Here is a 115343-nt window from a genome sequence, read left to right on the forward strand (position 1 = left end):
ACTTCAGAAATGATCGGGTGAGTGTGCGGATCCCAGTTAGCGATAATCTCGCCAGCTGCCACAGTAGATTCTTCAAGTTTCTCTAGAATCGTACCGTAAGGGACCTTATAACGCTCTTTCTCACGACCGAGTTCGTCAATAATGGCGATCTCAGAAGAACGAGAAACAATAACCAACTTGCCTTCGCTGCTAGTAACATGCTTAGCATTATGTAGCTTAACAGTACCCGCGTTCTTAACTTGAATGTTGTTTTCAGCTGAAGCTCGAGACGCTGCACCACCAATGTGGAAGGTACGCATCGTTAGCTGTGTTCCTGGCTCACCAATAGATTGAGCAGCAACAACACCAATAGCCTCGCCTTGGTTGATGATATGGCCACGAGCCAAATCACGACCATAACAAGCTTTACAAACACCGAAATCGGTATTACAGCTAATGACTGAACGGACGATCATTTCATCGACTGAATGCTCTTCTAACAAGTCACACCAAGCTTCATCTAGCAAAGTATTACGAGGAGCAAGTACCTTTTCAGAACCTGGGTACATAACATCGACAGCAACCACACGACCAAGTACACGCTCACGCAATGGCTCAACAACATCACCACCTTCGATAAGCGGCTTCATTGTTAGACCTTCGTGAGTACCACAATCGTCTTCGATAACAACTAAATCTTGAGCCACATCAACTAGACGACGAGTTAGGTAACCCGAGTTAGCAGTCTTAAGTGCTGTATCGGCTAGACCTTTACGTGCACCGTGAGTCGAGATAAAGTACTGTGAAACGTTTAGACCTTCACGGAAGTTAGCTACAATAGGCGTTTCAATGATTGAGCCATCAGGCTTAGCCATCAGACCACGCATACCAGCTAGCTGACGAATCTGTGCAGCACTACCACGAGCACCCGAATCGGCCATCATGTAGATACTGTTGAAAGACTCTTGCTCTTCCTCTTCGCCATCACGGTTAATCACTGTCTCAACAGACAGGTTATCCATCATTGCTTTAGAGATTTTTTCGTTAGCACTTGCCCAGATATCAATAACCTTGTTGTAACGCTCACCGGCAGTTACAAGACCTGACTGGAACTGCTCTTGAATTTCAAGAACTTCAGCTTCAGCATCAGCTACTAAGGTGTATTTCTCAGCTGGGATAACCATATCGTTGATACCTACAGAGGCACCAGAAACAGTTGCATAGTGGAAACCGGCATACATCAATTGATCAGCAAAGATAACAGTATCTTTAAGACCTAGTTGACGGTAACAGGTGTTCAGTAACTTAGAGATCTGCTTCTTACCCATGTTCTGGTTAACCAGATCATAAGAAAGGCCCTTAGGCAGAATGCGAGAGAGTAATGCACGACCCACTGTAGTATCTACGATACGACGTGCTTCGCTGCGCTCACCATCTTCTGCAATATGAGTCTCAGTTACGCGAACCTTGATGCGTGCATGGATAGCAGCAAAGCCAGTGCGGTAAGCTTTTTCGACTTCGTCGATAGACTCAAACGCCATACCTTCACCTTTACCGTTAACACACTCACGGCTGGTGTAGTACAGACCCAATACAACATCTTGCGACGGTGTGATAACCGGCTCACCGTTTGCAGGTGAAAGAATGTTGTTGGTAGACATCATTAGCGAGCGTGCTTCTAACTGTGCTTCCAGAGTTAGTGGCACGTGAACAGCCATTTGGTCACCATCGAAATCGGCGTTGTACGCCGCACAAACGAGTGGGTGAAGCTGAATCGCTTTGCCTTCAATCAGTACCGGCTCAAATGCCTGGATACCAAGACGGTGAAGTGTTGGCGCACGGTTAAGCATGACTGGATGTTCACGAATCACATCGTCTAGCACATCCCATACTTCAGGCACTTCACGCTCTACCATCTTCTTAGCTGCTTTAATCGTTGTCGCTAGACCACGACCTTCAAGCTTGCCATAGATGAAAGGCTTAAATAGCTCTAGTGCCATCTTCTTTGGAAGACCACACTGATGTAAGCGAAGAGTTGGACCTACGGTAATAACCGAACGACCAGAGTAATCCACACGCTTACCTAGCAAGTTCTGACGGAAACGACCTTGCTTACCTTTGATCATATCGGCCAAAGATTTAAGCGGACGCTTGTTAGAACCTGTAATAGCACGACCACGACGACCGTTATCCAATAGCGCATCAACAGATTCTTGCAACATACGCTTTTCGTTACGTACGATGATATCTGGAGCAGCTAAATCTAACAGACGCTTTAGACGGTTGTTACGGTTGATCACACGACGGTAAAGGTCGTTCAAATCAGACGTAGCAAAACGACCGCCATCTAGTGGTACTAGTGGACGAAGATCTGGTGGCAGAACCGGAAGCACTTTAAGGATCATCCACTCAGGCTTGTTACCTGATTGGAAGAAAGCCTCAATAAGCTTAAGACGCTTAGTGATCTTCTTACGACGAGTCTCAGAATTGATAGATGGCAATTCTTCGCGCATCATCTCAATTTCTTTCTCAAGCTCGATAGCACGTAGCAATTCTAGAACTGCTTCAGCACCCATCTTAGCTTCGAATTCATCACCGTACTCTTCCAATGCATCCAGATAGTTTTCTTCTGTCAGCATTTGGCCGCGTTCAAGACTGGTCATGCCAGGCTCGATTACTACGAAAGATTCGAAGTAAAGTACACGTTCGATATCACGAAGAGTCATATCTAGCATCAAACCGATACGAGACGGAAGTGACTTCAAGAACCAAATATGTGCAACTGGGCTGGCTAGATCGATGTGACCCATACGCTCACGACGTACTTTAGTCTGTGTAACTTCAACGCCACACTTTTCACAGATCACACCACGGTGCTTAAGACGCTTATACTTACCGCATAAACATTCGTAATCTTTTACTGGACCAAAAATACGCGCACAGAATAAGCCTTCACGCTCAGGCTTAAAGGTACGGTAGTTAATGGTTTCTGGCTTCTTAACTTCACCAAATGACCAAGAACGGATCAGATCTGGCGACGCTAGTCCGATCTTGATGCCGTTAAATTCTTCAGTCTTGCTTTGCTGTTTCAGAAACTTTAATAAGTCTTTCACGTTTCTCTCCTGAAGGAGTTAAACCGAGTGCCCCGCTAATGCAGGACACCAATTTATTGCCAAACTAACCTAAGTTAGTTTTAGTCTTGATCCAACTCGATATTAATACCAAGTGAACGGATCTCCTTCAACAATACGTTGAATGACTCTGGCATGCCTGGTTGCATCTGGTAGTTACCGTCGACGATGCTCTTATACATCTGTGTTCGACCGTTAACATCATCAGACTTAACAGTTAGCATTTCTTGAAGGGTATATGCTGCACCGTATGCTTCTAGTGCCCATACTTCCATCTCACCGAAACGCTGACCACCAAACTGAGCTTTACCGCCCAGTGGCTGCTGAGTAACAAGACTGTACGAACCGGTAGAACGGGCGTGCATCTTATCGTCAACCAAGTGGTTAAGTTTAAGCATGTACATGTAACCAACGGTTACCTGACGCTCAAACTCATTACCTGTACGACCATCGTATAAGGTACGCTGTCCAGAGGTAGGTAGGCCAGCTAGTGCTAACATTTCCTTAATCTCTTTCTCTTTTGCACCATCAAACGCTGGAGTCGCAATAGGGATACCACCCTTAAGGTGCTTAGCAAGACGTACAACTTCATCATCTGTGAATGAGTTGATATCGACGCGCTGTTGCACTTCGTCACCTAATTCATAAACATCTTTGATATAGCTACGTAATTCAGCAAGTTCGCGTTGCTCTTCAAGCATTGCAGTGATCTTATCACCGATACCTTTAGCCGCTGCGCCCATATGCACCTCAAGAACCTGACCGATGTTCATACGAGATGGTACACCTAGTGGGTTCAGAACGATGTCAATTGGGTTGCCGTTTTCATCGTAAGGCATGTCTTCAACAGGGTTAATCTTAGAGATAACACCCTTGTTACCGTGACGACCCGCCATCTTATCACCAGGCTGGATAGTACGTTTAACTGCAAGGTAAACCTTAACAATCTTCAATACACCAGGTGCTAAATCATCACCTTGAGTGATCTTACGACGCTTGATCTCAAACTTCTTATCGAAATCAGCTTTTAGTTCGTCATGCTGTTCGGCAAGTTGCTCAAGCTCTGTCTGCTTTGCTTCATCATCAATTGTCTGTACTAACAACTGAGAACGAGGAATAGCATCAAGCTGTGCCTGTTCGAATCCTGCATTTAGTAACAGCTTGCGTGCACGTCCGTAAACACCCTCTTCGAGGATCTGGAACTCTTCAGACAAATCTTTCTTCGCCTGAGCAACATGCATCTCTTCAATTTCAACAGCACGCTTATCTTTCTCAACGCCGTCACGGGTAAATACCTGTACGTCGATGATAGTACCTTTTACAGAATTAGGTACGCGTAGTGAACTGTCTTTAACGTCAGAGGCTTTTTCACCGAAGATAGCTCGGAGGAGTTTCTCCTCTGGAGTCAGCTGAGTTTCACCCTTAGGTGTCACTTTACCAACTAAAATGTCGCCACCCTTAACTTCAGCACCGATATAAACGATACCTGACTCATCCAGCTTAGAAAGCGCAGACTCACCAACGTTTGGAATATCAGCAGTGATCTCTTCGCTACCTAGCTTAGTGTCACGAGCAATACAAGAAAGCTCCTGAATATGGATAGTCGTGAAACGATCTTCCATAGCAACACGTTCAGAGATAAGGATTGAATCTTCGAAGTTGTAACCGTTCCAAGGCATGAACGCGATACGCATGTTCTGACCAAGAGCCAAATCACCTAAATCGGTAGATGGACCATCGGCTAAAACGTCACCACGAACAACCGGATCACCCATCGAACAACAAGGACGTTGGTTAATACAGGTGTTCTGGTTAGAACGCGTGTATTTAGTCAAGTTGTAGATGTCGATACCAGCTTCACCAGGAGTAAGCTCAGCTTCGTTAACTTTAACAACGATACGGCTTGCATCGACATAATCGACATAACCGCCACGCTTAGCAGCAACAACAACACCTGAATCGACGGCAATAATACGCTCGATACCTGTACCGACTAATGGCTTATCAGCTCTTAGTGTTGGTACAGCTTGACGTTGCATGTTCGCACCCATCAAGGCTCGGTTAGCATCATCGTGTTCTAGGAACGGAATCAATGACGCCGCAACTGAAATGATCTGCTGTGGCGATACATCCATATATTGAATGTCACCAGCGGTCATAAAGGTTGAATCACCTTTGTGACGACAAGCAATTAGCTCGTCCATCATGCGACCATTTTCATCAAGGTCTACGATTGCTTGCGCGATAACGTAACGACCTTCTTCGATTGCAGATAGGTAATCGACCTGATCTGTCACAACACCATCGATAACTTTACGATAAGGTGTTTCGAGGAAGCCGTAAGAGTTAGTACGAGCGAAACTTGCTAATGAGTTGATTAGACCAATGTTTGGACCTTCAGGGGTCTCAATTGGACATAAACGACCATAGTGAGTCGGGTGTACATCTCGAACTTCGAAACCTGCACGTTCACGGGTCAAACCACCAGGGCCAAGAGCCGAAATACGGCGCTTATGCGTCACTTCAGAAAGCGGGTTGTTTTGATCCATAAACTGAGACAGTTGAGAAGAACCGAAGAACTCTTTAACTGCTGCAGAGATAGGCTTAGCATTGATAAGATCTTGTGGCATTAGCTCATTAAGATCACCAAGACTTAGACGCTCACGTACGGCACGTTCTACACGAACTAGACCAACACGGAACTGATTCTCAGCCATCTCGCCAACACTACGGATACGACGGTTACCCAAGTGATCGATATCATCGACTTCATCGCCACCATTACGAATAGTAATGATGTTCTTCATTACCGCAACGATGTCTTCTTTAGTCAGGATACCTGAACCTTCATCTTCGCCAATGCTCAGACGACGGTTGAACTTCATACGACCTACTTTAGATAGATCATAACGTTCTTCGCTAAAGAATAAGTTGTTGAATAGGGCTTCTGCAGCATCTTTGGTTGGTGGCTCGCCAGGACGCATCATACGATAGATTTCTACAAGCGCTTCAAGGCGGTTTGTAGTTGAATCGATACGTAGGGTATCTGACATGTAAGCACCGTTATCAAGCTCGTTGATATACAGTGTGCTTATCTCTTTAGTGCCAGCCATTGAAAGCTTTGCAAGATCTTCAAGGGTGATCTCTGCGTTAGCAGAAATTAAAACTTCACCTGTATCTGGATCGATATAATCCTGACCAGAAATCTTGCCTGCAATATATTCTACAGGTACTTCAAGCTCTGTGGTGTTCGACTTTTCTAGTTGACGAATATGACGAGCAGTGATGCGACGTCCCTTCTCAACTAAAATTGCACCATCAGCATCCTTGATGTCATAACTTGCTGTCTCGCCACGAAGACGTTCAGCAACAAGATCCATGACAAGTGTATCTTTCTTGATCTTGAAATTAACACGATCGAAGAACAGATCCAGAATATCCTGAGTAGAGTAATCTAGTGCACGCAGAATGATAGAAGCCGCAAGCTTACGACGTCGATCTATACGTACAAATAGTGCATCTTTTGGATCGAATTCAAAATCTAACCAAGAACCACGGTAAGGAATAATACGTGCGTTATATAACACTTTACCAGAAGAGTGGGTCTTGCCGCGGTCATGATCGAAGAACACACCAGGTGAACGGTGTAACTGAGATACGATAACACGCTCAGTACCATTGATAACAAAGGTACCGTTGTCAGTCATAAGAGGGATATCCCCCATGTAGACTTCTTGTTCTTTAATGTCTTTGACTGTTCCAGGTGCAGCTTCACGATCATACAAGACCATTCGCAATTTAACGCGTAGAGGAGCCGAATATGTAACACCGCGGATTTGACACTCTTTCACATCAAAAACAGGCTCACCTAACTTGTAGCTAACATACTGTAGCTCTGAGTTACCAGAAAAGCTCTTGATGGGAAAAACGCTACGGAAGGCAGCTTCAAAGCCACGCTCGCCAGTAGGATCTTGATCGGTGAACTTCTTAAATGAGTCCAACTGTATTGACAATAGGTAAGGGATATCCAAAACTTTTGGACGTTTACCAAAATCTTTACGAATACGCTTCTTTTCAGAATAGGAGTAAACCATGGGTTTCCTCTGATTTCGAGATGTGACCAAGACTGAAACAATCATCTGATTGAAACAGCGCGTTTGCCCATCACCGTTGATGGCAAGAACCTAACCAGTAATCTCTGTTAGGAACTGCATAATCTGGCGACAAACGGTGAATAAAAAATCGCCTGCGCATATAGCGCAAAAAAGGCCGACGGTTAAAAAACCGCCAGCCTTCACCCAATTTCTCGGGCTTAGCAAGTTAAATTATAACTTACTTGATCTCTACAGAAGCACCAGCGGCTTCTAGATCAGTTTTAAGTGTTTCAGCTTCTTCTTTAGAAATAGCTTCTTTAACTGCTACTGGAGCAGCTTCAGCCATTGCTTTAGCTTCTTTCAGGCCAAGACCTGTAGCGCCACGAAGAGCTTTAATTACTTTAACTTTGTTCTCACCGAATGAAGTCATCATGACGTCAAATTCAGTTTGCTCAACAGCAGCGCCGCCATCAGCAGCTCCGCCAGCAACAACAGCAGCAGCAGCAGATACGCCGAACTTCTCTTCCATTGCTTCGATTAGTTCAACAACTTCCATTACAGACATTTCTGCAACAGCGTTTAAGATATCGTCTTTAGTGATAGACATAACAAAAAATTCCTATTGTTCTGAATTTAAGCGGCTAAGTATAAACTTAAGCAGCTTCTTCTTTTTGATCGCGAAGGGCGGCTAGTGTACGTACTAGCTTGCCAGCAGATGCTTCTTTCATTGTCATCATCAACTGAGCTATTGCTTCGTCGTATGTTGGCAGTTTCGCTAAGCGATCAATATCGGTTGCAGGGATTAATTCCCCTTCAAAGGCTGCTGCTTTAATTTCAAATGACTCTTGTTCAGCGGCGAAATCTTTAAGAAGACGCGCTGCAGCACCTGGATGCTCATTAGAGAATGCAATTAAAGTAGGACCGGTAAACATTTCGCTTAGGCACTCAAAATCAGTACCTACAACTGCGCGTTTAACTAATGTATTACGTACAACTTTAACGTATACACCAGCTTCGCGAGCTGCTTTACGCAGACCGGTCATATCACCTACAGTTACACCGCGTGAATCGGCTACAACTGCAGATAAAGCACCTTTGGCAACTTCGTTGACTTCAGCAACAATCGCTTTTTTGTCTTCGAGTCCTAATGCCATTGGCTTTACTCCTGGATTAAACCTAGGGAATTCCCTAGCAATTACCATATTAACTACTAAATGTAGTTAACGATTTACGGTGCTTATCCAGTAGAAAAAATCTTTCTGGGGTCCGACACCGTCTACGTAGGAAATTAAGTTAACCTTTAAGGAAAACACCTACGGTCTTGGACGGAAGTCTACGCTTTGACCATCTAAATGGTTAAAATATAGACCTCAACCCACAAGGTGCGCGCATTATAGACTAATACGGCAGCCTTGTAAAATTACTTAAGGTCAGCCAGAGTACTCTGGTCAACTGCAACACCTGCGCCCATAGTGGTCGAGATGCTGATTTTCTTCAAGAAAACACCTTTGGCTGCAGCAGGCTTAGCTTTCACTAATGCCGCAACAAGTGCTTCCAAGTTTTCTATAAGATGTGCAGGTTCGAAGTCCACTTTACCGATAGTAGAGTGAATGATACCGTTCTTATCAGTACGGTAACGAACTTGACCAGCTTTAGCGTTCTTAACTGCTTGAGCAACGTTTGGCGTTACTGTGCCAGTCTTAGGGTTAGGCATTAGACCACGTGGGCCTAAGATCTGACCTAGTTGACCAACAACACGCATTGCATCTGGAGAAGCAATAACAACGTCGAAGTTCATCTCACCAGCTTTAACTTGTGCAGCAAGCTCGTCCATACCGACTAGCTCAGCGCCAGCTTCTTTTGCAGCTTCAGCGTTTGCACCTTGTGTGAATACAGCAACACGGATATCACGACCAGTACCGTGTGGCAGTACAGTAGCACCGCGAACGTTTTGGTCAGATTTACGTGGATCAACACCAAGATTTACAGCAACGTCTACGCTCTCAACGAACTTAGCAGTAGCTAGTTCTTTAAGAAGTGCGACAGCTTCATTGATATCGTAGTTTTTAGTTACTTCTACTTTTTCGCGAATTATGCGAGCACGCTTAGTTAGCTTTGCCATTATCTTAGTCCTCTACTACCAAACCCATTGAACGTGCAGTACCTTCAATTGTGCGAGTCATCGCATCAATATCAGAACCAGACATGTCAGCCGCTTTTGTTTCAGCAATTTCCTGAACAGCGCTACGCTTGATAGTTCCCACTTTTTCAGTGTTAGGACGACCAGAACCAGACTTCAGACCAGCTGCTTTAAGCAGTAGGAAAGATGCTGGAGGCGTCTTAGTTTCAAAAGTGAAAGAACGGTCTGTATATACAGTGATAACTACAGGAATCGGCATGCCTTTCTCGAACTTATCAGTACGAGCATTGAATGCTTTACAGAATTCCATGATGTTAACACCCTTTTGACCTAGGGCAGGACCAACTGGTGGCGACGGGTTTGCAGCACCGGCTGCTACTTGTAGCTTGATGTAACCATCAACTTTCTTAGCCATGAGTATTTCCTCAAATTGGGTTCAAACGCCACTGACGACATGTCAGTTAAGCTCCCCGAAAAACAATGGGTGCGGATTTTATAACAAAATCGCACCCAGTCCAAATACTTTTTGTATTTAATTTAATCAGCTCTTTTCGATCTGACCAAAGTCTAGCTCAACAGGAGTAGAACGACCGAAGATCATTACAGAAACCTTAACGCGGTTTTTCTCGTAATCAACTTCTTCAACAGTACCGTTAAAGTCGGCAAAAGGACCGTCAGTAACACGCACCACTTCACCAGGTTCAAACATAACGCGATGTGTCGGAGACTCAGTCGTTTCCTGCAGACGTTGTAAAATCCTGTCAGCTTCTTTATCTGAAATAGGAGCAGGACGATCTGAAGTACCACCAATGAAACCCATCACGCGAGGGATGCTTTTCACTAAGTGCCAGCTTTCATCGTTCATATCCATCTGGACCAATACATAGCCAGGGAAGAACTTACGCTCACTCTTACGACGTTGACCAGCTCTCATCTCAACAACTTCTTCAGTTGGGACAAGAATTTCGCCAAAGTAGTGCTCCATGCTGTGCATCTGAATATACTCATTCAGAGTTTTAAGCACTCGACCTTCATAACCAGAAAATGCCTGGACCACATACCATCTTTTTTTAGCTTCAGTTGCTTCAGTCATACGAAGTGCCTATACGCCTGTAATAAAATTAACAATTCTCAGTAATACTGCGTCCATACCCCAAAGGATCAACGCAAGAACACCGGTTGCAGCTAATACAATAAATGTTGTATTTAGCGCTTCTTGACGTGTAGGCCAAACCACCTTACGTACTTCAATTTGTGCTTCACGAGCAAAGACGAGCGCTTGCTTGCCTTTCTCTGTCTGTAGCGCTATAAAGCCTGCAATGGCAAACGCTACTACTACGCTTATTGCACGTACTAATACACTTGCCTCGTTATACATCTGGTTGCCGACAATTGCAGTTGCCAACAAGATAACGACTATAGCCCACTTTACGATATCCAGAGAGTTACCCTGGCTTTCAGTATTTGTTGTCATCGATTAATTCCGTTACTCACTACGACCTGAGGTGGTATTAGGTTGAAAAGTTTCAGTAAACCTTATCTAACCACATAATTCCGAGCTTACTACTCTCGAAGCGCTTAATTGTAAGCTCAGAGGGTCAAAAATCGGTCATAGATTGTATTCTTATTCCAGCAAGTAATCAAGAATACAAGCGCACTTGAGCCGACTAAAATGCAAAATAACAAAAAAGGAAGCCGAAGCTTCCTTTTCTTTAGTGTCTTGCAAGACTAATCGCTATTAAGCGATGATCTTAGCTACAACACCAGCACCAACAGTACGGCCACCTTCACGGATAGCGAAGCGTAAACCTTCATCCATCGCGATTGGGCAGATTAGTGTTACTACCATCTGAACGTTATCACCAGGCATTACCATCTCTACGCCTTCTGGAAGCTCGATAGTACCGGTTACGTCAGTTGTACGGAAGTAGAACTGTGGACGATAGCCTTTGAAGAATGGAGTGTGACGTCCGCCTTCTTCTTTTGACAGAACATAGATTTCTGATTCAAAAGTTGTATGTGGAGTGATTGAACCTGGAGCAGCTAGAACCTGACCACGCTCAACGTCTTCACGCTTAGTACCACGTAGAAGAACACCACAGTTCTCACCTGCACGACCTTCGTCAAGCAGCTTACGGAACATTTCAACACCAGTACAAGTCGTCTTAGTCGTATCTCTGATACCAACGATTTCTACTTCTTCACCAATTTTGATGATACCGCGCTCTACACGACCAGTTACAACTGTACCACGGCCTGAGATTGAGAAAACATCTTCGATTGGAAGAATGAATGCACCATCGATAGCACGCTCTGGCTCTGGGATATAAGTATCCAAAGCATCTGCAAGCTCAAGAATCTTAGCTTCCCAATCAGCTTCGCCTTCAAGGGCTTTAAGTGCTGAACCTTGGATAACTGGTAGGTCATCACCTGGGAAGTCATATTCAGAAAGAAGTTCACGAACTTCCATTTCTACAAGCTCAAGAAGCTCTTCATCATCTACCATGTCACATTTGTTCATGAATACGATGATGAAAGGTACGCCAACCTGACGAGAAAGCAGGATGTGCTCACGAGTCTGTGGCATTGGACCATCTGTAGAAGCAACTACTAGAATTGCGCCATCCATTTGAGCAGCACCAGTGATCATGTTTTTAACATAATCGGCGTGACCAGGACAATCTACGTGTGCGTAGTGACGTGCAGGAGTATCATACTCGATGTGAGAGGTATTAATTGTAATACCGCGCTCACGCTCTTCAGGAGCGTTATCGATCTGTGAGAAATCTTTAACATCACCACCGTAAGTCTTTGCCAAAACAGCAGAGATAGCAGCAGTTAGAGTAGTTTTACCATGGTCAACGTGACCGATGGTGCCCACGTTTACGTGAGGTTTGCTACGTTCAAATTTTTCTTTAGCCATGGTATTGCCCCAATTAGAGATCTTGGTGATGAAACCAACATACAACAAAAAATCCGATGCATTTAAAGGCAACGAATCGATTAAATTTAGAGTAACTAGGAATTTTAACAGGTTGGCGCTGAAGGGTAGAATCTAATAACCTAACCCCTTTTCAGGGGCGTGCTCAGTATAGAGCACTTTCAGCGAATATTGGAGCGGATGGCGGGAATCGAACCCGCGTTATCAGCTTGGAAGGCTGGAGTAATACCATTATACGACATCCGCGCAACCTACTAAGGCTACCTAACTACTTAGAATATGGTGGAGGGAGAAGGATTCGAACCTTCGAAGGCTGAGCCGTCAGATTTACAGTCTGATCCCTTTGGCCACTCGGGAACCCCTCCAGGGAAATGGTGCCGGCACCAAGAGTCGAACTCGGGACCTACTGATTACAAGTCAGTTGCTCTACCAACTGAGCTATGCCGGCGTGTCATTTCGGTAGCGGATATTATGGAAGTGTGAGCATAAGTGCAATAGGTTTTTTTAAAAAAACCTAAAAAAGATGCCGAATGTCGTTTTTTCACCCACAAAAATTCAATTTAGATGCTTTTTTAGACGCGTTGTTTTTTTATTAGCAAACAGCCCCAGGATATGACGCATTAATATTGTTCATCAGAAATTGATAGTGTACTGTTCCCTCCTCAAATGGAGAGAAGCAATGGCAAGCGATAATCAAATTCATAATGCTCTGTATCTAGCATTTCAAAGATCTCAGTGGGCCGAACTACGTGAATCTGTACCGCTCACCTTAAATGAGTCAGAGCTGACAACACTACGAGGCATAAATGAAAAACTTTCTCTCGATGAAGTTACGGATATCTACCTCCCTTTGAGTCGCTTATTAAACTTAATTATAGGGGCCAAGCAAAAGCGCGGTCTTGTACTTAATGAATTTCTCAGCCATAAGCCTCCTAAACGGCCTTATATCATCAGTATTGCTGGTAGCGTTGCTGTAGGCAAAAGTACCACCGCACGTATTCTACAGTCGCTACTCAGCCAGTGGAGTGAACACCCTAAGGTCGATCTAGTCACCACTGATGGGTTTCTATACCCACTTGCAGAACTAAAACGACGTGGCTTGTTACAGCGTAAGGGCTTCCCTGAAAGTTATGATATGAAGATGCTAGTTGAATTCATCTCTAAAATTAAGGCTGGGGATACTAATGTTCAGGCTCCAATATATTCCCACATCAGCTATAACAGGGTTTCTGATAAAACCCAGAGCATCCAACAGCCTGATATCCTTATCATCGAAGGCCTAAACGTATTGCAGAATGGCCAAGATGCAGCTGTCGGCATCCAGCAGCCTTTCGTTTCTGATTTTGTTGATTTTTCTATTTATGTCGACGCACAAGAAAGCTTACTAAAAAAATGGTATATCGATAGGTTTCTGCAGTTTCGTGGGGGGGCATTTAGTGATGAAAAATCATATTTCCATCACTACTCAAAACTTAATGATCAAGAAGCAACAAGCATAGCAGCCAATATCTGGGACAGTATTAACGGTCCAAATCTTAAGCTTAATATTGAACCTACACGCGATAGAGCTCACCTAATACTACAAAAAGGTGAAGATCACCTAATGAGCCAGGTACTACTGCGTAAATAGTAACTAAGAAGCGCTTAGCCACCGCTTCTTAAGCTTATTTCGCCACCGACAAATGGTACTAGGCCCTTATCAGTCTCAAGTAATATCGCGCCTGTTGAGTCAATACCTTTACAGATACCATTGATCTCATTGTCACCCATCAGTAACTTTACCTGTTTACCAAAGAATATATCGACTGCTTTCCAGCGCTCAAGAAATGCAGTTAACCCATCATTCTGAAAAGTTTCCAGATCGATTTTCAACTGCTTTTGCAATGCCACGGCTAGATCCGTTTTCTCCGGACAAGATGGGTTGTCAGACAGATCGCTCCATGCTTGATCAATTTTATCGCCCTGAGCGTGCGACATAGATATATTGATCCCTATTCCTATCACTAAATGACATTCACTATCAGGCTGACCGCTCATCTCAATCAATACGCCGGCTAGTTTTTTATTATTTAAGTAAATATCATTTGGCCACTTGACGCCTAAGTCATCAATGCCCAAACATTTTAGAACCTCTACTAACGCACATGCCACCACTAAGCTAAGACCAGATGCTTGAGCCATTCCCTGCTCTAGCTTCCAGTACATAGAACAATATAGATGACAGCCGTAAGGAGACACCCAATTTCTGCCGCGGCGTCCACGACCTGCTGATTGATACTCTGCAATACAGATATCACCAGAGCTCAGCTCTTCGACATGCTTAAGTAAAAAAGCATTCGTGCTCGGAAGTTCATCAAAATAGAAACATCTACTGAGGATCGAAGATGTCAATTTAGCTTCATTGATAAGTGAAACGGGATTGGCAAGCTTATAACCTTTGCCTTTAACGCTGTAAATTTCAACACCATAGCCCTCTAGGGAACTTATATGGTTACCAATTGCAGTCCTGGAGATCCCCGCCTGTTGTGCCAACTCTTCACCCGAGACAAACTGCTGACCTGATAAAGCAGCTAATATTTCTCTTTTCCGACTCCATTGTTCAATCATCTTCTAATTCCTTTTCACCGTTAGCGCCTATGATTCTTGGTTCAGCCTCTAAATCTATGCCATAGAGATCTGTTATCGCTCCAATAACTTTTTTAGCCAGATGTGTGACATCCTCTCCTGTGGCGTAGCCTAAGTTAACCAAAACAAGAGCCTGTTGCTCATGGACTGCAGCATCTCCAACCTTAAGCCCCTTTAGCCCTGCTTTATCAATTAACCATCCAGCTGCCAATTTAACTGAATCTTCATCTACAGTGAAACCTACTATACCCGGATGATTTTCAACTAAGGAGTCGAATACTGCACGAGAAACGATGGGGTTCTTAAAGAAACTTCCCGCATTACCAAGCACAGCAGGGTTAGGAAGCTTAGTATTTCGCATATTACAGATACAATCGAATACCTGTTTGGCTGTCACAGCCTCTTTCTCAAACGCCCTCAGTGGTCCGTAAGATATCACCGGTTCCCAGCGCTTACGCAACTTGAGTCCAACCGATGTAATCACAGCACAGCTAAGCAACTCCCCCTTAAAAATTGAATCTCTATAGCTAAATTTACACTCATTGGCAGCCAAGCGTTTCAATTCACCGTTTCTAAGATCGAGATACTCAACCCAATCACAGACTTGCATCAGTTCGACACCATAAGCACCAATATTCTGAATTGGAGCCGCGCCTACAGTCCCCGGTATCAAGGCTAAATTTTCTAGTCCAGAGATAGACATTGAAAGCGTTGTCTCGACTAAATCATGCCAGTTTTCGCCTGCTGCCACGCCCAGGTAATGATATTCATCGTCCTCGGCAAACTCTATGCCCTTAGTCTCCACATGAACTACGGTACCTAAGTAGTCATCTGTCAGTACAACATTGCTCCCCCCACCAAGAACCAAAAAACGTTGCTCACTTCTATAGAGTTCCAAACAAGTAGAAATCAGTTCAGCTTTAGATTTCACATTGATCAACTCAGCGCAGCTATGGTCGATATTAAAGGTATTGTAGGATTTTAATGAATAAGGAGCCGCAGACATAGATAGAAACTTTTAGAGAACATTAAAGCGGCATTGTAGCGTATTTAGCCATCAGAAAGAATTGTCACGACATCGAAGCATGATTTATGAAAATAATTTCACTCAATTAATAAGCTGATTATTCTTTTCGCCAAAATGCACAGACAGAAAATGGATGGAGTGTATGCCAAATCAATGTCTGGAACACTTCTGTTAAACCAAGAGTGGCACAACTGAACTACGAAGTGCATGGATGCACAAATGTCACGTAGACCATGGATGGTCGAGAGTGACCGCTACTTTAGCAAAGCGCTTATACAGCCCACTCAACTATTTTGTAATCATTTTCACTCAAAAAACAGACACGAAAAAGCCCTAACACTCCTTGTTTATAAGAAGTGTTAGGGCTTATCGTAACGTTGGCAAAGCGGACTATCTCTTTTAAAAGACGAACCCGCGTCCCCCGGCGTGACAGGCCGCTTTCCGTTTAATAAAGAGGCTAACCAACTGAACTACCGCTCTGCTTTTATTTTTTCCTACTCAAAAATCAGACACGAAAAAGCCCTAACATTGCTGTTAGGGCTTATCGTAATGTTGGCGGAGCGGACGGGACTCGAACCCGCGACCCCCGGCGTGACAGGCCGGTATTCTAACCAACTGAACTACCGCTCCTTTAGTAAAGTGCTTGCGCATATTACTAAATTCTTTATAGTCTCTGATTTATCACTATCAGTAGACTTTGTCTTCACTTTCTAGAAAGTGGAAACTAATTAGGCGCCTGGAAATGACCTACTCTCACATGGGGAGACCCCACACTACCATCGGCGCAATTGCGTTTCACTTCTGAGTTCGGGATGGGATCAGGTGGGGCCACAATGCTATGGTTTCCAGACTAATTTGGCAAAATTTCGAAAGCTGGCTATTCAAAAAACTATTAAGTCTTCTAAATTGCAAAATAATTGGTCTAACTTAAATCAAATACGTATTCTTTTGTGCTTATGAAGTAACACACACACTAACTACACAAACCCATCTGGGTTGTATGGTTAAGCCTCACGAGTCATTAGTACAGGTTAGCTCAACGCCTCACAACGCTTACACACCCTGCCTATCAACGTCCTAGTCTCGAACGGCTCTTTAGAGGAATTAAATTCCTAGGGATGACTCATCTTAGGACTCGCTTCCCGCTTAGATGCTTTCAGCGGTTATCGATTCCGAACGTAGCTACCGGGCAATGCTATTGGCATAACAACCCGAACACCAGCGGTTCGTCCACTCCGGTCCTCTCGTACTAGGAGCAGCTTCCTTCAATCATCCAACGCCCACGGCAGATAGGGACCGAACTGTCTCACGACGTTCTGAACCCAGCTCGCGTACCACTTTAAATGGCGAACAGCCATACCCTTGGGACCGACTTCAGCCCCAGGATGTGATGAGCCGACATCGAGGTGCCAAACACCGCCGTCGATATGAACTCTTGGGCGGTATCAGCCTGTTATCCCCGGCGTACCTTTTATCCGTTGAGCGATGGCCCTTCCATTCAGAACCACCGGATCACTATGACCTACTTTCGTACCTGCTCGACGTGTATGTCTCGCAGTTAAGCTGGCTTATGCCATTGCACTAACCGTACGATGTCCGACCGTACTTAGCCAACCTTCGTGCTCCTCCGTTACTCTTTGGGAGGAGACCGCCCCAGTCAAACTACCCACCAGGCACTGTCCTCAACCCCGATTCAGGGGCCAGAGTTAGAACATCAAAACTACAAGGGTGGTATTTCAAGGTTGACTCCACAAAAACTAGCGTCTCTGCTTCAAAGTCTCCCACCTATCCTACACATGTAGGTTCAATGTTCAGTGCCAAGCTATAGTAAAGGTGCACGGGGTCTTTCCGTCTAGCCGCGGGTATACGGCATCTTCACCGCAATTTCAACTTCACTGAGTCTCGGCTGGAGACAGCGTGGCCGTCATTACGCCATTCGTGCAGGTCGGAACTTACCCGACAAGGAATTTCGCTACCTTAGGACCGTTATAGTTACGGCCGCCGTTTACCGGGGCTTCGATCATGAGCTTCTCCGAAGATAACCCAATCAATTAACCTTCCGGCACCGGGCAGGCGTCATACCGTATACTTCCTCTTGCGAGTTTGCACAGTACTGTGTTTTTGATAAACAGTTGCAGCCACCTGGTATCTGCGACTGCCAGCAGCTTAAGGAGCAAGTCCCATCACCGCCGGCAGCGTACCTTCTCCCGAAGTTACGGTACCATTTTGCCTAGTTCCTTCAGCCGAGTTCTCTCAAGCGCCTTGGTATTCTCTACCCAACCACCTGTGTCGGTTTGGGGTACGATTCCTACTAACCTGAAGCTTAGAAGATTTTCCTGGAAGCATGGCATCAACTACTTCATCCCCTTGGGGACTCGTCATCAACTCTCAGCTTTGCAATTTAATGCGTTCACCCGGATTTGCCTAAGTGAACAGCCTACAGCCTTAAACGCGGACAACCAACGCCGCGCTAGCCTAGCCTTCTCCGTCTCTCCATCGCAGTTAGTAGAAGTACGGGAATATTAACCCGTTTCCCATCGATTACGCCTTTCGGCCTCACCTTAGGGGTCGACTTACCCTGCCCTGATTAACATTGGACAGGAAACCTTGGTCTTTCGGCGAGGGAGTTTTTCACTCCCTTTATCGTTACTCATGTCAGCATTCGCACTTCTGATACCTCCAGCGTGGGTTACCCCTTCGCCTTCAACGGCTTACAGAACGCTCCTCTACCGCTTGCTAGTAAACTAGCAAACCCATAGCTTCGGTGTATTGCTTAGCCCCGTTAAATCTTCCGCGCAGGCCGACTCGACTAGTGAGCTATTACGCTTTCTTTAAATGATGGCTGCTTCTAAGCCAACATCCTAGCTGTCTAAGCCTTCCCACATCGTTTCCCACTTAGCAATAACTTTGGGACCTTAGCTGATGGTCTGGGTTGTTTCCCTTTTCACGACGGACGTTAGCACCCGCCGTGTGTCTCCCGTATAGTACTCATTGGTATTCGGAGTTTGCAAAGGGTTGGTAAGTCGGGATGACCCCCTAGCCTTAACAGTGCTCTACCCCCAATGGTATTCGTACGAGGCGCTACCTAAATAGCTTTCGAGGAGAACCAGATATCTCCGAGTTTGATTGGCCTTTCACCCCCAGCCACAAGTCATCACCGCATTTTTCAACATACGTGTGTTCGGTCCTCCAGTTGATGTTACTCAACCTTCAACCTGCCCATGGCTAGATCACTCGGTTTCGGGTCTACACCTTGCAACTAAACGCGCAGTTAACACTCGGTTTCCCTACGGCTCCGCTATTCGCTTAACCTTGCTACAAAATGTAAGTCGCTGACCCATTATACAAAAGGTACGCAGTCACGGTCTCAAGGACCGCTCCCACTGCTTGTACGTATACGGTTTCAGGTTCTATTTCACTCCCCTCACAGGGGTTCTTTTCGCCTTTCCCTCACGGTACTGGTTCACTATCGGTCAGTCAGGAGTATTTAGCCTTGGAGGATGGTCCCCCCATGTTCAGACAAGATGTCACGTGTCCCGTCCTACTCGTTTTCATCTATAGTTAGTTTTCATGTACGGGGCTATCACCCTGTGCCGCTGAGCTTTCCAACTCATTCCACTAACACCCTATAGACTTAAGGGCTAATCCCCGTTCGCTCGCCGCTACTAGGGGAATCTCGGTTGATTTCTTTTCCTCCGGGTACTTAGATGTTTCAGTTCCCCGGGTTTGCCTCACATACCTATGTATTCAGTATGTGATACTCACTTATGTGAGTGGGTTTCCCCATTCGGATATCGTTAGCTCAAATGCTTGTTACTAGCTCGCCAACGCTTTTCGCAAGTTACTACGTCCTTCATCGCCTCTGACTGCCAAGGCATCCACCGTATACGCTTAGTCACTTAACCATACAACCCACATAGGACTGTATCGCAACTAATGGTGTTTACTTTCGCCAAAAGAATACTCTTGAAGTGCATTGCTGCACTTCGGCACTTGATTTAAGTGTTTGAGAACTCAATTATTTTATATTTCGCGCTAATGCTATAAACCACTGCAATTACCGAATCTTACGAATCAGCTTTCACAATAGTCCCTTTCACATTAACACTATCAGCTTTCCAAATTTTTAAAGAACGGGCTTAAAAAAGCCAAAGATAAAGTCTTAGTTTATCTTTGGCATCTCTATCCAATGCATGCCTTACTTTCTGCTGGAAAAGTAAGTTTACTTAGTCAATCAGAGTAACCTCTGAAAACTAGCAAAGTAAATGGTCTATCTACAAGAGAGTCATCGAACCTAGGTTCTTAACAATCAAGTAAATGGTGGAGCTATGCGGGATCGAACCGCAGACCTCCTGCGTGCAAGGCAGGCGCTCTCCCAGCTGAGCTATAGCCCCATTTACATGCAGTCAAACAAATATACGTATAACCAAATCTTTTCTTACCAAGGCGGAATGTGGCGACGTTTAACTCTCTAATAAAGAAGTCTAAACGAGTCACTTTCCAACGCAGGAAAGGAGAGATTTTGGTGGGTCAGAGTGGACTTGAACCACCGACCTCACCCTTATCAGGGGTGCGCTCTAACCAGCTGAGCTACAGACCCAACGTATTTTTGCTCTTTCTTTCTATCAAGTAATCTGTGTGAACACTCAGCAAGCATTGAGTTAGTCGTATAGGTAAGGAGGTGATCCAGCCCCAGGTTCCCCTAGGGCTACCTTGTTACGACTTCACCCCAGTCATGAACCACACCGTGGTAAACGCCCTCCCCGAAAGGTTAAGCTATCTACTTCTGGTGCAGCCCACTCCCATGGTGTGACGGGCGGTGTGTACAAGGCCCGGGAACGTATTCACCGTAGCATTCTGATCTACGATTACTAGCGATTCCGACTTCACGGAGTCGAGTTGCAGACTCCGATCCGGACTACGACCGGCTTTGTGGGATTAGCTTGACCTCGCGGCTTTGCGACCCTCTGTACCGACCATTGTAGCACGTGTGTAGCCCTACTCGTAAGGGCCATGATGACTTGACGTCGTCCCCACCTTCCTCCGGTTTATCACCGGCAGTCTCCCTAAAGTTCCCACCATTACGTGCTGGCAAATAAGGATAAGGGTTGCGCTCGTTGCGGGACTTAACCCAACATTTCACAACACGAGCTGACGACAGCCATGCAGCACCTGTCTCACAGTTCCCGAAGGCACCAAGCTATCTCTAGCGAGTTCTGTGGATGTCAAGAGTAGGTAAGGTTCTTCGCGTTGCATCGAATTAAACCACATGCTCCACCGCTTGTGCGGGCCCCCGTCAATTCATTTGAGTTTTAACCTTGCGGCCGTACTCCCCAGGCGGTCTACTTAATGCGTTAGCTTGGGAGCCCAGTAACTAAGTTACCAAACTCCGAGTAGACATCGTTTACGGCGTGGACTACCAGGGTATCTAATCCTGTTTGCTCCCCACGCTTTCGTACCTGAGCGTCAGTCTTTGTCCAGGGGGCCGCCTTCGCCACCGGTATTCCTTCAGATCTCTACGCATTTCACCGCTACACCTGAAATTCTACCCCCCTCTACAAGACTCTAGTTTGCCAGTTCAAAATGCAATTCCCAGGTTGAGCCCGGGGCTTTCACATCTTGCTTAACAAACCGCCTGCGTACGCTTTACGCCCAGTAATTCCGATTAACGCTTGCACCCCTCGTATTACCGCGGCTGCTGGCACGAAGTTAGCCGGTGCTTCTTCTGCGAGTAACGTCACAGCTATAGTTTATTAAACTACAACCTTTCCTCCTCGCTGAAAGTGCTTTACAACCCGAAGGCCTTCTTCACACACGCGGCATGGCTGCATCAGGCTTTCGCCCATTGTGCAATATTCCCCACTGCTGCCTCCCGTAGGAGTCTGGGCCGTGTCTCAGTCCCAGTGTGGCTGATCATCCTCTCAGAACAGCTAGGGATCGTCGCCTAGGTGAGCTATTACCTCACCTACTAGCTAATCCCACCTAGACTCATCTAATCGCGAAAGGCCCGAAGGTCCCCTCCTTTCCCCCGTAGGGCGTATGCGGTATTAGCAGTCGTTTCCAACTGTTATCCCCCACGACTAGGCAGATATCTAGGCATTACTCACCCGTCCGCCGCTCGACAGCAAAGGTAGCAAGCTACCTTCCTGTTTCCGCTCGACTTGCATGTGTTAGGCCTGCCGCCAGCGTTCAATCTGAGCCATGATCAAACTCTTCAATTAAAGTTTTTTGATGCATCACCTTTCGGCAATGACATCGGCTCAACGAATCTTTTGCCTCCACTTTAAAAAGTGAAAACAAATTACTGTTTTCACAAACCCGAAGATTTATGAAGCTTACATATTTTGCTTCTTAATCATTACTCTCTCGAAAGAAAACAAATCATAAGTTGCTATGGTCACTCAGTAGTTCATTGAGTAAATTTTTGATTGCCTACATTCCGAAGAACAGAAGGCAATTTCGAATAACTCAACACCTGTGAGTGCCCACACAGATTACTTGATAAATTGTTAAAGAACTTGGTGCTTGGTAGCACCGCCGCTGACGCTAGGTCGTGGGCTTTTTTACTTACCAACCAAGATGTTTCGTCTTGGCTAGGGAGGCGTATTCTACACTCTCCGTGGTTGGCGTCAAGGGCTTTTAAAAATTTAATTTCAATCGTTTAAACGAAGAAAAAAACTAGCTTACTTGTTGCCCTGACTGCGTTTCAGCTTTCGTTAAGAAGACTGGTTTGCCGTGTCAGTGGATGCGCATTATAGGCAAATTATAAAACCGTGCAACCCCTTTTTTGTCGAATTAGGTTTGCCCGCTGAAGTTTTAAACACCTTGCTAATTTAAGCCTATTTTTCACCCTTTGCACGCTGCTTTATTAACCCTTTATTAAAATTACTTCACTATTAAGCTCATTATTTCAGCAACGGGCTAGTGTATTGCTAAATAATTCATTACCATATACCTGCTATTAACAGTTATTTATCAATTCTTCAGAGATCCTATTTATGCAAAAGCCATTTCTTATTGTTTTGATTATCGCCGTAGTTGGCGCATTCGCGTTTAATCAGTTCGCAGACCTTAATGCTGCAATCGCTTTCTTCACAGGTGCTATTATTGCGAGCGTTGTATTATCACTCCAAGGTAAATCATCTCCAGCCACTAGCAATGCCGCAAGTGTTGAACAATATACGGGTCCAACCATGACCCTGTATGTTGGTAATCTTCCTTATCGTGTACATGAAGGTGAAGTAAAGGAGCTGTTTGGTAAGTACGGCCCTGTAAACTCAGTTAGATTAGTTCGTGATCGCAAGACTGGACGTCGTAAAGGTTTCGGTTTCATTGAGATGTCTGAATCTGGTGCACAGAAAGCGATGACTAAGCTAAATGAATTTGACTTCCAAGAACGTACATTGAAAGTCAGAGAAGCTAAGTCGCAAGATGCTGATAAGAGTGATCGTCAAGCAAACGATTAATTTTACTGTATCGACTAGGGCTTTATAGAGTAACGACTTTATAAAGCCTTTTTTCTTTCTAGCTTTATCTATTCTATGAACCTTTGCTTTATTCACAATTTATTCCACTCTAACTACATTTGTAAAGCCAAAAGCAGATAACGTCGTTTTCAGCCCTTCTCCAATTTCATTCGCTGTATAAAATGCATCGCCACTGATAACTTCATCGCTATGTGATTTGTCGTTTTCACTAGAATGGGCGATAAACGCTTGCTGCTCTATGATACTTATGACCCTGGCAGCAATTGCTTTACCTGAATCAACCAGTAATACTTTATTTCCAAGATACAACTGCATCTCATCTTTTAATATAGGGAAGTGGGTACAACCTAGAACTAATGTATCCAGTTCACTATTCATTAAAGGACTTAAAATCGCTGCAACTTGCCGCTGAGTGACTGGATAACCTGCCGCTTTCTGTTCCGCTAGCAGTACAAGTTCGGATGAGGCATAGAGCTCTACTTTGCATCCTGCAGCAAATCGTGTGATTAATTCGTGGGTGTATGTTCGCTTTATCGTTCCAGGGGTAGCGAGTAAACCTATGCATTTTTTCTTCGATAAAGCTGCTGCTGGTTTTATTGCCGGCACCACACCAACAATAGGAATATCCAGCTCAGTGCGTAATGATGGCAGTACTAAGGTACTCGCAGAGTTACAGGCAATCACAACCATAGAGATGTCATGTCGCGCCACAAACCTTGCGATTAGTGCAACACATCCCTCAATCAGATCTATCTCATCTAGCTCACCATAAGGTAGACGTGCATTATCAAATAAATACAGGTAGCTCTCATCAGGTAGTACTTGTCTAATTTCATCAAGGATAGTTAATCCACCGATCCCAGAATCAAAAACGAGTATAGATTTAGACAAATGGCTTCTCCGTTCACTATATTGATTATGGCACTGCACATTATGATGACGAGTATGTAAACATGCCTAAATTTGAATTTTCACATAAGATACGATAAATCGAAAGCCAGAAACTGGACATCTTTGTCATCTAGTATAATAATTCCGCCCCAAATTAAGCCAAGGTGATCAAGAAATGAATTTAGCGGCAATGGATCCTACGACCTATGATGCGCAATTAGAAGAGAAGCGCATCAAGCTGGAACAGATTTTCACAGACTTCGATACACCAAAGTTAGAAGTTTTCAGCTCAGAGCCAGCTCATTACCGTATGCGTTCAGAATTTCGTATTTGGCATGATGGTGATGACATGTATTACTACATGTTCGATAAAGCATTAGACAGTAAAGTTCGCTGTGACCAATTTTTGCCTGCCAGTCGTCTTATCAATGAGATGATGCCTGAGCTTATTGCGGAACTAAAACCTAATACTCTGTTGAGACATAGATTGTTTCAAATCGATTTCCTTTCGACACACAGTGGTGAGATCCTTGTTTCATTGCTGTACCACAAGCAATTAGATCAGCAGTGGGAAGTCGAAGCGAAAGCCCTAAAAGATAAGTTAGCCGCTAAATTTAACGTTAACTTGATTGGCAGAGCACGCAAACAAAAGTTGATTTTTGATAAAGATTTTGTGATTGAAACCCTGACAGTTAATGATAAAGAGCTGCACTATCATCAAATTGAAAATAGCTTCACTCAGCCTAATGGCAAAGTCTCAGTCAAAATGCTTGAATGGGCGATAGACGTTACTAAAAACAGCACTGGCGATCTCTTGGAGCTTTACTGTGGTAACGGAAACTTCTCTATAGCACTCGCTCAAAACTTTGATCGAGTCTTAGCAACTGAACTTGCAAAACCTTCAGTACAGTCTGCTCAGTTCAACATTGATATAAACAAAGTAGATAACTTACAAATCATCCGCATGTCTGCTGAAGACTTCACCGATGCAATGGCTAAAAAGCGTAGCTTTAGACGATTAGAAGGTATTGATTTAGACAGTTATAACTGTAATACCATTTTTGTCGATCCACCACGAGCAGGTATGGATTCAAACACTGTAAAGTTAGTCCAAGGTTATGAGCGTATTATTTACATCTCTTGTAATCCAAATACCTTAATGGATAACTTACAAGAGCTGACTAAGACACATAAGATCACCCGCTTTGCGCTATTCGATCAATTCCCATATACCGACCATATGGAGTCGGGTGTATTTTTAGAGAGGAAATAACACTCTCTTTAACATATGAAAAAGCCAGTAGTTTTTAGCTACTGGCTTTTTTCATCATTCATCAAACCATAAAAAACAAATCGGCTTAACAGCGATAACAATGAGACGAGGCACGGACCAAGGTTAGCGCCTGTCCATTTTAAGTTGTAAAACTTCAGAACCTTTCGCGACCATTCGTAACTGAATCACTAATCTATCAGCGAGCACTTTCCTATCAACACGCTTCATATCGAGTGCCGCCGCGCCCGCATTAAAGACTAACGTCACTAACGCTTCAGCCTGAGCTCTAGCAAGCTCAGGGCTTCGGTTGGCTGTAGCTTCGGTATAATGAGTTAGCTCAGAGATAAAATGCTCTATCTCCCGCGCAACAGCAGCCCTGAAGGGAGCTGACGTACCAGAACGTTCATGCAACAAGATCCTAAATACATTAGGATTTGACTCTAACACTTCCATAAAGGTTTCAACTGAAATACGAATGACACTGCCACCGGCCTCAGCGCGTTGACGCCCTTTACGCATCAACTGTCTTAATGTTAATCCGCCTTCGTCAACCATAGTCAAACCCAGCTCATTCATGTCTTTAAAATGTCTGTAAAACGAGGTTGGAGCGATTTTGGCTTCGCGAGCAACTTCTCGCAAACTCAGACTAGAAAAACTCCGCTCAGCATTAAGTTGATTGAATGCGGCATCAACAAGTGCCCTACGCGTCTTCTCTTTTTGCTGTGCTCTTACGCCCATCATGGTGGATCCGAAACTTAAATGTAATCTCTAGATAATACATTTTTTAACACTAAAGCACAGCCATTAAGTGGTGTTTTCACCTTGACCAAAACCGTTTTGCAAGCTAAATTAGCGTACAGGTGTACGCTCAATTTTCAACTGGATAATATTAATGACCAAACCTCCGTTAATTTGGACCAATGTGGCCCTCTTTTTAATCACTTTCCTCGGTGCTGCGATCTTAGTCCCTTGGTATGGTATGACTCAAGGCTATGGCATATCTGAATGGTTAGCCTTTATTGTCTTTGCTTTTGCCAGTGGTTTATCTATTACCGCTGGATACCATAGACTCTGGTCACATAAGACCTATAAAGCGAAAGCACCTGTGCGCTTCCTTTTTGCACTTGGTGGAGCCCTAGCGCTGCAGAATAGTGCCCTTCACTGGTCTTCAGACCATAGAGTGCACCATAAGCATGTTGATAATAATGATAAAGACCCTTACTCAGCTAAAATGGGGTTCTGGTACAGCCATATAGGTTGGATGCTAAGAGAGTACCAATCTCAGCGGTACCATGATTATAAAAATGTACGTGATCTTCAAAATGACAAGATAGTGATGTGGCAACACAAATATTATTTGCCTTTAGTGATAGTAATGAATATCGCCTTGCCCGCATTTTTAGGCTGGCTCAATGGTGATATTATGGCAATGCTACTCATGGCAGGTCTATTAAGGCTGGTTGTCGTACACCACTGTACTTTTTTCATCAACTCTCTCGCACATGTATGGGGAAACCAGCCTTACACCGATAAAAATACTGCCAGAGATAACGGTTTTATCGCACTTTTAACCTATGGTGAGGGCTATCATAATTTTCACCATATCTTCGAAAATGATTATCGTAACGGCATACAGTGGTGGCAGTACGATCCTACTAAGTGGTTAATTAATTTACTTAACTGGTGTGGCCAAGCCAAAGATCTTCGAGTTACTCCACAGGAAAGAATTGAGACAGCTAAACTAAAGATGCAACTACAGCGCACCCAAGATCGAGTCTCTAGCCTAAGTAACTGTGATGAGGTGTTAGAAAAGCTGCAGGCAGAATATGAGATATTAAAATCCCATCTGGCTGATTATTACCAGGCAAAGAAAGAGCTGCTCGAAGCAAAACGCAAACAGCTAGCCAACCAGCAATTAGTACAGCAAGTCGACGAGATGAAACAACGTTTCATCCTACAGCATAAGAACTGGAAGCTACTCACTGCCACTTACGCTTAATGTCTTGATAAAATGGCTCGATAACATACCTGTCGAGCCGTTATTTTCACTAGACTAGCTTGCTAATCTATTGTCCCTATTCATACTAGCATCCCTCACAGTCTTCATTCCTGAACACTGTTAATTGAAGTAGCCTGACGATAGGACTATGATGACCGCCTAATCACCTTCTTGAGGGACTTTTGAGCTCATGTCAGAATCTAAAATAAAACTTACCGAATACAGTCATGGTGCAGGGTGCGGCTGTAAAATATCCCCAAAAGTCTTAGGTACAATCTTAGCTTCTCAGCTGCCAGTTTTTGAAGACCCAAACTTGTTAGTTGGCAATCAAACTCGCGATGATGCCGCCGTTTATAAGCTCAATGAAGAAACGGGCATCATCAGCACTACCGATTTCTTTATGCCGATTGTAGATGACCCTTTCACTTTTGGTCGTATTGCTGCGACGAATGCCATTAGTGACATCTATGCCATGGGCGGCACGCCAATGATGGCAATTGCCATTTTAGGCTGGCCGATAAACGTTTTACCTGCAGAGGTCGCACAGCAAGTTGTCGACGGCGGGCGTCAAGCATGTGCCGATGCGGGCATTATGCTCGCAGGTGGGCATAGTATTGATTCACCAGAACCTATTTTTGGTTTAGCCGTCACCGGACAGATCCCTCTTACAGAGCTTAAGCAGAACAATACCGCTCAATCTGGTGATAAGCTTTATCTGACAAAACCTTTAGGCATCGGCATCTTAACCACAGCACAAAAACAGAAAAAAATTGCCGATGAAGATATTAATATCGCGGTCGAGGCTATGTGTGAACTCAATGTGCTTGGTCCGATGATTGCTAAATTATCTGGCGTAAATGCTATGACAGATGTCACTGGGTTTGGACTCGCTGGGCATTTAGTCGAAATGTGCCAAGGTGCCACACTCAATGCACAAATCCAATTATCAGCCATACCTTTACTACCAAAAGCAAAAAGCTATTTAGATATGGGTTGCATACCAGGTGGAACCCATAGAAATTATGATAGCTATGGTGAATACCTTCCTGAGCTCACAGATGATCAGAAAGGTATTATCTGTGATCCTCAAACTAGCGGCGGTCTGCTTATTTCAGTCTCACCAGATGCCGAACAAGAGCTGATTGACTTACTCTCTCAGCATAACGTACCCACTCAGTGTATTGGAACTATGACTAATCAAGCACAAACAACTCTTGTGGAACTCATCTAATGAGTAAGCACCTCGTTCCTAAGAGCGCCTATAAAGAGATCATGCTATCTGAACATCCAATCATGGATGTCAGAGCACCTATTGAATTTAATAAGGGCGCGTTTCCTAGCAGCACTAACTTGCCACTGATGCAGGATGGTGAACGTCAGAAAGTGGGAACCTGTTATAAAGATCGCGGTCAAGCTGCAGCCATCGAACTTGGCCACTCTCTAGTACGAGGCAAGATAAAACAACGCCGGGTCGATGCCTGGCTTGAATATCTAGAGCAAAACCCAGACGCCTATCTTTGTTGTTTTCGTGGTGGCTTAAGATCTCAACTAAGCCAGCAGTGGCTAAAAGATGCGGGCTTGTCTGTTCCCTATATTGAAGGCGGCTATAAAGCCATGCGTCAATATCTTATTGATGTCATTGATGATGCACCAAACCAGAAGCCTACGTTTATTCTTAGTGGCATAACAGGAAGCGGTAAAACAGATTTCTTAGTTAAGCGAACAGAAGCCGTCGATTTAGAAGGAATTGCTCATCACAGAGGTTCCAGTTTCGGCCGCTATCACGAACCACAGCCCAGTCAGATTAATTTTGAGAACCGTTTAGCGGTCGAGCTTTTAAAGCATCAGGATAGGCATCAAAGCTGTCTGGTTTTAGAAGATGAAAGCTTTCTTATCGGTCGCTCAGCGATTCCAAAAACGTTTTACACAGCCATGCAGTCTGCGCAGGTCTTAGTTCTGGATGAGTCAGATGAGAATCGACATAACAGATTACTAGAAGAATATGTGCATAAGATGCATTCTGGTTATGTTGAACGTCTTGGAGAAGAAGCTGGATTTATCGCATTTTCAGAGTACTTAAGCCAGAGCATCACTGGAATTAAAAAGCGCCTAGGCGGCCAACTTCATGATGAATTTCAATCTATTATTACCCACGCACTAAACGTGCAACAGCAACGTAATAGCACAGAAGCTCATTTGGAATGGATCACTCTACTACTCAGTAAGTATTACGATCCTATGTACCAATTTCAGCTTGATAAAAAGCAATCTAGAGTCGTCTTCAAGGGTAACCATCAAGCCATGCACGAATGGCTAGATGACTACGCAACAAAATAAGAGTCTTAAGCTAAATATCGACAGCGAATCGAACATGCCTCTAATCATTTTGCAGAGGCATGTTTTGCTGATTCAATGCCGTTAATACAACATGTATTCGCCGGCTAACTGATGACCTTCCCTCTACAGACTGCGCTAAGCTGTTCAATGAAATTGAAACTCTAGGCTGAGTGACCATTAGCGCCTCAATATCACTGCTAAACTCATTAAAATCACGTTGGGATACATAGATCAGCTCACCATTTTTCACAGCCTGAAACAGGCTTTGGCTATTAATCCGACCGCTTTCTTCTCCTGCATTTAACCTGCAAGGCTCTATTGAAATCCAGTTAGCTGACGACATGAGCAATTTGCTAAGAAAACCTTGTTCATTTGTTTCTCTCGCCAGAAAGCAGATGGGCCGTACAGAAAGGCTCTGAATGAGCAACAGATCTTTGGCACATTCAGAGGTGCCGACCAAAAGCGCGCTACCATCTTTTGGAATAACACTTCCCTGGCTGACTGATAACGGATGTATAAACCTAGCCAATAGGTAGGTTATGAACCTTAATCTCAGCTCTGGCAACTTGATAAACAGGAAGAGTCCGACGACAAGATTGGCAAAGGCTAACATTAAGAATAACGATAAAATACTGCCACCTAATGGGCCTAAGAAGAGAATCGCACAAATGGCAGCAACAACCATAAATAACGCATTCATAATGTTGTTTGCCGCAATAGCCTGAGCACATTGCCCCTCTTTAGTGCGAGATTGAATGAAGGCGTATAGAGGTACGATAAATAAGCCACCGCTAACTCCAACCATAAAAAGGTCAAACATCAGCCTATAGTGCTTTAGCTCGGCAATGAAACTGCTAGCGGTATAAGTAAAGGTAGGAATATTTACTGGTACGGCAAAATAAAGATCTATGCCAAAAAGGCTCAGCCCTAATAAGCCGAAGGGTAAGATACCCAGCTCCACTTGCTTAAAAGACAATCGGTCACAGAGGAACGAGCCCACGGCAATACCGATAGAAAATAGTGCTAACAAGAGTGACACCACTGTAGCTCCAGCATGAAGGTGCATCTTAGCGAAATTTGGAAACTGAGTTAAATAAGTAGCCCCAAGAAACCAAAACCAACTAATTGCGATCACTGCCATCCATACGGAGTGTGTCTTTCTCACTTTTTTGATACTTGCTACAGTTCCAGAAAATGGCGTAAACCTTAGCTTCTTGGGGACAAAGCCTAAGGGAACTGCGGGAATAAAAAGACTTGAGGCATAACCAATACACGCTAATACAAGCACAGTGATAGCAGCCAAAGTATTTGCATGATCGCTAGCCACAATGAGACCTGCAGCTATGGTGCCAATCAGTATTGAAATAAATGTCCCCATCTCAACCCAGGCATTCCCCCTTACAAGCTCAACATCGGCAAGCACCATAGGCAAAAGCGAATACTTTACCGGACCAAAAAAAGCCGATTGAGTGCCCATTAAGAAAAGCAGCACTAGCATCAGCAAATAACTTTGAGTGATGATAGCGGCGGCTCCGCAACACATGATAATAACTTCAAGTAATTTGAGACGCTGAATTAAGGCGGCCTTATCTATATTATCGGCAATAAGACCCGCATGAGCAGAGAAAAGGAAAAAAGGCAGAATAAATAAACCTGCCGCTAGATTAACGAACAAGTTAACATCTAAAGGCAGGCTTTCAATCTGAGAGAAAGTCACCAAGAGCAATAAAACGTTCTTATAGACATTGTCGTTTAACGCCCCTAAACACTGAGTGATAAAGTAAGGTAAGAAGCGTCGCGTCAATATCATTATTTACCTTCCTAAATCGGGTGCTTATTGGCTTAAACCGCAGATAAACAAAAGGCCATCGCTCATCGATGGCCTAGCATAAATATAAACAGCTAATTTTCGGCGGTCAGCAGCTTATCCCAAGGTAAGTGGGGCGAGCCAACCACAATAAAGTTAGGATTTTCCAATGATTCACGCTCATTATAACTCAGCGGCTGCAGCTCTATATCCATGATCTGTCCACCGGCTTCCTCAACGATTATTTGCGCAGCTCCTGTATCCCACTCTCCGGTTGGACCGATACGAACATAGCAATCTGCTTTACCTTCAGCAACCAAACAGCTCTTGAGTGCAGCGCCACCAAGGACGATCAACTCACAATGTTTGGAATGGCTAAACAACTTGAGCACCGACTTAGGATCTTGACGGCGGCTAACGGCTAACTTTAGAGGCGGATCTTGATCATCTGCCAGTTGACGGCTCACTATCCTGACTTCAGCTTGATTGTCACGCTTATAAGCACCGAGTCCTGCAATGGCGTAGTAGCAGACCTCTGTCATAGGCACATAAACAATCCCCATGATCGGTCGATTGTGCTCCACTAGAGCTATAATTACCGAAAAATCCCCACTCCCAGCGATAAATTCACCCGTGCCATCTAAGGGATCGACCAGCCAATAGCGCTGCCAATGTTGGCGCTCAGAAAAAGGAACATTGGCATCTTCTTCAGAAAGCACCGGAATATCTGGAGTTAATGCCTGTAGAGCTGAAGTTATAATATTATGTGCAGCAATATCGGCTGAAGTAACAGGCGTATTATCTGACTTTATCTCTTTATCGAAGGTGCCTTTAAGATAGATATCACGTATCTCTTTTCCTGCCTCAATGGCAATATCAATGGCTTGCTCTACGTACTCTTCTGGCTTCATAACTGCTCCAACAGCCCACAACAAGTAAAACTTTAAAAAAATAAATTATAAACAATTATAGTTTTAGGTATTTTTGAGCTAAAAACAAGGCACTTATGCTTCTAGATTCAGAAAAATCATCTTGTTCCAATAAAGATTGCCATTGATTCAGCGGCCAAGGAACCATTTCAATAGGCTCAGGTTCATCACCTTCCAAAACACTCTCATATAGATCTTCGGCGATAAATATCTGCATTTTACTTGAAAAGTAACCAGGCGCTAAGCTGACTTCCATTAGATGAGTTAACTTTTTTGCGCCAAAGCCTATCTCTTCTTGAAGTTCACGATTTGCTGCTTCATGCGCCTCTTCACCTGGGTCAATCAAGCCTTTAGGAAAACCAAGTTCATAAGTGTGAGTGCCAGCCGCATATTCACGGCCAAGTAGTAAAGTTTCGCCATTAAGCACAGGTACCACCATCACCGCACCACGATTATTACCTTTCATCCGCTCATATTGACGCTCGACTTGGTTCGAGAACTTAAGATCCACTTGCTCTATTTTAAACAAACGGCTTTGCGCAACAATTTTTGAACCTAGAATTTCCGGTTTTTGATGCTTCATAGAAGATTCCTGAGACAAATAATATTTCTGGTTAACAGTACAATCTTACTATCATGTTTCTAATCCACAACAATAAACTGCCTTGATTAAAGAATAAGATAGATTAGTATTATACCAATCGGTATAAGTAAGTGGTCAATTCAGAGTTATTTTTTGGCGGCATAATTCAAGGCGAATGAGTGAGGAAATGGTGATCCCTTTTGAACTCATTCAACACAGAAGTAGGCTGCCAAAAACACTCCTGGAAGGCGAGTTTTAGCACTTCTGATACGGCGTTAACGAGCTTAAACGTAGAATAACTATGTCTCTCACTCGTTGCCTTGCCTCACAAGCGCTAAACTCTCGCTGAATGACCACATCTTTATACCGATTGGTATTAAGCTAAGTCGCTTGTGAAATATAAGTCACCCTCTACACTTCGAATGTTAAAAGCTAAAATGGATAAATGATGTTTCCATGGAATGAAATAGATACAGTGTTATTAGATATGGATGGAACCTTACTGGACCTTCATTTCGATAATCACTTCTGGTTAAGCTTAGTCCCGGCAGAATTATGCCGACAGAGAGGTTTAGATAACCAAACAGCTCAAGCGCTAGTTGAGTCATCTTACGATAAGGTTTTTGGTACGTTAGACTGGTATTGCCTAGATTATTGGGAAAATGAATTACAGCTCGACATCTTGGGGCTACATAAAACATTAGTCGATAGGATCCAGTTAAGACAAGATAGCATGCCGTTCCTATCGGCCTTAGGTAAACAGAAAAAATCACGTACCCTGGTCACTAATGCACACCCAAAGAGCTTAGCACTTAAGCTTGAACACACTGATTTGGCCTCTGGATTGGATAATATTCTATCTAGCCATGAAACCGGTTATCCCAAAGAGCACCCTCACTTCTGGCAACATCTGTTTATTCAATTTCAGTTAGACCCCAGTCGTTGCCTATTTATCGATGATAATGAGGCTATCTTACAGGCCGCACAAGAGGCTGGTGTTGGCTATCAGTTAGGGATCACTAACCCTGATAGTCAGAAACCAGATAAAGTATTCAGCGATTTCCCAGCAATTGGCGACTATCATCTGCTACTGGATGATCTTCTGGCGGGTTAACTTGGTTGGTATAGCTTAACTGCGGTCATCAAAAAGGCACCTACTTGGTGCCTTTATAAAACAAAAGATAATACTCTTTTATATTGTGATTAGATCCCAGGAATTCTACCTTGATAACTTATCGGGTAGTAACCTTGGCTGTCTTTTTTACCTAAGAATGCCAGTGCCCTCTTTAGATCTTCCGGCTGTGATGGCGTCTCTTTTATCTTAGCGCTAACTTGCACAACTTTTTCAGCCTGCAACACGACGGTGCCAGCGAAACCTAGCTGATTCATGGTCTCATCTGACTTCACTTTCACATTGCCATCAACACAACTCAAGCCTAGTTCTATGTCACCTAACGGGTAATTACCAAACTGGTTTTTTACATTGACGCTATTGAGAAACAATTTACCATTTAGCTGTTCACACCAAGGAGTACCTTGCTCTAGTGTATCGACAAATAAGCTAATGTCGCCACCAATCTTTGTCCGAAAAGGCAATCTATTATTACCTAAAAGAAAGCTACTAGGTGCTTCAAACCGCAAGCCTTCTGCATCAATGCCACTCATAGAAAGCGTCACTAGCCCCTTCCCATTAACGGCTGAACCTCGGTTACCAATCACTAAATCTAACTTCGCCTGGCCCAAGAATAATGCCCAAGGGCTTAACTGCCAACTCACCTGCTCCAGCTGGCGCTTTTGAACCGTCACAGACTCAATATTGCCTGACCAGATAGAACCTGAAATGCCGCTCAAGTTTACACCATTAGGAATTGGCGCAATTTTAACGACAAAGCTAGCGGGCAACAAAGCGACCAAAAACACTAAGTAGATACACACACCAATGATAATTTTTTTCGCTAAATTCACTTCAATACCTTTAAATAAAAAACAATCATTACTGTGATAATTGAATACGACGAACACGGACTAGACCAGGGGTATCTGACTCAGCGAGATCTATACTCTCTAAAGACAAACCTTTCTCTTGAACCAGCTCATTGAGATAACCAAGTAAAGATTCAAAAGGGACATCATCCATCCAGACTTGGATCTTCTTCCCTTGAGGCTGCATGCGGGTGATCTCCAGACCAAATGCACCTGCACTTTGGTTAACTGCTGCACTTAAACTGCCCTTAAAGCTGGGTTTATTGCCGTTTTCTTGCAGCCCTGCAATCTTATTCGCTGTCTGTTTAACAAAGTTAAGCGTACCCTGCTGGGCTTGTAGACCGCGCTCTGCATCGAGCTCTGCATTTGAGATCGGCGTCCAGATCCCCCAATACAGGATGCCAATAAACAAGAACACACCACAGGTACCAACCAATTGCTTTTCACGAAGAACTAAGCCATCCCACCATACTTTAACGTTTTCCATGTTACTTGATCCTCAACGTTAACGTGCTGGTGACTGAGTTCTCACCACTATTCATTGCACCAGAGTCGAGCTGGTATGAGCGAGATACAATGTCTTTGAACCGCTCTACCTGTGCATAGCTCTTGGCAATCACTTGCATGCGCAGTTCATTACGAGCGCTATCGAAACGAAGCGTTGTAGGCTTAAGTTCGGGTACTTGGGTAAATGCTTCTTCTAAGCCTTCAAGCATAGAAAAGAACTCACTCCCCCCGCCTTGACCTTGCATGCTGCGCAAATGTCTATCCATCTGAGATCTAAGGTTTACAATTCGAGAGGTCCCCGGTACAGCTTGCTTAAAGATAGCTTCACTCTGCTGCTGCAAACGCGCTTTCTCACTATTCATCTGGTGAATATTCAGCCCTTTGTTCACCAATGACAGTAACAAAGCAATCGCTATCACTATTGCGGCATTACGCCATATCTGAACATGCTTACCATAGTCACGTTTTGGTAAATAAGCACCGGTGAGCAAGTTTATCGGAGCTGACAATATTCCCTTTGCAAGAACTAGCATTGGAAGCTCAAGCTCCTGAAGTTGCACCTCAGCTCCCACTAAGCTTAAATCACTATATGCGGCAACAGTGACAGGAGTACCGGCCTGCGTCGGAAGCAGTTTAGGTAAAGCCATATTCAGCCAGCTTTCACTGAGGCTAACACCAGCACCAACACCTGTACGTAGCAAATATTCTTGATTAAATTTAATCGCAGCCCACTGGCATTGCTCCAGCGGCAGGGCCAGGCAATCAGGGACGATACGCTTAACTTTTAAGCCAGCTTCACTTAACCAAGATAACCAAGTTTGCATCTGCTCATGGGCAACAACTGCCACGCTTAAAAGTTCACCATCACGTGGACCGGTGACAAAATGAAGATCGTCGACATTTTCGGCTAGATTTTCTTCGAGCATAAACGGCAAAGCTTGGATAGCTTGACGTTGTCCCTTTTCGGGTAGCTCCACATTCGTAAGGGTAATGGCCGATGAAGGTACCAGCACATCCACCGGACGATTGCCGGCACGCTCAGTTAAACTCGATAATGCTGCAGCATCTTTAAGCTCACCCGAACCAATTATCTCTTGCTCTAACTCAGACCAAACCAGCCAAGAGCAGGGCTGCTCAGAACTTGATCCTAAGCGGATAAATAGTCTTTCACTCACATCAGTTCTCCACAAACTTTATCTGTAATAACCCAGACAGTATTCTGATTATTTTTATTATGCTCACTGACTAAACCTGGTTTCAACATGCTACTTTTGTCCACCAAATTGGCGAGTTAGTATTTCCATATTAGTCCCTGACCTCTTCATCACGCTTTCTAAGCGAAAGGTGGCGTTATCGACTTTAGCGCCAGCCTCTAACGAGAAATAATTGGTATCGACAGCAAAGCTAGTCTTTAGCGCGGCATCGGTAAATAGACTAGATACAGAAGATAACTCAGTAAAATCTTCTATCTTCTCGTAGCCGTCTCCTGGACGCTGATTGATGATGCTCTCAGCTTCACCGACAGATATTTTGTTATCAAACATACCCGCTAATAATGCCGCTTGTTCAACCTTAATGGTATTCACATTCAGCACTTGAGCTGAATAACCCGGAATGACGCAAATATAGGGTAGTATTTTAAGATAAATATCTTGGGTATACCCCATCACAGCACGCAATTCACTGCGATGATTCATCAGGGTATTCGCCGCCCGATAGGGTACCGCTCGAGATTCATAATCTGCGTCTTCGGCACCAAAAGGGCTGGCGGTTGTATCTTCGTCAATATAATCTTTTAGGGTATGAGTTAAACGCTCGGCACCGAACTCATCCATACCCAAAGCAACAAGTAAGCCCTTATATTGCACCGCCGCCAATGGTAACTTAGGCCTACCATTTTCTAGCTCTTTGCTCTCAACCGATAATGCATTGAGGTTGAAACAAGATTGTAGATCTGAAATATTCCCGCCAATTTCACCATGCTCTGCAGGAAAGACCACATCGCTCTGCGCCCAGTATTGCTGCAAATGCACTGTACCGTCGGCATCTTCGAGATCTTGTTTCAGTATTTTCTTGGCAAGCTCTTCCGCCGAGATGGCATACCAAAACGCCTGATCATACTGGGCTAAATTTAGTGTACGGCGAACCGATAGCTGATTACGGCTATTAATATTGGTCGCAATAATAGCCACCATAGCAACGATGAGCATCACTACAATAAGAGCCACACCTCGTTGCTTTCCAGGAAACTTAGTCACAGACTAAGGTCCAACTGATTTTTTAGTGGCAGAATCCCAGCTACTTTAATCATCTTTATTACCATTATTTATCGTCATCGTTGCTAGCAGTAGGTGCACCTTGAGGTAATAAAAACTTACGCTGGATCTTACCTAAACCTTCAAGCTCAACCTCCATGGCTATCGCTTTCGGTAATTTTGTGCCGTCAACTTTTCTTTCCCACTTGTCTTCCATATAGAAGGAATACTCAACCGACAGTACATTCTTCATGACTATGGTTTTTATTGGTTCGGCACCGAATTCAGGCTCAGGGTAAGGGTAATACCAGCGTTCTAATGCATTATCTCTAACCACATAGGCCACAGATTGCAAACTGCCTCGTGGTAAAATACCATCAGGGTTAAGCCAGCCTAAACGGAAAAAAACCAGCGCTTCAGACTCTGAATCCAACATATCAGAGCCAGTTTGAAATACAGTACTGCCGCGGCCACCCTCTAATAATCTTGGTGTTCTCGCCACCATCTGGCCCAAATCACGTTCCAGAGCCCCAAAGCCCTGTTGCATCGCCTTCAATTTGGCAGAAAACTCTTTGGTTATTTCGTCATTCTTAATCACGGTACTCAATACTGAGTTAGCCGCCAGACCAAGCATGGCAAAGATAGCGATAGCAACCAGCATCTCGAGTAAGGTAAAACCTGCATTAACTCTATTCTGGGTTAAGTACATAGCTACTCACCTGGGCGACAATCCGCTTATAACGCGCATCATTACTGACGCTAATACGGATCATCCGAAATTTATCATCTGTGGTTTTCACCACTTCTTTACGCCAATACCAATCACGGCCAGCAAGTTCCATCTCGCCATCTTTCTTACCTATGTCAGGAAATGCAGTTTCTAACCTGGCATCGACCATCACATTATCAACAACCCATTGTGCATAAGTTCGTTCTTCAAGAATGGGCATATTGGCAATCTGATCACCCAAGCTCTTAGTGATAGATACTGCGGCAATGGAAAATACGGCTAAGGCCACAATAACTTCGAGTAACGTCATGCCTTTATGCTGCCGAAAATTGGCATTCAGCAGGTTAACTCTCATTGAAAATCACCCTCGGACTCATCGTATCTCCCCAGAGTTAATCGGCCCAGTGAGTCACCAACGACTAAGGCTTCGATCTCTTTTCCCTGCTCATCCTCTCGAAAGAAGGTCATTTCAAACGCGCTCATCTCGCCACTTGGAAATAACAATATCTGTGGTTCAGGAAACTTCTTTTTGTCGTCTTCCGTCTTCTCAATCAAAGGTTCATCGAACCAAGAGTCACTTTCCTCATCTTCCTGAACCAAAGGTAGGCCATCAAGCATCAGACTAATCTGCACCCCGTGTTCCATCTGACGTTCAGCAAGTATTCTGTCTTTATCCAGAGGTTTCCATTTACCTTCGTCGTAATACACAAACTTATAACTCGTATCATCGACGACGACGCCAATGAAATGGCCACTCAACACAGTTTCATCTAGCACCATTTCTGTGGCAGACATAAACTGTAAAGCTGTCCTCTCAAGCGCTTTTTTACTATCGGCACCCGTCATGGTCATAGTCACTGCCGATGCAGCTAAGCCCATCAAGAGCACGACTAAAAGCACCTCCATTAAGGTGAATCCTTTTTGGCTAAAGGACTTCATTGACCACTCCTATTTAAGGAGCTATCTATGTATTCATGCGTCATAGTAGGCAAGCATAGTGCTTTCATTTGGTAGTTTTTGATAACTCAATCTCAGTGATTACTGAAAATTCTGTAGATTCCAGTTGCCGATATCATCTTCTGTTCCGGCCTGACCGTCTGGACCTGGACTAAAGATATCAATTTTACCATTTTCGCCAGGGCTCAATAACAAGTAGTCATTTCTCCAAGGATCTTGTGGTAAACGTTTCACATAACCATCTTCACGATAATTACGTGGCTCTGGTGAGCTATTTGGCTTCTGAACTAATGCATCAAGACCCTGATCAGTCGTTGGATAGATGCTGTTATCTAAGCGATACATGTCCAGTGCATTTTCAAGCGCAACAATATCAGACACCGCTTTTTGTTGATCAGCCTTATCCTTGTTGCCCATTAAATTTGGCACAACCATCGAAGCCAGAATCCCTAAGATCACGATAACAACCATGACTTCGAGTAGGGTAAAACCTTTCTGCTTATTTCTTGTTTGCATTAACAACATCCTCTTAAACGGCTCTGCTAATTAGCGTGTATGCAGAGAAAAATGAATATAGATAACTCGATTAAAATATAAAATCTTAGCCACTGACCATATTGTTAAGCTCTAAAATAGGCTGCAAAATGGCTAAAACGATAAACAATACCACTGCGGCCATACTCACAACCAACATAGGCTCAAACACACCCAGTGCAATAGTGACGTTCGATTCAAAGTCTCTATCTTGGTTATCAGCAGCTCGCTCAAGCATTTGCTCCAGCTGACCACTCTTCTCACCTGAGGCGATCATATAGAGCATCATAGGAGGGAAAAGTTTCGTATTCGTTAGCGCAGCCCCTAAACTCGTACCTTCACGAACCCTAGCAGTAGCCTCTTCGACTGCCGCTTTAACTCTAACGTTAATCAAAACTTCGCTAGCGATTCGCATAGCATCTAGTAAAGGCACCGCGCTGGCAGTCAAAATACTTAAGGTTCGAGCAAAACGAGCTGTATTGAGCCCTTTGCTGACTCTACCAATCACAGGTAATTTAAGCAGCATAGTATCGTACATCATGCGATAAGCAGGCTTAACGAGCAGGCGCCTGATTAGAAAAAACACGCCGACAATTACGCCTAATACGATGATGCCGAAATCCCTAACAAAGTCTGATGAGGCAATTAATAACTGAGTTGTCCAAGGTAATTCTTGGCCCATATGCTCAAACTGACCAACAACCTGAGGCACTACCGCAGCCAACAAGATAGCAATAACACTGATAGCCACAACGGTTAATACCACAGGGTAAATCATCGCCTGGGTCATTTTACTTTTTAACTGCTGGCGTCGTTCAGTGTAATCAGCGAGACGATTGAGTACCACTTCAAGGTGACCTGACTTCTCACCTGATGCCACCATAGCCCGATATAAATCATCAAATATATGCGGAAACTCAGCCATAGAATCGGCCAAGCTATAGCCCTCCACAACACGAGAACGTACAGCCATCACCATACTGGCAAGTCTATCTTTCTCACATTGTTGCCCAACAGCCTTTAACGCCTCTTCTACCGGCAAGCCGGCAGCAACGAGTGTGGCTATCTGTCTGGTAATAAGTGCTAGTTCGGCAACCGAGATACCACGTTGAAAAAAACTGGCCCCTTTCGCTTTCGCCTTAGACTCTTTTTCGACAACGGGGTTTATCTCCAACGGCATTAAGCGCTGCTCTCTGAGCTGACCACGCGCATGACGCGCTGTATCAGCTTCAATGACGCCTTTCTGCTGCTTTCCCTGTTTATTTAAAGCCTTGTATTCAAATGCTGGCATAAATTATTCCTCGCGAGTGACGCGTAACACCTCTTCGAGGGTCGTCTTACCCGCAAGAACTTTACTCATGCCATCATGACGTATACTTGGTGTATTTGTACGGAGGTATTTTTCTATCGCCAGCTCACCGCGCCCGGTGTGAATAAGTTCACGGATATTATCATCAACAATCAGCAATTCATGAATACCGGTACGGCCACGGTAACCATTATGACCACAAGATTTACATCCCTCAGCACGATAGATAACGCTCGTATCGTCAGCACTCATGCCCAGTAATTTTCGCTCAATCTGATCAGGTACATGTTCAGACTTACATTCCTTACATAAGGTTCGAATTAATCGCTGCGCCAATACGCCCAATAAACTTGAAGAAACAAGGAAAGGTTCGACGCCCATGTCTTGTAAACGAGTAATAGAACCAGATGCTGTATTGGTATGCAGTGTCGACAACACCATATGACCCGTTAATGAAGCCTGAACGGCTATCTGGGCTGTTTCTAAATCTCGGATCTCACCTATCATCACCACATCGGGATCTTGACGAAGAATGGCTCTTAGACCACGCGCGAAAGTCATCTCGACCTTGTTATTAACCTGAGTCTGGCCTATGCCTTCAAGCTCATACTCGATAGGGTCTTCGACGGTAAGTATGTTGGTATCTTTGGTATTGAGCTCTGTCAATCCAGCATACAGAGTCGTACTCTTCCCCGAGCCAGTTGGCCCGGTGACTAGAATAATACCGTGAGGCTTACGGATCAGTTCGTCAAACTGAAAACGCACCTTGTCTGTCATACCTAATTGAACAAGGTCTAAGTTACCGGCATTTTTATCCAGAAGACGTAACACCACACGCTCACCATGGCTAGATGGCATAGTAGAAACACGAACATCTACGGCCCGACCTGCGATTCTGAGTGAGATACGGCCATCTTGTGGCACACGTTTCTCGGCAATATCCAGACGCGCCATGACTTTAATACGTGAAACTAACAGAGAGGATAGTTTTCGATTCGGTTTAAGCACCTCTTTAAGCACACCGTCGACACGGAAACGAACAACTAGCTGCTTCTCGTAGGTCTCGATATGAATATCAGAGGCTTCTTCTTTAATGGCCTCCGATAGCAAGGCGTTAATCAACTTGATGATAGGTGCATCATCATCACCTTCGAGCAGATCTTCTGTTTGTGGCAACTCTTCGGCCAAAGTAAACAGATCCATCTCATTGCCAATGTCTTCCATCAGCTGTTGTGCCTCTGAAGAATTAGCTTGGTACGCCTGAGTTAATCTAGCTTCAAATTCAACAGCCAGCAGTTGAACTAAAGGCAGTTCACGTCCTGCATAGCGCCTGGCTTCGAGCAAGGCTGTAAGGGGAGTACTCTCAGTGTGATAGAGAGTCAACGCACCATCAGCACTGGTATCGATAACGACTTCGAAACGATGTGAAAATGCAAATGGGAGACGCTCTCTGCTATCGGAGCGAAACTCTTCATCATTATCGGGTTCCGCATCTTGCCAAACATCATCAGAAACCAAGGCCAATTCACCACTCGGTGGAATGTGAGTATTACTCATCGGTACTATCTTCTGTTTTTTCAACTGAACCAGCTTGAGATTCAGTAGTCTCTGAACTCTCCTCTGCGCTTCCATTGCCTTCAGATATACGCTTCAATGCAGCATCGGTCTCACGCATCTTAGTCTCTAAGCCTTTACCTTCTTTGTAACGCTCAAGAATATCATTCACTTCTGGTGGTAAATAATCTGATTGATTCCACTCTTCCAGAATAGGTACCTCACTGTTTGGCATCAAGTTAATACCACGGTCCTGCTGCTCAAGCTGAAGGGCACGAAAATAGTTGTACTTACGACCAGCGATACCTTCCATCGTTAAACCATCACGAATAATCGTCGGCTTGATAAACACCATCAAATTGGTTTTTTTCTTACCACTTGAGGAAGACTTAAATAGGTGGCCAATGATAGGTAAGTCACCCAAGAAAGGAACTTTCTGTACACTCTCCTGCACCTCTTCTTTGATCAAGCCGCCTAAGACCACGATTTGCCCCGAATCGGCCATCACAGTCGTTGTCAAACGGCGAGTGGCAAAAGTCACATCGACACCTGTCTTACCGTTGATACCAGATACTTCCTGCTCGATAGTCAGCTTAACTGAGCTACCTTCGTTGATTTGTGGTATCACCTTTAGCTTAACCCCAACCTCTTTACGTTCAACGGTCTGAAAAGGGTTGCTGTTGCCATTACTTGAATTTTGAGAGCCTGTTAGGATGGGCACTTCATCACCGACGATGAATGAGGCTTCCTGATTGTCAAGTGTGGTGATAGATGGTGTTGCAAGTACGTTCGACGTAGTGTCACTTGATACCGCCTGGATCAGTGCACCAAAGTCCCCCATAGCGACGCCCCAAGCCATACCATTAACCTGACCTAATGCCTGAGCTAATATGCTAATGTCACCAGGAGTATCCGGATTATCTGTACAGGTCTTATTGTCACCGGAACCAGTACAAGTCTGTGAAGCCTTTTCTGGCTGCGCTTCCCAGACACCCGCTCCAATCTCTCCAATGGTTGGGCCTAAGTTATTAAACTGGGTCATGCCACCAGATGCTGTTGCCCATTGGATACCAAAACCGACATCATCGCCTTCGGCGACCTCGACAATAATGGCTTCAACTAATACTTGAGCACGGCGAATGTCCAACTGGTTGATCACGCTCTCGATGGTGCGCATCTGGTCCGGTTGCGCCGTGATAACGAGGGCGTTCGTATCGGCATGAGCCATGATATTAATTTCTTTACGACGCTTACCTCCACCTTGTTTAGCACCACCATCTTGATCGCTAACGAGCTGCTCTGCAAACCCAGTCAGCACCTCAACTAAATCTTCGGCATCGGCATATCTCAGGTAGCGAACCTTGGTATTACCCGTACTCGCCTGCTCTGCATCTAATTTTCGAATTAACTCTACCGTACGTAAACGGCTCTTCTCATCACCACTGACGATAACCGCATTCATACGCTCATCGGCAACCACTTTAGGCGCTTGACCCGACTGGGCTTTATTGCCTGTTGCACGGTTTAACGTTTCTATAATTCGAACAATCTCACCCGCTGACGCAAACTCCAGTGATACAACTTGTACTTCGGTATCACCTTGCTTATCGACGCGACGAACAATCTCAACCAGCTTGTTAACCACTGCAGCACGACCGGAGATCATCAAGACATTCGATGGATCGTAGTTAACTACGTTACCGCCGCCAGCATTATCATTGAGCTGACGAAGCAGTGGCGCTAATTGTTTCGCTTCAGTGTTGTACAAGGCGACGATACGAGTCACCATCTCATCACCAACACCGGGAGTATTGTCATCGGCGACTCGAATCGATGCTGTCTTAGCATCCTTATCTTTAATCACCTTGATGATATTGTTATCCATCTCTACAACGGCATAACCATAAACCTGAAGCACATTAAGGAAGAATTGATAATATTGTTCGTCATCGAGCAGATCGTAACTACGAACGTTAATCTTGCCGCGAACCGTAGGGTCGACAATAATAGTCCGATTCAAGTTCTTACCAACTATGTTGATAAACTCCTGAATATCAGTTCCTTTAAAATTAGCCGCATACTGCTCAGACCAAGCCAGTTGAGGAGCTAATAGCGAGGCACCCATCACAAGCCCAGCGATTAACTTTCTGCGAAAACTTTTATTATTCATTATTATACTTCCCATAAAACTCAATGGTTCGCCCATAAGGCTCAACAAATTCAAGTGAGGAGAGTGTCATACAAAAGTGGACACTCCCTCTAATTTCTAATTAGTCTGGCAAACTGAACATGATCTCTATTAACTGGCCATCTCTTTCAACCATCAAAGATATTTCTGTTAACTCCGGAAGTTGAGCCATCACTTCCATGGATTGACTCATAGAGGTGAGATCGTAACCGTTCATCGACTTAGCTAAGTCATTAGCTTTAAATCCAGCCTGCTTAAACAGGTCTCTGTCTTTACCTGGATTTAAACGATAACCACTCAGCTCTCCGTCACGGCGAACTGGTGATATGGCTAAGAAATCAGTGATTTTACTCGGATCGGCTAATAGCTCATCGCGAGACTTCTGAATCTCTCTGGCAACCTGCTTATTTTTACGTTGATCGATTTTCTTTACAGATTTCGCCTGTTGAAGTTGTTTATTAGCCTGACTGTTGGTCTCATATTTTAGGCCATCAAGCATCAAGGTTTCATAGCGACCTGAGTTGGTAATAATAATTCGATCGGCATATACCTCTTTTAATGAAGCTGAGGTACCTTTAATTTTATCTCCCAAACCATAGGTATTTTGCGTACCACTCGAGGCGATAACGGCTAAGCCCTTCTGCTGTATTGTCGATGCAACAACACCAGTAAGCTGGATCGAGAGGGAGGTTTTAGGTGCATCGGTGATCATCTCAGCCATAGGCTCAGTTTTGGGTTTCATCGCACCAGCATCAGCCTTACCAAAAAGCGCCAACCTTTGCAGTTCAATAATGTTGACGCTAGTCGAAGACTGACTACTCACAGGCGTAGGCTGCCAAGTAGTTGTCCCTTCAGATACAGGCATGAGTTTCCATGTGATCTGAGCCAAAAGATAGATGACGAGCACGAGAGAGAGCCAAAAAATGGCTGTACTCAAAGGCTTGTGTGGCACGCTTGCTGCCTTGGTAATAACTTTATCTAATAAATCCATATTTATCTGGACCCTCTGTACAGGCCTCTGTTCTGATTATGATAATTTAGCAAATTCTGACTCATGCTAACCCACACTGCTAACCTCAACAAGCGCAACAAGCCAATAACACCAGCCCAGTTGGCGAGAATAAGCTAAATATGCTAACTTTACGCGCATAAAAAGGGTGTGAAGCGGATCGCTATATTAGGCGATTCACTTAGTAAAAAGAGATTTTATTATTCAGCTTGTGACCTCACCATCATTAAATAGTGTAAAGGAGTCTCAATGATCAAGCCCCCTGAACCCACACCGGCAGTCCGACTAGACAAATGGCTTTGGGCTGCTCGCTTTTATAAGACTCGCGCCATCGCCAAAGAGATGATCAATGGTGGTAAAGTTCACTACAACGGCCAAAGAGCAAAGTCGAGTAAAATGGCTGAGCTAGATGCTGTATTAAAATTAAGACAAGGTTATGACGAGAAAGAGATTGTCATCAAAAAACTGTCTGATCAGCGCCAAAAAGCGGCTTTTGCACAAACTTTGTATCTTGAAACTCCCGAAAGTATAGCAAAACGAGAAACTTACGCCGAAGCAAGACGACTTAACGTACTAAACAACCCGGCACCAGATCATAAACCAGACAAAAAACAGCGACGCCAACTCATTCGTTTTAAAGAAGGCTAAGACACTTTAAATCGTATTCGATGTTGAAAAATTGGCCTCTCGGCACCATATAGATAGATAGTTAATTGGAACTGAAATATCGGCTCCAGAAGAAATGTAATTGTGAGATGAAAATGAGTAAAGATAATTTACACCGCTACCTTTTTGAAAATGCAGACGTTCGCGGCGAATTGGTACAACTCGAAAAAAGCTATCAGGAAATATTGTCTGCCCACCAATATCCAGAAAAGATACAACAACTTTTAGGAGAGTTGATGGCTGCTACGTCTCTGCTCACTGCAACACTCAAGTTCGATGGTGATATTAGCGTGCAGCTTCAAGGTGATGGCCCTGTTTCACTAGCCGTTATCAATGGCAATAACCTGCAGCAACTTCGTGGTGTTGCGCGTTGGAATGGCGAATTAAACCAAGATGCAGATCTACAAGGCCTGTTTGGTAAGGGCCACATGGTTATTACGCTGTCACCGACCAAAGGTGAACGCTACCAAGGTGTTGTGGCTTTAGACAAAGGTACCTTAGCTGCCTGCCTAGAAGAATACTTTGCTCAATCTGAACAGTTACCAACTTCTATTAACTTGTTTGCGAACGGCAAACAAGCTGCAGGCATGTTACTGCAGGTACTACCGAGCGAAAGCGAGCATAACGTAGAGTTTGAACACCTACAGCAACTTACAGCAACAGTTAAAGCAGATGAAATATTTGAACTTGAAGCTGAAGAGGTGTTGCACCGTCTCTACCATCAAGAAGAGGTACGCCTTTTCGATCCGATAGAGGTCACCTTCTCTTGCACTTGCTCAAGAGAACGAAGTGCCCAAGCGATACGAACAGTACCTAGAGCAGAAGTTGAAGCCATTCTAGCCGAAATGGGTAAAGTGGAGATGGGTTGTGAGTACTGCAACACCAACTACAACTTTGATTCAATTGATGTCGAAGCAATTTTTAGCAATGCCCAGGCACCTGCAGCTAAGCAGTAACTGCCACTTAATACCAGTTCCATTAAGTTAAGTGATCATAAATTTAATGGAATTGGTATTACACATAATGATTGAAGAAAGAGGACGCCTGTGAGCGTCCTCTTTTTTTTAGCGAAATAACGATCTTCCTCACACATTCAATTCCGCTTAAGTTACAATCAAATTTCGGCGCATAAAGACGCTTTTAAATAACAACTTTCTATACAAAAAATATAGCCGGCAAAGACTGGCACCTATATTCCGACCTCAAAACATGGAGACCTTACTATGGCGGATGGATCAACACTAACTCACCTAAACCCTACGACAGCACAACTCATAGAGCTAGCCCTCACGCGAGGCGAAGGAGAGTTAACGGCTAATGGCGCATTAGTCGCAAAAACGGGCGAGCGCACAGGCCGCTCACCTAATGATCGCTTTATCGTCAAAGAGCCAAGTTCAGAAGCTGACATAGACTGGGGAGCAGTCAATAAGCCTTTCGAACAGGAGAAATTCACCGCTTTATGGCAGAAAGTAGAAGCTTATCTAGCAGACAAAGAAACGTTCGTTTCAGAGCTTGAGGTCGGTGCCGATCCAGAGCATTACCAGCCGATACAGGTCACTACAGAAACAGCTTGGCATCAACTCTTTGCCCGTAACCTGTTTATCATTCCAGAAGAATTTAATTCAGCCGACAAGCCAGTCTGGCAGATAATCAACGCTCCAGGTTTCAAATGTGATCCTGAACGTGATGGCACCCACTCCGATGCTACTGTGATCCTCAACTTCGCCGAACGAAAAGTACTACTTGCTGGACTTAAGTACGCTGGCGAAATGAAAAAATCTATGTTCTCAGTGCAAAATTTCCTACTTCCAGCCAAGGGCGTGCTACCCATGCACTGCTCAGCAAACGTTGGAAAAGAAGGTGATACGACACTATTTTTCGGTCTGTCTGGTACAGGTAAAACCACACTTTCAGCCGATCCTAAACGCTTCTTGATCGGTGATGACGAGCATGGCTGGGCACCAGGTGGCGTATTTAATATCGAAGGTGGCTGCTACGCCAAGTGTATCGATCTGAGCCAGAAAAATGAACCTGTTATCTGGGATGCTATCCGCTTCGGTACCGTACTCGAAAACGTGGTCATGGATGAGAACCGAGTTCCTGATTACACTAACTCGACCCTGACTGAAAATAGCCGTGCGGCCTACCCGCTAGAGCATGTACAACTCAGAAAAGAGGAAAACTGTGGTGCTGAACCGCACGCAGTTGTCTTCTTAACCTGTGATGTCTCTGGCGTACTACCACCGGTATCACTACTAACCAAAGAGCAGGCTGCTTACCACTTTCTATCAGGATATACCGCTAAAGTAGGTTCTACAGAGATGGGTTCGAGCGCTGCCATTCAATCAACCTTCTCTACCTGTTTTGGAGCGCCTTTCTTCCCACGTCCTGCAGGCGTTTACGCAGAGCTACTGATGAAGCGTATCGAATCATTCGGCAGCCAGGTCTATTTGGTCAATACCGGTTGGACTGGTGGACCACATGGAACGGGTAAACGCTTTGACATTCCTACTACTCGTGCAATTGTTGATGCTATCGTCAGCGGTGGACTGAAAGATGTAGAGACCGAGCACTTAGACAAGCTAAACCTCAATATTCCAGTTGCCATTCCAGGTGTCGAGACTAAATTGCTTAATCCAGTGAATACTTGGGAAGATAAGGCTAAGTATGCTGAATATGCTCAGAACCTAGCGGAGAGCTTCACAGCTAACTTCGAGAAATACCAAGTACCAGATTCGATCAAGCATGCCGGACCGAATGCTTAATACGGTCTTTCTATTGGGTTATTTGTAGTCTGATAGTTTTTGGTATTTGTTTGATTGTTTAGCTGATAAATCCCAGTTTAGCTTTGACTGAACTGGGATTTTTTATATTTGAAGTTTTATTTTTGATAGTAAGTAACACACACTCTTTTAGCTTGGTTTCATTGTGCGATCTTGGTGTTTGATTGGTTACATAAGTACCAAAGCTTCTTTTGTGTTTATTGCCTGCAGCAGGCGTATGTGCAAGTCATCTCTCAGTACGCTATGAATATGTCCCTATACGCTCTGCGGTTTCATCCCTGAAACCGAAGCCTTCGAGCTCACTTACACTTGATTATTCATCTCTTCGATTTAGGTTGTACCTATACATTTAATCAATTGAAGTCTGAATGGTCAGATTATTTGCTAACACAGTTTTAAGCGGACAAAAGTAGTTGGCTATAATGGTAGAGTAAGACTTTCTGTTCCGTTTAAAGCTATCGCCAGACTTGCTCTATTGCCAAACTCTAAATAGCACAGTCAATTGCATACCCGTTGAAAAAGCATGTTCGGCTAATTCTGATATTTGAGATATGTTTATATACTTACTTTTACTCTGCCCATTTGTAATACGAAACCCTTTATCGGCTGATTCATAAAACACAGGGTTATGTGCGACTAAGTTACGTAATTCTACTAAGTTATCAAACTCTTCGAAAAGCGCATTTGCTTTATAAGAAATGCCACATTCAGAATTATAAAGTGACTTTACTTTATCAAAACGCTTACTTAATGACTTATCTACATTAAAATACTTAGCACGTGATAGTTCGTTATGAGTTTCATATTTTAACAGCAACTCGCCCTCAAGCCTTGCAACTGAGCTGACGATTTTACCAACCGCCTTCTCCCAGTTTTCTAAATCTAAATCATCTTGTTCCAAAGCATACTCCAGAGAAAACTAGCATTAGCACGGTGTGCGCACACTTTTACTTCCTTATTAATTAACAAGTTATCATTATAAACAGTTATTAACTACTGAGACTTAAACATAAAACTGTTTGTAATTCAGGCAAAGCATACAAGCACGATTTTAATACACCAAACTTCAATGATTTATTGCGGCATGAGAGGTCTTATTTTGCAAAATCTATTCACCACGGAGGACACTGAGAGCACGGAGAAGGACAGAGATCTAGAAATTAACAGTAATAAACAGTAATAAACAGCTAACTTCATTGAATCTAAATCGAAGAGAAAAATACCAAGTGTAGATGCGGCTACGTCGATGACATGGATGTCATCGCAGAGCCCACAGGGAAGTGCTTGCGGCGTCTCGTAGAAGTATCTGCATGATAAGCCCACGGCAGGTGATAGATAAAAATGAAGGTACGACCTTCAAATGCACCACCCAATAACAAAAAGAATGTCCCAACTTAAAGTGACAAGACTTTAACTTCCCCCTTGTGATCATTACCATTTTAATGAAATATAACTGCCGAACTAAAACTAAAACGATAACTCAGGCTAACACTGAGCCACAGACTCTACATTGGGTATACCATAATGCGCTTAACCCCTTTATCAGCAACAATTTTACTCACGCTGTCTTTCAGCAGCACAAACACCCTAGCGGACAATACAAGCGATAGTGTTGACGCAGCAACACCACAAATTGCCTCCACTTATATCAATGATCAAATATTGCCACCAGCTATCGAATGGCATGGTAAGAGTGAGGCGCTGCTCCTCAGTGCCGATGACCCTTGGGCAACACCTTTTGAACAAAATGGCCTTAAGACCAGCCCAAATTATGATGACACCTTCATCTGGCTCGATAAGCTCATTGCCCAAACAGACAAGTTAAAAAAAGTCAGCTTAGATAAGAGCCCACAAGGGCGCGATATCTGGATGATAGTAGCCTCTCAAGAAGGCGCCGATACCTCCGCAACTCTTGCAGGAAATAACAAACCAAGTGTATTAGTACAGGCGGGAATTCATTCCGGAGAGATTGATGGGAAAGACGCAGGTATGATGTTGCTGCGTGATATCGTTCTCGGCGATAAAGGCCAATTACTTGATAATGCTAATCTGCTATTTGTACCTATTTTCAGTGTTGATGGTCACGAGCGCTCAACACAGTACAACCGTGTCAACCAACGTGGTCCAGTCAATATGGGGTGGCGAACCACCTCAAAAAATCTCAACTTAAACCGAGATTATGCCAAGGCTGATGCGTTAGAGATGCAGCATATGCTGCGTGCTATCAATGAATGGCAACCCGATCTTTATATCGATGTTCATGTCACCGATGGCATCGACTATCAGTACGATGTGACCTTCGGTTATAACTTGCCTCAAGGACTCAGCCCTGCAAGCTATGCTTGGCTAGAAAATAGCTACCGACCAGCCATTGAATCAGCGCTAACAAGCCAAGGTCATATCCCTGGTCCCCTAGTATTTGCCATAGATAACACAGATATCACTCAGGGCATGTCGTTATGGAACCCAAGCCCGCGTTATTCAAATGGTTACGGTGATGCCAGACACCTACCCACCATCTTAATAGAAAATCACAGCCTTAAACCCTATAAGCAAAGAGTGCTGGGTACTTATGTGATGCTAGAAGCCACTCTGAAAACCTTAGGTAAGCAAGCCACTAAGTTAAAGTCAGCCATCAAACAGGATAAGTTCCGCTATTCACCTAGAGTGACACTCACCTGGAAAGAGGTGCAGCAAAAGCAAAGTTGGGACTTTAAAGGTATCGAATACCATATGGAAAAAAGCCCGATCAGTGGTAATGAGATCGTACGCTGGACGGGTGTGCCTAAGCTATACCCTAACTTGCCTGTAATGGGAGATACTGTTCCGGATATACGCGTGACTCGGCCTAGCGCTTACTATATCCCACCTCAGTGGAGTGAAGTGATCGAGCGCTTACAAATTCACGGCATTCGCATGACCAGACTTGAACAGTCGACAGAAATGAAACTGAATCAATATACGCTCAGAGATCCACAGTTCAAGAGTACTGATTATGAGGGTAGACAGCGAGTGACAATCCAAGCCTCACTCAAATCTGTGACCGCTAACTTACCTGTTGGTACTGTAAGAATTGAAACCCATCAGCCATTAGGTGACTTAGCAATCCTGCTATTAGAGCCTCAATCACCAGACTCTTTACTAGAGTGGGGATTCTTTAACCCGATATTTACCCGCACTGAGTATATCGAGAACTATGCGGTTGAGCCTCTAGCGGCTCAGATGCTAAAAGCCGATCCTGAGCTACAGATCGCTTTCGATAAGGCATTACAAGATAGCAATTTCGCCGCAGACCCTAAGGCGCGCCTTCGCTGGTTCTATGAAAGAAGTCCATATTATGATGATCAGTATCTGCAATATCCGGTTCTAAGACAAAAATAATCCATCCGCTTATAGCCAGTCTGGAAGGAAATACTAATCCCGGCTGGTTTTAATCTGTAGCCAGAGCGACTCATCAGCAATAGGCGTCGACTCAGGCAAACTGCTATTGATAAGACTGAACATTTTTGAGTTGGAATATTTTTCCAAAGGAAATATATTTTTAGTGACCGGGTGTTGCTGCATAAACTTTTTTAATTTTCCTTGGCTGATTAAAGAAAGTAGACCTTGCTCCAGCCGCTCAGCTAACGCCGAGTTCTCTTTATTAACGAAGAAGTACATGGGGAATGGATAGCTGAGTAATACTTTGTCAAACGCGATCAAATCTTCTTTATCCTCCCCTTCAAGCTCGGCATATACTTCAGTGATCCCTCTTGGGAAATAATCACAACGTCCCTGTTTAAGCATGCTATACATAAGTGCAAACTGAGTCACTCGCTCTACTCTATAACCATTTTCCTGCAAAATATCTGAATCAGGCCATTGGTCTCCTTGGCATGCAGTCAGTACCTTTAACTGCCCAGACGTACCTATCTGTAGAAACATCTGATATTTTACTGCTCTAATGACAGGAACTCTAACGCCTAAGAGCCCCCCCATAAGAGGCATTCGAATAGCTCTAAACTCTTGCTCTCTTTGTTTGTTAGTTCCAGCCCAATACAGATCAAGTCTGTTTGTCTTAAGTGCAATAAAGGCGCGGCTCTGTGTATAACTCGACTCAGCCTCTACGAGCTCGGCGTTACCATATTGAGTTTGAGTTTCACGTAAGACAAGTCTGACCAAATCAATGTAATACTGATAGCTGGCATCATTCTTGGACTGCTTAGGCTGAACGACAATAGAGCTAGTTACCGTCTCAGCAGGAGCTGAGACGGTATAGAAAGAGGCGATCATAGCCAAAATGAAAAAAGCCCGCATATTCACCTTTAGATAAATAATGAAACTTACAATCTAGCTGTCTCTCTGATTAAAGAGCTGGGTAATGGATCAATTAGCCTCTCAAGCCAAAAAAACTAGACCTTTGTTGCTGATATTGAATAAACCAAAGGAACACGTTGCTCTTGGTGCTCCATATAATATCTTAGCACTTGCTCACCAGAAGCTTGAATATGAGTCTCTTCTACCAGTCCCTCGAAACAGTTATAGGGGCTAAAATCAAACTCGTTATAGTGGGCAAGCTTAAGTCCGGCTCGAAGCAAGGCATTAATAATGTCTGAGATAGAGTGAGGCCAAGTGATCAGGGTATCTTTCTCTCCCGAGCAGTTTTCAGTGTAGGTTCCTTCCTCATCGACATCTGGCTCAGTTTGAGAAAAATAGCTATAGCCATCAAACAAAGCCTCTAAAGGATGAAATTCCACCATATAGAACTCCCCACCAGCTTTGAGGCAGTCATTGACCACTTGGGCCCACTGATCGAGATCTGGCAACCAACATAATGCGCCATATGAGGTAAACACAATATCGTACTGCTTAGATATGTTCTTTGGCGTGCCATATACATCGGTACAGATAAACTCAGCCTCAAAACCAGCCTGTTGCGCTAACTCTTGGGCTTTCTCTATTGCTGTAGACGAAAGATCGATTCCGGTAACCTCGGCGCCATTTCTCGCCCAAGATAGGGTATCTAGTCCGAAGTGACACTGAAGATGAAGCAAGCTCTTACCTTGTACATCAAGCTCGTTGAGCTCGATTTCTTTCAGGGAACTCTTTCCTGATAAAAAACCCTCAACATCATAAAACTTTGATGCCACATGAGTATGAGTACGCTTATTCCATGCAGATTGGTTAATTGCTAAGTAATCCATGCTTCTCTCTTATTTATTTTTATCCGCAGCGAGCAACTCGCTATATTGCGTAACTGGCAGTGACGAAATTCACCACTTTTACAGGTCTAAAACCTCATTGATTAACCATCGAGGTTAACATTGTCGCAAACCTTTCCAAACAAAATAGATAATATTCTTTAAAAACATAAAGATATACTTTTGGCATGAACACTGCAAATACTTGAGAATGAACACTGCGAAAAACAACAACAGAATTGATTTCAAAGGAATAGAAATATGACCATTCGCCCTACCGTACTCGCCTCAATTTTTGCACTATCTCTTTCAGGCTGCATTATCAATGTTAATGGTGCCAGCATGGAGCCAATGGAACATAGCCAACAGATGCTACAAATTGATGCGAGTCAGCTTAATGCATTAGTGGCTAATACAGGAGCGGGCTCACTGGAAATAGAAGGTGTTGAGGGGTTAAGCAATATTACTCTTGAAGCTGATATCTATACCTATGAAGATATGGAGCCAAATTTATCTTTGACGCAAAAGGGCAGTACTGCTTATCTTGTTGCCGATTTTGGCCCACGCATAGGTTCAGGCAACTCGCCTTACATCGACCTAATCATAAAAGTGCCAGCAAAAATGAAGATGGATATCGATGATGGATCAGGCAGTATTAAGATCTCAGGAGTCGATGCAGACATAGAATTAGAGGATGGTTCTGGCAGCGTAGAAATCAGTGGCGGACGCAACCTAGACATACAAGATGGATCTGGGTCTATTACTCTAGAAAATATTAATGGCAACATTGAATTAGATGATGGCTCCGGTTCGATCGATATCACTCAGGTTAATGGTAATGTCACGATCACTGACGGTTCTGGCGGTATGTATGTGAAAGATATTCAGGGAAAAGTCACTATCGATGATGGCTCAGGTGGCATTGAAGTCATCAACACCAAAGGCTTAAACATCATAGAGGCAGGTTCTGGTAACCTCAGCTTTGATAAAATCGATGGCCAGGTCAGCATGCAGTAACCAACTCAACTTCCCGGCGCAGCGACTCTTGCCAATATTGAAGGTCGCTGCCCACCCCAAACCGGCTCACTATCACCTTAGCTTTCCGGTCAACGAACCGTATAGTCACTCAATGAGATCGCTGCTTATTAGTGACCTGACTTGTTAAGACCCATCCCAGTAAGTGTATCTAACTTCTCAGCCATACCATCGGCATATGTTCTAAATACAAAAAACAGCACAGAAATCACACTAGCTGCGAGTAGTCCCCACCTAACGTACTGAACCAAAGGGATCTCAGGAAAATCATACCCCGTCTTCATCTCACTGATGATTAACACAGCAGTTAACACTAGGTATGCCAGTAGTTTCTTCCTAAAGGTCAGGGTGATCTGCGGGCAGAGCTTAGTGGCGGCATATGCACAACACAATCCCACAATAGCCCCCATGACAATATCGGCAGGCCAATGAGCGCCGATAAGAACTCGTGACAGACCTACACATGTAGCTAAGGTAAATAGTGTCACCTTCACCATTGTGCGCTGGCTATACATGCTTATCAGGCCCGCGAACAAAAATGCCGTAGCTGTGTGTCCAGAGGGAAAGCTATGCTTATATCTCGCCTCACCCACCACATTCAGATACTCCAGAACTTGTGGCGGTCTTGGTGCATCGAAATATTGCTTAAGTAAAGGGACACAGATCAGACTAAACACGGCAGCGAGCAATACTCTACAGATGAGTTCAGGGCGTTTTACTAGGTAGCACACTATAATTGCACCTAAGGTGATGCCATTGCCAAAGTCATTAACAAGTGCCTGCAACCAAAGAGGAATTGATGAACTCATGGCATTAATACTGTTAAAAATTTCATAGTTACTCGCCTGATTAAGCGTGAGTAGATGCATAACAAATAACGTGAAAATAATTGAGTAAAAGAACTTCTGCGGATCATCTACAGACACCTGAGCTCTCTGAACCATTGGTTGACTCACTGACATAACACACCCCATTGCAATCGATAAGGGCAAGTTAACCTTTAGGCTGTGAAAGAATTGTCTTTAATTGTTTACCTCTATAGTTCAATAAAACAAAGTTGAGAGGAGCTAAGAGGAGTTTGAGATTAAGAGCAACTTTTGCTTCCTGGTGAGTTTTTTCACCGCTATCTCCCTTTTAAGGGCCTCGGAACGATTACCCATATCTTCAGAATAAGCTAAAGAGAGTGGGCCTTTTCCCCTAAGGTATTTTGCAGCTTTAACCCCTCCTGCTTGATGCTCTTTGAAGCGCCGTTCGATATCCGTTGTCACCCCGGTATAGAGGTGACCATTGTTACAACGGATCATATAGAGCTTCCAATTAGACTCGGCCACAATAACCCCATAACATTTGCATCGAAAATTGAATCAATTCTTGATTCAAGGATTTAAACCCCGCGTCCACTTAACCGGGGTCATATCACATATCAACCTAGCACCTAGCACCTAGCACCTAATTTAATCCTAATAGCCCAAGAAAGAAGGCATATTCCTGTGCAGTATCCTGATAACGACGGTATCGGCCACTCTTACCTCCATGGCCTGCTTCCATATCTATATGGAACAGTAATTGGTTATCATCGGTTTTATAGTCTCTTAGTTTAGCCACCCATTTAGCAGGCTCAAAGTACTGTACTTGAGAGTCATGCAACCCCGTAGTCACTAACAGATGCGGATATGCCTGACGGCTTATCTGATCATAAGGTGAGTAACTCAACATATAATCAAAATAAGCTTTCTCATTTGGATTACCCCACTCATCATATTCATTAGTGGTCAGAGGAATTGTCTCATCGAGCATGGTCGTCACTATGTCTACAAAAGGCACATGAGCAGCAACAGCAAAATACAAGTCTGGAGCCTGATTGATCACTCCCCCCATTAGCAATCCACCCGCACTTCCCCCTGCAGCGACAACCTTATTATTATCGCCATACCCTTGGGCAACCAATGCCTTAGTGACATCGATAAAATCATCGAAGCTATGTTGCTTATTCAGCATGCGTCCCGCGTCATACCAAGGACGACCTAACATCTCTCCCCCTCTTACATGTGCAATCGCATAGACGACACCTCGGTCTAGCAGACTGATAACCGAGCTATCAAAGTCAGGCTCTATAGTATGCCCATAAGCACCGTAGCCATATTGATATAAGGGGTTGGCTCCATCCTTGGCAAATTTATCTTTTCGATACACTAAGGTCACAGGTACCTTGACGCCATCTCTAGCCGAGATAAACAGACGCTCAGCCTGATATAGCTTGCTATCAAAATCTCCCAATATCTTTTCTTGCTTTAGCAAACGCCTATCCATGGGCTGGCTTAAGTCATATTCATAGATAGACTCAGGAGTGGTGGGGCTAGAATAATAGATACGTAACTTGTCGCTAGATTGACTGGCATTCATATCCAAACCAACGACATAGGCTGGATCATCAAAAGCCAGCTGATAAGACTGCCCACCGAAGGGGCGCACCTCTATTTGGCTAATACCCTTGGTCCGAGTCTGCACAATCAGGTATTTATCTAGCAATAAAACATCTTCAATACGCGTGTCATCATCAGCCGCTATCACTTGTTGCCATAGGCTCTTGTCACTCATCTGATCTTCGCTGGCTTTCATCAGCCTAAAATTATCAGCTTGCCAGTTGGTTAAGATGTAGTAGTCACTGCCAAGTTTAGCCACTGAGTATTCATGGCCTTCCTCTCTAGGTAATAAAGGCTTAAAAAGCGTTAATGGGCTGTCGGCATCGAGCACAGAGACTTCACTGGTGATGGTACTCTCATGGAACAGCACGATACGCGTTTCGTCTAAGCTCTTTCCGAGTGAAATATAGTAAGTATCATCCTGCTCTTCATAAACTAATACGTCTTTTGACTGCTCAGTCCCTAACTGATGACGAAACACCTGATTACCGAGTAAGGTTTGCGGATCTTTTTTGATATAAAAAACATGTTGGTTATCGTTAGCCCACACCAAACTACCATCGGTGCCATCAAGCACATCATCGAGTAAATTTCCGCTATCAAGATCTTTAAAGAAGAGCTTATAAATACGTCGACTCAAAATATCTTCACCAAAGGCGAGCTTAGATTCATCATGGCTGACCGAAACACCGCCCAGTCCATAAAAATCATGACCCTCGGCTCTTACATTTACATCGAGCAATACCTGCTCATGCTGATGTAAGTGTGGTGAACTGTCGTTCGATTCTGAGTCCCTTTGATCTGCCGTTCGTATCACTAAAGGGTACTCGAAGCCTTGCTGATAACGTCTCGAATACCAGTGTTTATGCCACTGATAGGGGACACTTGATTCATCTTTATCTAAACGAGCGACTAACTCTTTAAAAAGGCTCTCTTGTAATGGCTGATAAGGAGCAAATTGGACATCTTTATAGTTATTCTCAGCCGTTAAGTGTGCCAGTATCTTAGGCTCTTGCCTTGCGTCATCTCTAAGCCAAAAGTAATCATCCACTCGCTTCACGCCGTGTAAGTTCATTTCAAATGGAATTTTGTCAGCGACTGGCGGTTTAAGGCTATTAGCTTTTGTCATAAGGGTTTTGCTCACGATATTTGTACATCCAAGTGAAAGAATGAGTACCAAGGGGGCAAAAATACAATTTGCTATGGTAATCAAAGATATTTGACAGTATTTAGGCATCTTACACATCCTTGGTAAATGATGACTGCTTGAGCATTGGGTGTGATTAGGCATCTTTCACTTGAAACACCTTAGGAAAGGACACCATTCAATCAAGATTAGGAGTCTAATCATGATGCTTGCTGAGGTAAAGACTTGTTCGCAAAACGCTCCGCTGATGCTTGTCATTTAAGCAAAAGAAGCGCACCATATCTGCGCTCGATATCTAAACCCTTTGCTAGCTTCATTAAAGGCTCTGCCTATGGGCGAAGTAAATAAGATACGAGTAAATTCTCAGGGCGGGGTGTAACTCCCCACCGGCGGTGATAGTGCATGTTTCGATTTAATCTTCGAGCCAAGCCTTAAGCCCGCGAGCGCCCAAGCAGATGCTTATATTGATCAATATGAGTCGCTTGGGGTCAAGCAGATCTGGTGCCTTTTATCTCATATAAAACACTCCAGAGCCGACGGTAATGCACAGTAGTAACTAGCTTAACGCTAGCAGTACTGGATTAAGTCCGGATGAAAGAGAATATAAGAAAAATATAGCCCTTTACCTTTTCTAGGTGAGGCTCTGCTGTATTCATCTCTTATTGTACGTCGGCATAATTCAACTTATGCGGCGTCATTTTCTGTACGCCCTGATTCTGGAAAACCCAAAGTTGTTTATTAAGGATTTTAACCATGAATCAGTCATTACTCTCCCCTTTCGGCACAGCTATTGAGCGTGTTGAAGTCGCATTAGAAGCACTTAAGCAAGGCCAAGGTGTTCTCGTCGTCGATGACGAAGATAGAGAAAACGAAGGCGATCTAATCTATTCGGCAGAAATGCTAACCAATGAACAGATGGCACTGCTTATTCGTGAAGGTAGCGGCATAGTCTGCCTATGTTTAACCGATGAACGTGTTAAACACTTGAACTTACCGCCTATGGTAGAAGATAACTCCAGTCAGTACGGTACTGCATTTACTGTCAGTATCGAAGCAAAAGTGGGCGTGACAACTGGCGTTTCGGCAGCAGACAGAGTCACCACGATAAAAGCGGCCACCGCAGACAATGCTGTTGCTAGTGATTTAGCTCGGCCTGGACACGTTTACCCGCTCCGTGCACAGCCTGGTGGCGTATTCACTCGCCGTGGACATACTGAAGGCACTATCGACTTAATGCAATTAGCGGGTTTAAAGCCTGCCGGAGTCCTTTGTGAGATCACCAACCCAGATGGCACTATGGCAAGATTAGCTGAGATTATTCAGTTTGGTGAAAAGCACGGTCTACCCGTATTGACCATTGAAGATATTGTTGAGTACCGCCAAGCATCAATATCGAAAGCTAGCTGATAAATCATTGTTGTTTTAATCAGGTAAACAAAAAGCATCATTTACAGTTTTTTGTTTACCTTGATAATAACCATATATTTTACAAGGACTTTTTGTCACTTCTTTAGATAATTCAAATAAGACAGAACATCCCTTCCGCTTGTACCACTATACATATTTTATAAACCTAACAAAAATAGTGCTTTAGTCTATTTTTTGACGCTAAAAATAAATTTCGTGACCTAGATTAGAGTTTCATGAAATATGTATGACAGACATAATTTGCTGTGATATCAATTCCTCCCTCTTTATTAATCCAACAATGATTAGCCACGTTTACTTAAAATATATACGGCTAATTTTGCAGGGAGCAGGTAAATGTCATCGGTATTAAATACATTGAGTCTCAAGCAGAAGCTAATTTTGTTTGCAGCAATACCTATGCTACTGCTTGCGATTTTTGGCTCAATGAGAATGATGCATCTGCTTGAGCGGCACCAAGAAGCAAAAAGGAATACGCTTGCCATTGAAATCACCCGCGATGTTGAAGCGCTTATTTTTGAATTACAGAGAGAGCGTGGTCTCTCTGCAGGCTTTGTCAGTAGCCACGGAGAAAAGTACCAAGCAAATCTCACCACACAAAGGCAACAAACCGACTCTCAGCTCGATAAAGTCCTCGGTAGCAAAGCACTAGGTCAGTTTGTTCAAACCCTAGAGACTGATCAGATCCAAGCACAAACTCTCAGAGAAAACCTAGAGCAGATAAAAGCTAAGGGATATGCGATGAACAGCATTCGTCTCGGAGTTAATCAACAACTTAATAATGAAGCATTTCAATTTTACTCAGAATATAATCACCACCTGCTAGTCTTCATCTCTCAACTTCAGTTACAAACAGAAGATGCGTTACAGGCCAAAGCCTACAATGACCTGCTTAACATTTTAACGATTCAGGAGATGGCAGCTAAAGAGCGTGGTTTGATGAACCAAGTACTCTCGGCCAAATACATAGATTCCAATGCTTTCATCACCATCAAGAGTATTGAACACCAGCTCAATGAGGCAGTCACACAAGCGCTCTCTACTGCTGGAGTTAAAAACAAACAACTGATCAGAGAGATGCTCGACAGTAAATCAAATCAACAAGTCATGCAGTTTCGATCTCGCTTAAAGAACCAAATATATATTGTCGAACAAAGCTATAAGATCAGCCGCCTAATGGGCTACGGTGGCCTTATTCATAACTTCAAAAACTATCTACTAAGAGGCGACCAGAAGTATTTAGACAGTTTTAACCGAGCAATGAGTCAAGTGCAGTTTAAGCTAAATGGACTTAAGCAGATTAAAGGTCTCACCATAGAGCAGCAGGCAGCGATTCAACAGATAGATGAAACCGTCAATACTTATCACCATAAAATTGATCAGCTACAGAAGCTGAAATTACAAAACCTCAGTATTGCAGAGCAGGATAATCGGGTTCGCATTAATGATGAGCCGATGATCGAATCGCTATCTCAGCTGCAGTACCAGGCGCCAGAGGTAAATAGCGAGTTTTGGTGGCAGGTAGCGAGCCATAGAATAGATCAACTTCATCAAGTCACAACCAGTGTAACCAATCATATTTCCAGGCTGAGCTATCAACAAAAAAATGAGTCGCTATTCTTTCTATCTATTGGTTTCACCGCCGCTGTGATCAATTTAATTTTGCTACTCATGATTGGCCGCAATATGATCAGTAATTTAGTTGAAAGCATCTCTCTCATCGCCAGAGATATGCAGAAGATGGCTCAAGATCCAAGTCTTGAGCTTTCAGTGCCGGTAAAGGGGAGCGATGAAATAGCGCAACTCTCTATAGCGCTAAACTCAATGCTCAAGGAACGAAGCAAGGCCTATCGTCAACTTAATTTGGCAGCCGCTGTGTTTGAGTACTCATCTGAAGGGATTGTGGTTACTGACGCAGATAACCATATCGAGCTTATCAACCCAGCCTTTACTCAAATTACTGGTTATAGTCTGGAAGATGTAAAGGGGCGAAACCCTTCTGTACTCAACTCAAACCAGCAACCCAGACACTTTTACAACGGTATGTGGGGCTCCTTGCAGACAGATGGTAAGTGGGAAGGCGAGATCTGGAATAAACGTAAAAATGGTCAGGTATATCCTGAATATCTTGCCATTACAGTTGTGAAGGATGATGCAGGCAATATTATTCAGCACATAGGCCTATTTCTGGATATCAGTAATCGAAAAAAATATGAGCAAGATATCTGGTATAAAACTAACTATGACCTTCTGACCAAGCTCCCTAACCGTGTACTTTATACCGCAAAAGTGCAGCAACATATCACGACAGCAAAGGATAATAATCAGCAGCTGGCATTGCTGTTCATCGACCTAGATAGGTTCAAGTATACCAACGACCTCTATGGTCACTCAGTCGGTAACGAACTGTTAAGACAAGTTGCATCAAGACTCGAGTCCCTCATCGGTAATAACGACTTTATTGCTCGACTCAGTGGCGATGAGTTCATCATCATCTTGCCTCATATAAAATATCAGCATCAGGTGCAGCAGTTAGCCGAGAAAATTATCACTCACCTTGCATCTCCCTTTGGCGTCAACGGTGAAGAGCTGATGATCTCTGCCAGTATCGGCATCAGCTTATACCCACATAACGGTGCCAGTGAAGAGTTGCTCACTCGCAACGCTGAGACGGCCATGTACCAAGCAAAAACCGATGGTCGCAACAGCTACCGTTACTACTCTTCAGAGATGAACGCGCATATGTTGGAGAGGATCCAACTCGAACAGCGACTCAGGCAGGCTGTGGTACAACAAGAGTTCTGCCTGCACTATCAACCCATAGTTAATGTCGATAATCATGAGATTATCGGTGTAGAAGCATTAATACGCTGGCAAGATCCAAAATTTGGTCTCATCTCTCCTGATAAATTTATCCCCATCGCTGAAGAAACAGGCTTAATTGAACCTATTGGTGAATGGGTCCTGCAGCAAGCATTAAGAGATCTGGCACATTGGCATAGCCAAGGGTTTGAGATAAGCATGGCAATCAATGTCTCTGGTAGACAGTTAATCAATGGAAGCCAGCATGGCTTTAGCTGCTTACTCAATGCACAGTTACAAAAGAACTGTATCCACCCTAGATACCTACATATTGAGATCACTGAGTCTATGTTAATGGATGACACAGAGCAGTGCTTACTCGCCCTAGAGTCTATTCGTTCACTCGGGGTCGATATCTACATCGATGACTTCGGTACCGGTTACTCCTCTCTGAGCTACCTCAAACGATTTCCTATCTCAGTGATTAAAATAGATAAGAGTTTTGTCGATAATATGTTGGAGAGAGAGTCAGATGCCAACTTAATTAAGGCCATTGTGATGATGGGTCAAAGTCTTGGCCTCAAGCTGGTCGCCGAAGGCATAGAAAAACAAGAACAGTGGCAGATGCTACAAAGCCTAGGTTGCGATTTCGGCCAAGGTTATCTTTTTTCTCGCCCGCTACCTTCGCAACAATTAGAGTTGTTACTGCAAGAGCAAATGATACCAGCTGCATTAAGTATCTGACCATTAATCGGGCTCCATAAAAAAGGAGCCTCTATGGCTCCTATTTTATGTATTATGTCTCTTATCAACTCAATTTAAGCCGCTGATGTTGTCATCACACTCGCCGACTCTTCAACAGCCATCTGAGCGAGATCTTTATCGACAAAGAAAAGTGCTTTACCGTCTTCACCTACTAAGCGGATCTTATCGACAATCGACTTAAATAGTTTCTCTTCTTCATGCTGCTCTGAAACATACCACTGCAGGAAGTTGAAAGTTGAATAATCTTGATTGGTAAATGCAGCATGAGCAAGTGCATTGATATTTGCAGTGATCATCTGCTCATGTTCATAAGTGTATTCAAACAAGGCTAACAGAGATGAAAATTCAGCCTGTGGCGCTTCAATTGAGCCTAAAAGCGGCATTCCGCCAGTTTCGCTCACATAGGTAAACAAACGATGCATATGCTGCATCTCTTCATCGGCATGAACCCGCATAAATTTGGCAGCGCCTTCGAAACCTTTATCTTCACACCAAGCACTCATCTGCAGGTATAGATTAGAAGAGAAAAACTCGACATTTATCTGAGCGTTAAGTTGATCAATCATTGTTTGTGTCAGCATTTTATTCCTCTATACACATATCTGAATAGCTATTTATAGTAGAGCATTGTCATAAAATTAATAAAAAAATGCAATATAATTTACTTAAGTTACTGTTTATTAAATACAAATGGTTATCATTAATACTGTGGCAGTAAAGTCACACCGACCACAACTGCAACATTTGCTAACCAATTCAAGCAGACCTGTTAACATTTACTCTCTAGTATCTATCTGTATAAAATTGACCACCAATGAAAGATAGCCACTCCTAAGCAGCTCTCTAAGTGGCAGGGAAGACAATGAATCTGACTCGAATAAGCACCCACAATCCAGCTGGCACACTAGTAACTCTGTTATTGATCGCTATCTTTGGCATTCTCGCCATCGCAAAGTTGCCCATCCAATTGCTTCCCGATATCCAACGGCCGCAGATTTCGGTATTTAATAACTGGCGCTCGGCCGCACCTCAAGAGATGGAATCGAATATTATTGAACCTCAGGAAAATGTCTTAAGACAAGTTCCTGGGGTGGTTGAAATGACTTCTAACATTTCTCAGGGATTTGGTCGTATCAGCCTGACTTTCGAAGTCGGAAATAACATGCAAGAAGCGATGATCAATGTGATCAATGCGCTTAATCAGACCCCTCCTCGCCCCCTCGATGCCAATGAACCCTTTATCAACGTCGGAGGAGGCGGTGGTACACCAAATTTAGCCTCACTATTGATCCGCATGGCCCCTGATAATCCTGATATCAGCTTTGGTAAGTACCAAAAGTTAATTGATGATGTGGTAGAACCTAGGCTTAGACAGATCACAGGCGTTGGGGCTGTACAACTTCAAAGCAGGCAAGCTAAAGAGTTGCACATTGAGTTCGATCCTTATCGCGCCGCAGCACTGGGGATCACCATAGATCAACTCAGAAATACGCTTTCACGCGCTACCGATATCTCTGGCGGTACGGCGAATGTTGGCCGACGCCAATACACGGTCAGATTCTTAGGACAATACACACCGGAAAATCTCGGCAATCTGATCGTGACATATAATGATGGCCGCCCGGTCTATCTTAATGAACTGGCCGATGTCAGTGTTTCCACAGCTGAAGTACAAGGCTTTACCAAGCGTAACGGCTACCCAGCCTATTACATGACACTACAAGGCACCTTCGATGCTAATACCGTAACCGTCCTCGATGGCGTTAATAAGGCAATAGAAGAACTCAATGCTGGCGCCTTGAAAGAGGCTGGTCTGGTGATTGACCTCTCTTTCGATGCCTCGGTGCATATCAAGCGTGCCATTTTATTAGTTAAAGGTAACCTAGCAATAGGTGTGCTGCTGGCCCTAATCATACTCTTCGCCTTCCTGCGTAGCTTTAAAGCCACCCTAATGATTGCATCGACAATCCCTGTAGCCCTATTGATTGCTTTTTTCTCCCTCGAGGCCATGGGACGAACCTTAAATGTTATCTCACTCGCTGGACTGGCCTTCGCTGTCGGTTTAGTACTCGATGCCGCGATCATCGTGCAGGAAAATATCGTTAGGCTGTTGCAAAAAGGCGAGCCACTCAAAGAGGCTATCGCTCGTGGTACCGAGCAAGTAAGAGGTGCTTTGATGGCCTCAACGGTGACCACGGTGGCCATCTTTTTACCCATTTTATTCATGCCTGGCGTCGAAGGTCAGCTGTTCTCTGATCTCGCGCTCACCCTTTCGGTCGCGGTGGTTTCTTCCTTTATCAGTGCGATCACTTTAATCCCAGTATTTAGCCTGCTGTGGCTAAAAATGCCAAAAAAGGCAGAGTCCGACAGTAACAAGCCAGATAGATGGCATAGACTGACTCAGCTTATCCGCAAGCTCACCTGCGATAAGAAACGCGCAGCGACTTGGTGTGGCTTACTCATTATTGGCAGCGGCATATTAACCTTTGCCTTGATGCCTAGACCTGACTTTCTCCCACAAGCCCGCTCAGATGGAATATTTGCCTTTTTCTCACTGCCGCCTGGAGCCAATGTTAAAACACTTGAAAAAGAGGTGGGTGATATCATCATAGAAAGACTAAAACCTTACTATGACAAAGAAAAAGCCCCTTATATTAAGGGCTATAATTTCTCGATGTACTCGGCGTTCAACGTGCTGTTTATCTACCCTGAAGACCCCTCAGAAGCCGATCAGATGATCAAGCTGCTGAACGAGGAGATCTTAATTGGTTTACCTGACACCCAAGCCTTTACCAATCGCGGCTCACTGCTGCAATTTGGCTTTAACGGTGGCCGCGCAATCAACATAGATCTTCAAGGGCCGGATATGGAGGCATTAATGGCCTCTGCAGGAAAAGGAATGGCACTGATCACCGATGCTCTCCCCGGTGCTGTGGTTCGCCCGATCCCAGGCTTGTCGATGGCACAACCTGAATTACACTTAATCCCCAATGAGCGTCGCCTGGCCCAAGCTGGTGTCGATAAAGCTCAGATAGCTAACGCTGTACGAGCCTATACCTCTGGATTATTTATCGGTGAATATTTCGATGGCAATGAACGTATGGATGTTTTACTCAAAGGGCCTAAATGGCAAGTTCCTGAGCAGTTAGCAGCCACGCCAGTATTTACTCAGGCGGCGGGTATTCAAACCATAGGAGAGCTTGCAAGCATCAAGCGCGCCGTAGGCCCCACTCAGCTGCAAAGAGTCAACGGCAGACGTAGCGTCAGCCTACTCATCTTCCCACCAGCAGATATGTCCTTAGATGAAGCGTTAGAGATCATCAACGAGAAAGCGATCCCAGAGCTAAAGGCGAGTCTGCCAGATAATAGCTCACTTAAGTTCCGTGGTAGCGCCGATAAACTCGATAGCACCATTAAGGAGATGGGCGCTAACTTCCTATTAGCCGTATTGATTCTATTCCTACTGATGGCAGCCATGTTTAAATCGGCTAAAGACAGCTTACTTGTACTACTATCTATGCCGTTGGCCATTTGTGGTGGTGTGGTCAGTTTGCAATTACTCAACCTATTCAGCTTTCAGAGCTTAGATTTACTGACCATGATAGGTTTTATCATCTTACTGGGTCTGGTGGTCAACAATGCCATCCTATTAGTTGACCAAACACGCCAAGGTAGCCGAGCCGGTCTCAATATTGATGATGCCATCTACCAAGCTGTTGCCACCCGCGCACGTCCCGTTTATATGAGTACATTGACCTCCATCTTCGGCATGCTACCACTCATGTTAGTGCCTGGGGTTGGCAGCGAGATCTACCGAGGCTTAGCTGCCGTGATTGTCGGTGGTATGACCTTCAGTGCCCTGTTTACCCTCATTCTCATGCCAAGCCTACTGAGAATGACTCATGCACTCAGCAGACAGGCTACAACCTCATTCACACCTATTGCAGAATCTAATTCCGGAGCCCAGTGATGAACACTTTTAAGCAAGCAACTCTCTATCTCAGCCTATCTTTATCACTACTTGCCCCCTTTAGCGTATTTGCCGAGGAGGATGAGGCAGAAACTAAAGCCAGCCTAGTGAGCGTGGTTCAGGTAGAAAATAGAGCACTCTCACCTAAGATCATGGTCATAGGCTCAGTTCACTCCCGTCGCAGTGCAGAACTCACGGCGGGCATAGACGGTAAACTCATTTGGGTTCAAGAAGCTGGCACCCGTGTCATCACAGGTGAAGTCGTGGCAAGACTAGAGCAGACGCGGTTAGATTTACAAAAGGAGCAGCAAGAAGCTCAAATAGAGTATGAGCAAGTCGGAGTGACTCGGCTAAACCGTGAATTGAAACGCTTGGAGCAGTTAATCATCAGTAAAAACGCTTCAGAAACTGAACTCGATAAAGCCAAATCTGATAGAGATCTCGCTGCGGCAAATCTAAAACTGGCACAGATCAAACTAAAGATGATTTTGGATGATCTGAGACGCACCGAAGTCAAATCCCCTTTTTCAGGTATTATTACAGAACGTAAACGTCAGGCGGGTGAAGACATCAGCCGTTCAGTCTCAATCGTTTCAATCACAGATCCTGATAACTTAGAGATCCGCTTACACGCGCCGCTTAAACATAGTCGCCGAGTTAAAGTCGGCGATGAACTCAATATTTATCATACCGAAGGCGAATTCCAGGCGAACATTCGCAGCCTGATCCCGGTATCAGATATCCGCTCGCAAACATTCGAGGCTCGTATAGACCTGCCTATTGAGATGCAAGATGCCTTTAGTGTCGGTGAGCTAGTCTCTCTCGCACTGCCAATCGCGCCTAAGCAGCTAACCACTTTGGTGCCAAGAGATGCGATTATTTTGCGCTCAACCGGCGCCTATGTATTTAAAATAAATGCAGATAACACGGCTGAAAAAATCATGGTTGAACTCGGTGATGGTGAAGGAGATTGGATTGCCGTTAATGCCGACCTCAGCGATAGTGATACTGTGGTTATCCGCGGCGCAGAAACATTACAGGACGGACAGCAGGTGAAACTACAAGCCCTTCCTGGGACTAAAACTGCAACGACAAGTTAGGGGGATAAGGTTCTAGGTTTAAGTTTCTAGTTCCTAGGTCCTAGGTCTGATATGACCCCAGTAAAGTGGACACAGGGTTTAAATTCTTGATTCAAATACTATGGGACTCACTCCATTTAGAGTCCCATGTCTTCTCACCATATTATAATAATCATCGATATAAAATCGACACTGTGTTGTCATTTCTTTTCTGCTTAGCTCTTCTAAGTTAGAGAACCATTCTTTCTTTAACTGAGCAAAAAAGCTTTCTGAGCAAGCATTATCCCAGCAATTCCCCTTTCTCGACATACTCACTGTGACCTTACGCTTCGTTAGCCACTTAAGTACTTCAAAGCTTCTGTATTGAGCCCCCTGGTCAGAGTGAAACATCAGCTCACTCCCATTTGGCCTTCGTTCTACCCAAGCTTGTTTGAGTGACTTCATCACCAGTTCGCTCGAATTTATGTAGCTCGTTGCCCAGCCCACCACTTTACGTGAGTACAAATCGATGATGACACATAGATACTGCCAGCCCTCTTTGCACCTAATTTGTGTAATATCTGATACCCAAACAGTATTAGGTTTAGCTACTTCAAACTCTCTGTTTAAGTAATTCGGCGCTCTTGTTTCAATCAACCTAGGCTTCACTACACCGAACTTCCTTTTACATGCTTTAGACCTGTAATCAAACACCTGTAACAAGCTTTGTACTCGCTTTTTATTACAATCGAAACCATTAGCTACAGCATCCAGCCATAACTTCCTATAACCCGCTATGCTCCTGTGCTCAGCTATCTTTTCTTTGAGAAAGTCAGACAGTACTTCGTTATCTTTATCGCGTTGAGAAGGCTTACGAACAAGCCAGCTGTAATAGCCTGAGCGAGATACACCAAAAATATCACAGAGCAATTTTATCGTTCTTCGAGTTGAGCAATAACCTTGGATAAACTGAAACTTTATCCCTGGTGTTTGTCGAAGAACTCCTTCGCCTTTTTTAAGATATCGTTCTCCAACTCTGCACGCTCTAATCGTTTTTTTAGCCCACGGTTTTCACGTTCAAGTTCAGCTAGCCCCTTATTAGGACCGACATTTTTAATAGGTTTAGAAGTGTGTTTCTTCGACGTCAATTGAGCTCTCCATTTACTGAGCAAAGCGGGATGGATACCTAATTTACCAGCTAAAGCCTTTACTGTATCGGGAGAGTTTAAGGATTGTTGAACAGCAGCCAATTTGAAGGCTGCTGTGTGGGTCTTACGAGTTATTATTTTCATGGCACCTTATCGCTTATATAAGGTGTCCACTTTTAGGGGGTCATATCAGGTCCTAACATCTAGGAACTAGGTTCTCTCTTCAAAAGGCGGAATTTTCATCAACTTTTGCTTTAGTCATCGTCTTAATGTCGAGGTGAATCTTCACCTTTGCTATCACATTATGAAAACACAGATAAAAACTGCTGCTGAGATCATAGTCTTCTGAATTCACCATGGCATAATGACTGCCAACTTTCGCTTTTACTAATGTCGCGTATATTTACGTGAGGTTATACATTCTTCATAAGGGTGCCAGATGTCCACTAAAGCCGATCCATGCTCTCAACCAAGTCTCATGCATCCAGATGAGGCAATCGCATTGCTCCTCAATCAAGTTAATCCGTTAGCAGATACTGAAGTTGTTACACTATCTCATGGGCTTGGACGAGTATTAGCAGAAGATTTAGCCTCTAGCATAGACCTGCCTCCCTTCAATAATTCAGCGATGGACGGTTATGCTTTTCGTTTCGAAGACCTCAATACTAATGACAGTCTGACTCTTATTGGCCAATCATTTGCAGGCCACCCCTTTGAGGATGAAGCTAAGCCTAATACCTGTATCCGAATCATGACAGGTGCACCACTACCTGATGGATACGATACCGTGCAGATGCAGGAGAAAGTTGAAGCAAAAGGTAACGATATCTTTATTGAGCCACCTTTTGCGATAGGCGCCAATATTCGTTACCGCGGCGAGGAAGTAAAAACAGGTGGAAAAGTATTATTGTGTGGCACTCAAATTGGCGCCGCCGAACTCGGTGTCCTAGCCACTATTGGCGCCAGTCAAATTCGGGTAACCCGTCAGGTAAAAGTCGCCTTTTTCTCTACTGGAGATGAACTCAGACCCGTAGGCAGCGAGCTGGCACCGGGACAAATTTATGACTCGAATCGCTACAGCATCCAAGGGTTACTCAGCCGCGCTAATGTCGAGTGGATTGATATGGGCGTAATTGAAGATGACCCAGAAGCTATTCGACAGGCATTTAAAAATGCCTCAGCGAATGCCGATATGGTACTGACATCAGGCGGCGTTTCTGTAGGCGATGCCGATTACACCAAACAGGTCCTCGATGAAGAGGGTGAAATTACCTTCTGGAAGCTGGCAATTAAACCTGGTAAACCTTTTGCTTTTGGCAAGCTAGGTAAAGCTATTTTCTGTGGTCTGCCAGGCAACCCTGTTTCCTCTATGGTGACTTTCTACAAACTGGTTTGGCCGCTATTAAACAAGATGCAGGGTCTACCTCAATCTAAACCTCTCCAGCTCAAGGCCAAATTAAAGGGTGATCTACGTAAGTTCCCTGGCCGTGTCGAATATCAGCGTGGCATTCTCAGCCAAAATGATAATGGAGAAGCTGAAGTTAGCATCACAGGCAGGCAGGGATCAGGCATGCTCACTTCAATGAGTTTAGCCAACTGTTTCGTTATCTTAGCTCAAGAGCAAGGTGATACTGCAGATGGCACATTAGTCACGGTAGAACCTTTTAATTCAGTACTTTGCTGAACATTATAACCTTAAGCTATTTAACAAATCGTTCAGGAAACAGGTATGAGTTCTACAATCGATAACGATGAAATCTTGTCTGACAGTGAGATATTGAGATACAGCCGCCAAATTTCTATCAAGGCGATGGATTTTGAAGGGCAAGAAAAACTGAAACTCGCTAAGGTGCTCATTATTGGTGCAGGTGGACTAGGTTGTGCAGCAAGCCAATACCTTGCTGTCGCGGGTGTAGGTCATATGACCTTAGTTGATTTCGATACCGTTGAAACATCTAATTTACAGCGTCAGGTATTGCATCAAGATAAAAATGTCGGCCAAGCTAAGGTTGAATCGGCAAAAGAAACCTTAACGGAGCTTAATCCGCATATTCGAATAGATACTGTTAATGCCGTTCTAGACGATCATGAGATCGATGAACTCGTCGCAAAGCATTGCCTAGTGCTGGACTGTACCGATAATGTTGCAGTTCGAGAACAGCTCAATAAGAGCTGTTTTAGTCATAAAATCCCATTGGTTTCAGCTGCCGCTATCCGCATGGAAGGAACAGTCACTGTTTTCGATTATCAGGACGAGCATCCTTGCTATCATTGCTTTAGTAAGCTCTTTGGTGAACAACACCTTACCTGTGTCGAGTCTGGAATTTTAGCGCCTGTCGTCGGGATGATCGGCTGCTTGCAGGCCGTCGAAGCCATCAAGGTGATTGCTAATATGGGTAAGCCATTGACCGGACGCATCTTAATGATTGATGCTATGACCATGGAGTTTCGCGAAATGAAACTTGCTAAACAGGCTAACTGTAAAGTCTGTGGATAATGCTAAATTCTAGGCTCTAGGCTCTAGGCTCTAGGCTCTAGGCTCTAGGCAAGGTGATGCTGGTCTAAATATACCCATTTAAGCCAGTATCACTATCCTTTCCCCATCATCTTCTTGCTTCTATTCACTTGTTACAAAGCCCTTTAAGACCTCATTTAAACCTCATTTAAAAAATCAGATTAAAATCTCAAAAAACAATTTGACCCTCCCCTTACGGGAGACAATATGATGCTTATCAACGGACAAGCAGTCCTGCAAAATATTGCTAAACCTAACTAAGAATACTTGGAGTCAAATATGAACTTACTAACTAAAACAATCTTATCTACCGTTATCGCAATCTCTTCAACGTCAGTTTTTGCCGCGAGTGTGTCTATACCAAGCAGTATGCAAGTATCAGCAATTAATGGTATTGAAGTACAAAATAGCCAAGAGCTTAAGTTAGCCGAAGGCCAAAACTTGGTAACGCTAAGATATATAGAAGATTTCGCATTCAATGCCGATGACTCGGGATCACTCGTTAAATCTAAGCCACTATTTTTGAATATATCTGCACAGGAAGGAGTGCAGTACACAGTATCGATACCTGAACTTATGACACAAGATCAAGCGCGAAACTTTATCAATAATCCTCAAGTTCAGGTGAGTGATAGCAATGGAGTCACCCGTGCAAACAGCTTATCTAACCAGTATCAGTTGATGGCAGCCATGTTTAAGCAAGATGTAGAGATGTAACATCTCTTTTTTAAGGCGCTGTAAATCACATCGATTCAATAGGGGGGATATGCCGTCTCCCCTCCAAGTCTCAAATCTCAAATCTTCACAGGCATATTAATCTAAGCCCTCCCCTCTAGCGAATCCTAGTAAAGATAATGACTTCCAGTACTTATCTCTGACTTCTTTCACTAAGAAGCGTAATCTTGTTGGTTAATACATTTCTGGGTTAAAGTAGGTCCACCAGCTTGGTGACAGTTTCTTGGAAGATTGTTGTTCATCAAAAATTAACCCTTTAATGGATATGGTCCGTTACTAGTACTTAGTAACCCAACTCTTTATGGAGAATCGAAGGATATGATTAAACCAGTCTCAATTGCACTTCTCATCGCTAGTGCACTCACACTTATGGCCTGCGATCAGAACAAGCCTGCCAGTTCTACTGAAAACTTAGCAAATACAGAGCAAGAACAAACTACGCAGATGGCAAATCCAGCTTCTGAATACTGTGTGTCTATCGGTGGTGATCTTGTGATACAGACCCAAACCGATGGTCAAATTGGTATCTGCCATTTACCTAGCGGTGAGAAAATAGAAGAGTGGGCTTTATACCGTAAAGCCAATAAGCAAGAGGTCACAAAGGCTGTCGATATGGTTAACCCTGCTGCAGCTTATTGTGAGTCTGTCGATGGAAAGTTAGATCTGCCAACCGGTGTCTGCACTCTGCCCAGCGGTGAAGCTTTAGATCAATGGGAACTGTACAAGCGTGAACATGATCAGAGTCAGAGCATGCCTCAAATAGGTATGGCAAATCCCGCAGCAGTTTATTGCGAGACAGCTGGTGGAAAGTTAGATCTGCCTACCGGTGTCTGCACCTTACCTAGCGGTGAAGCCTTAGATCAGTGGGAACTGTACAAGCGTGAACATGATCAGAGTCAGAGCATGCCTCAAATAGGTATCGCAAATCCCGCAGCCGTTTATTGCAAGACAGCTGGTGGAAAGTTAGATCTGCCAACCGGTGTCTGCACCTTACCTAACGGTGAAGCCTTAGATCAGTGGGAACTGTTCAAACGCGAACACGATCAGAGTCAGAGCATGCCTCAAATAGGTATCGCTAATCCAGCAGCAGTCTATTGTGAGTCTGTCGATGGAAAGTTAGATCTGCCAACCGGTGTCTGCACCTTACCTAACGGTGAAGCCTTAGATCAATGGGAACTATATAAACGTGAGCACGACCAGAGTCAGAGCAAGCCTCAAATAGGTATCGCTAACCCAGCAGCTTAATCTCAGCAACAAGCGATAAGGAATATCACAGAAGATGTCGACATTACCCACAAGCCCCTCCTACGATCTCGCCTGTGATATCAGCGACAATTGGGATCTGAAAAAATGGAGACCGATTCTCGACATCATCTGTATCAGACACGATATTAGTGCCATCAAATTCAGTCAAAATTTCGAAGGCACTAATCCTGTCTTCGAACTGACTCTTGACTCTGGCTTAGTTGACTCTGATTTAGATAGATCGGGGGCGATAAATAAGGCTTTTATTGTCAAGATCCTCGCACCCAATTTTCATGCCCAGTATCAAAGCGACTACCTTAGCCTTAAATTACTCAATCACCACACCCTTGGCGTTAAGGTCCCTAAGCTGTTCTACTCTGGCGATATTGATAATTGGCCCTACCTAGTGATAGAGAAACTCGATGGGGTCATGCTTTCTTCAGTTCTCGATGAACTGTCTATCGCAGAAAAATGTAACATCGCCAGAGAGCTAGGAGAATTTAGCGCCCAGCTACATCAACTTCCCGAACGAAGCATTGAAGGATTAAGACTAGACTGGCCTGATTTTGTCCAGTTACAAAGCCAAAAATGTTATGAAAAACGCAAGAAACAAGGTCTTCCAGAACCTCTCTTAGAGACATTAAATAGCTACCTGCAAAACAATGCCGATAAGTTGGCCCCCAACCTTAATAAGAGCTGTGCTCACTTGATACACACAGACCTGCATCCCGGTAATTTAATGGTTAAGCTGCATGAGGGAAGATATCGATTTAGCGGGATCATAGATTTTGGCGATGCTTTGGCCTGTCCTGATCCGGTATTTGAATTTACCTCACCAGCCTTACTACTAGCCCTTGGAGAAGCAAAGATATTTCATGCTTATCTGGACGGTTATGCTTATAAAGGTAAACGAGACTCGAGCTTACAGCAGCATATGATGGTGCTAAGCCTATTAAGACACACTGGCGATATAAATTATCTACTGCAACATGTGCCAGCTTGTGACAACAGAACTGAGTGGCATGAATTAGAGCCGCTATTTTTTCCGCTTTAGTTGTCCCTATCTATCGATTGCAAGTCTTAAGGCTAACGTACACGCTAGCCTTTTATTTAAATCAATACGAAATTGTGTTTATACAGCTACTCTATATTTTGGACTGCGGCCATAAGCAGTCCCTTCTCAACCCATAACGATACGTTTATTCCTTTAACATCTATCGATAATGGTAACTCGCCTTGGTCTATCCGAGGAATATCCCCATAGTGCTGCGCATCATAGCCCACTTCATATAAAGTCACCTTCTGACCAGTAGCGGTTTCATAGCGGATCTGTGCAGCAGCAACCCCTTGAATAGAGCAATAACGCCCGCCAAGCATGGTATTATTCTGCTTTGATAATAAGCGAGAACCCACTACAGAAAAGTCTAATTCGGTGAAGTAATCACGTAACGGCGCCATACTGCTAGTCTTTAGCTCAAGTGGCTTCATCTTGATATGATTCATCGCGACTTCGTCGGCAATCTTGAGACTCAGATCAGCTGTTCCAGTGAGGTAGTTAACACTCAGCATAAACACTAAAACCAAGCTCGCAGCAAAAGCAGATAAGCCATACCAGCTTTTATAATTAGGGCTTATCTCAGGTAAAATGCTTGCCTGTGGCTCACTAATACCTTCAGATACATAACCATTATCGCTCACAGCTCCCTGTTCTTGACCTGATAGCAGGCTTTCAAATCTAGTGAGCTGTTCCTCATCAAGGGACTCCTGCTCCATAAAGGTTTTGGCCGAGTGCTTAAAAGAAGCATGCAGTTTGTCACTCTGTTTCATGACGACACCTCTTTCATCCAATCACCTTCACTCATCTCAACCACTTTCTGTTTGATTCTATGCAATCGAGACAATACTGTTCCTCGGGGTTGTGCTAAATCTTTAGCTATCTCTGCAGCGGTATATCCATCGACTGCCCACAAGTAGAGCACTTCTCTCTCCGCAACATTGAGCAATTCAAAAACCTGTTCAATCAAATTATGTTGGATCTGTAGTGTTTCCAAAGAGGTTTCATCTAAGAGCACTGCAGCATGCTCATCGATGGACTCGAAAGCAAGCTTGTGTTGACGCCGACAATCGTCAATAAACTGATTACGGATAATCTTACGAATATAGGCATGGGAATACTCAAGCTCTTTGCCACACTTAAGCCACTTCTCTAAGCCATTTTGCAGCAAGTCTTCAGCGCGGCCACGATCTGCAGTTAAGCAGAAGCTATATCGATAAAGGCTCTGTAACTGTTCGCGGGTCAGCATTTATTGACCATCTCGCAAGCAAAAACCACAGACCCAAGCTTTGGCAATCCATGTAGGTAAAGGGCTCATATCTATCCCTAGCTCAGTCATCCTTCCTAAACTAGCACCAGCAGATATAGCATTGAGCAAGTGGTAATCCACAGCCACCAGTGGCTTAACTAACGGCTTAAAAGGATCACGAGACACGCTGAAAAAATAATCGGCTTGGGGCTTATCTATTGCTACATGTTCATCTTGATAATGGGCATGCCAAATATCAAAGAGTGGATACGTCGAATGATGAATTGATATATCAGGCCTGAGTAGCAGCACAACATCTTGATGTTGCGCCTCTGTCAGCTCTGCAATACTCGTTATAGGCAAGCAATCTAAGGTATCCGCAGCATAATAACTCAGTTGCAATGACCACTCTAAATAGGCAAGCTGTGGCAGATACTTCACCTTGGAAAATTCTCTGCGAGTATCGACGATCTGTTTTATAAATGCCGGGAAGGTCTCCCCATAATAATTAAGGTTCATCTCACGCATTGGGTTTGATTGAATATAGTCTTTCGCTAATTGGTTAAAACAGACCTCTCCGACTAGCTGTAAGCTAATTGGGAAGCTAATGGATAAGGTGGCAGTTAACGCCTGCAGTGAATTATTGCGATATATATCTAAGCGACTAGCTTGAGCAGGGTTAACCAAAGACAACAAGGCCTCATCGCTCCCACCTTGGCGCAGAGCCTGGATAAATGAATCCTGCCACTCAGCTAAGCGCATCGCTTACCTCCCATCTTTACATCATCAGGCGTGGGGCACACCGCCTGCAAAATTTCAGCCGCTATGGTTCTCTCGGCTAGTAGCCTCTCTAATGGAGGCAGATCATTATCCCATTCGATCATACTCGGTATATGACCATGTTTAGCGATAAACAATTTAAAAGCCTGCCATACTCGTTTATCTACCGGGTGATTGTGAGCATCCAACAGGTAGTCTCCCTTATCGTGAAAACCCGCAAGGTGTATCTGTTTAACTCGCTCCACCGGGATCACATCCATAAATGCCTGCATATCTTGATTAAGGTTCTTACTGGTGACGAAGGCATTGTTAATATCCAGCAATAGATAACAATCAGCTTCACGGGCTACCGCAGCAATAAACTCGCCTTCTGTCATTTCATTAAATTGACAACTCACATAGGTAGACACGTTTTCCAGCAGAATTCTTTCACCCATAAAGTCCTGAACTTGCTTAATGCGCTGGCTAAGATGCGCTACCGCTTCACTGGTATAGGGTAAAGGCAACAGATCCGGGACTTTTAAATTGTCATTACCTGAAAAGCTCGCATGCTCTGAATACCAGAGTGCGCCAGTCTGCTGCTTCAGATTTTTTATTTGGTTAAGATATGAAAAGTCCAACTCATTTGGTCCACCTACTGAGAGGCCTACACTGTGTAAGACGATAGGGTAACGCTCTGCAATTGCTGCCAGCATATGCTTATTTAAGCCCCCATCGACAAGCCAGTTATCCGCTAAGACTTCAAACCAAGGGATCTCTGTCTCGCCTGCAGCTAAGATCTGCTGCACATGGGGGAGACGCAGGCCGATACCTGCGCCAACTAAGCTCCCCCGGACCATTATGATTTAGCCGGTTTTACAGCTTTAACTTCACCACCAGTGATTTTTTCACAGGTACCAGCAGGTACATAGACCCACTCATTAGGTAAGTTATTGCCTTTCGCCTGACCAGCACAACCATGGCTACCATCTAAAGCACCACAGTCATTGGCGCCAGCTTTGGCAATACCTGCACACTTTTCCCACTCAGTCGGCTGATCCGGCACCGCATTGGCGCTCACAGAAAGGCCCGCAGCCAATATACCAGCCACTGTTAAGCCAAGAGCTTTATTTGAATATTTCATCTAATTCTATCCTTTATAAAAAGTGAAGAGTTCACCCCTATAACGAATAGCAGATAAATTTGATTGCATGATCTAAATTTTATTTTAAGCGAAGCTAATTTAGCCAATGAAGCTTAGGTAACCCTGAAGGATGATCGCGTTAACGATATCGATAAAGAAAGCACCAACGATTGGTACCACCATAAAGGCTTGTGGAGATGGCCCAGTTCTCGTGACCAGCGCGCCCATATTCATCACTGCTGTTGGGGTTGCTCCCATACCGAAACCACAATGACCACCCGCCATGACAGCGGCATCATAGTTTCCACCCATTAAACGGAATGTCACAAAATAGGCAAACAGCGCTAAGATAATAGTCTGCATCATCAAGATGAGCAGCAAAGGAATCGCCAGGTCGAATATCTCCCATAGCTTAAGGTTCATCAATGCCATGGCTAAAAATAGTGACAGTGATACCGTACCTAAGATATCGACACTTTCACTGTTAATCTTATAGCCACGAGAAACCTCGGTAATATTAGTGATCACCACGCCGATAAACAGCGCATAGACAAAATCCGGCATTTTCAGCCAGCTGATATCCATTGTCGCCACTAGAGAGCCCACCCATTTAGCACCGGCAACACATAGCAATAAGATAAACAGAATCTCGAGAATGCTCTTGGCTGTCACCCTGTCTTCTTCAAGCTGATCATACGTCACCAGATCTGGGTGATCTTTATGGTGATTGCCACCGACACCGTAAGATGAGACCAAATTATTCTTATTGATCAACCTTTGGGCAACTGGGCCACCAATAATGCCGCCCATCACCAGACCAAATGTCGCAGCGGCCATGGCAAACTCAAGAGTATTAATGCCGTAATTTTCCGAGAAGGTCTGAGCCCACGCAGCGCCTGTACCATGACCACCAGAAAGCGTAATGGAACCTGCAATTAATCCCATCAAGGGCTCTAATCCAAGAGCAGTAGCCATACTCACACCAACTGCATTCTGAATAATGATATATAGCGATGCAATCCCGAGGAAAATAAACACCTTACTGCCGCCCTTTAGCAGCAATTTATAGCTCGCCGCCAGTCCAACCGTGCTGAAAAACATCAACATTAGCGTGTTTTGCATCGACAAGGTAAATTGCAAGGTGATCTGATTGAAGTGTAAAGCGGTAATGATAGCCGCGACGATTAGGCCGCCAACGATAGGCTCAGGAATATTGTACTTTCTAAAAAAAGCGATATGACGATTGACTGAGTGCCCGATAAAAAGCACCAAAATCGCCACTAAAAACGACTCAAGTTCGCCTATTGAATAAACTGTATTCATGAAACTCCTATTAAAATAAGCAAAGCTTTCATTCCGCAATCAAGGCACAACTTCCTCGCTGTGCCATTAAAAGTAGTAGGTAACGAAAACTCTGCTCACTATTCTGTCTACAGTGAATATTCAGATGAATAACCACATATGAGATGAGAAGCGGCACATTGTGCCACAAATCATCTTATGTGCCACATTAGAGGGAGCTTAAAAAGGCAAGTTTATTAAGGAAAAATGAAAGTTTGGTACAGTTTGAGTATAAAACACCCGCAGATGTTAATTGGATTCAGCCCATGTTATGCCAAATATGAAAGTTTCAGACCAAAATAACATTGAAAGCTTAAAGCTAGCTGGAGACGTTAAAACCAGAAAATCCCGAAGAAGGAGCTAACATGAAGATTGATGCTTCTCAGCTTGCTGAGCTGGACTCTGCTTGACTGACCACAGATGATACAGAAGTCGCCTCAGTAGTTTCAGTTTCCATTGTGGCTAACCGCTCTCGCTCTGCTTTTGAGATATATTTAGGTTTATTGGTTGAGCTCAACTTAGCATTAGCCTTTTTTAGCTTTTTTTTATGCTTCAAGGTTATTTTTTTCGTTCGATTCATATTCTCGCCATAAAACCATACTTCAATCACCTAATTATATAGGATCTGTTACGACAACACATTACCAGCGCACCTTGGAATAAACTCATGCTGATTGGTATAAAAGCGCTAAGGCAATACTCAGTGAATTCACTCCCGCCAAAAGCAAAAATCCCAACCACGACAGCCGCAACAATAGCGCAACAGTAGCAACCAAGAAACAACAAGCCGCGAGAGGTAAGTCACATATTCCACCTTGTCTAATCAATACCTAGAACACGATATAGACAGCCATTTTGTAAGCCCTTACACTAATGCGAAACACAAATCATTACTATTTACCTCGGATTTACACTTAGCGATTTATAATAAAAAACCTTCGCTGCAAAAGTGTTATCTGATTTTTTACTCGGGATGACTCAGACATGAAATTTAAAGCTTCGTTAATAGCGCTATCTATTGCCACCGCATTAGCACCAAGTCTTGTTACCGCAGACGACTCTGATATTGAAGTCATCACAGTGACCTCAAGCCGCATGGGTAAGCCTGTCAGCGCGATTCCAAATACTGTCACAATTATCGATCAAGAACAGCTTGAACAGCAGTTCAGAACGACTAAAGATCTGTCGACAATTATCGGAAACTTAGCACCCAGTTTCTCACCGAGTCGCCAAAAAATGAGTAATACAGGTGAGACCCTGCGTGGTCGTACACCACTGATTATGATCGATGGTGTGCCTCAATCTAACCCACTTCGTAGCGGCGGACGTTCGGGTCAGACTATCGATCCGGCGATGCTCGAGCGTATCGAAATTATCCATGGCGCCAATGCCATGCATGGTTTAGGTGCTCAGGGTGGCATCATCAACTACATCACCAAGAAAGCAAGCAGTGATAATGAACATCAGGTTAGCTTCGATGTCACAGTGCCGAATAACCTAGAGTCAGATGGCATCAGTTTCGGTACCAGTTATGCGTTTTCAGGAGAATCAGAACAACTCGATATGATTGGCTCGGTTAGCTACCGTAACAATGGTGTCTATTACGATGCTAACGATGAGATGATTGGCGTCGACACCACGCAAGGCGAGTCTATGGACAGCCAAAGCGCAGACTTCTTTATCAAGCTTGGTCATAACTTCGATGAGTCACGACTAGAGTTGATGGTTAATCACTACAACATGGAAAATAACGGCGACTATATGGCCGTCAAAGGTGACAAAGAAAACGACATTCCTACTGGCGCAGTCAAACAAGAGCAGCCATGGGAGGCCGCCAACAACCAAGTGACCACGACGAGCCTTAGCTATACTCATGAAAATATTGCTGGTCAGCAGATGCATCTGCAATTTTTCAATCAAAACTTTGAAGCCGTTTATGGTGGTGGTTGCTGGTCTGATTTTTACGACCCAAGCATGGAAGGCAGCGATCAAGTCACCGTTTGTGGCACTGGAGCTAATGGTGAGTCCCTCTATTATGAGCAGTCTCGCAATAAATCAGTCAAATGGGGAATGAAAGCCTCAATGATAGCCAACAACATCGCTGACTCAGGCGTTAACTTAGCCTACGGTATCGATGTTTTCAGCGATACCACAGAGCAAGATATGGTGGTTAGTGGCGCCTCTTGGGTACCTGAAAGCACCTATGAAAATATCGCTCCTTATGCACAAGTTGACTATGACCTTATCAAAAACCTGACACTATCCGGTGGTGTACGCTACGAATATGCCAAACTTACGGTCGATGATTATAAGACTCTGTACGGCTACGGCGATAAGCATATCGAAGGGGGCTCACCTGACTTCAATGAAATCTTGTTTAATATAGGTGCTTCATACCAGATAAACCCATCGATTCGACTCTATACCAGCTTTAACCAAGGCTTCGGCATGCCAGATATTGGTCGCGTTCTGCGTGATGGCGATAACTTCTCGGGTGAAAACCCAAGTATCGATGACTCACTCGCCCTAACACCAATAGTCACAGACAACATAGAGTTTGGTGCAGACTACCAAGGTGAGTACTTCACTGCCAAAATCGCCTTTTATCGCTCATCGACCGATTACGGCAGTCGTATGGTAGAGAAAGAAGATGGCAGTGGTTCATTCGTGATAAAGCGTGAAAAGAGTGTCATCGAAGGGATAGAATCTAATATTACTGCCTATATCGGTGACAACGATGACGTTGGGGTGAATATTGCCATTCAGAATGGCGAGTATGACTCAAATGACGATCAGAATGTCGATACTGATTTAGACGGCGCGAATATCTCACCAAACCGTGTAAATCTATTCTGGACGCATAATTTCGACAACGATATCTCGACTCGGGTACAGGCAAACTTCTTTATGGATAAAGACTTCAAGAATGCCAGTGATGAGATTTACTCTAGTTTTGATGGCTATACAACCGTAGACGCATCGGTTGCAATTCCAGTGTATAACGGCACATTGAGCGTGGGAATTCAAAACCTATTGAACGAAGATTACTACACTTACTATTCTCAGACGGTGGGCAAGGACACTCGTTACTTTAAGGGAATGGGCCGTACGGCGACTATCGGCTTCACCATGCCTTTCTAGGTTCTAGGTTCTAGGTTCTAGGTTCTAGGTTCTAGGTTCTAGGTTCTAGGTTCTAGGTTCTAGGTTCTAGTAAGACATTAATAAAAAACGCAGCCATTGGCTGCGTTTTTTATTATCAAATGACTTTATCTCGTTTAAATATGAAAAATCTACTTAGTGACGACCCATAATGCATGTAGCAAACCAGGGATAAAGAAGAGCAAACATAAGATAATATTAATCAGCAGATCTTTGCCTACACCCGACTTTAAAAATACCGCTACTGGTGGCAATAAGATGGCAATAACGACCAATAATAGTTTATTTGTGTCCATGAAACTTTCTCCCTTAATAAATCATTTTCGTTTAGGCCAGACTAACTTCTCAGGCTCCGACCATATTTGCAACTGCTTTATGGCGTCAGGAGCAGTAAATTCCACTCCCTGTGATGGATAATCTATGTATTGATAGTCCTTATCACGAAAGCGAAAACTCAGACTAAAGGCGTGTAAGTAACCTCTATCGGCCTCCGTACCACCATAGAGTTTATCTCCCAAGATTGGCACACCTAAGCTTGCTAAAGCGACTCTAAGTTGATGGGTTTTACCGCTTAAAGGCTTAAGTAGATACATACGTAAGCCTTCAGCCACAGACTGAGAGAAAAACTGAGTCAGGGCTGGGTTTTCTGTGGTTCGCAGCAGTTTGTACATGCTACGTCTGGATTTAGCCATATCACCCACTACCCAACCTTGCTTCTTTTTTGGCTTACCCGTCGCTAAGGCAACATAGTATTTCTGCACCTTATGCGCAGTAAATAATTGCGTAAACTCAGCCGCTGCTTGGCTACTTTTTGCAAACAACAATAGGCCAGAAGTGAGGCTGTCGAGTCTATGTACCGAATAGAGCTTTATCCCCAAGTCTTGTTCAATTTTTGCCATGACCCCCGCAGAGCCATCTTGACTATGAAAGTGAACATCACAAGACTTAGTTATAATTAAGAAGTCACCTTCATCGGCGATAATTTTATACATAGATCAATACTCATAAATTCTGTGTGTCGCAATATATAGCAAACTTAAATGCCTGCTAAAATATGATGCTTAAAAAGTAATGCTGACTATCAGGCCTGGTTGATTATCACTCAACGTGACTTTAGCATTGTGTCTGACAAGAATAGCTTTAACCAGAGACAAGCCAAGACCCGTTCCCTTATTGTGTCTGCTAGGATCGAGTCTGACTAAACGTTCGAACACCCGGTCTTTGGCATCACTAGGGATCCCAGGGCCATTATCCCGAATTTGGATCTGCTTACCCATTTGCACTATTTCAATATTTGCACCTTCGCCCGCATACTTGATCGCATTGTCCACCAAGTTAAACAGTGCCTGAAATAATAAATATTTATCTCCGGTCACCTTTACGTTTTCATCGGTAGTCAAGGTCAACTTCTGTTGATTTAATTCAGCCATTGCTTCGGCCATCTCAAACAGATCTTCACACATGTCCTTAATGCTTAGCTCTTGTAACTCGAGTGTCTGCTGACCCTCTTCAATACGAGTTAGTGATAACATGGCATCGAAGGTCGCTAAGCAGTGATCTAGCTCTTCAGTCAAGATAGCACATGCCTCAGGTAACTCCTGAGAGGTCTTATCGGGAAGCTGTTCAAGCCCTATTCGCAGGTGAGAAAGTGGCGTTCTTAAGTCGTGAGCAATATTATCCGTCGCACCTCGCACCGCAGTGAGATTATTCTCCAGGGTGTCGAGCACGCCATTAAATTTACGCGCCAGCATATCGAACTCATCTTGCCGCCAACTGACAGGTAAACGTGTTGAATACTCCCCCTTCTCAATAAGGCGACTCAGACGATTGTATTGCACAAGTCTACGTAAAATAGCCTTGGAGAATAGATAACCAAGCGCTAGTGTTAACACAATCGTCAGCATCATTGCTGTTATTGCAGCATTAACAAATCGCTCAATCAAGGTACCTAGTTGGTCGGTACGGGTCGCAATCAATACAGGGCCATAACGAGTGACCACCAAGCCACCCGTTAAGATATGCAATTTATCAGGCCCACCCGTTAAGATTGGAAACTCTCGAGTCTGAGGCAACAGAGGCATATCATCCGGGATCAGGCTAAGCGCACCGACGAGATCAAATGAGTTGCGCCACACCACTAGAGCCGTATTGGGATCAGCGGTTTTAACTTGAGTACCAAAGCTTCGTCGGTCTAAGGTCAGCGCCATCTGTTGATAACGCGCCTTTTCAGCCGCTAAGTGTTGATCTGTTTGCAGCTCCTGCTCATTCATCAATTGACGATACATGCCAAAAAGGAGCGTGCCGATAATCAGAGTTACAAGAGCCGAAAAAACAATCGTAATGCGCCATGCACTACTTTGGTATGGCTTAATGCCCTTGACGGAGGCGATAGCCAGCACCTCGAACTGTCTCGATCAACTCACCGAAACCTAGCTCCTCAAACTTACGTCTGAGCTTAGCGATATGCACATCGATAACATTGGTTCTCGGATCAAAATGATAATCCCATACCGCTTCAAATAAGAGAGTACGGCTGATCACTTGATTGGGATGTTCCATCAGGTATTTCAGTAATTGAAACTCTTTGGGCTGTAGCATTAACTCGTTACCGTCTAAGGTCACTTTTCGAGTTAATAGCTCCATCACTAAATTGCCTACAGATAGTTCCGTTTCAACAGGTTGAGATAAGCCTCGCTGCATCAACTTTTCGGCTCTCACTAACAGCTCTGAAAATGCAAAAGGCTTAGTCATATAATCATCGCCGCCGGCACGTAGGCCTTTGACACGCTCATCAACGTGGCTAAGAGCAGATAAAATAAGCACAGGAGTTTGACTGCCTGTCGCTCTTAGCGCGGCCAATAGCTTGAGCCCATCTAACTGAGGTAACATGCGATCTAAAATAAGTAGATCATATTTCATGCTAGTCGCAAGCAGCAATCCTTGATGACCATCACTGGCCGTCTCAATGTTGTGCCCTTGCTCAATAAATCCTTTAACCACATATTCGATTGTGGTTGTATCATCTTCAACGAGTAAAATTTTCATGGTAATAACTTAGTCCCATTTAAGCAGAGGTAGAGGTCGTAAACTCTCAATATCGAAGGCTAATTTGCTCTTACCGTTAGCATCAATAAGCTTCAACTCCAGGTAACTGATACCAAGATCATGATCTAGCTGTGCTTCAAGTATATATGCTTGTTTATTTTCCATTGCTTTCTCAACTAAAGTTGAAAAAGCCAGTGATTTGTCATTCATTAAATTAACGGCTATCAGCTCATCTCGATCATCAGTTTCTAATACTTCGACCTGCTGCCTGATTAAATGTCCGTCTTTAGCTTTGAACTCAAACTCAGTGATCGTTTCAGCCTTAGGATCTATGATACTCAGCTCATAAATCAGCTCGCCATTTTCTACATCAATCTCGAAATCAGAGAGGGTGCCAGGGTAGTCTCTCTCAACTTGCAAAAAGAGTGATTGTGGAGTGATGTTTCCTTCATCGGAAAGGAGTGCAAGAATAGATGTTTCGGCCAAAGCTGCTGCCGAAAAACCAGAGGTTGAAAAAAGCACTAAACCAACTAACCAACGAGCCATGGCTCCTCCATAAAAATCTACGATGCCGTATCTTATCGTATTAAATCAAAAACAGTTAATTCAATTGCACTGACTGAATACTTATCGTTTATCCCTTGCTATCCACTTCACAGATTGATGCTAGTCTACTCAAACTTTGTTCGAGAAAGGATACGAACTATTCAGCGAGTAAAGCAAGGCTATCAATCTCAATTTCGATCCCTTGCCAGCCATCATCGACCTCACCTTTTAGTGTGACAGTCGTATCACTCGAGACCTCAATGTCACGCCATAGTGCATCTTCAATTTCAACTTCAACTTCACCACTTGTATCGCGAAAGAGGTACTTCTCATCACCTAAACTTTTCACTAAGTAGCCGGTCAACTCAACAGGAGTATCGTCTTTAGCCTCACTGGCATCTGCGGCTGTGTTAACCTGAGTGCTAACACCTGGACCATTGTACGCAGCGAAAGCGGGTAGTGTGAGAACACAGGAAAGTATGAGTGAGCCGGTTAATTTTTTAGGCATATCTTTATCCCCTTTTAATTGAGTACCAATTCTAGGCTGATGACTATAAAGCCCAGATGGAATCAAGATTAATGTTTGATCATAAAGAGAGGAAGACACGACTAAGAGTAGATTTAAAGCCGTTGAGGCCCTTTATTCATGGGGGGGATGAGCCTCTAAAATATGAATAAGTTCAGATTTTAGAGCGACTGTAGTTTCAACACCTTTTTTCAACTCTAGTTTCTTAGCTAAGTGTAGCGGGACTTCGGCATTAATCTTATGACGAACACCTTTGACGCTAGCAATCAGCCTGACACTTTCGCCCATGGTCAGCATAGACTCAATTTTGATATCCAGCTTATTGAAACTTCTACAGAGGCGACCCTTAGTGATGGAGTTAAATCGCACGCCTTGATTAGGGATAACCCAGCGCACTTTAGTGCCGACATCCAAATGCTCGAAATAAGTGCTAGCAATCAGGTGCTCACCAAATTTTAGCCAAGTGATCTGCCGCTCCTCTTCTTGAGCGACCACATGAGCATCGAAAATATTGCGCAAACCCATCTGCTTAGCGACGGCCTCATTGTGAGGACGGACTAATACATCATGAGGCTTACCTTGTTGCAACAGCTTGCCTTGGCTGATCAAAATCATCTTGTCGGCTAGAAGTAGCGCTTCATTGAGATCATGGGTCACCATGATCACTGGAATCGCCAACTGCTCTTTGAGTCTAGCTAACTCTAAATAGAGACGTTCACGGGTCTCTCTATCTACGGCGGAGAATGGCTCATCCAGCAATAAAACAGAAGGCTCTCGCGCCAGCGCTCTTGCTAATGCAACTCGCTGTCTTTGCCCACCAGAAAGATGTGCAGGTAAGCGATCGGGTAACCCATGCAGGTTCACCCGCTCAAGCCACTCCTCGGCCCTAGGCTTACGTTCAACTTTAGGAATATGGTCCAACGCAGCAATCACATTTTCTATGGCTGTCAAATTTGGAAATAAACCAAAATGTTGCGGTACATAACCTAGGTGGCGTTGCTGAGGTGACAGGTTCAGTTTGCTCTCGCTATCATGCCACACGCTATCACCATAGCGGATCTCCCCTGACTCAGGCTTATTCAGGCCAGCAATCATTCTGAGTAAGGTAGACTTGCCCCCACCGGAAGGCCCTACAACCGCTAATACTTCACCAGCTTTACAGGTAAACTCTGCATCTAGCTTGATATGTTTCTCTTGTTTGATCCGACAATAAAGATCAGCAACGTCTTGCACGAGTGTCTCTCCCGTATCTATCAATAACTAATCGACTGAGATAATACTTACTGGCTAAAAGCTCAGCCATGTCTAGAGCCATGGGCTCTCCCTAGTCTTCTAGACATGCTGGTCGTAAGCGCAAGCACTGTGATAGCGAATAACAGCAGCACTAGGGACATCTGTCCGGCACTGGCAAAATCAAATGCCTGCACACTGTCATAAATAGAAATTGCTACCGTCTTAGTTTCACCAGCGATATTACCGCCCATCATCAACACAACGCCAAACTCGCCTAATACATGGGAAAAACACAAGACTAAAGCGGTTAATACCCCCGGCCAAACCAGAGGGAGTTCAATTTTGAAAAGCATCTTTAAACGGCTCATACCACAACATGCAGCCGCATCGCGTACTTCTTGGGGAACGGATTCGAACGCTCTTTGAATAGGCTGAATAGCAAAGGGAATATTAACAATGATCGAAGCCACCACTAAGCCTGAAAAGTGAAATACCAGCTGTTGGCCAAATACCTCCTCGATGAAACGTCCTAACCAGGACTGACTGCCTAGTCCCACCAGTAGATAGTAGCCAATGACAGTAGGCGGCAATACCAAAGGCACCATGATTAAGGCTTCGACCCAAGATTTACCAGTGAATTGATGATACGCCAGGAAGCGGCTCACTAAAATCGCAGCAGGGATCAAGATGATCACAGTCACGCTGCTGAGTTTTATCGATAACCAGAGTGCTTCCCAATCCATCTAGTTTGCTGTCCTAGTATGTTCTGACGCGGGTAAACCGAAGCCAAAATCACTGAAGATGTTGCGCGCACTTTCTGACTGAAGATAAACGTAAAACACTTTCGCTGTTTCACCCGCTTTTTGAGTCAAAATCATGCGCTGATTTAGTGGAGTATGTAGCTCTTCAGGTATCACTTGGTAATGACCAAGAGCCTGAAACTGAGGCGCTATAGCCAAAGAGAGTGCCACAAGCCCACCCTGAGTTGAGCCACTCACAGTAAACTGCGCGGCTTGGGAGGCATTTTCCCCGTATATCAACTTAGATTGCAGCCTATCCCAAAGACCTAAAGCCTGAAGTACTTCTCGTGCACGTTCACCATAAGGCGCATGGTCGGGGTTAGCGATAGCAAATCTTTGTAGTTTACCCGTATCAAGCAGAGCTTTTAGCCCTTCTAATTCAGGGTCTAACTTGAGCGGTGAGTAATTAGGTGCGGCAATCGCAAGACGACCAATCGCATAAAGTTTACCTTCCCCAAGACTCGGATCAGACTTCTGCAACTGATAAATATACTTCTCGTCTGCAGAGAGAAAAAGCTGGAAAGGCGCACCATGTTTAATCTGGGCGACAAAGTTCCCCGAAGAACCGTAGGAAATCCTTACCTTCTTGCCTGTGTCTTGAGTAAACTGCTTTGCAACCTCATCAAGCGCAAATTTGATATTAGAAGCTGCCGCAATAGCAGGAATATCATTGCTTAACGCTTGAGACGAAAACAGACTGGATAATAAAACCACGTACACAGAAAGCCATGTAAACTTAGCAGCCATTCCTAATCCTTCTTCCTTTTGTCAAAGATTACTTATCCCACATTTTGGCAGCTTGTTCATCAGCATCTTTAGCTTCAACCCAATTAGCGCCTGAATCACCCGCTTCTAGCTTCCAAAAAGGAGCCTTAGTCTTTAAGAAGTCGATAAGAAACTCACAAGCTGCAAACGCTTCTTTTCGATGCATACTGGTGACACCGATAAAGACAATCTGCTCACCCAGCGCCATTGTACCTACTCGGTGAATGATGGTGACATTATTTAAAGACCAACGCTCGCGAGCTTCGACAGCTATTTGATTTAGCACTGCCTCTGTCATACCTGGGTAGTGTTCTAAAGTCAGGTCGGTAACGACGCTGCCATCATTAAAGTCACGCACTTTGCCTACAAAGGTTACCACAGCACCGTCACTGTTATCGCCAGCAATCAAAGCATACTCTTCTGGTACACTAAAGTCGGCAGTCTGAACTCTTACTTCATTTAATGCTGTAGCCACATTAACCTCCGGTTACTGGTGGGAAGAATGCGACCTCATCACCATCCTGTATGGGCGTATCCCAACCACTAATGGTTTGGTTGACGGCGACTAACAGTTTATCTGAAGCTAAAATTTTGCCCCACTTTTCATCTTTAGCAGCCAGTTGAGCACGAAGACCTTCTGCTGTCGATGTTGAGGCACTGGCTTCAACGGCGACTGTACTTTCACCTAACAGCTCACGAACCTGAGCGAAAAATAATACATTAATCATCTATCAATACCTTAAAAATTTTAGGTCGTTACACCTTAAAATGACCTGACTTGCCACCGCGTTTCTCGAGCAGACGAGTTTGCGAGATCAGCATATCTTTCTGTACTGCTTTACACATATCGTAAATCGTCAGCGCCGCTACAGAAGCCGCTGTTAACGCTTCCATTTCTACTCCAGTCTTACCCGACAGCTTACATAAGCTGGTAATACGAACACGATTAAACTCAGGCTGCGCCTCAAGCTCAACTTCAACCTTGGTCAACATCAAAGGGTGACAAAGAGGAATAAGATCTGATGTTTTCTTAGCAGCTTGAATACCCGCTATACGAGCAGTGGCAAATACATCACCCTTGTGGTGGCTACCACTCATGATCATCTCAAGCGTTGCAGGTGCCATTTCGATGAAGGACTCAGCTCTTGCTTCTCTCTCTGTTACCGCTTTATCTGTCACATCAACCATATGGGCATTACCATCGGCGTTGATATGGGTAAATTTATTACTCATTGAATTAAACCTTAATCTGTTTTATTTCATCTAGATAAAGCCATAAAAGGCACTATCAAAACATAAATTCTTTTACTCAAACACCCTTTTTAACGTGCATCACGAAGTTGCACGGTCTATGTGTGGCGTCTAGTTGTTCTTTAATGATTTTTGTCCATCCGGTGCGACAAGCTCCCGTCGAACCAGGTAGGCAGAAAATAGCCGTCTGATTGGCAAAGCCACCTAGCGCTCTAGACTGTACCGTAGAGGTGCCTAATTCGGTAAATGTGATATGACGAAATAACTCACCAAAACCTTCGATCTCTCGATCAAACAAAGGCTTTACCGCTTCGGGAGTATTATCTCGCACAGTGAAGCCTGTTCCACCAGTAGTCAGTATCACCTGCACTTCATCAGAAGCAATCCATTGTGATAAAACCGAGCGGATCTCATACTTATCATCTTTAATCAGCTTTCTATCGACAAGTGTATGACCAGCCTCAATCAGATTATCTTCGAGAAACTGTCCAGAAGTATCACGACTCAGATCCCGTGAATCAGATAAGGTGAGAACAGCGATGTTTAGAGGTATAAACTCATTCGTCGTACAGTGACCCATAATTATTCTCTGTTTAATGAAAATTCGAAAATTAACTTAGAAATTATACCAATGACCAGACACAAGGTGTTTGCATCAGGTCAAGGAATTAACTAGGAGTAAGCTATTTTAACGTATTTAGCACTACACCTATGTAGGCCTAATGCTGAATAACGCTAAGTAATATCAGTAGGTTTCTTTTTCCATAGTACTAGCCACTAGCCTCCTATCGAAGCTAAGTGCTGAGTCACTCCGGTAATACCGTCGTGGAGGAAATGAGTTTCTTTTTTGGTAGCCAGCTGACCGTGTAGTCGCTCGACTAACTCAGCTCTTTGATTTTCATGCTGGAGTAGGTCTCGGAGATCGACACCATTTTCAGTAAACAAGCATAAATGCAATTTACCGTTAGCAGAAACCCGTAAGCGATTGCAGCTAGCACAGAAATGTTTGTCATAGGGCATGATCAAACCTATACGTCCTTTGTGATCATCTCGGCTAAAGTTCTGCGCCGGACCATCATCGGCTGCAGCCACATCTAGGCTCCAACCATCTTCTACCAACTGTGACTTTATATCGGCCCCAGCAAGATGATGTGCTTTAAAGTAGTCATGACCAAGACCTGTCTCCATCAACTCGATAAAACGCAGATCAATAGGAGTGTGTTTTATCCAGTGAAGGAATCTAGGCAGATCTTTATCATTAAGACCCTTGAGCAATACCGCATTAATCTTTACTCGCTCAAAACCCGCTTCAAGCGCAGCATCGATACCACGCATCACCTCATCGAACTTATTCTCACCGGTAATTTGATAAAACATGCGCGGATCTAAGCTGTCGACGGACACATTAATGCGTCTTAGTCCAGCGTCATACCATTCTTTAGCATGCTTTTCTAAACGGTAACCGTTCGTTGTCGTCGCAATAGTATTGATTTTGTCATTATCGGCAATGACACGAATAATATCGGTAAAGTCTTTACGCAACGATGGTTCACCGCCAGTAATGCGGATTTTTTGCGTGCCGACTTCAGAGAATGCACCCACCAAATTTTCAATTTCGCTAAGCGCGAGAAATTTAGAGCGGCCATCGGGGCGGTAGCCATCAGGGAGGCAATATGTACATTTGAAATTGCAAACATCAGTAACTGACATTCGCAAATAGTGAAACCTTCGACCAAATTTGTCTTGTAGTTGAGACATGATCACCTTTCCAAGTAAGGGGAGGTGTGATTATTTCTTCTCACACCCCGGTGGCGTTATTGCCACGGCTTAGCGTCCTTATCTGTTGACGTAGGACAAAAAGCTCGGAGAACCGTCAGTGGGTAATTATAGGTGCATTTGTCTTCAATCCCTAGCTTAAAAGATGCATTTATTGACAATGGACAATCAAGCGTTAACTTTCTGTGACACCGCTCACACCAACAATCGAACTCAGGTAGACTAGAATCACTGTTTATTCTCTGTGCCATTACATAAATTTAATGTAAGGTGGAGACAACGATTAAAACACCCGTTTAACGGGGAAAAGTGACCTAGAGGTGAAGTGATGGAACGCGAATCGATGGAGTTCGATGTCGTCATAGTTGGTGCTGGTCCAGCAGGCTTGGCAACCGCATGTCGACTCATGCAGATATCCAAAGACAGTGGCAACGAGCTCACTGTTTGTGTTGTAGAGAAAGGCTCCGAAGTTGGGGCGCATATTCTTTCTGGTGCTGTGTTTGAGCCTAAAGTGCTCGACGAACTGTTCAGTGATTGGAAAGATAAGGGCGCACCACTACACACTCAGGTCACAGCTGACGAAATCTACATGCTAAGTTCAGCTCAGAATTCTCGTCTAATGCCGAATGCTTTAGTCCCTAAGACTATGCATAACGAAGGTAATTACATTATCAGTGTCGGCAATCTATCACGCTGGTTAGCCGAGCGCGCCGAAGAGCTTGGCGTCGAAATATTCCCAGGCTTCCCTGCCAGTAACCTGCTATATAATGAAGATAATAGTGTAAAAGGCATCATCATTGGTGACATGGGCGTAGGCGTAGATGGTCAGCCTAAAGATAGCTATGAACCCGGCATGGAGCTACATGCTAAATACACTATTTTCAGTGAAGGTTGTCGCGGCCATCTAGGAAAGCAACTGATAGAAAAATACCATTTAGATAATGGCAAAACACCGCAACATTATGGCCTTGGTTTTAAAGAGATCTGGAAAGTCCCCAGTGAACAGCATCAGCAAGGAAAAGTGGTTCACACTGGCGGCTGGCCATTAACAGAAGGTTCATCTGGCGGAGGCTTCCTTTATCATTTAGAGGATAACCAAGTCGCTGTTGGTCTGATTATCGATCTCAACTATAAGAATCCGCACCTCAGCCCTTTCGATGAGTTCCAACGTTATAAAACACATCCAACGATTGCCAAGCACCTGCAAGGTGGCGAGCGTGTCAGTTATGGCGCCCGAGCTATCACCAAAGGCGGATTAAACTCGCTGCCTAAAATGACTTTCCCTGGCGGGCTCATTATAGGTTGTAATGCAGGCACATTGAACTTTGCCAAGATTAAAGGCACACATACCGCGATGAAGAGCGGAATTTTGGCAGCAGAAACAATTGCTCTCGCGTTTCAAGCTGGTGTCGAAGGCGGTAAAGATCTCGACTGTTATAACGAACGTTTCGAAAAGAGTTGGCTACAAGACGAGCTACATAAATCACGTAACTTCGGCCCCGCAATGCATAAATTCGGCACTTACTTAGGTGGCGCATTTAACTTTATCGATCAAAATTGGTTCGGCGGTAAATTTCCCATCACCTTGCGCGATGAGAAACCTGATTATGCGCAAATGGCAGAAGTCGGCGCGTACAATAAAATTGATTACCCTAAGCCAGATGGCAAACTTAGCTTCGACAAACTCTCCTCGGTTTATCTGTCTAATACTTTCCACGAAGAAGACCAGCTCTGTCACTTGCGTCTCAAAGATGAGCGTATTCCGGTAGATGTCAATTTAGTGAAGTTTGACGAACCGGCTCAAAGATACTGCCCTGCAGGTGTTTATGAAATTGTCCAAGAGGAAGGTGAAAGTAAATTTGTCATCAATGGCCAGAACTGCATCCATTGTAAGACCTGCGATATTAAAGACCCAAGTCAGAACATCACTTGGGTCACTCCAGAGGGTGGTGGAGGACCTAACTACCCTAACATGTAGATTTACACGTTAGGCCATATAAAAACGCGCTGTTAACAGCGCGTTTTTTAATAACAAAATTCATAAAAACAGATTGCATATAAGTCAAAAAGTAACCATACTCCCGCCCTCTAATAAAAGCGTTGTCTAAATATCCAAACGCTTATTTCAATCAGAATCTCAATATCCTACAAAACAAGCTAGACGAGCCGACTTATTGAGGCTGACGTTTAGCACTCCAGGTCACAATACCATTGAAGCCCATATTTAGAGTCAGCGTCTGGCACTAAGGTAATAACGCTAAAGCAGGAAGCTTTCAGTCAATACCAAGTGCAACAACTCAGCTGAAATAAATACAGGTCACTTCAAACACAAGCAAGTTGCAAAAAATATGAAACTAAATATGCTGACGATCAAACAGAAGATATTACTCACGGTTACGCTTGCCGTTCTGCTATCCACCATACTTGTTGGCGTACTGAGCCAACAAAGTGCTAAACAGGTCATTGAACAACGTATGTTGAACTCTGAGCTACCTAATATGCTACTGCAGATCCGCAACAAGGTTGAACTAGATATCGCAACCTTAATGAATGCCGCAGAGCAACTTGCCAATAGCCCTATGCTTACCGAGTGGCTTGAAAACGGGCGCCCGGCCGACCAAGAACCTCTTGTGGTGAGTCAATTAGACAAAATCACTCGGCAGTATGATCTCGTGCAGGCCTCCTTCGCAGACAAAGATACAGCCGCTTATTACACCCAAGATGGATTTTTAAAAGAGTTAACCCCCAGCCAGGATGCTTGGTTCTTTGATTATAAAAACAGTGGCCAAGAGCGCATGCTCAATGTATTCACTGAAGCTAATGGTGAAGTAAAACTCTTTATCAACTACCAGCAACCCTATGGCCGTGGATTAGTCGGGCTAGCAAAATCTTTAAATGACATGGTTAGCCTACTGAGTTCTTTCAAGATAGAACAGACTGGTTTTGTCTATCTTGTCGATGCTCAAGGTGAAGTAAAGCTACATCAAGATACTCGAAGTATTGGTAATAACCTCAATAGCATTTACCAGAACCAGGCCAATAATTTACTTAATCGCAGTGAGTTTAGCCTGACAAAAATAGAGCTTAACGACAAAACCATGCTAGTGGCCAGTAGTTACATTCCCTCTATGGACTGGTATCTCATCGCTCAAGTTCCCCAGAGTGAAGTTTTTGCCATGTTAGAAGAGTCTGCTTACCAGATTCTAATTTGGGGTCTAGTCATCGCGGTAGTACTGATCTTTCTTGCTGTATTTGTCGCTAGCTCTATCAGCCAACCCATCTCCAAAGTTGCTAGCATGCTGCACAGTATCGCAGAAGGTGAAGGCGATCTGCGCCAACGCTTACCCGTTCAAGGTAATGACGAGTTAGCTAAGCTAGCCATCGGCTTCAATAGCTTCATTAGTAAGATCCAGGCATCGATAATAGAAGTCACAGAAACTAGCGAACAACTAAGCCTATCAGCTAAAGATGTGGCCAATCAGGCACAGCAAACCTTATCCGATAGCCAGTTACAGAAAGATCAGACCATGATGGTCGTGACAGCCATCAATGAGATGGGAGCAACTGTCAACGAGATCGCAGGCAATGCAGCTCAGGCCGCAGATACCGCAAAAAATGCCGATACGGAATCCAATTCAGGACAAGTTGTTGTCATGCGTGCCCGCGATACGATCAACCAGTTATCGGATGATGTTGAGCAAGTTGGCGAGGTCATTGAGTCATTAGCGACTCACACTAAATCGATTGGCGGTATTTTAGATGTGATCCGTGCAGTCTCCGAGCAGACAAACCTTCTCGCACTCAACGCCGCCATCGAGGCCGCACGAGCAGGTGAAGCTGGACGTGGATTTGCCGTTGTCGCCGATGAAGTTCGTAACCTTGCATCACGAACGGCTGAGTCTACCAACGAAGTACAGATCATGATCGATAAGTTGCAATCAGAGGCTAGTAGAGCAGTGGATGCCATGACACAGAGTCGTTCTCGCTCAATTGAAGGTGTAGCGGCGGTCGATGAGGCAAGTCAGTCTTTATCTGGGATCAGTGAACAAATTGGTCAAATCACTGACATGAATATTCAGGTTGCAGCAGCCACTGAAGAGCAATCAACCGTAGTAGAAGATATTAACCGTAATGTCATCGAGATAAATGATATCACTCAGAGAACTGCAGACACGGCCCATGCGGCAGCTAATGCAAGTGAATCTCTCAATCAACTCGCGAGTCGTCTCGATACGTTAGTGGCAGGCTTTAAGGTGTAGTAAATATAAGTTCCTAGGTTCTAGGTCCTAGGTTCTAGGTCTTAGGACCTAGGAACTTAAATAACGATTTAATTGTTAGCTTTTTTTAGTTACGAGGCTTCAAGAACTTTATTGATAATGGATACTTATAACAGACGCCTTCACTGGCTTTCATCGCCGCTATGATGGTCAATACAATATCTACAACAGCCAATAATCCAATCAATATAAATCCTATACCGACAAACATAAGTACAAAGCTGATCATCACCCAGATGAACATGCTGATCTTAAAGTTCAGACAGTTTCGACCACACTCATCGACAAATGGAAGTTCATCTCGCTTCATCAGCCAAACAATCAATGGACCGAGTATGCTGCCAAATGGGATCAAATAACCGGCGAAGCTGGCAACATGCACCGCTATGCCCATATTTTTCTCGTCCTGACTCAATCCCTGTACTTCTTGTATCTGCTCTTCAGTTTGCTCTGTCACGCTATTCTCTCCTTGAAACGATTCTAATACCAATCGGCATAAGCCTAAGATTTAACTCTAATTTATAGCATAACTAGACTCACTATGCTGGACCGATGAGGCGCATCTGCCAATCTTCAATTTTTTGCTGCTGTAATCGCCTTTGCAAGCTGCCCACCCAGGAAGTGGCCAAGCCTTCACATGAAGCGAGACGATCGTAACTCTGCGCATCATATTCGGTAGAAAAGTAGATCGACATTGCATCCCTAACACTGATATCCGTATGGCGCTTCTTAAGGTATACACTGGCATCTTGAGTGATCACACCTGGCTGTAATACGCGATAGAACCAACCACATAAGCCACTGGTTTGCATTGCAAGTGCAAACTCTTTATGACCAAACTGGCCATTTAACTTGAAGCAAGGGGATCTCGGCTGGGTGACCTGTAGTTCTACGTCACCGATGCAGATGATGTCACCGATATTGACCTGAGTTTCATCCAGCCCTACAGTGCTGATATTCTCACCCATGGCCGGCGCATCTTTAAAGCCATTCATCATATCCCAACGACGATACTGACCATAATGCTCTCGAGGGAAGTGATGCAGCACTCTATCTAAGCCGCCGTGATGCTTAGGATCAGCCTGACGATCTCCGATAACACTCTCTACTGTAACTTGTAATGAGGTCGAAGATTGCTTGTGAGATATTCCACTGATAATACCTGTAGTTTCGCTAAGCTCTTCTCCCAGATATAGACCCGACAAACGCTTAACCAGTAACTGTTCCGACATCTAGCTATTCCTTAAGTCACGTTCAAATAACAACTTGCTTCATGTTAACTTGCATGATTAATGAGACAGAACCACTTGATCTCGCCCGCTATCTTTCGCTTGATAAAGCGCGACATCGACACGATTAATTAGCTCGGTAGGCTTTTCATTTGCCTTGTACTCTGCAACACCACAGCTGACAGTGACACTGATCTCATGCTCATTCACTCGTATCTTACGCTCAGCGATGGCCTTGCGGATCCGCTCAGCAATATCGGCGGCATGGCTCAAGTCAATCTCAGGGAGCAACAAGACAAACTCTTCTCCCCCCCAACGACAGACAATATCTTGATCTCTAAGTTGATTCCTGAGAATGTTGGCGATTGTTTTAATAACCAGATCACCAATGTTATGGCCATAGCAATCATTGACGCGCTTAAAATAATCAATGTCGAGCAAGATCACCGACACCATAGATTGGTCAGCTTTCGCCTTATCGATGGCCTGATAGAAATACTCCTCGAACACTTGCCTGTTAGCTGCTCCTGTTAACTTGTCCGTTGAGGCCATCTGCTCAATCTTTCTTTGATAACGACCTAATGTCATATTGGCGATGAATAAAATAGCTAAAGTCACTAATAAGCTAAGGACTAAGTTGCCCCAAAATGTCGCTAACAGCTTTTTTTCAGCCTCTACTTCTTCTTGTTCAACCATGAGATACCACTTAAATTCAGAGACGAGGCGGCTGTTCAAGTAAACTGTTTTACCGTCTCTGAGATAAGTCAGAGACGCACTTGGGCTAGTCAAGATACGAGTCGCAAACTTATCTAGACCCGGACTAGTTTGCAAAGAGGCGGCACCATTATACTTATCCCCATTAAGGGTCACTCTGCCCTCCCTATCGACGAAAAAAACATGCCGGTTATATCTTTTCTGGTACAGCTCAATCAGTTTTTTTACTTTCTCAACAGCAAGGCCTACGCCAGTCACACCAATAAAATTACCTTCAAAATCAAATACCTTATAGTTAACATAGACAACTGTTCGACTTTTATTGGCAGAATCGAGATCTATGTTAATTTCATAGTTTTCTGACTTTGGTAAAGAACGGACTCGAAAATACCAGGCATCTTCTGGCTCAGTGTCTTCGATAGTTTTTAGAATGCCACTAGAATGGTAATAATTACGACTTTTTTCCGAAATAAAAAAGCTAGTTACTGTATCGTATTTATTCTGTATCTCTCTTAAATAACGGATCAGTTTGCTGGGGTCTTGCTCATCATTTATGGTCCAGTCTCGTACAAAGGTGTCCTGCGCCATCAGTGAAGAAATAAAGATAGGCTGAAGCAGATCTTGTTGAATTTCAGAATAGATATTGTCACTTGTCAGCGGTAACGTATTCAGCTCAATTTGCTCAGTCAAAGATTCATGAGCTACTCGGTAACTAATACTGCTGGTTATTAAAAAAGCCGTTAAGAGCAGAATAGATAATGCCCATATAAATTTTTTCTTATCATTCCAAACTGTATTACCCATATACATACATCCAGCAGTGATCCATCGAGGATAAACAAACAAAACTGTAACAAGCTGCTAAATATTAACCCGAAAGCCAGCTTTATGGCAGCAAATAAAACCAGAAGAGTAAGAATTGAGAATTCGAGGTCTGTAAAAACAAGTTAATGATAATACCAATCGGTATAAGCTTAATTGAAAAAAATGCCCTGCTGGGGAACAGGGCAAAGAACATGATAAAAACATATAAAAGACGTGCAGGAAGTTTCGAGCTGAGTCTATGGAGTTAGGATAAGCCGGATAAGTTACAGGTTCATGGCGTAATAATGAGAGATTTATGACAAGACTCTAGGAACTAGGGTCTAGTTCCTAGGAAATATAGAGGTCACATTTTAGCTTTCTCTATTCGAGATACGCCTTTAATGCCTCACCGGGAATGGAGCTTTGGGTGGCAACGGCAAATGCAGCCCATTTCGCGCCCTCTTTCATTGAATCTATAATAGAAAGCCCTGTAGTCATGCCATGGATCAAGCCTGACGCATAGGCATCTCCCGCCCCGGTGGTATCGACAATCGTGGCAGGCACAGCAGCAACTTGAATGCTGTCATCTTTTGTATAGAGAATCGCACCTTCTTCGCCATCGGTGACAATAAAATACTTAAGGCAATCGCCAGCAATACTCAAGCCATACTGCCACGGAGCACACTCACTTCTGCCTGCCATATCCGTTTTAGAAGCGATCAAGATATGGCAAGGTCTGGGTCTATCATCTTTCGCGAGCTGGGCAAATACCAGACTCTGCTTCAATGCCGTTTTAGCCCAACTGACAGCACCTTCAGCCGATGAATTAAAATAAACAGCATCCCACAGTTCCCAGATTGGCGGTGCAGCTAATTCAAAATTAGGTCGCTCAGGGCGAATAATCGTCCGCTCACCATCAGGAGTCATCACCAACAACATCTCATTACTAGTCTGATTATGCCGTTGAATTAAATGACAGTCGATCCCTTGGGTACTCGCTTCAGCTAACAACCAGTCACCTATTTTATCTCTACCAACTTGACTCACCAAAGCAACCCTATGCTGCGCCCAGACTAAGCCTAAGCCAGTATTAGCGCCACCACCTCCGAGTCTTTGTCCTCCATCCTGATAATGAAAGCGTCCGCCCGTCTGCAAAGGCTTGTCCAATTGCAAAATACGATCACAATTTAAATTTGCGATCAAAAGAATATTGGCCATCTAAGCATTTCACAATAAAAGAGTCATAAAGCGATGTTAAGGGATTTGTCCTGCATTAGCCATTAATACCATTTCCATTAAATAAGAGACCATTCAGCGGGAGTTAAAAATACTGTAGGCAAGATAAGGGGATTGAATATCTAGTTACGCGTGCTATCGAAGATCTTTGGAGTGGCTTACAAATGAAATGGTAAAATATAAAATAGCAAGGTGATAAATTATATTTACTGCTTAATCATATACATACCTTCACTCTCTGGACGGCTTAGCTTAAAGCCAAACTTGTCATACAGAGCGGGGACATCTGCCATCAAGGTAATATAGGCACCGCTTGGCGCTTCTTGCTCAAGATAATTCATTATTTGTTGCATAATTTCTCGGCCTAAACCCTGTCCTTGGTATTCTGGATCGACAGCGACATCAACAATTTCGAAATTTAATGCCCCATCACCCACCACACGTCCCATGGCGATAGTTTGCTGTTTGATACTAGGTGCATCGACTCGAATAAACACCCCATACAAACTGCGAGGCAGGCCTTTTACTACAGCAGCCCTAGGCCTTGGAGACAGCCCAGAAATACGTCTTAATCTAATGAAGTCATCCACAGATACGACTTCTTGTACCACACATAAATTAGCAATCAGTTCAGACATAGGCATTAACCAACAACAGGTCTCCATTCTGACGCTAGCATGGCATATTGAAACTCACTGCCCCAAGCCCCTTTAAAAAATACATTCTCAATAAAATGCGCTTCTCGTCTAAAGCCCACTCTTTCTAATAACAGCCATGATGGCACATTCTCAGTGTCAGTCGTTGCGATCACTCTATGGGGTTTTAATACAGTAAATAGATAGGTCAGCAACCCCAGTACGGCTTCGGATGCAAAACCTTGCCCCTGAAAATCTGGCGCAAAAGTGAAGCCGATCTCAATTTGATTTTCATCGATGAAATGAACTGCCAGATCACCTAACAACTGACTGGGTGTAGAAGCGCCACTCGTCCCAATACTAGACTTAGTCACTATAGCGAGTTGAAACCAGTGTCCGACAGTCGCAAATGGTACTTTTTGCATCTCTTCAAATAAAGACACGGCATCTTGGTAGCGATACTCACTCCAGCCTTGATAGCGAGCCACCTCAGGTAACGCTCGGTAATCGGCAAAAGACTGCAGATCACCTTGGACAAACTCGCGACAGGTAATTCGTTCGGTTTGAAAAAGGACTTTCATATTCATCGACTCCAGTGCTTTACTCAAAAGCTAAGATTCAGGACAGGTAATAGCTCCCCTTAGGGGCCCCAGAGAATAGTGTCATGGCAGCTTGCATCTGCTCTTTAGGAAAACTATCAACAGAAGCCCGATGATCTTCTACGCTCAACCATCGCTCAATAACAGCGAACTCTTTCACAGCCTCATGTTTACGCAGTACATCATAGGAAACACATCCTTTTGACTGGGTAATATATGCACTCAAAGACTGAAGGAATTCATACAATTCTTCACTCTTTCCTTCCGCAGCCTGAAACTCTCCGATGCGCACGATCATCTAAACGTCCTTATTAAATGCCATAATTTGTATATGCCAAACTACCTGAAACTCAAATATTTTCAACACCAGCCATAAGCGACACTGGGTTTATTGCTTTCGGAAGCTATAGATTGCCAACGGTTTATTTTAGCTAGTCTTAATGTAAGAGATCTCTCAACCCCATGTCAGAGATTAATTTATATTTGAGAGCAGAAAAGTACCAATACCAATAAAGCATTGTTTTATAACAATAACACTCATGTTAAACCCATGTTACATAAAAATAGACATAGTCAGTGACATAACCACACATAATAGTTTTGTAAAATAGATTCAGACCAAGGATGAATTGTAGGATTGTTGAATGGAATCAATAATTAATTTTGATGAGATCTTAAATCTTGTCGGTACCCCCGAAAATAGGCTTAAGCGCTACCGTGCTTGTCTCAATGAGTTTGATCGACTGAATTATGATGACCACTTCATCAAGCAGATCCGCTTAGAGATAGTGCAACTTGAAAATCTGGTAAAGAAGACCACTTCACTCTGACAGCTTCCTATACCGATCGGTATTAAACGTTTAACTCTGTCTGGATCCATTAACGATTTCATCCAGAGTTAACATAATAAAAATCAGCAACTTAATTAAAATAGACAATAAATAGATATAAAATGGAGACAAAACAGAGCTCTACTTGAAAGTGAATAATACCAACCAATATCATCTCTCACTTAGACTTACGATCAGTAGTAACACGCAATAAAAAAGGCTGAAGTAACACTTCAACCTTTGGTAACAATCACTAAGCTCTCATTTACAGCTTGAAGATACTGATTGGTATTACATATCACATGGCTTTAATGGCTTACGTAGCTGAGCACGAACATTATCCATACCTGAATAAAATTCTTTCATCATCAGCAAGCCCATCATCTTACCGTTATCAGTGACAATTAAATTATCCGGATCTGTTGGATCATTTTTAATTGCACCTATCACTTTCATTGAGGTCATCTCTTTAAACAGTGCTGTATCTAAGTTTACCCCAAAAGTCTCACGGAAATATTTACGCGATAAACGACCAGAGAACATGCCTAATAAGAATCTATATTGCATCACATCTTTCTTACTGTAGTTCTTTTGCTGCTCAACCCCCATTCGACCGGCGGCAATATTTTCATGATACTTACGCAATGAGAAATTATTCACATACAAGGTATCATCTAAGAAGCTAAACGATCCTGAACCAACACCTAAGTACTCATCATAATCGATGACATACTCATCGAAGCCTTCATTATCAGTCTTACCAAATGCCCATGAAGACAGCTGGTTATACTGGCCATTTAAACTATTTAGAATTTGGCGATATTGACGCGCCATATCTTCCTGAGATGCAGCTAGTTTACCTTTCACACTCTTACGAGTCTGATGAGTGATCATCAAGGGATAGGTGGTGATCTGACGCGGGTCTAACTTAGAAGCCATATCCAAATCATGCTGGATAATCTCATCTGTTTGCCCACGAAAACCGAAGATCAGATCAACATTGATGATCGGGAACAGCTCTTTTGCTGCCATGATCTTATCGAATGTCTGTTGGCCCGAGCCAAATTTATCAATTCTATCTGTCATGGTCAGAATATCATCATTAAAACTCTGAACGCCAATAGACATACGATCCACTAACCCTTCGAGCTGTTTAAAGCCAGGGCTGTCTAAATGCTGTGGATCGGACTCACACGAAACCTCTTTAATGCCAGGGAATAACTTCTTAGCATGCTCAATGGTACGGGCAAGCTCATCCTCTAGCACTGTGGTTGTGCCACCGCCTATATACATAGACTCGAAGTCATAGCCAAGCGCCTTAACCATATCCATCTCTTTTCTGAGCGAGACGAAGTAGGCTCTAGCCTTGTCCTCTTTGAATATAAAACGATGAAAAGTACAAAATGAGCAGAGAGTATGACAAAAAGGAATATGCGCATAGAGCATATACTTTTTGCCTTCGACTGGCGCAGGCATCATGTCAGCAGACTGAGTATCCAATCGTAGATTTTTATCCACATAAAACTGCATCACTCGCTCCATAGAGCTTAGCATCCAGTTGGGCACAGTAATATCTGCCTGATAGGGCTTAATAATTTTACTGCTAGCTGATTGAATAATAGATGACATAAAGATTCCTAAATGAAACGACTTTCCATGGCGAGTACACGACACTAATAAGGGACACATCCTATATGTGGAACTGAAAAGTATCACTTAAGTTATAGATAAAACGTGAACTGGCTTTCACTTACGACAGCGAACGATAGAATCAACGCCATTTTGTTAAGCATGTCATATTTTAGGTCTTGCTTAATAGATAACCAGTAATTAGAAAAGCGGGTAACTTTTAGTAGCACCGAGCTCAAATACTTCAAAGATAAAAAAACACCCTGCCAGTTACCTAGCAGGGTGTTTTAAGCAGTTCCTAGGAACTCGTAGCTAAAGCTTACTCTTTATACTTCAGAGTACCGTCAGCTTTGATTTCGTCAAACCAAAGGTTATGGTGCTGGGTTGCCCATGTTTCATCACAGTAACCAGAAACCATACACTCCATACCACCTTCAGACATAACCGTTGCCATGAAGATATGCACGATAGAGAAAGCCGTAATAACGATAGCGCTGACTGAGTGCAATACTAGTGCGATCAGACTCAATGTGCGGCTAGGCTCGAACAAGTTCGGGAATAGCAGCAACATGCCAGATGCAGAGATAACTAGGCCAAAGGCAGCAAATGCCCAGAACCACAGTTTTTCACCTGCGTTAGCAAAGCCTGCATCAGGGTGCTTACCTTTGAATGGACCAAAGTTGATATAACCACCAACCACCATCATCCACTTGATATCGTACATCTTTGGTAGCTGATTCTTAGCCCATAAGGTAACCATCAAGGCCCAACCTAGCATGAATGGAATAGCCATAAAGTCATGTATTTGCTTGGCAGCATATATAAAACCAGACCATAAGCTTTCAGGCATATAAGGTTGGAAGAAAAAGCGACCCGCCAGTAACGACAGACCAGTCAAAATCAGCAGCAGACACGGAATAGCACCAAGCCAATGAATTGAAACATCAAATTTTGACCAACGATAAACCAACTTACCTGAGTAACCGCCGTGCAGCTTAGAGATACCGTTAACCTTTATGAAAACAATAAAGATAATGATCATGCCAAATAGTGCAGCCATTAAGGCCGGCGCTAATAAGTCACTACGTAACTCAAGGACACGAAGATCATAAGTATTGATCGGCTGATTGTGGAACTCACCATGAGAGGTAGTCTCACCGGTAGCACCTGCTTTTAACTGTGACCAGATCTGGCCATCAGTCGCAACAGGCTGCTCTGAAGAGCCAGCTTGAGCAAAACCGATAGCACTGAAAATCAGTACTAAAGTTAAGCCTATCTGTTTGAACCAATTGTTCATATTACATCCTTATCTTCCACACCATGTCACCATGGTGTGGACTTTCACGCGATACAAGCCAACGTCGATTCTTCCTAATCATCATTTCGATGTTTAACAAGGGCCAACCTTGGCTTCGCTATTCAGATCCCTTTCATCCTAACGACTTATCAGTATCTAAATAGCGCCACGCAGTGGCATCAATAGAAATGCGCAGCAGATCTATTAGCCCCAGATTGCATTTTTAGAGCCACGGTATGCAACACGCTCACGGAAGATTGATGAGATGATCTCAGCATCACCCGCAAGTAACGACTTAGTCGCACATAGCTCAGCACACATAGGTAGCTTACCTTCAGCGATACGGTTAGAGCCGTACTTCTGACGCTCTGCATCTGAGTGATCTTCTTCAGGACCACCGGCACAGAAAGTACACTTATCCATCTTACCGCGGCTACCAAAAGCACCCTTTTTAGGGAACTGAGGTGCACCAAATGGGCAAGCGTATAAACAGTAACCACAACCGATACAGGTATCTTTGTTGTGTAGCGTTAAGCCATCTTCAGTCTGGTAGAAACAGTTTGCTGGACAAACTGCCATACAAGGAGCATCAGTACAGTGCATACATGCCACTGAGATTGATGCTTCACCAGGTACACCATCATTGATGGTGACTACGCGGCGACGTTGAATGCCCCACTCAAGTGCTGAGTCGTTTTCGTTCTTACATGCTGTGACACAACCGTTACACTCGATGCAGCGCTTGGTATCACATAAAAATTTCATTGTAGCCATAATGGCAATTCTCCTAGCTTACGCTTTCTCAATCTGACAAAGCGACGCCTTGGTTTCCTGCATCTGAGTCACAGGGTCATAACCATAAGTCAGTGCAGTGTTCGCAGACTCACCAATCACATAAGGTACCGTACCTTCTGGGTAGTTAGGCGCCAGGCTTTCGCCGTGCATAACACCAGAGAAGTGGTAAGGCATCCAAGTTACACCAGCTTTAACGCGAGGCGTTACCATGGCTTGGATCTTAATACGACCACCTTCAGCACCTTCTAACCACACAGTGTCTCCGTCACGGATACCACGATCTGCAGCGTCGGCAGGATTAATCTCAACGAACATCTCCTGTTGAAGCTCTGCCAACCATGGGTTTGAACGCGACTCTTCACCACCACCTTCATACTCAACCAGACGACCAGAAGTCAATGCTAGTGGGTACTTAGCCGTCGAGTCTTTCTCTTGGATAGACTTGTACAGCGTAGGTAGACGATGAACCTGCATATCGTCATAAGTAGGATACTTAGAAACCAGATCACGACGAGGCGTGTATAACGGCTCACGGTGAACAGGGACTTCGTCAGGGAATGTCCATACGATACAACGCGCTTTTGCGTTACCGTAAGGGATACAACCATGTTTCATCGCAACACGCTGGATACCACCAGAAAGATCGGTTTTCCAGTTTCTGCCTTCAGCTTCAGCTTTCTCTTCCACTGTAAGCTCATCCCACCAGCCAAGCTGCTTAAGCATCTTGTCAGTGAACTCTGGGTAACCGTCAGTGATCTCAGAACCTTTAGAGAAGCTACCTTCTGCAAGTAGGTTCTTACCCTTGTACTCAACACCAAAGCGAGCACGGAAGTTACCGCCACCCTCAAGCACGTGCTTGTTCGTGTTGTACAAGATTTGAGTACCAGGGTGCTTCTGCTCTGGTGTACCCCAACAAGGCCAAGGTAGACCGTAAGTATCACCTTTAGCTGGACCGCCAGTCGCTTCAAGCGTCTTGTTGCTGAAAGTGCCCCAGTTTTGGGTGTGCATCTTCAAACGCTCAGGGCTTTGACCTGACATACCGATAGTCCACATACCGCGGTTAATTTCGCGAGTAATGTCTTCGATAACCAGAACATCGTTAGCATCTTTAGCAATACGCTTAGTGAACTCTTGCGCAAAGCCAAGTTTCTGTGAAAGGCGGTACATGATCTCAAGGTCGGTCTTAGACTCGAACAATGGCTCAATAACCTTTTCACGCCACTGTTGGCTACGGCCTGAGTTAGAAACTGAACCTTCAGTCTCAAACTGAGTCGCTGCAGGAAGCAAGTAAACACCGTTTTTACGACGGTGCATAACACCCGCCATAGTTGGGAAAGGATCCACAACAACCACAGTATCCATCTTATCTAGTGCTTCACGAACATCGCGCTGACGTGTCTCAGTGTTAACTGATTGACCCCAGAAGAATGCCATACGAACACGATCTTTCTGTGCTAGCGCTTCAGGTGTCTCAAGTACACCATCATGCCAACGAGAACAAGGAATACCAGGGGTATTCATTGGGATACGACCTAGGTATTCATTTTGATCGAAGCGGTTCTTAACCCAATCGAAATCAAGATCCCAAACGTGAGACCAGTGCTTCCAAGAACCCGTCTTAAGACCGTAGTAACCAGGTAACGTATCGAACAGCAGACCTAAATCGGTTGCGCCCTGTACGTTATCGTGACCACGGAAGATGTTAGTACCACCACCCTTCTTACCCATGTTACCTAGGGCAAGCTGAAGGATACAGTAAGCACGAGTGTTCGCGTTACCTACGTGATGCTGAGTACCACCCATACACCAAACAACGGTACCAGGACGGTTGTCAGCCATAAGCTTAGCCGCTTGATAAACATCAGCTTCACTTACGCCAGTAACATGTTCAACTTCTTTAGGTGGGAACTTCTTCGCTTCTTCGCGAATCGTTTCCATCTCAAAAACACGCTCTTGGATAAAGGTCTTATCTTCCCAACCATTTTCAAAGATGTGCCAAAGCATACCGTAGATGAATGGGATATCAGTACCTGGGCGTAGTGCACAGTGCAGATCTGAGTGAGCTGCTGTACGTGAGAAACGTGGATCAACAACGATAATTTTGGCGTTGTTTTTCTCTTTCGCTAACAGAATATGCTGCATAGCAACAGGATGCGCTTCGGCCGGGTTAGCCCCGATGAAGAAGATTGCATTAGCATTCTGAATATCGTTGAAAGAGTTAGTTTGCGCACCGTAGCCCCAAGTGTTTGCAACACCGGCTACTGTGGTAGAGTGACAAATACGTGCTGAGTGATCGACGTTGTTGGTGCCCCACATAGCCGCAAATTTGCGGTACATGTAACAACCTTCGTTCGAGAACTTCGCGCTACCCATAAAGTAAAGTGAATCAGGACCTGACTCTTTACGGATATTCAGCATCTGGTCGCCAACTTCGTTAAAAGCCTGCTCCCAAGATAGTTTCTTCCACTTGCCATCAACAAGTTTCATTGGGTATTTAAGACGCTTCTCACCGTGACCATGTTCACGAAGGGCTGCACCTTTTGCACAGTGGCCACCGCTGTTGAATGGGTGATCAAAGGCAGGCTCTTGACCTGTCCAAACACCATTCTGTACTTCAGCGTATAGACCACAACCTACCGCACAAGCACTACATACAGTACGCTTGATCTCGATAGGTGCATCATGTGGGACATCTTTGGCTTCAGCTCTACGCATCATGCCAGTACCCAAAAGTGAAGCTGCAGCAATACCACCAGATGTGATACCAGCATGTTTCATAAACTGACGACGGCTAATGCCTAGAGTCTTTTTCTCAACTTTAGGTGCCTCGTTAGATTTGCGAGTTAATTGCATCGCTCGAATTCTCCTAATTAGCTACGCAAGCTATTGTAATAACTGCGAATATGTGCAGTCTCATGGTAGCCATCAGCACTTTTAGTGCTTACAGTGCTCTCTGTTGCTTGAGCTGCGCTGATACCAGTAGCGGCAAGTGCGGCTGTCGCCGTGCCACCAATAGTCAGTGCTTTCAGCAAAGATCTGCGATTCAGATCAGGCTGTTGCTTCTTCATTCTTACTCCTAGAAAGGAATCGTTAAATAATATGAATGATTCAAAATCAAAATTAGAATCAAAACCGCAATTAACTAGTCGTTAACATTTGATGCGGAATCGAACAAAAATATTTCTATCTTAAAACATCCAGTAAATAGCCCCGGCAATATAGGCAAAGCAGAGACAGAAAAGATTGATCTAAGTCGATGTAGCACAGTTGAAAATCAGTGTTAATCGACAAATTGTTAAGCCTGTCAAACTTATTAAAACTCTGTGAACTCATTTTCATGCTGAATTTAGCTAAAAACCAACATAAAAATGTAACGAGTTTGTATCAGCTAACGTGTTGAAACCGTGTGCCTTTTGATAATAGTTATCAATTGCCAAAAGGCTAATAAATGGATGATTGAAGTGCGAGGTGCGAGGTGCGAGGTGCGAGGTGCGAGGTGCGAGGTGCGAGGTGCGAGGTGCGAGGTGCGAGGTGCGAGGTGCGAGGTGCGAGGTGCGAGGTGCGAGGTGCGAGGTGCGAGGTGCGAGGTGCGAGGTGCGAGGTGCGAGGTGCGAGGCAATGATTGAGCCAAGAGAAGATCGAAAGCAAGTAAATAAAATAAAAAAGCCTCAGTGAACTTAATCGACTGAGGCAGTTTTTGTGATCCTAGGAACTAGAGCCTAGTACCCAGAGACTTAGAGCTAATCTTTATACTCTAAAGTACCATTCTCTTTGATCTCATCGAACCAGAGGTTGTGGTGCTGTACGGCCCAAGTTTCATCACAGTAGCCTGAAACCATACACTCCATACCACCTTCACTCAGTACTGTCGCCATCCAAATATGCACGATAGTAAAGGCGATAATGATGATCGCACTGGCTGCATGTACTAGCAGTGCCAGCATAGATGCTTCACGGGGAAGATCCAAACCAGGCAGAACCAACATGATGCCAGAGATACTGATAAACAGTCCGAACACAGTTAAGGTCCAAAACCACATCTTCTCACCAGCGTTGGCAAAACCACTATCTGGGTGCTTACCCTTAAATGGTCCAAAGTTGATGTAACCACCAACCACGAGGAACCACTTAAGATCGTACATCTTAAATGTCTGCAGAGGCATCCACTTAACGACACACAATATCCAGGCACCAATAAAGATAGGGCCGACATAATCATGGATAAACTTACTGGCATTGATCAATGCAGCCCACACACCTTCACCCACATAGGGCTGAATAATGTGTTTACCTGTCATGATACTGATACCCGTTAAGATCAGCGTAAGGCATGATATCGCTAAGACCCAATGGATCCACAGGTCGGCTTTAGACCAACGCAGTACCATTTTGCCAGAGAATCCACCGTGTAACTTAGATGGACCATTAACAAAATAGAAAATAACGAAAGCAACAAATACACCTAATACTGCTAAGGCCATCGCAGGAGTCAGATAATTATTTTTAATATCTTTCCCTTGATTGCCCGCAACATTAATCAGCACATTAGCTTCAACACCTTGCGCCGTAGTGAAACCTGAGTCTCCTGCTTTTACAGCACGCCACAGATCAGCGTCGCTGGTTTTTGCATTGGCCATCTGCTGGCTAGTCTGATCATCGGCAGCAATTGCTGTCGAGCTCATACCTAAACCTAAGGTCAACACTAGAGGTAAAACCAACAAAGCAAACAGGCTACGCAGTGATTTTAATAACATAGTCACTCCTTATGGGACTAATAATGAGCTGTGAGCAGGACTCACAGCTCTATTCGTCCTATACGCCAGTCTTTGGGGTGTAACCCCAAATGCCGCCAGGATTACCACGAGATGCAGTACGTTCACGATAGATATCAGATACTACACCAGCATCACCAGCAAGCAGTGCCTTGGTCGCACACAGCTCAGCACACATAGGTAACTTACCTTCTGCGATACGGTTAGAACCGTATTTCTGGCGTTCTGCATCTGAATGGTTCTCTTCTGGGCCACCGGCACAGAAAGTACACTTATCCATCTTACCGCGGCTACCAAAAGCACCCTGTTTAGGGAACTGAGGTGCACCAAATGGACAAGCATATAGACAGTAACCACAACCGATACAAGTATCTTTGTTATGAAGTACTATGCCGTCTTCAGTACGGTAGAAACAATCAGCAGGACAAACAGCCTGACAAGGTGCATCGGTACAGTGCATACATGCCACTGAGATAGATGCTTCACCTGGCTCTCCATCGTTAATTGTCACTACGCGGCGACGTTGAATTCCCCACTCAAGAGCGGAATCGTTTTCGTTCTTACAAGCTGTGACGCAACCGTTACACTCGATGCAGCGTTTGGTGTCACACAAAAATTTCATGACTGCCATAATGGCTTATCTCCTCATCAAGTTAAGTTAGGCTTTAGTGATCTGGCAAAGTGATGCTTTTGTTTCTTGCATCTGCGTTACCACATCATAACCGTAGGTCAGTACTGTGTTGGCTGATTCGCCAATAACGTAAGGTACTGTACCTTTAGGGTAATTCTTCTCTAGGCTTTCACCTTCGAATACACCAGCGAAATGGTATGGCATGAAGCACTCACCATTAATGACGCGTGGAGTTACCATAGCCTTAACTTTAATCTTGGCACCTTCAGGACTGTGAACCCAAACATCGTCGCCATCACGTAAACCGCGGTCAGCAGCATCACCTGGGCTGATCTCGATAAACATCTCTTGCTGAAGCTCAGCAAGCCAAGGGTTAGAGCGGGTCTCTTCACCACCACCTTCATATTCCACTAGACGACCAGAGGTCAGTGCAATAGGGAAGTCTTTGGCGAAGTCCTTTTCCTGAATAGTTCTATACAGGGTAGGAAGACGTGCAACCATACGATCTTCGTAAGTTGGATACTTAGAGACCAAATCGCGACGTGGCGTATAAAGCGGCTCACGGTGCAATGGGATATCATCAGGGAAGTTCCAAACGATACAACGTGCTTTGGCGTTACCGTAAGGCATACAGCCATGTGCAATCGCTACGCGCTGGATACCACCAGAGATGTCTGTCTTCCAGTTTTTACCATCAGCATGCTTCTTCTCTTCAGCTGTAAGGTCATCCCACCAGCCAAGTTGCTTAAGCATATCAGCGGTAAACTCTGGGTAACCATCTTGAATCTCACTGCCTTTAGAGTAAGAACCTTCAGCCAGAATATTGTTACCGTTGTGTTCAACACCGTAACGAGCACGGAAGTTACCACCACCGTTCTTCACTTCACGACCTGTGCGGTAGAGGATTTGAGAACCTGGATGCTTCATCTCAGGTGTTCCCCAACAAGGCCAAGGTAGACCATAGGTCTCGCCTTTAGCTGGACCGCCTGGCGCTTCGAGTGAGTTAATATCGAAGGTGCCCCAGTTTTCCTGGTGCATCTTCAAACGCTCTGGGCTTTGGCCTGTGTAACCAATAGTCCACATACCACGGTTGAATTCGCGGGTCATATCTTCGATCAACGGCTCATCGCCATTTACCTTGATATGCTTACAGAACTCTTTCTCAATGCCCCATTTCTTCGCCAGCTTGTACATGATGACGTGATCAGGCTTAGATTCGAACAATGGTTCGATAACCTGTGAACGCCACTGTAGTGAACGGTTTGAAGCAGAAATAGAACCATAAGTTTCGAACTGAGTAGCAGCAGGAAGCAGATATACACCGTCTGTACGCGTGTGCATAACACCCGCCATTGTTGGGTATGGATCGACAACCACTACCGTGTCCATCTTATCCAGTGCTTCACGCACTTCACGACCACGAGTCTCAGTGTTGACCGATTGTCCCCAGAAGAACGCCATACGAATATTGTCTTTCTGAGCAATCTTAGACTTGTCTTCTAGTACACCATCATGCCAGCGAGAACATGGAATACCGGTTGAGTTCATCGGAACCTGACCTAGATGTTCTTCTTGGTCGAAACGGTTCTTAACCCACTCGTAATCCAGATCCCATACATTACACCAGTGCTTCCAAGAACCAGTCTTAAGACCGTAATAACCAGGTAAGGTATCAAATAGCAGACCGAAATCGGTTGCGCCCTGTACGTTATCGTGACCACGGAAGATGTTAGTACCACCACCAGACACACCCATGTTACCTAGAGCAAGCTGAAGGATACAGTAGGCACGAGTGTTGGCATTACCGACGTGATGCTGAGTACCACCCATACACCAAACAACGGTACCAGGCTTAGTTTCAGCAAGCATCTTAGCGACGCGGCGCATCTGAGCACCAGGTACGCCAGCTACATGCTCAACTTCTGCTGGAGTCCATTTTGCGACCTCTTCACGGATTCTTTCCATGCCGTATACACGTTGGTCGATAAAGGTTTGATCTTCCCACTTGTTTTCGAATATATGCCAAAGTAGACCATAGATATAAGGAATATCTGTACCTGGGCGAATATGCACGTACT

97 protein-coding genes, 6 tRNA genes, 3 rRNA genes and 2 riboswitches (2 of these 108 cut by a window edge) are annotated in these 115343 nt (G+C 44.1%); of the genes, 25 read left to right on the forward strand and 81 right to left on the reverse strand.

Annotation, left to right across the window (positions count from 1 at the left end; all coding sequences use genetic code 11):
* The 12 genes from rpoC to FM038_RS24140 all read right to left on the reverse strand — a co-directional run.
* Positions 1 to 3092 carry the 5' portion of a DNA-directed RNA polymerase subunit beta' gene (gene rpoC / locus FM038_RS24085; protein WP_195873163.1) on the reverse strand. The gene continues 1135 nt to the left of window position 1, outside the view, so the window shows 3092 of its 4227 coding nt (coding positions 1-3092); its start codon is at positions 3090 to 3092; its stop codon lies off the left edge, out of view.
* 80 nt (positions 3093 to 3172) lie between these two features.
* Positions 3173 to 7204 (reverse strand): DNA-directed RNA polymerase subunit beta, encoded by a 4032-nt coding sequence (rpoB, locus tag FM038_RS24090; RefSeq protein WP_142873448.1) that lies wholly within the window; start codon positions 7202 to 7204, stop codon positions 3173 to 3175.
* Positions 7205 to 7442: 238 nt separating this feature from the next.
* Positions 7443 to 7811: a 50S ribosomal protein L7/L12 gene (gene rplL, locus FM038_RS24095; RefSeq protein ID WP_142873447.1), complete on the reverse strand. Its 369-nt coding sequence runs from the start codon at positions 7809 to 7811 to the stop codon at positions 7443 to 7445.
* Between the two features lie 46 nt (positions 7812 to 7857).
* On the reverse strand, positions 7858 to 8358 hold the full coding sequence (gene rplJ, locus FM038_RS24100) for a 50S ribosomal protein L10 (protein WP_142873446.1): 501 nt from the start codon (positions 8356 to 8358) through the stop codon (positions 7858 to 7860).
* A 266-nt stretch (positions 8359 to 8624) separates the two neighbouring features.
* Positions 8625 to 9326, reverse strand: coding sequence for a 50S ribosomal protein L1 (rplA, locus tag FM038_RS24105; protein WP_142873445.1), 702 nt, complete (start codon positions 9324 to 9326; stop codon positions 8625 to 8627).
* 4 nt (positions 9327 to 9330) lie between these two features.
* Positions 9331 to 9759: a 50S ribosomal protein L11 gene (rplK, locus tag FM038_RS24110; RefSeq protein ID WP_142873444.1), complete on the reverse strand. Its 429-nt coding sequence runs from the start codon at positions 9757 to 9759 to the stop codon at positions 9331 to 9333.
* Positions 9760 to 9885: 126 nt separating this feature from the next.
* Complete coding sequence (gene nusG, locus FM038_RS24115) at positions 9886 to 10437, reverse strand: transcription termination/antitermination protein NusG (RefSeq protein ID WP_142873443.1); 552 nt, start codon at positions 10435 to 10437, stop codon at positions 9886 to 9888.
* Positions 10438 to 10446: 9 nt separating this feature from the next.
* A complete protein-coding gene (secE, locus tag FM038_RS24120) occupies positions 10447 to 10818 on the reverse strand; it encodes a preprotein translocase subunit SecE (protein WP_142873442.1) in 372 nt (123 codons plus the stop codon).
* 264 nt (positions 10819 to 11082) lie between these two features.
* A complete protein-coding gene (gene tuf, locus FM038_RS24125) occupies positions 11083 to 12267 on the reverse strand; it encodes an elongation factor Tu (RefSeq protein WP_142873441.1) in 1185 nt (394 codons plus the stop codon).
* 190 nt (positions 12268 to 12457) lie between these two features.
* Positions 12458 to 12531 (reverse strand) — tRNA-Gly (locus tag FM038_RS24130).
* A 34-nt stretch (positions 12532 to 12565) separates the two neighbouring features.
* Positions 12566 to 12650 (reverse strand) — tRNA-Tyr (locus FM038_RS24135).
* A 7-nt stretch (positions 12651 to 12657) separates the two neighbouring features.
* Positions 12658 to 12733 (reverse strand) — tRNA-Thr (locus tag FM038_RS24140).
* A 231-nt stretch (positions 12734 to 12964) separates the two neighbouring features.
* Between FM038_RS24140 and coaA the strand changes: the two genes are divergently transcribed.
* The gene (gene coaA / locus FM038_RS24145; RefSeq protein ID WP_195873165.1) at positions 12965 to 13915 is read left to right on the forward strand and encodes a type I pantothenate kinase; all 951 of its coding nucleotides are present in this window, start codon (positions 12965 to 12967) and stop codon (positions 13913 to 13915) included.
* A gap of 14 nt (positions 13916 to 13929) precedes the next feature.
* Here the strand turns inward: coaA and birA are convergent, their stop codons facing one another.
* From birA to FM038_RS24185, 8 genes are all read right to left on the reverse strand, one after another.
* Entirely contained in the window at positions 13930 to 14892 is a 963-nt protein-coding gene (birA, locus tag FM038_RS24150; RefSeq protein ID WP_142873440.1) for a bifunctional biotin--[acetyl-CoA-carboxylase] ligase/biotin operon repressor BirA, read from the reverse strand.
* Positions 14885 to 15916, reverse strand: a complete 1032-nt coding sequence (gene murB / locus FM038_RS24155) for a UDP-N-acetylmuramate dehydrogenase (protein WP_142873439.1) — start codon at positions 15914 to 15916, stop codon at positions 14885 to 14887. Before murB ends, birA begins: the two co-directional genes overlap by 8 nt.
* Before the next feature lie 574 nt (positions 15917 to 16490).
* Positions 16491 to 16567: transfer RNA gene (locus FM038_RS24160), tRNA-Asp, on the reverse strand.
* Between the two features lie 104 nt (positions 16568 to 16671).
* A 5S ribosomal RNA gene (rrf, locus tag FM038_RS24165) occupies positions 16672 to 16787 on the reverse strand.
* A gap of 150 nt (positions 16788 to 16937) precedes the next feature.
* Positions 16938 to 19842, reverse strand: a 23S ribosomal RNA gene (locus FM038_RS24170).
* A 413-nt stretch (positions 19843 to 20255) separates the two neighbouring features.
* Positions 20256 to 20331, reverse strand: a tRNA-Ala gene (locus FM038_RS24175).
* Positions 20332 to 20460: 129 nt separating this feature from the next.
* Positions 20461 to 20537 (reverse strand) — tRNA-Ile (locus FM038_RS24180).
* 74 nt (positions 20538 to 20611) lie between these two features.
* A 16S ribosomal RNA gene (locus FM038_RS24185) occupies positions 20612 to 22158 on the reverse strand.
* The 16S, 23S and 5S rRNA genes sit together here with 3 tRNA genes alongside, the layout of an rRNA operon.
* 777 nt (positions 22159 to 22935) lie before the next feature.
* Here FM038_RS24185 and FM038_RS24190 point away from each other — a divergent pair.
* Positions 22936 to 23403, forward strand: coding sequence for an RNA recognition motif domain-containing protein (locus FM038_RS24190; protein WP_142873438.1), 468 nt, complete (start codon positions 22936 to 22938; stop codon positions 23401 to 23403).
* A gap of 99 nt (positions 23404 to 23502) precedes the next feature.
* Here FM038_RS24190 and murI read toward each other — a convergent pair whose 3' ends face one another.
* Entirely contained in the window at positions 23503 to 24315 is an 813-nt protein-coding gene (gene murI, locus FM038_RS24195; RefSeq protein WP_142873437.1) for a glutamate racemase, read from the reverse strand.
* Between the two features lie 175 nt (positions 24316 to 24490).
* Between murI and trmA the strand changes: the two genes are divergently transcribed.
* Complete coding sequence (trmA, locus tag FM038_RS24200; RefSeq protein ID WP_142873436.1) at positions 24491 to 25588, forward strand: tRNA (uridine(54)-C5)-methyltransferase TrmA; 1098 nt, start codon at positions 24491 to 24493, stop codon at positions 25586 to 25588.
* A gap of 123 nt (positions 25589 to 25711) precedes the next feature.
* Here the strand turns inward: trmA and fabR are convergent, their stop codons facing one another.
* Positions 25712 to 26326, reverse strand: coding sequence for an HTH-type transcriptional repressor FabR (gene fabR / locus FM038_RS24205; protein WP_142873578.1), 615 nt, complete (start codon positions 26324 to 26326; stop codon positions 25712 to 25714).
* 154 nt (positions 26327 to 26480) lie between these two features.
* On the opposite strand from fabR, the gene FM038_RS24210 reads away from it, so the two are divergent.
* The 3 genes from FM038_RS24210 (at position 26481) to mnmH (ending at position 29924) form a co-directional block, all read left to right on the forward strand.
* Positions 26481 to 27587 carry an acyl-CoA desaturase gene (locus tag FM038_RS24210; RefSeq protein ID WP_142873435.1) on the forward strand — a complete coding sequence of 369 codons (1107 nt, stop codon included), beginning with the start codon at positions 26481 to 26483 and terminating at the stop codon, positions 27585 to 27587.
* Positions 27588 to 27777: 190 nt separating this feature from the next.
* Complete coding sequence (gene selD, locus FM038_RS24215) at positions 27778 to 28818, forward strand: selenide, water dikinase SelD (RefSeq protein WP_142873434.1); 1041 nt, start codon at positions 27778 to 27780, stop codon at positions 28816 to 28818.
* Complete coding sequence (gene mnmH, locus FM038_RS24220) at positions 28818 to 29924, forward strand: tRNA 2-selenouridine(34) synthase MnmH (RefSeq protein ID WP_142873433.1); 1107 nt, start codon at positions 28818 to 28820, stop codon at positions 29922 to 29924. Before selD ends, mnmH begins: the two co-directional genes overlap by 1 nt.
* A 40-nt stretch (positions 29925 to 29964) precedes the next feature.
* Here the strand turns inward: mnmH and FM038_RS24225 are convergent, their stop codons facing one another.
* The 3 genes from FM038_RS24225 to nudE all read right to left on the reverse strand — a co-directional run bounded on the left by FM038_RS24225 (position 29965) and on the right by nudE (position 33243).
* Positions 29965 to 31734 carry an MFS transporter gene (locus FM038_RS24225; protein WP_142873432.1) on the reverse strand — a complete coding sequence of 590 codons (1770 nt, stop codon included), beginning with the start codon at positions 31732 to 31734 and terminating at the stop codon, positions 29965 to 29967.
* A gap of 92 nt (positions 31735 to 31826) precedes the next feature.
* A complete protein-coding gene (cysQ, locus tag FM038_RS24230; protein ID WP_142873431.1) occupies positions 31827 to 32642 on the reverse strand; it encodes a 3'(2'),5'-bisphosphate nucleotidase CysQ in 816 nt (271 codons plus the stop codon).
* A 55-nt stretch (positions 32643 to 32697) separates the two neighbouring features.
* The gene (gene nudE, locus FM038_RS24235) at positions 32698 to 33243 is read right to left on the reverse strand and encodes an ADP compounds hydrolase NudE (RefSeq protein WP_142873430.1); all 546 of its coding nucleotides are present in this window, start codon (positions 33241 to 33243) and stop codon (positions 32698 to 32700) included.
* 448 nt (positions 33244 to 33691) lie between these two features.
* Here nudE and yrfG point away from each other — a divergent pair, with 448 nt between their 5' ends.
* Positions 33692 to 34357: a GMP/IMP nucleotidase gene (yrfG, locus tag FM038_RS24240; protein ID WP_142873577.1), complete on the forward strand. Its 666-nt coding sequence runs from the start codon at positions 33692 to 33694 to the stop codon at positions 34355 to 34357.
* An 89-nt stretch (positions 34358 to 34446) separates the two neighbouring features.
* Here the strand turns inward: yrfG and FM038_RS24245 are convergent, their stop codons facing one another.
* From FM038_RS24245 to gspC, 12 genes are all read right to left on the reverse strand, one after another.
* Positions 34447 to 35208 (reverse strand): type II secretion system protein N, encoded by a 762-nt coding sequence (locus tag FM038_RS24245; protein ID WP_142873429.1) that lies wholly within the window; start codon positions 35206 to 35208, stop codon positions 34447 to 34449.
* A gap of 28 nt (positions 35209 to 35236) precedes the next feature.
* On the reverse strand, positions 35237 to 35713 hold the full coding sequence (locus FM038_RS24250; RefSeq protein WP_142873428.1) for a type II secretion system protein M: 477 nt from the start codon (positions 35711 to 35713) through the stop codon (positions 35237 to 35239).
* A gap of 1 nt (position 35714) precedes the next feature.
* A complete protein-coding gene (gspL, locus tag FM038_RS24255) occupies positions 35715 to 36908 on the reverse strand; it encodes a type II secretion system protein GspL (RefSeq protein WP_142873427.1) in 1194 nt (397 codons plus the stop codon).
* Positions 36909 to 36998: 90 nt separating this feature from the next.
* Entirely contained in the window at positions 36999 to 37991 is a 993-nt protein-coding gene (gene gspK, locus FM038_RS24260; protein ID WP_185965807.1) for a type II secretion system minor pseudopilin GspK, read from the reverse strand.
* A gap of 64 nt (positions 37992 to 38055) precedes the next feature.
* Positions 38056 to 38697, reverse strand: coding sequence for a type II secretion system minor pseudopilin GspJ (gspJ, locus tag FM038_RS24265; RefSeq protein ID WP_142873426.1), 642 nt, complete (start codon positions 38695 to 38697; stop codon positions 38056 to 38058).
* Complete coding sequence (gene gspI, locus FM038_RS24270; RefSeq protein ID WP_142873425.1) at positions 38678 to 39073, reverse strand: type II secretion system minor pseudopilin GspI; 396 nt, start codon at positions 39071 to 39073, stop codon at positions 38678 to 38680. The genes gspJ and gspI overlap by 20 nt, the downstream gene beginning before the upstream one ends.
* Positions 39070 to 39657, reverse strand: coding sequence for a type II secretion system minor pseudopilin GspH (gspH, locus tag FM038_RS24275; protein ID WP_142873424.1), 588 nt, complete (start codon positions 39655 to 39657; stop codon positions 39070 to 39072). Before gspH ends, gspI begins: the two co-directional genes overlap by 4 nt.
* A gap of 99 nt (positions 39658 to 39756) precedes the next feature.
* Complete coding sequence (gene gspG, locus FM038_RS24280; RefSeq protein WP_142873423.1) at positions 39757 to 40191, reverse strand: type II secretion system major pseudopilin GspG; 435 nt, start codon at positions 40189 to 40191, stop codon at positions 39757 to 39759.
* 85 nt (positions 40192 to 40276) lie between these two features.
* Positions 40277 to 41500: a type II secretion system inner membrane protein GspF gene (gene gspF / locus FM038_RS24285; protein ID WP_142873422.1), complete on the reverse strand. Its 1224-nt coding sequence runs from the start codon at positions 41498 to 41500 to the stop codon at positions 40277 to 40279.
* 3 nt (positions 41501 to 41503) lie between these two features.
* The gene (gspE, locus tag FM038_RS24290; RefSeq protein ID WP_142873421.1) at positions 41504 to 43075 is read right to left on the reverse strand and encodes a type II secretion system ATPase GspE; all 1572 of its coding nucleotides are present in this window, start codon (positions 43073 to 43075) and stop codon (positions 41504 to 41506) included.
* Entirely contained in the window at positions 43068 to 45242 is a 2175-nt protein-coding gene (gene gspD / locus FM038_RS24295) for a type II secretion system secretin GspD (protein WP_142873420.1), read from the reverse strand. The genes gspE and gspD overlap by 8 nt, the downstream gene beginning before the upstream one ends.
* A 100-nt stretch (positions 45243 to 45342) precedes the next feature.
* Positions 45343 to 46251, reverse strand: a complete 909-nt coding sequence (gene gspC, locus FM038_RS24300; protein WP_142873419.1) for a type II secretion system protein GspC — start codon at positions 46249 to 46251, stop codon at positions 45343 to 45345.
* A gap of 267 nt (positions 46252 to 46518) precedes the next feature.
* Here gspC and hslR point away from each other — a divergent pair, with 267 nt between their 5' ends.
* The 3 genes from hslR to FM038_RS24315 all read left to right on the forward strand — a co-directional run bounded on the left by hslR (position 46519) and on the right by FM038_RS24315 (position 49700).
* Positions 46519 to 46917, forward strand: a complete 399-nt coding sequence (gene hslR / locus FM038_RS24305; protein WP_142873418.1) for a ribosome-associated heat shock protein Hsp15 — start codon at positions 46519 to 46521, stop codon at positions 46915 to 46917.
* 113 nt (positions 46918 to 47030) lie between these two features.
* Positions 47031 to 47891 (forward strand): Hsp33 family molecular chaperone HslO, encoded by an 861-nt coding sequence (hslO, locus tag FM038_RS24310; RefSeq protein ID WP_142873417.1) that lies wholly within the window; start codon positions 47031 to 47033, stop codon positions 47889 to 47891.
* Positions 47892 to 48158: 267 nt separating this feature from the next.
* On the forward strand, positions 48159 to 49700 hold the full coding sequence (locus tag FM038_RS24315; RefSeq protein ID WP_142873416.1) for a phosphoenolpyruvate carboxykinase: 1542 nt from the start codon (positions 48159 to 48161) through the stop codon (positions 49698 to 49700).
* A 490-nt stretch (positions 49701 to 50190) separates the two neighbouring features.
* Here the strand turns inward: FM038_RS24315 and FM038_RS24320 are convergent, their stop codons facing one another.
* Positions 50191 to 50619 carry a hypothetical protein gene (locus tag FM038_RS24320; protein WP_142873415.1) on the reverse strand — a complete coding sequence of 143 codons (429 nt, stop codon included), beginning with the start codon at positions 50617 to 50619 and terminating at the stop codon, positions 50191 to 50193.
* 623 nt (positions 50620 to 51242) lie between these two features.
* On the opposite strand from FM038_RS24320, the gene FM038_RS24325 reads away from it, so the two are divergent.
* Positions 51243 to 53099 (forward strand): M14 family metallopeptidase, encoded by a 1857-nt coding sequence (locus FM038_RS24325; RefSeq protein WP_142873414.1) that lies wholly within the window; start codon positions 51243 to 51245, stop codon positions 53097 to 53099.
* Positions 53100 to 53132: 33 nt separating this feature from the next.
* Here the strand turns inward: FM038_RS24325 and FM038_RS24330 are convergent, their stop codons facing one another.
* Together FM038_RS24330 and FM038_RS24335 are read right to left on the reverse strand one after the other, a co-directional pair.
* Complete coding sequence (locus FM038_RS24330) at positions 53133 to 54014, reverse strand: transporter substrate-binding domain-containing protein (protein ID WP_195873168.1); 882 nt, start codon at positions 54012 to 54014, stop codon at positions 53133 to 53135.
* A gap of 95 nt (positions 54015 to 54109) precedes the next feature.
* Positions 54110 to 54901, reverse strand: coding sequence for a class I SAM-dependent methyltransferase (locus FM038_RS24335; protein WP_142873413.1), 792 nt, complete (start codon positions 54899 to 54901; stop codon positions 54110 to 54112).
* 258 nt (positions 54902 to 55159) lie between these two features.
* Here FM038_RS24335 and FM038_RS24340 point away from each other — a divergent pair, with 258 nt between their 5' ends.
* On the forward strand, positions 55160 to 55915 hold the full coding sequence (locus tag FM038_RS24340; RefSeq protein ID WP_142873412.1) for a DUF4097 family beta strand repeat-containing protein: 756 nt from the start codon (positions 55160 to 55162) through the stop codon (positions 55913 to 55915).
* A gap of 128 nt (positions 55916 to 56043) precedes the next feature.
* Here FM038_RS24340 and FM038_RS24345 read toward each other — a convergent pair whose 3' ends face one another.
* From FM038_RS24345 to FM038_RS24355, 3 genes are all read right to left on the reverse strand, one after another.
* On the reverse strand, positions 56044 to 56895 hold the full coding sequence (locus FM038_RS24345; protein ID WP_223292961.1) for a phosphatase PAP2 family protein: 852 nt from the start codon (positions 56893 to 56895) through the stop codon (positions 56044 to 56046).
* A 105-nt stretch (positions 56896 to 57000) separates the two neighbouring features.
* Positions 57001 to 57264 (reverse strand): GIY-YIG nuclease family protein, encoded by a 264-nt coding sequence (locus tag FM038_RS24350; RefSeq protein WP_223292962.1) that lies wholly within the window; start codon positions 57262 to 57264, stop codon positions 57001 to 57003.
* 118 nt (positions 57265 to 57382) lie between these two features.
* Complete coding sequence (locus FM038_RS24355; protein ID WP_223292963.1) at positions 57383 to 59485, reverse strand: S9 family peptidase; 2103 nt, start codon at positions 59483 to 59485, stop codon at positions 57383 to 57385.
* Positions 59486 to 59858: 373 nt separating this feature from the next.
* Positions 59859 to 60110, forward strand: a riboswitch (FMN riboswitch).
* A 146-nt stretch (positions 60111 to 60256) separates the two neighbouring features.
* On the opposite strand from FM038_RS24355, the gene ribB reads away from it, so the two are divergent.
* Both ribB and FM038_RS24365 read left to right on the forward strand, forming a co-directional pair.
* On the forward strand, positions 60257 to 60910 hold the full coding sequence (gene ribB / locus FM038_RS24360) for a 3,4-dihydroxy-2-butanone-4-phosphate synthase (protein ID WP_142873410.1): 654 nt from the start codon (positions 60257 to 60259) through the stop codon (positions 60908 to 60910).
* A gap of 357 nt (positions 60911 to 61267) precedes the next feature.
* On the forward strand, positions 61268 to 64477 hold the full coding sequence (locus tag FM038_RS24365) for an EAL domain-containing protein (RefSeq protein ID WP_142873409.1): 3210 nt from the start codon (positions 61268 to 61270) through the stop codon (positions 64475 to 64477).
* A gap of 74 nt (positions 64478 to 64551) precedes the next feature.
* Here the strand turns inward: FM038_RS24365 and ftnA are convergent, their stop codons facing one another.
* Entirely contained in the window at positions 64552 to 65079 is a 528-nt protein-coding gene (ftnA, locus tag FM038_RS24370; RefSeq protein WP_142873408.1) for a non-heme ferritin, read from the reverse strand.
* Between the two features lie 281 nt (positions 65080 to 65360).
* On the opposite strand from ftnA, the gene FM038_RS24375 reads away from it, so the two are divergent.
* Together FM038_RS24375 and FM038_RS24380 are read left to right on the forward strand one after the other, a co-directional pair.
* Complete coding sequence (locus tag FM038_RS24375) at positions 65361 to 68468, forward strand: efflux RND transporter permease subunit (RefSeq protein ID WP_142873407.1); 3108 nt, start codon at positions 65361 to 65363, stop codon at positions 68466 to 68468.
* Positions 68468 to 69568, forward strand: coding sequence for an efflux RND transporter periplasmic adaptor subunit (locus FM038_RS24380; RefSeq protein WP_142873406.1), 1101 nt, complete (start codon positions 68468 to 68470; stop codon positions 69566 to 69568). The genes FM038_RS24375 and FM038_RS24380 overlap by 1 nt, the downstream gene beginning before the upstream one ends.
* A gap of 78 nt (positions 69569 to 69646) precedes the next feature.
* Here the strand turns inward: FM038_RS24380 and FM038_RS24385 are convergent.
* Positions 69647 to 70818 (reverse strand): IS3 family transposase gene (locus FM038_RS24385; RefSeq protein WP_142872721.1). Its coding sequence is split into 2 segments (ribosomal slippage): positions 69647 to 70548 and positions 70548 to 70818, totalling 1173 coding nucleotides; the frame shifts between segments, so codons are not numbered across the junction.
* 295 nt (positions 70819 to 71113) lie between these two features.
* Between FM038_RS24385 and moeA the strand changes: the two genes are divergently transcribed.
* From moeA to FM038_RS24410, 5 genes are all read left to right on the forward strand, one after another.
* On the forward strand, positions 71114 to 72358 hold the full coding sequence (gene moeA / locus FM038_RS24390; RefSeq protein ID WP_142873404.1) for a molybdopterin molybdotransferase MoeA: 1245 nt from the start codon (positions 71114 to 71116) through the stop codon (positions 72356 to 72358).
* A 45-nt stretch (positions 72359 to 72403) separates the two neighbouring features.
* Entirely contained in the window at positions 72404 to 73171 is a 768-nt protein-coding gene (gene moeB, locus FM038_RS24395; protein WP_142873403.1) for a molybdopterin-synthase adenylyltransferase MoeB, read from the forward strand.
* 297 nt (positions 73172 to 73468) lie between these two features.
* Entirely contained in the window at positions 73469 to 73906 is a 438-nt protein-coding gene (locus tag FM038_RS24400; RefSeq protein WP_142873402.1) for a DUF2057 family protein, read from the forward strand.
* 336 nt (positions 73907 to 74242) lie between these two features.
* Positions 74243 to 75169, forward strand: coding sequence for a DUF333 domain-containing protein (locus tag FM038_RS24405; protein WP_142873401.1), 927 nt, complete (start codon positions 74243 to 74245; stop codon positions 75167 to 75169).
* Positions 75170 to 75203: 34 nt separating this feature from the next.
* Positions 75204 to 76223: an aminoglycoside phosphotransferase family protein gene (locus FM038_RS24410; protein ID WP_142873400.1), complete on the forward strand. Its 1020-nt coding sequence runs from the start codon at positions 75204 to 75206 to the stop codon at positions 76221 to 76223.
* An 86-nt stretch (positions 76224 to 76309) separates the two neighbouring features.
* Here FM038_RS24410 and FM038_RS24415 read toward each other — a convergent pair whose 3' ends face one another.
* The 7 genes from FM038_RS24415 to FM038_RS24445 all read right to left on the reverse strand — a co-directional run bounded on the left by FM038_RS24415 (position 76310) and on the right by FM038_RS24445 (position 81296).
* A complete protein-coding gene (locus FM038_RS24415) occupies positions 76310 to 76996 on the reverse strand; it encodes a hypothetical protein (protein ID WP_142873399.1) in 687 nt (228 codons plus the stop codon).
* Positions 76993 to 77472 carry a sigma-70 family RNA polymerase sigma factor gene (locus tag FM038_RS24420; RefSeq protein ID WP_185965806.1) on the reverse strand — a complete coding sequence of 160 codons (480 nt, stop codon included), beginning with the start codon at positions 77470 to 77472 and terminating at the stop codon, positions 76993 to 76995. Before FM038_RS24420 ends, FM038_RS24415 begins: the two co-directional genes overlap by 4 nt.
* Positions 77473 to 78234, reverse strand: a complete 762-nt coding sequence (locus tag FM038_RS24425) for an HvfC/BufC N-terminal domain-containing protein (RefSeq protein WP_142873398.1) — start codon at positions 78232 to 78234, stop codon at positions 77473 to 77475.
* On the reverse strand, positions 78225 to 79091 hold the full coding sequence (gene bufB / locus FM038_RS24430; protein WP_142873397.1) for an MNIO family bufferin maturase: 867 nt from the start codon (positions 79089 to 79091) through the stop codon (positions 78225 to 78227). Before bufB ends, FM038_RS24425 begins: the two co-directional genes overlap by 10 nt.
* Entirely contained in the window at positions 79091 to 79375 is a 285-nt protein-coding gene (locus FM038_RS24435; RefSeq protein ID WP_142873396.1) for a BufA1 family periplasmic bufferin-type metallophore, read from the reverse strand. The genes bufB and FM038_RS24435 overlap by 1 nt, the downstream gene beginning before the upstream one ends.
* Positions 79376 to 79474: 99 nt before the next feature.
* Positions 79475 to 80698, reverse strand: a complete 1224-nt coding sequence (gltS, locus tag FM038_RS24440) for a sodium/glutamate symporter (RefSeq protein WP_142873395.1) — start codon at positions 80696 to 80698, stop codon at positions 79475 to 79477.
* A gap of 400 nt (positions 80699 to 81098) precedes the next feature.
* A complete protein-coding gene (locus FM038_RS24445) occupies positions 81099 to 81296 on the reverse strand; it encodes a DUF2986 domain-containing protein (protein ID WP_142873394.1) in 198 nt (65 codons plus the stop codon).
* 404 nt (positions 81297 to 81700) lie between these two features.
* Here FM038_RS24445 and FM038_RS24450 point away from each other — a divergent pair, with 404 nt between their 5' ends.
* Complete coding sequence (locus FM038_RS24450; RefSeq protein ID WP_142873393.1) at positions 81701 to 83857, forward strand: TonB-dependent receptor; 2157 nt, start codon at positions 81701 to 81703, stop codon at positions 83855 to 83857.
* 149 nt (positions 83858 to 84006) lie between these two features.
* On the opposite strand, the gene FM038_RS24455 is transcribed toward FM038_RS24450, so the two are convergent.
* The 14 genes from FM038_RS24455 to moaA all read right to left on the reverse strand — a co-directional run bounded on the left by FM038_RS24455 (position 84007) and on the right by moaA (position 93799).
* Positions 84007 to 84171: a YqaE/Pmp3 family membrane protein gene (locus FM038_RS24455; RefSeq protein ID WP_012327346.1), complete on the reverse strand. Its 165-nt coding sequence runs from the start codon at positions 84169 to 84171 to the stop codon at positions 84007 to 84009.
* Positions 84172 to 84192: 21 nt separating this feature from the next.
* The gene (locus tag FM038_RS24460) at positions 84193 to 84867 is read right to left on the reverse strand and encodes a TIGR01621 family pseudouridine synthase (RefSeq protein ID WP_142873392.1); all 675 of its coding nucleotides are present in this window, start codon (positions 84865 to 84867) and stop codon (positions 84193 to 84195) included.
* Between the two features lie 69 nt (positions 84868 to 84936).
* Positions 84937 to 86160, reverse strand: a complete 1224-nt coding sequence (locus FM038_RS24465; protein ID WP_185965816.1) for a sensor histidine kinase — start codon at positions 86158 to 86160, stop codon at positions 84937 to 84939.
* An 82-nt stretch (positions 86161 to 86242) separates the two neighbouring features.
* Positions 86243 to 86920, reverse strand: a complete 678-nt coding sequence (locus FM038_RS24470; protein ID WP_142873391.1) for a response regulator transcription factor — start codon at positions 86918 to 86920, stop codon at positions 86243 to 86245.
* A gap of 9 nt (positions 86921 to 86929) precedes the next feature.
* Complete coding sequence (locus FM038_RS24475) at positions 86930 to 87466, reverse strand: PepSY domain-containing protein (protein ID WP_142873390.1); 537 nt, start codon at positions 87464 to 87466, stop codon at positions 86930 to 86932.
* 157 nt (positions 87467 to 87623) lie between these two features.
* Positions 87624 to 87974 carry a NirD/YgiW/YdeI family stress tolerance protein gene (locus FM038_RS24480; RefSeq protein WP_142873389.1) on the reverse strand — a complete coding sequence of 117 codons (351 nt, stop codon included), beginning with the start codon at positions 87972 to 87974 and terminating at the stop codon, positions 87624 to 87626.
* A 132-nt stretch (positions 87975 to 88106) separates the two neighbouring features.
* On the reverse strand, positions 88107 to 89225 hold the full coding sequence (locus FM038_RS24485; RefSeq protein ID WP_142873388.1) for an ABC transporter ATP-binding protein: 1119 nt from the start codon (positions 89223 to 89225) through the stop codon (positions 88107 to 88109).
* Positions 89226 to 89287: 62 nt separating this feature from the next.
* Positions 89288 to 89968, reverse strand: coding sequence for a molybdate ABC transporter permease subunit (modB, locus tag FM038_RS24490; protein WP_142873387.1), 681 nt, complete (start codon positions 89966 to 89968; stop codon positions 89288 to 89290).
* Complete coding sequence (gene modA / locus FM038_RS24495) at positions 89969 to 90772, reverse strand: molybdate ABC transporter substrate-binding protein (protein ID WP_142873386.1); 804 nt, start codon at positions 90770 to 90772, stop codon at positions 89969 to 89971. It abuts the gene before it with no gap.
* Positions 90773 to 90800: 28 nt separating this feature from the next.
* Positions 90801 to 91265: a molybdopterin synthase catalytic subunit MoaE gene (gene moaE, locus FM038_RS24500; RefSeq protein WP_142873385.1), complete on the reverse strand. Its 465-nt coding sequence runs from the start codon at positions 91263 to 91265 to the stop codon at positions 90801 to 90803.
* 1 nt (position 91266) lies between these two features.
* A complete protein-coding gene (gene moaD / locus FM038_RS24505; RefSeq protein WP_142873384.1) occupies positions 91267 to 91518 on the reverse strand; it encodes a molybdopterin synthase sulfur carrier subunit in 252 nt (83 codons plus the stop codon).
* 28 nt (positions 91519 to 91546) lie between these two features.
* Positions 91547 to 92023, reverse strand: a complete 477-nt coding sequence (gene moaC, locus FM038_RS24510) for a cyclic pyranopterin monophosphate synthase MoaC (RefSeq protein ID WP_142873383.1) — start codon at positions 92021 to 92023, stop codon at positions 91547 to 91549.
* A 76-nt stretch (positions 92024 to 92099) separates the two neighbouring features.
* On the reverse strand, positions 92100 to 92621 hold the full coding sequence (gene moaB, locus FM038_RS24515) for a molybdenum cofactor biosynthesis protein B (protein WP_142873382.1): 522 nt from the start codon (positions 92619 to 92621) through the stop codon (positions 92100 to 92102).
* 197 nt (positions 92622 to 92818) lie between these two features.
* Positions 92819 to 93799, reverse strand: a complete 981-nt coding sequence (moaA, locus tag FM038_RS24520; RefSeq protein WP_142873381.1) for a GTP 3',8-cyclase MoaA — start codon at positions 93797 to 93799, stop codon at positions 92819 to 92821.
* Positions 93787 to 93921, reverse strand: a riboswitch (molybdenum cofactor riboswitch). It overlaps the preceding gene by 13 nt.
* A 224-nt stretch (positions 93922 to 94145) precedes the next feature.
* Here moaA and FM038_RS24525 point away from each other — a divergent pair.
* A complete protein-coding gene (locus tag FM038_RS24525; RefSeq protein ID WP_142873380.1) occupies positions 94146 to 95795 on the forward strand; it encodes an electron transfer flavoprotein-ubiquinone oxidoreductase in 1650 nt (549 codons plus the stop codon).
* Positions 95796 to 96165: 370 nt separating this feature from the next.
* The gene (locus FM038_RS24530; protein ID WP_142873379.1) at positions 96166 to 98076 is read left to right on the forward strand and encodes a methyl-accepting chemotaxis protein; all 1911 of its coding nucleotides are present in this window, start codon (positions 96166 to 96168) and stop codon (positions 98074 to 98076) included.
* An 85-nt stretch (positions 98077 to 98161) separates the two neighbouring features.
* Here FM038_RS24530 and FM038_RS24535 read toward each other — a convergent pair whose 3' ends face one another.
* The 7 genes from FM038_RS24535 to FM038_RS24565 all read right to left on the reverse strand — a co-directional run bounded on the left by FM038_RS24535 (position 98162) and on the right by FM038_RS24565 (position 103609).
* Positions 98162 to 98488 (reverse strand): DUF4870 domain-containing protein, encoded by a 327-nt coding sequence (locus FM038_RS24535; RefSeq protein ID WP_142873571.1) that lies wholly within the window; start codon positions 98486 to 98488, stop codon positions 98162 to 98164.
* A 145-nt stretch (positions 98489 to 98633) separates the two neighbouring features.
* On the reverse strand, positions 98634 to 99326 hold the full coding sequence (locus FM038_RS24540; RefSeq protein WP_142873378.1) for an MOSC domain-containing protein: 693 nt from the start codon (positions 99324 to 99326) through the stop codon (positions 98634 to 98636).
* Positions 99327 to 99383: 57 nt separating this feature from the next.
* The gene (locus FM038_RS24545) at positions 99384 to 100841 is read right to left on the reverse strand and encodes a sensor domain-containing diguanylate cyclase (RefSeq protein WP_142873377.1); all 1458 of its coding nucleotides are present in this window, start codon (positions 100839 to 100841) and stop codon (positions 99384 to 99386) included.
* 381 nt (positions 100842 to 101222) lie between these two features.
* A complete protein-coding gene (locus FM038_RS24550) occupies positions 101223 to 102059 on the reverse strand; it encodes a PfkB family carbohydrate kinase (protein ID WP_142873376.1) in 837 nt (278 codons plus the stop codon).
* A gap of 224 nt (positions 102060 to 102283) precedes the next feature.
* Positions 102284 to 102721, reverse strand: coding sequence for a GNAT family N-acetyltransferase (locus FM038_RS24555; protein ID WP_142873375.1), 438 nt, complete (start codon positions 102719 to 102721; stop codon positions 102284 to 102286).
* Positions 102721 to 103293 (reverse strand): GNAT family N-acetyltransferase, encoded by a 573-nt coding sequence (locus tag FM038_RS24560; protein WP_142873374.1) that lies wholly within the window; start codon positions 103291 to 103293, stop codon positions 102721 to 102723. The genes FM038_RS24555 and FM038_RS24560 overlap by 1 nt, the downstream gene beginning before the upstream one ends.
* A gap of 37 nt (positions 103294 to 103330) precedes the next feature.
* The gene (locus FM038_RS24565; RefSeq protein ID WP_142873373.1) at positions 103331 to 103609 is read right to left on the reverse strand and encodes a putative quinol monooxygenase; all 279 of its coding nucleotides are present in this window, start codon (positions 103607 to 103609) and stop codon (positions 103331 to 103333) included.
* Positions 103610 to 103955: 346 nt separating this feature from the next.
* Between FM038_RS24565 and FM038_RS24570 the strand changes: the two genes are divergently transcribed.
* Complete coding sequence (locus FM038_RS24570) at positions 103956 to 104141, forward strand: hypothetical protein (protein ID WP_142873372.1); 186 nt, start codon at positions 103956 to 103958, stop codon at positions 104139 to 104141.
* A gap of 291 nt (positions 104142 to 104432) precedes the next feature.
* Here FM038_RS24570 and FM038_RS24575 read toward each other — a convergent pair whose 3' ends face one another.
* From FM038_RS24575 to FM038_RS24610, 8 genes are all read right to left on the reverse strand, one after another.
* Complete coding sequence (locus FM038_RS24575; RefSeq protein ID WP_142873371.1) at positions 104433 to 105770, reverse strand: coproporphyrinogen III oxidase family protein; 1338 nt, start codon at positions 105768 to 105770, stop codon at positions 104433 to 104435.
* A gap of 319 nt (positions 105771 to 106089) precedes the next feature.
* Positions 106090 to 107067, reverse strand: a complete 978-nt coding sequence (locus FM038_RS24580) for a formate dehydrogenase subunit gamma (protein ID WP_142873370.1) — start codon at positions 107065 to 107067, stop codon at positions 106090 to 106092.
* Positions 107068 to 107271: 204 nt separating this feature from the next.
* Positions 107272 to 107841: a formate dehydrogenase FDH3 subunit beta gene (gene fdh3B, locus FM038_RS24585; RefSeq protein WP_142873369.1), complete on the reverse strand. Its 570-nt coding sequence runs from the start codon at positions 107839 to 107841 to the stop codon at positions 107272 to 107274.
* A gap of 18 nt (positions 107842 to 107859) precedes the next feature.
* Positions 107860 to 110715: a formate dehydrogenase subunit alpha gene (locus FM038_RS24590; protein WP_142873368.1), complete on the reverse strand. Its 2856-nt coding sequence runs from the start codon at positions 110713 to 110715 to the stop codon at positions 107860 to 107862.
* A gap of 17 nt (positions 110716 to 110732) precedes the next feature.
* Positions 110733 to 110930: a formate dehydrogenase gene (locus tag FM038_RS24595; RefSeq protein WP_142873367.1), complete on the reverse strand. Its 198-nt coding sequence runs from the start codon at positions 110928 to 110930 to the stop codon at positions 110733 to 110735.
* A 672-nt stretch (positions 110931 to 111602) separates the two neighbouring features.
* Positions 111603 to 112616, reverse strand: coding sequence for a formate dehydrogenase subunit gamma (locus FM038_RS24600; RefSeq protein ID WP_142873366.1), 1014 nt, complete (start codon positions 112614 to 112616; stop codon positions 111603 to 111605).
* Between the two features lie 58 nt (positions 112617 to 112674).
* A complete protein-coding gene (gene fdh3B / locus FM038_RS24605) occupies positions 112675 to 113265 on the reverse strand; it encodes a formate dehydrogenase FDH3 subunit beta (protein WP_142873365.1) in 591 nt (196 codons plus the stop codon).
* A 27-nt stretch (positions 113266 to 113292) separates the two neighbouring features.
* A protein-coding gene (locus tag FM038_RS24610) for a formate dehydrogenase subunit alpha (RefSeq protein WP_142873364.1) crosses the window boundary here: on the reverse strand, positions 113293 to 115343 show its 3' portion. The gene runs 799 nt beyond the window's last position; only the last 2051 of its 2850 coding nucleotides appear in the window; its start codon lies off the right edge, out of view — the gene reads right to left on this strand; it ends in the stop codon at positions 113293 to 113295.

Origin of the sequence: Shewanella eurypsychrophilus, assembly GCF_007004545.3 — a bacterium.
GTDB classification, from domain to species: Bacteria; Pseudomonadota; Gammaproteobacteria; order Enterobacterales; family Shewanellaceae; genus Shewanella; species Shewanella eurypsychrophilus.

Coding starts and splice junctions, on each gene's coding strand:
- rpoB (WP_142873448.1), bottom strand. CDS start 7,204: ATGGTTTACTCCTATTCTGAAAAGAAGCGTATTCGTAAAGATTTTGGT.
- rplL (WP_142873447.1), bottom strand. CDS start 7,811: ATGTCTATCACTAAAGACGATATCTTAAACGCTGTTGCAGAAATGTCT.
- rplJ (WP_142873446.1), bottom strand. CDS start 8,358: ATGGCATTAGGACTCGAAGACAAAAAAGCGATTGTTGCTGAAGTCAAC.
- rplA (WP_142873445.1), bottom strand. CDS start 9,326: ATGGCAAAGCTAACTAAGCGTGCTCGCATAATTCGCGAAAAAGTAGAA.
- rplK (WP_142873444.1), bottom strand. CDS start 9,759: ATGGCTAAGAAAGTTGATGGTTACATCAAGCTACAAGTAGCAGCCGGT.
- nusG (WP_142873443.1), bottom strand. CDS start 10,437: ATGACTGAAGCAACTGAAGCTAAAAAAAGATGGTATGTGGTCCAGGCA.
- secE (WP_142873442.1), bottom strand. CDS start 10,818: ATGACAACAAATACTGAAAGCCAGGGTAACTCTCTGGATATCGTAAAG.
- tuf (WP_142873441.1), bottom strand. CDS start 12,267: ATGGCTAAAGAAAAATTTGAACGTAGCAAACCTCACGTAAACGTGGGC.
- coaA (WP_195873165.1), top strand. CDS start 12,965: ATGGCAAGCGATAATCAAATTCATAATGCTCTGTATCTAGCATTTCAA.
- birA (WP_142873440.1), bottom strand. CDS start 14,892: ATGATTGAACAATGGAGTCGGAAAAGAGAAATATTAGCTGCTTTATCA.
- murB (WP_142873439.1), bottom strand. CDS start 15,916: ATGTCTGCGGCTCCTTATTCATTAAAATCCTACAATACCTTTAATATC.
- FM038_RS24190 (WP_142873438.1), top strand. CDS start 22,936: ATGCAAAAGCCATTTCTTATTGTTTTGATTATCGCCGTAGTTGGCGCA.
- trmA (WP_142873436.1), top strand. CDS start 24,491: ATGAATTTAGCGGCAATGGATCCTACGACCTATGATGCGCAATTAGAA.
- fabR (WP_142873578.1), bottom strand. CDS start 26,326: ATGGGCGTAAGAGCACAGCAAAAAGAGAAGACGCGTAGGGCACTTGTT.
- FM038_RS24210 (WP_142873435.1), top strand. CDS start 26,481: ATGACCAAACCTCCGTTAATTTGGACCAATGTGGCCCTCTTTTTAATC.
- selD (WP_142873434.1), top strand. CDS start 27,778: ATGTCAGAATCTAAAATAAAACTTACCGAATACAGTCATGGTGCAGGG.
- mnmH (WP_142873433.1), top strand. CDS start 28,818: ATGAGTAAGCACCTCGTTCCTAAGAGCGCCTATAAAGAGATCATGCTA.
- FM038_RS24225 (WP_142873432.1), bottom strand. CDS start 31,734: ATGATATTGACGCGACGCTTCTTACCTTACTTTATCACTCAGTGTTTA.
- cysQ (WP_142873431.1), bottom strand. CDS start 32,642: ATGAAGCCAGAAGAGTACGTAGAGCAAGCCATTGATATTGCCATTGAG.
- nudE (WP_142873430.1), bottom strand. CDS start 33,243: ATGAAGCATCAAAAACCGGAAATTCTAGGTTCAAAAATTGTTGCGCAA.
- yrfG (WP_142873577.1), top strand. CDS start 33,692: ATGTTTCCATGGAATGAAATAGATACAGTGTTATTAGATATGGATGGA.
- FM038_RS24250 (WP_142873428.1), bottom strand. CDS start 35,713: ATGGAAAACGTTAAAGTATGGTGGGATGGCTTAGTTCTTCGTGAAAAG.
- gspJ (WP_142873426.1), bottom strand. CDS start 38,697: ATGTACTTAACCCAGAATAGAGTTAATGCAGGTTTTACCTTACTCGAG.
- gspI (WP_142873425.1), bottom strand. CDS start 39,073: ATGAGAGTTAACCTGCTGAATGCCAATTTTCGGCAGCATAAAGGCATG.
- gspH (WP_142873424.1), bottom strand. CDS start 39,657: ATGAAGTCCTTTAGCCAAAAAGGATTCACCTTAATGGAGGTGCTTTTA.
- gspG (WP_142873423.1), bottom strand. CDS start 40,191: ATGCAAACAAGAAATAAGCAGAAAGGTTTTACCCTACTCGAAGTCATG.
- gspF (WP_142873422.1), bottom strand. CDS start 41,500: ATGCCAGCATTTGAATACAAGGCTTTAAATAAACAGGGAAAGCAGCAG.
- gspE (WP_142873421.1), bottom strand. CDS start 43,075: ATGAGTAATACTCACATTCCACCGAGTGGTGAATTGGCCTTGGTTTCT.
- gspD (WP_142873420.1), bottom strand. CDS start 45,242: ATGAATAATAAAAGTTTTCGCAGAAAGTTAATCGCTGGGCTTGTGATG.
- gspC (WP_142873419.1), bottom strand. CDS start 46,251: ATGGATTTATTAGATAAAGTTATTACCAAGGCAGCAAGCGTGCCACAC.
- hslR (WP_142873418.1), top strand. CDS start 46,519: ATGATCAAGCCCCCTGAACCCACACCGGCAGTCCGACTAGACAAATGG.
- hslO (WP_142873417.1), top strand. CDS start 47,031: ATGAGTAAAGATAATTTACACCGCTACCTTTTTGAAAATGCAGACGTT.
- FM038_RS24315 (WP_142873416.1), top strand. CDS start 48,159: ATGGCGGATGGATCAACACTAACTCACCTAAACCCTACGACAGCACAA.
- FM038_RS24325 (WP_142873414.1), top strand. CDS start 51,243: ATGCGCTTAACCCCTTTATCAGCAACAATTTTACTCACGCTGTCTTTC.
- FM038_RS24330 (WP_195873168.1), bottom strand. CDS start 54,014: ATGCGGGCTTTTTTCATTTTGGCTATGATCGCCTCTTTCTATACCGTC.
- FM038_RS24335 (WP_142873413.1), bottom strand. CDS start 54,901: ATGGATTACTTAGCAATTAACCAATCTGCATGGAATAAGCGTACTCAT.
- FM038_RS24340 (WP_142873412.1), top strand. CDS start 55,160: ATGACCATTCGCCCTACCGTACTCGCCTCAATTTTTGCACTATCTCTT.
- FM038_RS24345 (WP_223292961.1), bottom strand. CDS start 56,895: ATGTCAGTGAGTCAACCAATGGTTCAGAGAGCTCAGGTGTCTGTAGAT.
- FM038_RS24355 (WP_223292963.1), bottom strand. CDS start 59,485: ATGACAAAAGCTAATAGCCTTAAACCGCCAGTCGCTGACAAAATTCCA.
- ribB (WP_142873410.1), top strand. CDS start 60,257: ATGAATCAGTCATTACTCTCCCCTTTCGGCACAGCTATTGAGCGTGTT.
- FM038_RS24365 (WP_142873409.1), top strand. CDS start 61,268: ATGTCATCGGTATTAAATACATTGAGTCTCAAGCAGAAGCTAATTTTG.
- ftnA (WP_142873408.1), bottom strand. CDS start 65,079: ATGCTGACACAAACAATGATTGATCAACTTAACGCTCAGATAAATGTC.
- FM038_RS24375 (WP_142873407.1), top strand. CDS start 65,361: ATGAATCTGACTCGAATAAGCACCCACAATCCAGCTGGCACACTAGTA.
- FM038_RS24380 (WP_142873406.1), top strand. CDS start 68,468: ATGAACACTTTTAAGCAAGCAACTCTCTATCTCAGCCTATCTTTATCA.
- moeA (WP_142873404.1), top strand. CDS start 71,114: ATGTCCACTAAAGCCGATCCATGCTCTCAACCAAGTCTCATGCATCCA.
- moeB (WP_142873403.1), top strand. CDS start 72,404: ATGAGTTCTACAATCGATAACGATGAAATCTTGTCTGACAGTGAGATA.
- FM038_RS24400 (WP_142873402.1), top strand. CDS start 73,469: ATGAACTTACTAACTAAAACAATCTTATCTACCGTTATCGCAATCTCT.
- FM038_RS24405 (WP_142873401.1), top strand. CDS start 74,243: ATGATTAAACCAGTCTCAATTGCACTTCTCATCGCTAGTGCACTCACA.
- FM038_RS24410 (WP_142873400.1), top strand. CDS start 75,204: ATGTCGACATTACCCACAAGCCCCTCCTACGATCTCGCCTGTGATATC.
- FM038_RS24415 (WP_142873399.1), bottom strand. CDS start 76,996: ATGAAACAGAGTGACAAACTGCATGCTTCTTTTAAGCACTCGGCCAAA.
- FM038_RS24420 (WP_185965806.1), bottom strand. CDS start 77,472: ATGCTGACCCGCGAACAGTTACAGAGCCTTTATCGATATAGCTTCTGC.
- FM038_RS24425 (WP_142873398.1), bottom strand. CDS start 78,234: ATGCGCTTAGCTGAGTGGCAGGATTCATTTATCCAGGCTCTGCGCCAA.
- bufB (WP_142873397.1), bottom strand. CDS start 79,091: ATGGTCCGGGGGAGCTTAGTTGGCGCAGGTATCGGCCTGCGTCTCCCC.
- FM038_RS24435 (WP_142873396.1), bottom strand. CDS start 79,375: ATGAAATATTCAAATAAAGCTCTTGGCTTAACAGTGGCTGGTATATTG.
- gltS (WP_142873395.1), bottom strand. CDS start 80,698: ATGAATACAGTTTATTCAATAGGCGAACTTGAGTCGTTTTTAGTGGCG.
- FM038_RS24445 (WP_142873394.1), bottom strand. CDS start 81,296: ATGAATCGAACGAAAAAAATAACCTTGAAGCATAAAAAAAAGCTAAAA.
- FM038_RS24450 (WP_142873393.1), top strand. CDS start 81,701: ATGAAATTTAAAGCTTCGTTAATAGCGCTATCTATTGCCACCGCATTA.
- FM038_RS24455 (WP_012327346.1), bottom strand. CDS start 84,171: ATGGACACAAATAAACTATTATTGGTCGTTATTGCCATCTTATTGCCA.
- FM038_RS24460 (WP_142873392.1), bottom strand. CDS start 84,867: ATGTATAAAATTATCGCCGATGAAGGTGACTTCTTAATTATAACTAAG.
- FM038_RS24465 (WP_185965816.1), bottom strand. CDS start 86,160: ATGTATCGTCAATTGATGAATGAGCAGGAGCTGCAAACAGATCAACAC.
- FM038_RS24470 (WP_142873391.1), bottom strand. CDS start 86,920: ATGAAAATTTTACTCGTTGAAGATGATACAACCACAATCGAATATGTG.
- FM038_RS24475 (WP_142873390.1), bottom strand. CDS start 87,466: ATGGCTCGTTGGTTAGTTGGTTTAGTGCTTTTTTCAACCTCTGGTTTT.
- FM038_RS24480 (WP_142873389.1), bottom strand. CDS start 87,974: ATGCCTAAAAAATTAACCGGCTCACTCATACTTTCCTGTGTTCTCACA.
- modB (WP_142873387.1), bottom strand. CDS start 89,968: ATGGATTGGGAAGCACTCTGGTTATCGATAAAACTCAGCAGCGTGACT.
- modA (WP_142873386.1), bottom strand. CDS start 90,772: ATGGCTGCTAAGTTTACATGGCTTTCTGTGTACGTGGTTTTATTATCC.
- moaD (WP_142873384.1), bottom strand. CDS start 91,518: ATGATTAATGTATTATTTTTCGCTCAGGTTCGTGAGCTGTTAGGTGAA.
- moaC (WP_142873383.1), bottom strand. CDS start 92,023: ATGAGTAATAAATTTACCCATATCAACGCCGATGGTAATGCCCATATG.
- moaB (WP_142873382.1), bottom strand. CDS start 92,621: ATGGGTCACTGTACGACGAATGAGTTTATACCTCTAAACATCGCTGTT.
- moaA (WP_142873381.1), bottom strand. CDS start 93,799: ATGTCTCAACTACAAGACAAATTTGGTCGAAGGTTTCACTATTTGCGA.
- FM038_RS24525 (WP_142873380.1), top strand. CDS start 94,146: ATGGAACGCGAATCGATGGAGTTCGATGTCGTCATAGTTGGTGCTGGT.
- FM038_RS24530 (WP_142873379.1), top strand. CDS start 96,166: ATGAAACTAAATATGCTGACGATCAAACAGAAGATATTACTCACGGTT.
- FM038_RS24535 (WP_142873571.1), bottom strand. CDS start 98,488: ATGGGCATAGCGGTGCATGTTGCCAGCTTCGCCGGTTATTTGATCCCA.
- FM038_RS24540 (WP_142873378.1), bottom strand. CDS start 99,326: ATGTCGGAACAGTTACTGGTTAAGCGTTTGTCGGGTCTATATCTGGGA.
- FM038_RS24545 (WP_142873377.1), bottom strand. CDS start 100,841: ATGGGTAATACAGTTTGGAATGATAAGAAAAAATTTATATGGGCATTA.
- FM038_RS24550 (WP_142873376.1), bottom strand. CDS start 102,059: ATGGCCAATATTCTTTTGATCGCAAATTTAAATTGTGATCGTATTTTG.
- FM038_RS24555 (WP_142873375.1), bottom strand. CDS start 102,721: ATGCCTATGTCTGAACTGATTGCTAATTTATGTGTGGTACAAGAAGTC.
- FM038_RS24560 (WP_142873374.1), bottom strand. CDS start 103,293: ATGAAAGTCCTTTTTCAAACCGAACGAATTACCTGTCGCGAGTTTGTC.
- FM038_RS24565 (WP_142873373.1), bottom strand. CDS start 103,609: ATGATCGTGCGCATCGGAGAGTTTCAGGCTGCGGAAGGAAAGAGTGAA.
- FM038_RS24570 (WP_142873372.1), top strand. CDS start 103,956: ATGGAATCAATAATTAATTTTGATGAGATCTTAAATCTTGTCGGTACC.
- FM038_RS24575 (WP_142873371.1), bottom strand. CDS start 105,770: ATGTCATCTATTATTCAATCAGCTAGCAGTAAAATTATTAAGCCCTAT.
- FM038_RS24580 (WP_142873370.1), bottom strand. CDS start 107,067: ATGAACAATTGGTTCAAACAGATAGGCTTAACTTTAGTACTGATTTTC.
- fdh3B (WP_142873369.1), bottom strand. CDS start 107,841: ATGGCTACAATGAAATTTTTATGTGATACCAAGCGCTGCATCGAGTGT.
- FM038_RS24590 (WP_142873368.1), bottom strand. CDS start 110,715: ATGCAATTAACTCGCAAATCTAACGAGGCACCTAAAGTTGAGAAAAAG.
- FM038_RS24595 (WP_142873367.1), bottom strand. CDS start 110,930: ATGAAGAAGCAACAGCCTGATCTGAATCGCAGATCTTTGCTGAAAGCA.
- FM038_RS24600 (WP_142873366.1), bottom strand. CDS start 112,616: ATGTTATTAAAATCACTGCGTAGCCTGTTTGCTTTGTTGGTTTTACCT.
- fdh3B (WP_142873365.1), bottom strand. CDS start 113,265: ATGGCAGTCATGAAATTTTTGTGTGACACCAAACGCTGCATCGAGTGT.